Source organism: Brevibacterium sp. FAM 27836 (assembly GCF_051351055.1).
Lineage (GTDB): Bacteria > Actinomycetota > Actinomycetes > Actinomycetales > Brevibacteriaceae > Brevibacterium.
On the sequence record NZ_CP195711.1, the window covers coordinates 966,555 to 1,079,869 of the forward strand.

Consider the following 113,315-nt stretch of genomic DNA (forward strand, 5'->3'; position numbering starts at 1 on the left):
CGTTGACCGAGACCTCAGCGATCGAGCGGTCTGTCGTCGTCGCAGACATCGCACTTTCCTCCTGCGCCTCGTCACTGAGACGCACCGTGCATGGTTGGAGCGGTTGCTATGTTCTTCGAGACTTCTGGTTATCCATGCGAACAGCAGTGAAGAACATCGTCGTGTCGCCAGCGGCAGGTCTCGCCGCCCACGGCGATGTTCGTCATTCTCCGTGGGCGATCTGCCCTTTCGGCCAGGCTGTGATCTGACTCATCGTGCTCATCCTCCCAAGATAGCCGAAATCGGGCCGCGAACGAAGTACAGGACGAATCCGGCTGAGACGACCCACAGCAGCCAGTGGACATCACGACCGCGCTTGCTCATGGCGTGGATGAGCGCCCAGGAGATGAATCCGACGCCGATGCCGTTGGCGATCGAGTACGTCAGCGGCATCGTGACCATGGTGAGGAAGACCGGCAGCGAGGTGCGGAAATCACTCATGTCGATCTCGCGGATCTGGGTGACCATCATGGCTCCGACGACGACGAGCGCTGCGGCTCCGGCCTCCATCGGGATGACGGCGATGAGCGGGGAGAAGAACATCGACAGCAGGAACAGCACTCCGGTGATGCAGGCAGCGAGCCCTGTCCTCGCACCTTCGGCGATGCCGGCAGCGGCGTCGACGAAAACGGTGTTCGACGACGCAGAGGCTCCACCTCCGGCGACGGCGCCGAGGCCCTCGACGACGAAGGCTCCGCGGATGCGGGGGAACATTCCGTCCGAGGTCTGCAGGCCGGCGCTGCGAGCCAGTCCGGTCATGGTGCCCATAGCGTCGAAGAAGTTCGTGAACACGAGGGTGAACACGAGCATCGTGGCGGCGAGGACGCCGACATGCTGGAAGCCGCCGATGAGGTCGAAGGACCCGACGAGACTGAAGTCGGGGGCGGCGACGACCTGCTTGGGGAACTCCGGAGCCGCGAGATTCCAGCCCAGCGGATCCGGGTCCACCGGGTCGCCGACAGTGCCGAGCTTCGCGAACGCCTGGATGACGATCGCGAGGATCGTCGCCACGACGATGCCGATGAGGATACCGCCCGGGACATTGCGCGCCACGAGGATGCCGATGAGGATCAGCGCCACGACGAAGACGAGCGTCGGCAGTGAAGCGATGGACCCGTCCTGCCCCAGCTGGACCGGCGGACCCGACGGGGTGCGGGTGACGAATCCGGAGTTGACGAAGCCGATGAAGGCGATGAAGAGCCCGATGCCGACGGTGATCGCCACCTTGAGGGCATGCGGGACGGCATTGAAGATCGCCGTGCGGATGCCCGTGGCTCCCAGAATGACGATGATGACACCGTTGATGACCACGAGCCCCATCGCATCGGCCCAGGTGACTTCCTGGACCACGGAGACTGCGAGGAAGCTGTTCATGCCCAGGCCCGCAGCGAGTGCGAACGGCAGCCGGGCCACGACGCCGAAGAGGATCGTGATGACACCGGCGACGAGGCCGGTCACCGCGGTCAGCTGAGCGAAGTCGAGGCTGCCGCCGGCCACGTCCTCGGAACCGCCGAGGATGAGCGGGTTGAGCACAACGATGTAGGCCATCGCGACGAAGGCGACGAGACCTCCGCGGATCTCCTGTCTGATCGTCGAGCCGCGAGCTGTGATTTCGAAGAACTTGTCGAGCAGGCCGGGACTTCCGGTGCTCTCGGGGGCAGTTGTCGTATTCCGCCCTTCGTCTTTGTCAGCCATTTTCATGGACCACCTCAGGTTGTTCGATTTGGTCAGTCGCCGACATCATTGTCGCCGACCCTGCGCCTTGAACGTGCGCAATGAAGCAGACTAGCCATCGGTCCGGGACCGAAGCCGGAATTTCCACATCCCGGAAAGCTTTTTCTGTTTCATCGAGTCAGTCTGGCCGCTCGACCATCGTGTGTCAATCATCACATTTCCCGCCGTCTCGGCGCGAGCCCGCCTCGGACCAGGCCGCGAACAGACGAAAACCCCTGACCGGACGGAGCCGGTCAGGGGTTCCACATGGCGGTGGCGGTGGGATTTGAACCCACGGTAGGGGGTTGCCCTACACGACATTTCGAGTGTCGCACCTTCGGCCGCTCGGACACGCCACCGCCGACAACTGTACAGCGGTGCACTTTCCGCGGCCAAATCGAGTCAGCGTGAGGTGGGCCACGTCAGCACGGGCCCCTGGGAGTCAGTCATCGCCGAGCTGAGAAGAACTCCCGCAGCAGGTCCGCGCTCTCCGCCGCCCGCACCCCGGACCTCACCGTCGGATGGTGGAGTGCGGCACGGTCGCGCAGCAGATCCCAGACCGAACCGACGGCGCCGGCCTTGTCGTCGAAGGCACCGAAGACGACCCGGGAGATGCGGGAGCCGACGAGGGCGCCGGCGCACATCGCGCACGGTTCCAAGGTGACGACGAGCGTGGCATCGTCGAGGCGCCAGCGACCGGTGGTCGTCGCGGCCTCGGCGATGGCCATGAGTTCGGCATGGCCGAGCGGATCGGCGTCGACTTCGCGGCGATTGTGACCGCGCCCGATAACAGTGCCGACCCGGTCGAGGACGACGGCCCCGACGGGAACGTCGTCATGAGCGGGCGCCCGCGCCGCCTCGGCGAGGGCGAGTCCCATCCATTCGAACAGCTGCGCCTCGTCCGCATCTGGGGAAGCCGGGTTCAGCGTGCGGCCTCGAGCTGGTCGGCGAAGCCGACGGTCTCACCGACGTGGGCGACGACGCGAGCCGGGTCGGAACGGTACGCCTCGACCTGCTCGATGAGGGTCGCGGCAGACACTCCCCGATCGGCGTAGATGTCGGCGTCCCCTCCCCATTCGGCGTCGGGGTCGAGCTCGAGCATCTCGACCTCGTCTTCCTCGTCCTCATCCTCGGCGGCCTCATCCACGTCGATGCCGAAGTCCTCTTCGGGCTCGGCCTCATAGGCGTCGGGCCGGGAGTCGAGGAAGTCGGCGAAGATCTCTGCGAACGGGCTCGCCTCGACGGCGACGAGATCGGAGAGGAAGACCTTGACCTCGTTGTCCGCGCACAGGCGCACGAGGCCGAACCATTCGTCTTCGTGTTCGATGACGGCCACGGCCTCGCCGTCATCACCTGCTGCTCCGCGCATCGTGTCGACGAGATCGTCGAGGTCGGAGGCATCGCGGACGTCGACATCGAGGGCACGGTAGCCATCGCCGGAATCGGTCAGGATCTCAGTGAAGTACGACATGCCTCCATTGTGAACGCTTCGCCGCGTGTTGACCACTGCCGGGAGCACCGAGTTCTCCCGTACCATTTGGGTATGCATCTTCACGTAGCCGATCACCCGCTCATCGCCCATAAGCTCACTGCCCTGCGCGATCGGAACGCGGACTCCGCCCGCTTCCGCCAGCTCACCGAAGAGCTCGTTATGCTGCTGGCCTACGAGGCGACTCGGTCGGTGGCGGTCGAAGACAAGGAGATCTCGACCCCCGTGTCGACATTCACCGGCACCCGCATCGCCGAGCCCCGACCCATCGTCGTGCCGATCCTGCGCGCCGGCCTGGGCATGCTCGACGGAATGCTGCGCATCCTGCCCACCGCCGAGGTGGGCTTCCTCGGCATGGTCCGCGATGAGACGACGTTCGAGCCCAGCGCCTATGCCGATCGGCTGCCCGACGACCTCACGGGTCGGCAGATCTTCGTCGTCGACCCGATGCTCGCCACCGGCGGCACCCTGGCCATGGCGATCGATTTCCTCCTCGCCCGCGGCGCTCGCGACGTCACCGCCGTGTGCCTCGTCTCCGCCCCCGAGGGGGTGCGCCGCATCGAAGCCGACTACAGCGATGCCGCGGAAGTGAAGATCTACACGGCCGCGCTCGATGAGAAGCTCAACGAGAAGGGCTACATCATCCCCGGCCTCGGCGATGCCGGGGACCGGATGTACGGAATCGTCGACTGACCCCGCACGGAGGCGATGTCGGCTGACACCCCGCGGGCGAAGGAGCCCGCCGATGACGGGTTCGACGGGCCGCCTCGGCGAGCGTTTCGTCATAAACCGTCACAGTCGTCTCATTTTCGGCCGTTGCATTGCAGCGCCAGCGCAATGTGACAAATAATGAAGCCATGACTTCAGTGATCGAACTACAGCGAATGCCTGCGGCAGCCATGTGCATGCCCTGCGTTCGTGGTCGGTGATCGCCCTCCCGCTGTCCGGCCCCGAACGAGTAGACGCAAGCAGCGGACTCATTCAGTCATCTCGATCCGATGATCGGAGCAAAGGACAGTCATGCCGAATCCAGAACCCGCCTACGTCCACCCACGCAGTGCCGTGGCCACTCGACGTGCAGGAGCCAGGTTGAGCGCAGTCGACCCGCAGAACCCCCCGCACACCTATGGGCCGGCCGGGGTCGTTCCCTCCCCGAAGGCCGCTCGCGGAATCATCGTCTACATCGGACTCGACGAGTCCAAGGCCGCCGCCGACGGCACGAACCTCTCGGCCATCGCCGGTGAGCTGCAGGCCTATGCGAAGGAACTGGCCAGCCAGGCCGAGACCCAGGCCGTCATCGCCTTGGCCCCGGAGGGCCGCGGCAGCGACATCGACGCCGTCCGGGCCGTGGCCACCGGTTCCCCGGCCGCCACCGGCGCCCCGGCCGCCACACACGGCCCCGTGCGCTCGCGGATTCCCAACCGCATCCACCCGCCGACGCTGCGGGACGAGACTGCGCCGGCGGCTCCCGCACCGCGCGGTTTCGGAGGCCGTGCCGGAGACGCCTACACGCATGCCGCATCCGAACGTCTGCGCATCGACATCCCCCGCCGGGAGGTCCGCGTCGACGGTGACCTCGTCGATGTCACGACGAAGGAATTCGATCTGCTCGCCACCCTCGTCACGCATGCGGATGAGACCCTGCCGCGCGAAGACCTCATCAGCGCCGTGTGGTCCGGCGGCGAAGTCCCCGACGAACGCACCGTGGACGTCCACATCCGGCGACTGCGGCGCCGCCTCGGCGAATATGCCTCGGTGGTGCGCACCATGCGGGGTTCGGGCTACCGATACGACACCCACCCGGATGTCACGGTGTGGAGCGCCACCGCGCGTCACTGACGCGGTGGCGGCAGCGTCCGCACCGGGCGCGAGCTGACTGTGAGACGCATCGCACCACCCACCCAGCCTGGGGCCAGACTTCCCGGTTAAGATCGTTGATCGATGAACCAGGCATATTCTTCACCGCGCAGACGGCACAGTCCCGCAAAGGGCATCACCGCATTGATCTTCGGGATCCTCTATGCGGCGTTCCTGCTTCTCCACGAACTGCTGCCGACGCGGATGGGCATCGCTCTCATCGTCGAATCGGTGCTGCCGTGGACGGGGATCCTCCTCGCGCTCGTGCTGCTGATGTTCCTCATCCGGTTCTCGTGGCTGTCGGCCATCGGGTTCCTCGTGCCGACGCTGGTGTGGACGGGAATGTTCGGTCCGGCGCTGCTGCCCAATGAGGACTCCGGTGAAGCGGATCTGACCGTGGCCACCCACAATGTGGGCGCCCGGATGCCTCAACCCACGGCGGCGGCACAGAATATCGTCGATCACGACCCGGACATCGTCACGATCCAGGAGCTCGAATCCCTGTCGGGCAAGATCATCCACAAAGAGCTCGACTCCTCATTCGCCCACGCACAGGTCCTCGACACCGTCGGCGTGTGGTCGAAGTGGCCGATGTCCGAGCCCGAAGAGGTCGACCTGGGCCTGCAGTGGCCGCGTGCGTTCGCCACAACGGTCTCGACCGACGACGGCGACATCCGCTTCTATGCTGTGCACATGCCCTCGGTGCGGCCGGGACACGAATCGATGCGCAATGCCGCACTGCGTCGTCTGGCCACGAGCGTCGAGACCGACGACGCCGAGCATGTCATCGTCGCCGGTGACTTCAACACGGCATCGACGGACAACAATCTCAAGAGCCTGGTTCCCCCGCTCGAAGACTCCCGCGTACAGGCCCGTGGCGGATTCGGCTTCACCTGGCCTGCCCGGTTCCCCGTGACCCGGCTCGACCACGTCCTCTACCGCGGCTTCGCTGCCACCTCGGACGAGGTGCTCGAACGCGGGTCGAGCGATCACCGCGCCGTCCTGGCCGGGCTCGACCTCAAGTAATCTGCGGGATCGCGAGCTTCCGTTCGAGTGCGCGCTTGTATGCGGGTCCACAATTCTGTTCGGGCCCACGGGTCATTGCGTGCACACGTTTCAGTTCGTGCACTGTCCGGTCGGCTGCGGGCTGCGGTTGTTCGCTCCGGCCCGCAGTTCGTCGGCGATCTCGGCGCGCGTGAGAGCGTAGCCGGTCTCATCATCGGTGGCGGATCGGGCGAAGACCATGCCGACGACATCGCCCTGATCATCGATGAGCGGGCCGCCCGAATTGCCTTCGCGGACGATTCCACGCAGCGAATACACTTCGCGCACCACCGATTTCGAATCGTAGATGTCGAGACCGCGTGCATTGATCTTCTCTCGCACACGGGTCGGTGAGATCGTGTAGGGACCGTTGGCGGGGAAGCCCACGACCACGGAGTCGTCCCCGGGCCCGAGTCCATCGCCGAAGTCGAGGGCGGGAGCCTGAAGCCCCGGAACACGGAGCACGGCGACGTCGGCTTCGGCCTCGAATCCGACCACCTCGGCGCGGTAGGGCCGGCCCTTTCCTCCCACCTGGACGGCGAGCTCCGAGGACCCGGCCACGACGTGGGCGTTGGTGGCGACGAGTCCGTCCTCATAGACGAATCCCGAGCCTTCGGAACCGGTGGCGCAGGAGGTCGCTGTGGTCGTGATCTTCACGACCGAGTCCTCGACGTCGCGGCCGACGTCGACCACGGCTTCGTCGGGTTCGCCGACGCCGCGGATCTGCTCGGTCTGGCCGGAGAACACCTGCGGGAAGCCCGAGGCGCTCAGTCCTTTGGCGAGACCGCCGAGGGCGCTTTGGGAGGAGTAGGGAATGGTGCGGTCAACGGCTGCGATGACGGCCGAGTCGGCGACCCACCGGTTGGGGTCGACGAGCGGGGTGGTGCGGATGAAGCCGGCAGCGAGCCAGACGACGAGGATGTAGACGATACCGGCGGTGATGGTGCCGCCGATGGCGTCGATGCCCTGTCCGAGCTCGGAATCCATTGAGCGTCTGATCCATGCGCCGATGCCGCTGCCGGCGAAGGCGAAGAGGACGCTGAGGACCAGCGGCATGGACGCCAGCAGCATGAGCACGCCGGGGTTGTCCATGGCGCTCGTGCCTTCGCTGAGCGTTTCGACGAGCGGGGAGAGCAGCCGACCGAGGATCCAGCCGACGACGAAGCCTGCCGCGGTGCCGAGCCCGGTGATGAATCCTTGGCGGAAACCGGCGAAGAGCGCGCCGACGCCGAAGATGATGAGGAGGATGTCGAGGACTGTCACCGGACGAACTTACCGAACCGTCCGCTTGGAGGCGGCGAGCAGTCTGTCTCGGGCGTCGGCGAACTGCTGGAGTTCGGCCCGCTCGATCTTGCGTTCCTGATCGCCGCCGATGCCTGCCAACACTCGCATGCGGGTCGTCGACAGCTTTCCCGAGGTGCGGATCATCGTCTTCATCTCGTCCTTGCCGCCCGGGAAGGATTTCGCCCACTGACGGCCGTTCTTCCGCCCCTTCCAGGTGCCGAGCATGTCGACTTCAGCGTGAGTGAGCCAGCCGGAGTTCGCGTAGTCGCCGAGCATGTTCTGTGTGTGGATGCGTTCGCTGCGGCGCAGGACGAGTCCGAGCGTCACCCAGGCGGCAGAGAGGATGACGCTGATGACGATGAGGCCGATGATCTGGATGAGCGGTCCGATGAGACTGAACAGCGACATCGAGGCGTTCCAGAAACCGTGCAGGACCATGCCGAGGACGAGGCCGGGCAGCCACATGAGGATCAGCGACCACCAGGGCCATTTGCGGGCGGCGAAGCCGATGGACACTCCCGCACAGGTCGAGAACGTCGTATGCAGCAGCGGCGAACCGATGCAGCGCAGGAGGAATGTCCATTTCAGCGCATCGAGCTGACCGTCGTTCCATGACTGGCCGAGATAGAGGATGTTCTCCGTGAAGGCGAAACCTGCGCCGATGAGGGCGCCGTAGACGAGCCCGTCGAGAGGACCCTCGAAGTACCGGCGGGCGGCGAGGACGATGACGAGCAGGAGGACGGTCTTCGTCGATTCCTCGAGGATCGGGGCCTGGATGACCGCACCGATGACGTCGGGAACCCCGTTGATGCCGACCAGGTAGAGCGCGATGTCGCCGACGAGCGAGAAGCCGAGGGTGAGGATGACCGCAGCGACGGCGCCCCAGAGCAGGCAGATGCCGAGGATGAGTTTCGGCTGCGGTTTCCACCGGTCGAGCCAGAGCACATAGGAGATGATGCCGACGAGCGGGATCGCTGAGAGCCCGATGAGGGCGAACAGTCGTGCCCCGAAGCTCAGTCCGCCGAGGAGCGCAAGGCCGCCCAGTCCGACGAGGAGGATGCCGAGGACGAGGACGGCGGCGACGAGCCGGATGATGTTGCCGGTCGAATCGGGTGCGGTCTCCGGCTGTGCTTTCCGCACGGCACCTGTCCACGGGGTCTCGGTGACCACCTGTTGGGGTGCCTGCATCCCGGCCCGGACCCGCATCTCCTGGGTGACTGTCGGGGCGAAGCGCGGCTGCGCGTAGACGCGTGCCTGCACCGGCGGTCGGCCCGGCATCGGCTGCCCGGGCATCATCGGCTGGCCGTGAGCCGGCTGAGACTGGCCATGCATCATGGGCTGAGGCTGTCCCTGGAAGGAGGGACTGGCCTGGCCGGGCATCGGTTGCCCGGGCATCGGCTGGCCCTGTGCTGGCACAGGCTGAGGTGCCTGCACGCCGGGCACCGGTTGCCCCTGTGCAGGCACTGGCTGAGGTGCCTGGGCAGGTACCTGCTGCGGATTCTGCTGGGTGCCTTGAGGCCGAGGTCGGAACCGATCGTTGTTCTGCGGTCGTTGTGACTGCGACTGCGGCGGCACTTGCCCCGGCGGCACCTGGCCCTGCTGCGGCACCTGCGGCCCGGGCGCGGACGGGGCGTTCGGGTTCCGTGGATCCTGCACCTGGGGCGGCTGGGGTCGCTGCACTCCGGGCTGGTTCGGACCCTGCGCTCCGGGACCGTTCTGTGCCGACATAGATCGTCCTTCTTCGATGGGGAATGTACCGCTCCCCACAAGTCTATGGTCGAACGTCGTCGGCCGAGACCCGCGCCATGTATCCGTCCAGCAACACTTCAGCCGACTGCCACCTATTGCGAATGTCGGCCGAGACCCGACTCGAACGTATTCGGCTGTGGACAGCAGCCGGTTTGACGGCGACTGCTTCGGACGCTGATGCGGCCGCTTCGGCGCGAAGTCCGACCGGAGGCGCCAGACCCAGGCCACCCCACTCCCCCACCCGGAGACACCCTGATGATCGTCGACTCGAACGCCGAAACCTGTGGACACAGGAACCCGTTTCCACAGGCGCTCCGAGAGCTCTGGCCCAGGGACGGACGTGCCATGTCGAATCGGTCCATGACTACTCTCAGACTCGCATCGCTGCGCACCGCACTGCTCCTCACCGTCCTCACCGTGGCCTCACTCATCGGGCTGGGCCCGGCGATGGCCGCGGGCCCGCCGGTCAGCCTCGGCGAGGTTCCCGTGCTCACCGCGCCGAACGCCTACGGACCCGGTATCTGGCACCATGCGAAGCAGGGCAAGACCTGGTACGGCTCGTATCGGACCTTCCCGGACACCTCGGCCTATTGCATCGATGCGGGGAAGAAGTCTCCGCTGGCGAAGTACTTCAAGCGTGCCGAAGCCGAACAGGTGACTTCGGCCCGCACCGCGTGGGCTCTGCACGAATACGCCGACTCGAAATCGAAGGACGTGCAGGCGGCGCTGAGCGCCATGGCCCGTCTCGACAAGGAACTCCCCCATGATCACAAGGTGCCTCCGCAGAAACCGGGCGACCTGGGCAAGAAGTTCGACGGTGCCGCGAAACAGCACTCGACGATCCTTGCGAAGGCGAAGAAGTACGCGGGCCCGTACACGCTCGATATCAGCCTCGAACCAGTCCTGCAGATGCCCGTGCTCGAACCCTATGCGGTCGCGGAGTCCTCCTCTTCTCCTGACTCCGAGACACCTGACTCCGAGACGCCTGAACCCGAGCCTGATACCGACAAGGGCAAGATCCTCGGCACCCCCACCGACGAGGCGACGCTGACGATCTCGCTGACCAGCGCCTCCGGAGCACAGGTTCCCGATGTCCCCATCACGCTCCAGGCGGCCGGGGCGAAAGACGTCCCGACGACGCTGACCACCGGGAACGAGGCCGTGACCACGACGCTGCAGGCGAGCGCCCCCGGCACCCTGTCGGTCACCGCCTCCGCGAAGGTCGCCCCGCAGACCGTGCGCGTCTTCGAACCGACTTCGGGCACCCGGGTCCAGCGGGTCATCACCCCTGACAGTCCCGCAGAAGTCGCGGACAAGGCGACCCTCGAACTGAGTTCCCAGCCGAAGGTGACCACCGAGATCTCGGACCAGACTCCGACGCCCGGCGATGCCGTCACCGATGAGTTCACCGTCTCCGGACTCATCGGCGACCACACCGTCACTGTCGAACACACTCTGTGGCAGACAGCTGCACGACCGACACTGGGCACGAAGAACGACGATGCCCGCGCGATCGGGTCCGTGACCTCGAAGAAGGTCGGCAACGGCACGCACACCTCCGATGAGATCAGTGTGCCGGAGGATTTCCGCGGCTGGCTGTACTTCACCGAGACGATCGCCGGGGACACGGCAACGAAGGAATGGAAGGGCATCCACGGTCAGCCCCGCGAGACCGGATTCGTCCCCTGGACTCCGCAGGCCGACACCGAGGCGGTGCTCGAGGGAACATCGACCCACGACGAGGTGGCTGTGACCGGGTTGCACCCCGGATCCGAAGCCGTGCTCACCGTCACCACCTACCACGTGGAGGATGAGCCCGAGCAGTCCGCGAAGCCCGACGGCGAGGAACTGTCCGTGCAGGACTTCACCGTCGTCGCCGACGCTGACGGTCACGCCGAGGTGAGCACCGAAGCCATCGACATGCCGGTCGGGTGGGTCACCTATGTGACAGAGATCGACGGCAGCGATGTCAACGCGGCGTGGACGAGCGACTGGGGCGTCCCGGCCGAGACCGTGCACCGTCCGCCCGAGGAGAAGCCGAGCACCCCGCCGGCACCACCGGAGAAACCCAGCACTCCGCCGGAATCCCCGGCCCCGCCTGAGCAGCCGACGACTCCCCCAGCGCCTCCCGAGCAGCCTGAGCAGCCCGCGGCCCCGAAGAAGCCGCAGACCCCACCGGTCGCACCGGTTGCCGAGACCCCGGCGGCCCCGGGCCCACCGGCCGAACTTCCTCGCACCGGCACCACGGGCAATGGAATGCTCATCGGCATGGGCATCGTCCTCGTCGGCCTCGGCTCCACGGTCCTGCTCCTGACAGGTCGCAGCCGCGACAAGGAATGAGGCCGACGGTAAAGGCACTTCACCCCCGACCGCATGTTCGCGGACGGGGGTGAGGTGTGCTCAGTCCTGGACCCAGGTCTTCGCCCAAGCTCGGGCACCGTTCATCATCAGCCCGACATCGGCGCCGACGAGGACGAACGAGGCCCCGGCATCCAAGTACTTCTGCGCCTGCTCCGGATCGAAGGCATTGACGCCGACGGGTTTGCCCGCCGCCTTCACCGCCTCGAAGGTCCTGGCCACCGCGTCCGTGACATCCGGATGCGTCTGCTGGCCGAGCAGCCCCATCGACGCCGCCAGATCGGAGGGCCCGACGAAGATCTGGTCGATGCCGTCGACGGCGGCGATCTCCGCAGCATTGTCGACCGCGGTCGCCGATTCGATCTGGACGGTCAGAGACACGAACTCCGCGGCCCACGTCAGGTACCCGTCCACAGCGTTCCACCGGGAGACCCTGGCCAAGGCCGAACCGACCCCGCGCACTCCCCTCGGCGGATAGTGCATGGCCGCCACAGCCGCCTCGGCGTCGGCTTTCGTGTCGATCATCGGGACGAGCAGGTTCTGCGCACCGAGGTCGAGGTACTGCTTGATGAGCACCCGATCGTTGACCGGCACCCGGACCACGGCGGTGGCCGGATAGCCGTTCATCGCCTGCAGCAGACTCACCGTGGTCTCGAATCCGATCGGCGAATGCTCGGCGTCGATGAGCACCCACTGCATTCCGGAGGCTGCCGCGATCTCGGCGGCCACGGGCGAACCCGAGCACACCCACATCCCGGCCAGGTGCTGTCCTTCGTCGAGGCCAGCGACCCGGTCGGCGAAGGTCTGCGGAAGTTCTACTCGAAACGACATGTGATGACTCCCAGTTCTCCGTAGTCGGCGTGGACGGTGTCGCCGGGATGGACCCACATGGGGCGGGTGAACGACCCGGCCAGCACCGTCTCCCCGGCCTGCAGCACATGGCCGTGTTCGGCGAGTTTGTTCGCCAGCCACACGATGCCGCGGGCCGGATGATCGAGCACGGCGGCGGCGACCCCGGAGTCCTCGATCGTCTCATTGCGGTAGAGCAGCGCATTGACCCGGCGCAGATCCACGGCATCGACGGCGACCGGCCGCCCGCCGAGGACCATCGCACCCAACGCCGCATTGTCCGAAATGGTGTCGACGATCGTGCGCCCTTCCATCTCGATGCGCGAGGACAGGACCTCGAGCGCCGGGATGACGTATTCGGTGGCGCGGAGGACGTCGAAGAGGCTGACATCGGGTCCGCGCAGCTCGTCCTTCAGCACGAAGGCGAGTTCGACTTCGATGCGCACCCCCGAATACTTCGAGTGATCGATCACGGACCCGGTGTCATAGACCTGGTCGGCGAAGATCGCCCCGTAGTCGGGTTCGCTGATGCCGGTGGCCTGCTGCATCGGCTTCGAGGTCAGTCCGATCTTGTGGCCAAAGAGCCGTCTGCCCTCGGCCTCTCCGCGGCGGCGCCATTCGTTCTGCACCGCGTAGGAGTCCTCAACGGTCATGTCCGGGTACTTCGCGGTGAGCAGACCGATCTTCGACCGGGTCCGCTCGGCTTCCGCGAGATCGTCGGCGATGGCCGCGATCGTCGTCTCATCGAGCATTGTCATCCTCTCTGCGCTGTGGCCGGCAGTCGGTCACAGCTGGTGACCGAGCTTGAACTCGTCCTCGCCGTCATCGGCTCCCGAGCGGGCACCGAACTTCGAGTCCGCGTCCTCACGCCGGGTGTAGGAGAACCCGTCGGCGCCGATGGTCACTTCCATCTCGGAGTCGTCGGTGCGTTCGAGGACCGGCATCGGCGCCCCGTCGAGGTCGAGCACGAGCGAGGCATCGGTGTACCAGGAGGGCACGACCGGGTTGCCCCACCAGTCGCGACGCTGATTGTCGTGGACGTCCCAGGTCACGCGCGGGTTGTCGGGGTCACCGGTGTAGTAGTCCTGGGTGTAGATCTCGATCCGGTGCCCGTCCGGGTCACGCAGGTAGAGGTAGAAGGCGTTCGAGACGCCGTGGCGTCCGGGTCCGCGCTCGATCGAGTCCGACAGTCGCAGCGCACCGAGCTTGTCGCAGATGGCGAGGATGTTGTGCTTCTCATGCGTGGCGAAGGCGACATGGTGCATGCGCGGGCCGTCACCGCCGGTCATCGCGGTGTCGTGGACGGTCGGTTTGCGACGCATCCACGCCGCATAGACGGTGCCCTCGGAGTCCTGGATGTCCTCGGTCACACGGAAGCCGAGCTTCTCCATGTAGTCCACGGCCTTCGGCACGTCCGGGGTGACCTGGTTGAAGTGGTCGAGCCGGACGAGCGCTCCCGGCGAGTACAGGTCGTAGCGCCAGGCCAGGCGCTCGACATGCTCGACCTCATAGAAGAACTCGTAGGGGAAGCCCAACGGGTCCTGCACGCGCACCGAATCGCCGATGCCGCGCACGAAGCCGTCCTTGCTGCGGCGGACTTCGCAGCCGAGCTCGCGGTAGTACGCTTCGGCGCGGTCGACGTCTTCGGGGGTGCGCACGCGGTAGGAGAACGCGGCCGCGGCGGCGACCGGCCCCTGCCGCAGCACGAGGTTGTGGTGGATGAATTCCTCCATCGAGCGCAGGTAGACGGTGTTCTCGTCCTCCTCGGTGACCTGCAGGTCGAGCACGTCGACGTAGAAGTCACGCGACTTCTTCAGGTCGGTGACGACGAGTTCCATATACGCGCAGCGCAGGACATCCGGAGCGGGGACGGACGGGGTTGGGATGGCAGTGGACATGGGTTTTCCTTAAAGGGTCAGTGAGTCGAAGGAATGACGGCGGGCGGGATCACTGCTTGCCGAAGACCGGGTTGTGGACCTCGCCGAGGTTGATGTGCACGGACTGCTGTTCCGTGTAGAAGTCGATCGAACGGTAGCCGCCCTCGTGGCCGAGGCCCGAAGCCTTGACTCCGCCGAAGGGGGTGCGCAGGTCACGGACGTTGTTCGAGTTCAACCACACCATGCCCGACTCGACGGCCTGCGAGAAGTTGTGCGCCCGCTTGAGATCCGAGGTCCAGATGTAGGCGGCCAGACCGTACTTCGTGTTGTTGGCCAGCTCCAGGGCCTCCTCGTCGGAGGAGAAGGGGGTGATGGCGACGACGGGCCCGAAGATCTCCTCCTGGAAGATCCGAGCATCGGGTCCCACATCGGCGAATACGGTGGGTTCGACGAAGTTGCCGGTCTCGAAGCCGTCCGGCCGTCCGCCGCCGGCGACGAGGCGGGCCTCGGTCTTGCCGATCTCGACGTAGGACATGACCTTCTCGTAGTGCTCGGGGTGGACGAGCGCAGCCACCTCGGTGGTTTCATCCGAGGGCAGACCGACCTTCACACGCTTGGCCTGGGCGGCGTAGCGCTCGACGAACTCGTCGTAGATCGAGTCCTCGACGAGGATGCGCGAACCGGCGGTGCAGCGTTCGCCGTTGAGCGAGAAGACGCCGAAGATCGTGGCGTTGACGGCCGCGTCGAGGTCCGCATCGGCGAAGACCACGGCAGGTGACTTCCCGCCGAGCTCCATCGACAGGCCTTTGAGCCAGGGAGCGGCATTGGCGAAGATCGTCTGCCCGGTCGCCGACTCGCCGGTGAAGGAGATGAGCGGGACGTCCGGGTGCTTGACCAGCGAATCGCCGGCGAAGCCCTCTTCGCCATAGCCGTTGACCATGTTGAAGACACCGGTGGGCAGTCCGGCCTCTTCGAAGATGCCGGGCCAGAGTGAGGCCGAGAGCGGGGTGAACTCGGCGGGCTTGAGCACGACGGTGTTGCCGGTCGCGATCGCCGGTCCCAGCTTCCAGGATTCGAGCATGAACGGAGTGTTCCACGGGGTGATGAGTCCGGCCACGCCGATGGGCTTGCGGTTGACGTAGTTCGCCTGTCGCCCGGGGACCTTGAAGGCATCGTCGACCTGGGCGACGATGAGGTCGGCGAAGAAGCGGAAGTTCTCCGCCGCCCGGGCCGCCTGGCCCTTGGCCTGAGTGATGGGCAGACCGGAGTCGAAGGACTCCATCGCGGCGAGCTCGTCCTTGCGGGACTCGACGATGTCGGCGATCCGGCCCAGGATGCGGGCGCGCTCACGCGGCAGCATCGTCGGCCACGGGCCCTCATCGAAGGCCTTCTTCGCCGAGGCGACAGCGGCCTCGATGTCGGCCTTCTTACCCGAGGCGGCCTTGATGTAGGGCTCGTTCGTCACCGGATTGAGGACGTCGAATTCGTCCCCGTCGATCGAGTCGACGAACTCGCCGCCGATGTAGTGGCGGATCTTCTCCGGCATATCGGCCGGCGGGGTGATGGACTGTGTCATGACTTGTCCTTTCGTGGTTCTGTGGTCGAAGCGGTGGTCATCTGCAGGTTCTGGTAGCTGTGCAGTGTGGCCGAACGGTGCTCGCGCACGGCCCGTTCGATCTCCTGAGCCGAGGCGCGGGCCCGGATGAGCGCGACGATGCGGGAGTGCTCCTCGACGGATTCGAGCGCCCGTTCGGGCACGAAGGAGAACGTCGAATCCCGCAGGTGCGAGAGCCGATCCCATTCGAGTCCGACGAGGGTGCACAGCCGTTCGTTGGGGCAGCGCCGGTAGAGCGCTTCGTGGAACTCGTGGTTGAGCCGAGTGAATTCGGACGGCTCGAAGTCCGTCAGCAGCACCCGCATCCGATCGTTGATCTCCTCGGCGGCGTCGAGATCAGCGGCGCCGAGGTGGTCCTTGGCCTGGGCGACCGCCGCCCCTTCGAGGATCGCAACGGTGTCCATCGACTGTGCGTAGGAGCCCTGATCGACCATGGCCACGCGGGCGCCGACATTGCGTTCGAAGGTCACGAGCCCATCGGCTTCGAGCCGGCGGATCGCCTCGCGCACCGGCACCACCGAGGTGTCGAGGGCGAGCGCGATCTGCGCGAGCACGAGCTTATGCCCGGGCTGATACGTCTGGTCGGCGACGCGTTCACGGATCCACCGATACGCCGTCTCGGCCTTGCTCAGCGAGGCCGTGGAGGAGGCGGACGCGGGCGACGGGGCGGACGCGGGTGACGGGGTCTCGGTCGTCACCGGGAGGCCTTCCAATCCTCGAATTTCGCCTTCCACTCGCCCTTGGGCGGGAAGAGCCCTTCGATCGGGTTGCCGGCGGCGACCTGGTCGGCCACCCAGCCGTCTTCGATCTCCTTGGCCAGGGCGGCGTCGACGACTTCCTCGGCGAGGTCGCGCGGGATGACGATGGCTCCGTCGTCGTCGGCGACGATGACATCACCGGGCAGGACGGTGGCGTTGCCGCAGGCCACAGCCACGTCCGACTCCCACGGCACGTGGCGGCGGCCGAGCACGGCGGGGTTCTTCGCGGTGGCGAACACAGGCAGGATGCCGGCCACCTCGGCGGAGTCGCGGACTCCCCCGTCGGTGATGACACCGGTGGCGCCGAGTGACTTCGCGCGCAGGGCGAGGATGTCGCCGAGTGTGCCCGAACCGGATTCGCCGCGGGCCTCGATGACGATGACCTCTCCGGGGCAGATGGAGTCGAAGGCCTGCTTCTGCGCGTTGTAGCCGCCGCCGTGGGACTTGAACAGGTCCTCACGATTGGGCACGAAGCGCAGAGTCTTCGCGGTCCCGACGACCTTCGCTCCCGGCTGCAGCGGGGCCACGCCTTCGATGACGACATTGTTGAGTCCGCGTGCGCGCAGCTGCGCGGACAGCCCGGCGGTCGGGGCCTCGGTGAGCCTGGCGACGAGATCCTCGCCGAGTCCGCCCTCCACGGTCGCCGCGGCGTCCTCGGCAGGCAGCCCCGCGGCTTCGCGGGAGCCCCACGCGTCGACGGTCAGCGTCTCGTTCACGGCAGGCAGGCTGCCGAGGCTTTCGTCGAATCCGCCGGGGCCCTCGACCACGGTGGTGCTCAGACGACCGGAGCTCAGTTCCCCTCCGTTCGCCGAGGCGGCCGTGACCTCGACCTCGACCGTGTCGCCGGGCGCGACGACCGAGGATCCGGCCGGGGTGCCGGTGAGGATGACGTCGCCGGGTTCGAGGGTGAGGTGCTGGCTGAGGTCGGCGATGATGCGCGGCAGGCTGAAGATGAGCTGTTCGGCACTGGTGCCGTCGTCTTGGACGACTTCGCCGTTGACCCAGGTGCGGATGCGCAGGGATTCGGGGGCCGCCTCGGCGGCGGGGATGAGCTCGGGGCCCAGCGGGGTGTAGCCGTCGCGGCTCTTCGAGCGCACGTTCGATCCCTTGTCCGGGGTCTTCATGTCGTAGAGGCCGAAGTCGTTCGACGCGGTCACTCCGGCCACATGGGACCAGGCATCGGTCTCGGTGATGCCGCGGGCGGCGGTGCCGATGACGATGGCGACCTCCCCTTCGAAGGCGAGCAGCGAGGTTCCGGCCGGCCGCTCGATGGTCTCCCCGGTTCCGGCGACTGAGCTCGCGGTCTTGAGGAAGTAGGACGGCTGCGCGGGACGCTTTCCGCGCTGAGCCGCGCGGGACTCATAGGCCACATGAACGGCAATGATCTTGCCGGGACGGACGGGAACACCAGTTGGAGTCGACATCGATCTCACACCTCATTTCGATTGGCTTCACAATGAATCGTATATGATACGGTTCCCAGCGACAAGTAATCCAGACCACAGAGAATGCGGTCGGGATGCACCGCAGACGCACGACAGGACACAGGAGTCATGGCAGCACAGAAGCACACTCAGACCCGAGTGGCGTTCGCGACGATCGTGGGCACGAGCATCGAGTGGTACGACTACTTCCTCTACGCCGCGGCCTCGGGGCTGATCTTCAACGAGCTCTTCTTCGGCCCGCTCGGGTCGACCCTGTCGACCATGGTCGCCTTCGCGACGGTCGGCATCAGCTTCCTCTTCCGCCCCCTGGGCGCCTTCCTCGCCGGACACTTCGGCGACAAGCTCGGCCGTCGCGCCGTCCTCATCATCACACTCATCGCCATGGGCGCGGCCACGGCTCTCATCGGCGCCCTGCCGACCTATGACTCCGTCGGCGTCATCGCCCCGGCCATGCTCATCGTCCTGCGTATCATCCAGGGCATCTCGGCCGGCGGCGAATGGGGCGGAGCCGTCCTCCTCGCCGTCGAGCACGCGGACGAGGAGTCCCGCGGACTGCGCGGTTCCTTCCCGCAGATCGGCGTGTCCATCGGCCTGCTCCTGTCCTCGGGTGTGCTCGCGCTGATGACCTCGATCGCTCCGGGCGACGCCTTCCTCGAGTGGGGGTGGCGAGTGCCGTTCTTCCTGTCCATCGCGCTCGTCCTCATCGGCTACTGGATCCGCCGCGGAGTCGAGGAGTCCCCCGTCTTCCATGAGATCGCCGCACGCAAGGAACAGGTGTCGAACCCGCTGGGCAAGCTCTTCAGGGGCCACTGGCTGCTCGTCATCCTCGCCTCGCTCGTGTTCATGGGCAACAACGCCGCCGGGTACATGACCACCGGCGGATACATCCAGAACTACGCCACGGATCCGGCCGGACCCATCGGCCTCGAGCGCGGTCCCGTGCTGTGGGCGGTGGCCGCCTCGGCGGTGTCCTGGCTGATCTTCACGATCCTCGCCGGCGCGGTGTCGGACAAGATCGGGCGGCGGAACTCCTACCTGCTCGGCTGGGCCTTCCTGCTCGTGGGCATCTTCTCGCTGTTCCCGCTGGTCAACACCGGATCACTGGGCATGCTCCTGCTCGGCCTCGTCATCCTCACCGTCGGCCTCGGCTTCACCTACGGTCAGCAGCCAGCGATGTACGCCGAGCTCTTTCCCTCCAGCGTCCGCTTCTCCGGGGTGTCGGTGTCCTATGCGATCGGGTCGATCCTCGGCGGCGCCTTCGCCCCGACGATCGCGAAAGCTCTCGTGTCCGAGACGGGCACGACCACCTCGGTGGCGGTGTATCTGGGTGTCGTGGCCGCGCTCGCACTGGTCGCGACTCTGCTGCTGCGCGATCGCACCGGCATCCCGCTGGGCCCCGACCACGAGGAGGAGCAGGCCGTGAGTCCGATCATCGGGATCGGCTCGCGGAGGCAGGCGACTTCCGCCACCGAAGCGGCTCTTCGCCAGTGACCTGCGACGACGGTGACGAGTGCCACCCTGAAAACGCTCGATCGTATATGAACTGATAGCATTCGAGTATCACGACGACGTGTCAAGAACCGGAGGTTGACATGCATTTCCATCAGAACGGCTATGTGTCCGCTGACCCGCGGATCGAGGAAGCCGCGGGCTGCGGAATCGATCGCAGCGAGGACCTGCCCGATGAGGTCGACGTCCTCATCGTCGGCAGCGGCCCCGCGGGAATGATCGCGGCCGCTCAGCTCTCGCAGTATCCCGAGGTCAACGCCCGGATGATCGAGAAGCGCGATTCCCGTCTGGTCATCGGTCAGGCCGATGGCATCCAGGCTCGATCGGTCGAGACCTTCCAGGCCTTCGGTTTCGCCGAGGAGATCATGCGCGAGGGTTATCACATCACGGAGATGTCGTTCTGGAATCCGGATCCGGACAACCCCGAGCACATCATCCGCACCGGACGGCCCAAGGATGACGAACACGGGATCAGCGAGTTCCCGCACCTCATCGTCAACCAGGCCCGCGTGCTCGACTACTTCGCCCAGTTCGCCGTCCAGTCCCCCGGTCGGATCACTCCTGACTACGGCATCGAGTTCGTCGACCTCTCCGTCGATTCCGCCGGTGAGGATGCGCCCGTCAACGACCATCCGGTGTCCGTCACCGTCCGCTACACCGCCGGTGACCGTGCCGGTGAGGAACGGACCATCCGTGCCGGTTACGTCGTCGGCTGCGATGGGGCCCGGTCGAAGGTGCGCTCGTCGATCGGGCGGACCATGTCCGGTGACCAGGCCAATCATGCCTGGGGTGTCATGGATGTCCTCGCGAACTCCGACTTCCCCGACATCCGCACCAAGTGCGCGATCTCGTCGAAGCACGGCAACATCCTCCACATCCCCCGCGAGGGCGGTCACCTCTTCCGGATGTACGTCGACCTCGGCGAGGTGCCCGAAGACGATGCTCGCAAGGTCCGGCAGACGAGCATCGACGAGATCATCCGGCGCGCGAATGCGATCATCGCGCCCTACAGCCTCGATGTGAAGAATGTCGCCTGGCATTCGGTCTACGAAGTCGGCCACCGACTCACCGATGCCTTCGACGATACCGATGAGACCGACCCGGGTTCGCCCTGCCCGCGCGTGTTCATCACCGGCGATGCCTGCCACACGCACTCGGCGAAGGCCGGTCAGGGCATGAACGTGTCGATGCAGGACGGCTTCAACATCGCCTGGAAGCTCGGCCAGGTCATCACGGGCCGGTCGTCGACGGAGCTGCTGCGCACCTATTCGGCCGAGCGTCAGGTGACGGCGAAGAACCTCATCGATTTCGACAAGGAGTGGTCGACGCTCATGGCGACTCCGCAGGAGGAACTCCCGGACAAGGCCTACCTCGAGGAGTTCTACGTCAAGACTGCGGAGTTCCCCGCCGGGTTCATGACCGAGTACACGGAGTCGATGATCACGACGTCGACGAAGCATCAGGAGCTGGCCGCCGGGTTCCCGATCGGCAAACGCTTCAAATCCGCTCGTGTCCAGCGCAGCTGCGATGCGAACTTCATCCACCTCGGCCATGAGGCGAAGGCCGATGGCCGTTGGCGCGTGTACGTCTTCGCTGATGCCGCGGCTCCGACCGCAGCGGTCGATGGCACCGCAGAGTCCAAGGTGGCAGGACTGGCGCAGTGGCTCGAATCCGATCCGACCTCTCCCCTGGTCGCCTACCGCCGCGCCGACGAAGACCTCGACGCCCTCATCGAGCTCAGCGTCATCTACCAGCAGGAGCATGCCGAGTTCGCGTTCCCCGATGTGCCGCGGGTCTTCCGCCCGCATGTCGGTGCCTTCGATCTCGAATACGTAGAGAAGATCTACGCTGCCCTGTCCGACGACGACATCTTCGACGTGCGTGAGATCAGCCGTGACGGTGCCGTCGTCGTGGTCCGGCCCGATCAGTACGTGTCGGGTGTCTTCCCGCTCGAGGCGCACTCCGAGATCGGCGACTACTTCGCAGGAGTCTTCGAACCCGTGAAGTGACGCGAATGACTGCAGCGGCTGACTGAGGCAACAGCCCCTTTTCAGAATGCTGAGGCTCAAGTGCCCTCGACCTGTGGTCGGGGGCATTTCGCTTGTGCTGCCAACCCTCGACGCCGGCAGCGATGTGTCCGAAGACCCGGAACCAGCCTCACGCGGCGGGACCATGGCGTTTGGCCATGCAGCGTTTGATTCGTTCACGGCGGTGACGATTCTTTTGGGCCTCGGCGACCAGTCCACAAATTCCCGCGGCGACGAAGAGGATGCTTCCCAGGACCCACAAACCGAAGCCTGCCGCAGGATAGGCGACCTCCATGCCCCCGGTGAGCATCCCGTTCGCGGTCTGTCCGTCCCACATCAGGATCGGCGGATCGGCGACCATCTGCAGCAGGTGCAGCCCCAGGACCGTACCGAGAACGATCGCTGCGATCGACCACCATTTCGAGGCGGACAGCAGCCAGGCAGTGAACGCGCCGGTGAGGATGATGATCCAGAGCGCGAGGTACCCCGGATTGAGGTCATTCATGTCGATCGGGGAGAATCCGAGAGACGTCACACGGATCCGCATCGATCCGTTCCCGCCGCTGTCGAGGACAGGCACGAAGGCCGTGATCACCCAGCAGGCCACCGATCCCAACGGGAGCACACGCGCTGCGAGGTTGAGACTTCGCCCTCGCGCTGTCGTCCATCGTGAACTGCCGTTCCTACCCGCCGTGCCCATACCCACGATTATCTGCAGCATTCGTGTGACAGGTGTTCCCACGATGTTCCAGATCCGACACGCTGCCTCAGCCCAGGTACGCAGCCTCGGCTCAGGTATGCAGCTCCGACTCAGTCCGGTCCGAAGACTGCCTTTACCAGTTCCGTCTCGACCGGGCTGCCTTTGCAGTCCGTCGCTGTCAGCCGCCGGTGCGCATTGCGTCTGCGCCAGTCGGCGATCTTCTCGGCACGGGTGCAATACCGCTGTTGCAACTGCTCGGGCAGTACGAATCTCGGGACGATCGACTGGAACTCGATCGGAAAACCCTCAGCCCTGCGCGGCGACTCGCCCCGCTGTGGTTCGGGGAGGTCCCGCTGTGGTTCGAGGAGGTCCGGCTGTGGTTGGCGGAGGTCTCGCTGTGGCTCTTCTTCCCGCTGCGGTTCGAGGAATCGAGAGAGGGCTTGGCGCCAATCGACCCCTGGCGGCGAACCTCCGGGTTCGGACACCGCTTCGGGGCGCGGAAACCGCATGCGGCGGATCACCGCGGGCGTGGCCACATCGTAGGTGCGCCCGCTCGGTGTGGTGACCCGCAGGCCCTCCGCTGTGGCTTCGTGCTTCCATCCGGGGTGCTCTTTCGCGTAGTTGCAGGATGCGCACAGGCCTGAACCGTTCTCCCAGGTGGTCGCTCCACCCGATGCGACCGGCCGGGCGTGGTCGGCGTGCCGGATCGGGGCATCACACCACGGAGTTCGGCATACATCGTCGCGGAACGTGATCATCTGCCGCAATCGTCCGGTGAACTCCCGGCTCTTCGAGTCCATTCCCACCAGCTGTCCGTCGTCGGGGCGGGTGAAGATCCTGCTGATGAACATCTTCGCCTCGTTCGCGGCAACGAATTCCCTTGCCGTCTTCGCCGGCAACGGCCCGAACCCGGGCAGCCAGGCCGGTACGAGTCCGTCAGAAAGCAGAGATTCGGCCTCGACGAGCAGATGGATCTCCGAGGGCACCGCCGTTGCGCTCGATTGGCCGCTCAGTCGTTCGACAAAGGTGTCGGCGAGCACCTGCTGGCGGTTCCGCCCGCCTGCATCAGCGGCGACAGTGATCGACTCAGCACCGGCCCGGAGGCTCTCATAGGCGGCGACGGCCTGTGGAAGCGGCAGGATCGCGGAGATCCTGGCCATCCCGTCATCGATCACGGTCAGGTTCACACGACGATTGGTCGCTGCTTTCGCTGCCCGCTTCGCAGCCGCTTCGGCGTCCATCTCGGCGCTGAGCGCACGTACTTCGGCGCGCAGGCTGCGCAGCCCTGTCGGCTCCAGACTGCGCTTCATCCGCGTATCGACCTTGCGTCGATCGGCATCGGCGAGGACCGCGGTCTCGTCGACCATGATGCGCGCTTTGTCCTCGGAGATCTCCCCCTTGGCCAGGGCCTTGAAGGTGTTGGGCATCCCGATGACGATCGTGCGGGCAGTGCTGAGAAACTTCCTGCCCGATCCGGGAGAGACCTTCTTCGCCAGCCCGACCTCGTCGCCGGCGCGCTTTCCGCAGTCGATCGCCGGCACCCGGTTGAGTCGGTCCCGTCCGATACGCAGCGCTTCGAAGGCCACGGCCTCTTTGGACTGTGCGGCGACGACAGCGGATCTGAGTTCTTCGAGCGCAGTGATCCGCGCCAGCGTCTCCGCTTCGGTGTCGCCCTGGTCGAGACCGCGCAGGAACTCGCCGAACCGAGTGATCTCGGTCAGCGGATCCGGAGCCATCGCTGGTTCCCGTGCGGAGTCGACGTCCATATGAAGACGCTACCCGTCGGCACTGACACGACATCGGAGACAAACCCGGCAAACGCCGTTCGTCCAGGTCAGACATGTCAGGTCAGACACGTCCAGCTCAGAAACGTCCCAGTCAGGCACTATGCCGGCTCACACAGGATGTGGGGCCGCGACTCAGCCGGCTCCGCCGACACCCCTCTGGATCCGATTGAGGATCATGTCCATGGCCACGATGTTGTGGCCGCCCTCGGGGATGATGAGATCGGCGTTGCGTTTCGAGGGTTCGACATAGAGTTCGTGCATCGGTTTGACCGTGCCGAGGTACTGGTCTTCGACCGACTGCAGGGTCCTCCCCCGGTCGACGACATCGCGTTTGATCCGACGCAGCAGACGCACATCGGCGTCGGTGTCGACGAAGAGTTTGATGTCGAGCAGTCGGCAGATGCGCGGCTCCGCGAAGATGAGGATGCCTTCGACGATGATCACCGGCGACGGTTCGACAAGGGTCGTGGCATCGCTGCGATTGTGGATCGAAAAGTCGTAGACCGGACTCTGCACCGCCTGTGAGGCGCGCAGCGTGGTGAGATGTTCGACGAAGAGATCGTTGTCGAAGGCGTCGAGATCGTCGTAGTTGACCTTCTCACGTTCGGCATAGCTGAGCTCATCGCGTCGCTTGTAGTAGTTGTCGTGGAACAGCACCGAGGGCGGGCCCTCGCATCTGTCCAACAGCGCCTGTGTGAGTGTCGTCTTTCCGCTGCCGGTTCCGCCGGCCACACCCACAACCAAAGTCTCCACGGTTCGATTCTCCTCCTCGGCTTCGCTCCTCCCCAAATCTATACCAGCCGATTGGGAGCGCCCTGCCTCGGATTCTCGATGCCCCACCGGCGTCCGTTAGACTCGGACCGCGCGCCGATGATGCGCGCGCAGAAGTTTCTTCGAGCAGATTCCCGGGAGGTGGTTGTCAATGGATTCCGACAGTCGATTGTGCCCCCTCCCTCACTTCCGCTGACGCCTGCCCCACCGCGCACGCGTCGACCCGACTCTGCTTGGAGTACGTCATGACCTCTGTCCTCGACGCCGCCACTGTCCGGACGCTGACCGACGATCGTGATCTCGCGGCCCTCGGTTCCGCCATCCGCGATCTCGGTCCCAATGCGACCACTGAGCTCATCGCCGAGCTCTCGGCCACCGAAGCCGCGATCGTCTTCCGCCTCCTGCCCAAAGACGAATCCGTCGAGGTCTTCGACGGTCTCGACCGCGGCACGCGCTCGGATATCATCGATGCCCTCCACACGGAGGAGCTGAGCACGATCTTCAGCGACCTCGATCCCGAGGATCAGGGCCGACTCGTCGATGAGCTGCCCGCGAATGTCACGACGAAGCTGCTCAACGCCGTCCCCGCCTCCGACCTCGGCGCGGTGATGGCGATCGCCGGCTATGGCCGGAATTCGATCGCCCGCCGGATGTCGCCGACGGCCGTCATCGCGTGGACGAACGACACCGTCGCCGAGGTGACCGGTCGACTGCGCGACACCGAGGTCGACCTCGAGGACGTCCGCCTCATCCCCGTCCTCACCCCTGATCGTCGGATCGTCGGCACCCTCGACGCGCTCGAACTCCTCCGCTACGCACCCGGTACCGGAGTGGAGGGCCTGGCCGTGCCCGTCGAGGAGATCACGCACACCGATGACGATATGGAGACCGCCGCCAGAACTGCCTTGCGCGAGGACGTCACCGTCCTGCCCATCGGCGACCGTGAGGGTCGCCTCGTCGGAATCCTGCCGATCAAGGATGCCGCACGCATCATCGCCGAGGCCGACGAGGAGGACTACGCGCTGTCCGGCGGCACCCAGCCGCTCTATCGCCGGTACCTTCCCACATCGGTCCTCACCATCGCCCGCACCCGCATCGTGTGGCTGCTCGTTCTCGCGATCTCGGCGGTGCTCACCGTCCACGTGCTCGAGATCTTCGAATCGACGCTGGCCGAGGTGGTTGCGCTCGCGCTGTTCATCCCGCTGCTGACCGGCATCGGCGGCAATACGGGTTCGCAGGCCGCGACGACGGTGACCCGTGCACTGGCGATGGACGAGATCGGACTGCGCGACTTCATCCGAGTCGCCGGCAAGGAACTGACGACGGGTCTGCTGCTCGGTGTGCTCCTGGCCGTACCGGCGTTCGCGATCGCCTCCCCGCTCTACGGCCTCGAGATCGGTGCCGTCATCGCGCTGACGCTCACGGTCAACTGCCCGATCGCGGCCGTGGTCGGAGGCTCGATTCCGATTGCGGCGAAGGCGTGCAGGGTCGATCCCGCGGTCGTGTCGACACCGTTCATCTCGACCTTCTGCGATGCCAGCGGTCTGCTCGTGTACTTCACCATCGCGATCGCGCTGCTCGGCCTCTGAGCCGACCGTCTCCCAGCCCGGCCTCACCCGAGGCTGCGGGTGAGCTGAGTCCACAGCTGCTGGTCGAAGCGACGCCGACCGAGCAGACCGGCCATATGACGGACCGCATTGTCGACCTTGCCGCGCCAGACGTCGATCGCGGTCTTCGCATCCGCTCCGCTCAGCGCGCGGAACATCGCCCGATCGTCGCTGACGATGCGGTCGCTGGCCGGTGAGTAGTCGAGCTGGAGGACGGAGATGAACAGGCGCAGCCGCAGGGTCAGGGATTCGAAGGCCCGCGCCGATTCCCGCAGTCCCGAGGCTCGGGCAAGCTCCTGTTGGAAATGGAGGTCGGCGTCTTCGACGTCGATTCCGCTGCGAGTCGGTGCCGAGGCCTCGACCTGCCGCAGGGCCAACTGCACGGGCACGAGGTAACGCTGCGGGCGCAGGGACAGCGATCTCAGCACAACCTCGCCGATGGCCATGCGGGCGGCATAGAGGTCGAGCACGTCGACGGTGGTGATGAGCGGGATCCGCGCCCCGCCGCGAGAACCGTCGAGCAGCTTGTCATCGACCATCCGGCGCAGGGCGGCGTCAACGGAGGCCCTGGGCACACGCATCCGTCGAGAGAGCAGGCGCGGGTTGATTCGGTCCCCGGGTTCGTAACCGGAGTCGATGATCTCCTCGCGCAGGGCGATCGCCAGGTGTTCGGTGATCGACCGGGTCTCCTTCGGCAGCCATGAAGAGATCTCCATTGAGTCAGAACTCATGGAACTTCTCACGGGCTCGACGGGCACAGACTCCCGCCACAGCACCCCCTCGAGTCCGTGCCGGACCCGTGCGGAGAGCAGATCGAGCAGAGACCCGGGGATGTCCTGGCATCCGGCCAGCATGGCCTTGAGCGCGTCGAGGAATTCCTCGAAGTCAACGCATGCGCTCACCCGTGATTCCGGCCCCGCACCGAGGTCGTCGGGAACTTCTCGCAGCGGGTCGAAGACGAGGAAACGGCCCTCGCCTGACAACAGATCGAGCAGCTGACCGGTGGGCATCTGCCGGTGTTCGCTGTCGAAGCGCTGCCGCCACCGCCCCACGCCGGCCGAGCGCAGCGCCGCCGCGATTCCCGCGATCCGACGCTGGATCCGTCGTGGCGGCACCGACGGGCCTCCGCCCCCGTTCTCACCCTCGTCACCAGCATCGACGCGCCGGACACCGACGATGACGAGAGGGAACCCGCTGGCGGCGAGGATGATCTCGTGGCCGCCTGTCACCGTGGCCACGGGCACGGTGAGAGAGCGGACGGAGCGGGAGACGATGCTCTGACTCAGACCGGTCGCCTCCGCCAGCGCCCGAGTCGAATAGTCTCGTCCGGAGATCCGGGCCCCGGCCGTCGCGACAAGAGCCTCGACGACGCGGTCGGCGGTGTCTTGGATCGGCGGGCGCCCGCTGCGCGGGCGATCGCTCAGGTCGGATCTGCTCGCCCAGCGCCGCAGCGACGTCGGGGACGCGCCCGTGGCCAGCGCCACCTCGGCGAGGGTGGAGGTCTCCAGCGCTGCCACCGCCTGACGACGGAACTCCGGGGAATACATCCCGTCATTCTAATATTTCTGACTCAAAGATGTCAGTGATGGTCTCCGGTCTCTTCACCCCCGGATTCCCGCGGAGCATACTGAGATCGAAGCCACGCGGTCAGCGCCGATGCGCGAAGGCACCATCCACGACAAGCAAGGGAGCGCAGTTGCTGCACACCGATACCGATCTCGAACAGCTCACGGCCCGGTCGATCGACACCGTCCGCAGATGGCTGCGGGTGGCAACTTCGAAGACCGCTGCGAAGAACCCGGCGGCCGAACGCCTCTCCGCGGTCCTCTCCGATGAGAACGGTCTCGACTTCACGGTCGGATTCGTCGATCGTGTGGTCCGCACCGATGATGTGCATGCGGCTGCCGATGCCCTCGCCGAGGTCGGCAAGCTCGCCCCGGAGACGATGTCCGCCCTCGACCGCGCGCAGATCAAGGCCGGCGCCGCGCTGGCGAAGATCGCCCCGCAGGTCGTCGTCCCCGCCGCCCGCACCCGTTTGCGCCAGATGGTCGGGCACATGGTCGTCGACGCCCGCGACAAGCAGTTCGGCAAAACCGTCGCGAAACTCACCGCCGACGGCCACCGGCTCAACATCAACCTCCTCGGCGAGGCCGTGCTCGGCGACGGCGAAGCCGACCACCACCTCGAGGAGACCCACCGCCTCCTCGCCCGCGAGGATGTCGACTACGTCTCGGTCAAGGTCTCCTCGGTGGCTTCGCAGATCTCGATGTGGGCCTTCGACGAGACCGTCGACTATGTCGTCGAGCGTCTCCGCCCCCTCTACCAACAGGCTGCGAAGGCCCCGACGGGCGCGAAATTCGTCAACCTCGATATGGAGGAGTACCAGGATCTCGAACTGACGATCGCTGTGTTCACGCGCCTGCTCTCCGAACCGGAGTTCAAGGACCTCGAGGCCGGAATCGTCATTCAGGCCTACCAGCCCGATGCGCTCGGCGCGGTGCAGCGGCTGAGCGAATTCTCCGCCGAACGTGTGGACAACGGCGGCGTCGGGATCAAGGTCCGCCTCGTCAAGGGCGCGAATCTCGCGTTGGAGACCGTGCACGCCGAGATCGCCGGATGGCCGGTGACGACGTGCGACTCGAAGCAGTCCACCGATGCCAACTACAAGCGCGTCCTGCACTGGCTGTTCACTCCGGAGCGGATGAAGGGCCTGCGCATCGGCGTGGCCGGACACAACCTCTTCGACATCGCCTTCGCCCATCATCTCTCCGTCGACCGTTCGGTCACCGACCGGGTCGAGTTCGAGATGCTCCAGGGCATGGCCAGCGAGCAGGCCGCCGCCGTGACCGAGGACGTCGGCGACCTCCTCCTCTACGTCCCGGCCGTGCACCCGAAGGAGTTCGACGTCGCGATCTCCTACCTGGTGCGCCGCCTCGAGGAGAACTCGGCTTCCGAGAACTTCATGTCCGGCATCTTCGACCTCGCCAACGGCAACGACGTGTTCAAGCGCGAGGCCGATCGGTTCACCGCCGCTGTCGCCGACCTCGAGTCGATCCTCGACTCCGAAGGTGAAGCCGCGCCCCTTCCCAACCGCCACCAGGACCGTTCGGCCGAAGTCCTCGGCGAGACCGTCGTCCCGACCGAGTTCTTCAACGAACCCGACACCGATCCCTCGCTGCCGGCGAACCAGGCGTGGGTCCGGAAGATCATCGCCGAGGCGACCGCTCCCGGGTACCTCGACGATCGTCCGCACGCGCCGACGGTCGAATCGACCGAGCAGCTCGATGAGATGATCGCATCCGGGCGCGCCGCGGCCAAGGGCTGGCGTGAGCTCGGGGCTGCCGGACGAGCCGAGATCCTCCACCGGGCCGCGGACATCTTCGCCGCCCGTCGCGGTGAGTTCATCGCGGTCGAGGCCGCCGAGGTCGGCAAGATGCCCGCGCAGTCGGACCCCGAGGTCTCCGAAGCCATCGACTTCATCCGCTACTACGCCCTGAATTCCCTCGAACTCGACTCGCTCGACGGGGCGAAGTTCACCCCCGATGAGATGGTCGTCATCACCCCGCCGTGGAACTTCCCCGTCGCAATCCCGACCGGCGGCACCGTGGCGGCCCTGGCGGCCGGGTCGGCCGTGATCCACAAGCCTTCGAAGCCGACGCCGCACTGTTCGGCGCTCATCGTCGACTGCCTGTGGCAGGCCGGTGTCCCGAAGGACGTTCTGCAGCTGTGCGCCCCGATCGAACGGGACCTCGGTCAGCACCTCGTGTCCCATCCCGATGTCGACCGGGTCATCCTCACCGGGGCCTCGGAGACCGCGGCCCTGTTCAAGTCCTTCCGCCTCGAACTCCACGTCAACGCCGAGACCTCGGGCAAGAACGCTCTCATCGTCACGCCCGCAGCCGACCGTGATCTGGCCATGGCCGATCTCGTCCATTCGGCCTTCGGCCATGCCGGGCAGAAGTGTTCGGCCGCCTCGTTGGGCATCATGGTCGGGTCGACCTACGACTCCGAGCGCTACCGCAGCCAGCTCATCGATGCCGCGTCCTCGATGGTCGTCGATTGGCCGGCGAACCTCGCGGCCACCATGGGCCCGCTGACCGAGGATCCTTCGGACAAGCTCCGTCGCGCCCTGACCTCGCTCGAGCCCGGAGAGTCCTGGCTGCTCGAGCCCAAGCAGCTCGACGACACCGGACGCCTGTGGAGCCCGGGTATCAAGGACGGGGTCAAACCGGGGTCGTTCTTCCACCTCACCGAGGTCTTCGGTCCGGTCCTCGGGCTCATGCACGCGAAGGATCTCGACGAGGCGATCGAGTTCCAGAACGCCGTGGACTTCGGTCTCACCGGCGGCATCCACTCCCTCGACCCGGAGGAGGTGCGGACCTGGCTCGATCGTGTTCAGGTCGGCAACGCCTACGTCAACCGCGGCATCACCGGAGCGATCGTGCGCCGGCAGTCCTTCGGCGGCTGGAAGCAGTCCTCGGTGGGTCTGGGTTCGAAAGCCGGCGGGCCGAACTACCTCATGCTCTTCGGCCACTACGCCGACGATCCCGCGAGCTTGCCGGGCGCCGTCGGCCCCGAGCAGGACCTCGATCTGGCCAAGGCCGATGACGAACGCTGGCTGGCCCGCGAATTCGGGGCGGCCAAGGACCACACCGGGCTGGCCTCCGAGGCCAACATCTTCCGCTACCGCCCTCGTCCGGTCACTCTGCGAGTGACGTCGACGGCGACGCTGTTCGACCTCGAACGCTCGGTTCACGCGGCCAAGACCGTCGGGGCGACGGTTCAGCTCTCCGTCGCCGAGGATGTACCCGCCGCGGTGAAGATCGCCGTGACGAACGCCGGGGTCGCCGCACGCACCGAGTCCGCCGCGGACTTCGCCGAGATGGTCGCCGCGGGCAGGTACGACGACACGGTCGGGGCCCGCATCCGCGTGCTCGGCGCCCTTGAGGACGAACTGCTGGCCGCGGCCGCTCCTCGCCCCGAAGTTGCGATCATCGATGAGCCGGTGACGTCCTCTGCCCGGGTGGAGCTGCGCTACTACGTGCAGGAGCAGGCGGTGTCGATGACTCTGCACCGCTTCGGCAACCCCAGTCGCGACTTCCACGAACTTGCGGCCGAACTCAAGGGCTGAACGCGAACCTCTCACTGAAGGCGGCCCGCCTCCTCGCAAGGGGAGCCGGGCCGCCTTCGTCTGTGGCTTCACGCAGCCCGCGAGGACCTCAGAACCAGTTCGGCTCGTCGGCGGTCAGCCAGCTGATCGGATTGACATTGCGGCCGTTCGACATCGCCACGGACAGGATGTTGGCCAGATAGCGATCTTCGGAGATCTCCAGCGGCCGGCCCGCGCTGTCACGACTGCGGCGGAGGTGACGCAGCAGCGGTCGCCCGCGGGCGACACCCAGGAGGGCAGCGTCCTGTTGGCCGCAGACGGTGGCTGAGAAGACATGATCGGCACCGGCGAACACGATTCCGTGCTGCTGGGCGAGGCTGCGGCTGACCGATGCCGCATCACCGGGAATCTTCTCGACCATCTCGCCGAGCTGCTCGGGGTAGCTCGTCCTCTCAACCATGACCTTCTCCCCGTCGAGCAGACGCACACGCAGAACCCGCAGCACACGTGCACGGGGGTCGACTTTGAGTGCCGCGGCCGTCTCCTCCCCCGCGATGCGCCAGTTCTGTTCGATGACATGACCGCCGGGAGTCCGTCCGTGTGCACTCGCCCACTGCGCGAAGCTGCGGAACTCCTCGGCCACGGCCGCCGGACGGGGACGTCGCAGCACCGTCTTCCGCGCGCCCCGGCGGCCTCCCAGCGTGCCCTCGCTGACCAGCAGACGCAGGGCTTCGCGCACCGTGCCCGGAGCGACTCGGTACTCGGCGGCCAGAGCCGCTTCGGATTCGAGGCTCTGCCCCACCTGACGTGCCCCGGTGCGAATCGACTCCCGCATCTGCTCCGCGATCTGCTCGTACCTTGCGCCACTCGCCCCGGTTGACTCCCGCTGCGCTTCGGTCACGCCTTCAGTCCTCTCATGATATTCCTCCAGTCCCGCCAGCACGCTCAGCACCGCATACGGTGCTGTGCATCTACGCTACCGCAAGCACCGAGATGTCGATGACAGCGCACTCACCGCATGCTGACCATCCGGATGCGGCAACGTCGACGGGCGTCCAGTGTTCACCCGAGAGGGGCGACAGTGTCACTCTCCATTCACACTTCGCTGGTGAGGTTATTCTTAATTCCACATCCTCACTAGTGAGCTAAATTGCCTATCCTTCATCTGTTCCCTATCGTGGATGGGGATCGAAGCACTTCGAATAAGAACACATGCGCTTACGCGCAAGTCCGAAAGGCGAGTACGACGATGCTCAAACACACACGAAAGCTCACAGCTGTCCTCGCAGTGGGCGCTCTGGCGGCCCTGTCCGGCTGCGGTGGCAGCGGGGAATCTGAGGAATCCGCCAATTGGCGATCGGCGACGTCGGTCGAAGACGGCGGGGGCATGGATGCTCTCGTCGAAGCGGCTCAGGCGGAGGGATCGCTCAACGTCATGGGCCTCTACCCCGATTGGGCCAACTACGGCGGGCTGCTCGACGCGTTCGCGGAGAAGTACGACATCGAGATCGACAACGACACCTCGACCGGCGCGAGCCAGGACCTCATCAACGCGGTGAAGAACAGGCAGGGGCAGGAGACCTCTCTCGACTATCTCGACACCGGCGAATCCTTTGCCGTCGATGCCGCCGAAGAGGGTCTGCTCGCCGAGTACTACCCTGAAACCGCCGATGACATCCCCGAAAACATGAAGTCACCGGACGGCACCTGGTTCAACCACCTCGGCGGGACCATGGCCATCGGCTGCGACGCCGAAGCGGTGAAGAAGTGCCCCACGAGTTTCGAGGAGCTGCTCGACCCGGAGTACAAGGGCAAGGTCGCTATGCGCGGAAACCCGACCACGGGCGAGGCCGGCTTCATGGCCGTCGTCGCCGCGTCCCTGGCCAACGACGGCTCACTCGATGACATCCAGCCGGGCATCGACTACTTCGCGGAGCTCTCGGACAAGGGCAACCTCGTGCCGACCGAGGCCGAGGCCGGAACGTTCGAGACTGGTGAGACGCCGATCGCCGTCAACTGGGACTACCTGCTCCTGCAGTGGGCGGACGACCTCGCTGACGGCGGGGTGGACATGTCGATCTCCATCCCGTCGGACGGCACTGTCGCCTCCTACTACGCAGCATCGATCAACGAGGATGCACCGCACCCGGCAGTTGCTCGCCTGTGGCAGGAATTCGTCTTCAGTGACGAGGGGCAGAACCTGCTGCTCGAGGGGTATGTCATGCCCGGACGACTCGACGCCATGGTCGAGTCCGACACGGTCGACGACGATGCGCTGTCGAAGCTGCTCGATGATGCGGTGGACCAGACAGCACCGCAGCCGACTCAGGAACAGCGGGATTCGCAGCAGAAGGTCCTCGCCGACAACTGGGCGAAAGCGATCGGATGACCTCAGTCCCACAGTCGCTGCCGCACACCGGTGGGCCGGCCGGAGAAGATTCCTCTCCGGCCGGCCCACGGCGCAGGCGCACCCCCTCACCGGCCCTGACGGCTCTGGCACCGATCACGATCATCATCGTGCTGTTCTTCGTGATCCCGATCGGCGGAATGGCGGCGACATCGTTCCTCGTCCCGGGCAGCGAACCGGGGACGAAGACCTTCGGCCTCGACAACTACACCGCGCTGGGTTCGGGTTCGCGCTCGATGGCCCTGGGCAACAGCCTGCTGCTGTCGTTCACCGCCGCCACGGTAGCCGCGGTCTTCGGCGGCATCTGCGCCTGGGCGATCTCGACCGTGAAGTCGAAGATCGTCGACTCCATCACCGCGGTCATCTCCAGCGTGCTGGCCAACGACGGAGGCGTCCCTCTGGCGTTCTCCTTCATCGTTGCGGTCGGCAACACCGGATACTTCACCGCGCTGATCACTGCGGTCGATTCGACGTTCACGCTCTACAGTGTCAAGGGCCTGATCCTCATGTACCAGTACTTCCTCATCCCCACGATGATCCTGCTCACGCTGCCCAGCTTCGTCGCGCTCAGACAGCAGTGGCGTGAGGCCAACACCTCCTTGGGCGGCACCGACCTGACCTTCTGGCGCCGAGTCGGACTGCCGGTCATCACCCCTGCCCTGCTGGGCGCCTGGCTGCTGATGTTCGGCTCCGCCTTCGGCACTCACGCCTCGGCGGCGGTGCTCATCGGCACGGGCGGCTTCCCCCTCATCCCCCTCGAGATCGCCGGCCAGCTCGCAGGCTCTGCTGCCACCGGCGGAGAAGGGGTGGCCATGGCGCTGGGTGTGACGACGGGAGCGATCGCCGTCATCGTCCTGATCGCCTTCAACGCACTGACGAAGAGGAGCGCCAAGTGGCTCAACACCTGAACAGCTCTCCGCGGATGAGGAGATTCTTGGCCTGGCTGCCACTGGCGGCCCTGGCGATCTTCATCCTCACACCGCTGTTGAGCTCGCTGACCTACTCGTTCTTCCGTGCCGACGGCAGCTTCACCACATCCGGGCTCACCGGTCTGGCTGACTCAGGAAAGATCGTGGCCCCGCTCATGCGCAGCCTCATCGTGTCGGTGCTCGCCGCCGTCATCCTCGTCGTCACGCTGGTTCCCGCGGTCGTCGCCGTCCACCTCTGGGCGCCCCGACTGCGATCGGTGCTCAGCATCCTGTGCACCCTTCCGCTGGTCGTCCCGGCGATCGCGATCGTCGCCGGGCTCTCGGCGGTTCTGCGCAGCCTCGCATCCCAGGGACGCGGCAGCTTCGGCATGCAGCTGAACACCATGCTGCAGTCCCAGGACCTGCCGCTCGTGCTCGTCGGCACCTACGTCATCCTGTGTCTTCCCTTCACCTTCCGGTCGATCGATGCCGGACTGTCCACCCTGCCGCTGCGCACCCTCTTCGAGTCCTCGTCGATCCTCGGTGCCGGACTGGGAACCACGCTCCGCCGGGTCGTCATCCCCAACATCCGCGGACCGGTGATGTTCTCCCTCTTCTTCACCTTCGCCCTGTCCATTGCGGAGTACACGGTGGCCGCGACCCTGTCGATCAACACCCTGCCGGTCTTCCTCAACACGCTCTCGAGCACGAACTTCCGCGGTTCGATCACGCTGTCCGTGCTGCTCAACCTCACCACGTGGCTGCTCTTGGCAGCTGCAACCGTGAGCGCATCGCGGTTCGGTCACCGACCGAACGCTGTGAGCGAAGACGATGAGACAGAGGCCGACGACCCGGCCCCCGCTTCGGCCGCCGCCTCAAGAAAGGACGCTGTGACCTCATGACCATCTCTGAACGCACTCGACCATCGCCCGCGGGCCCCGAGCAGTCGAACGAGCCCGAGTCCGTGCGCTTCGAGCACGTGGACAAGTCCTATGGCAGCACCGAGGTGCTCAAGGACTTCAACATCGACATCGAGGCCGGCAGCATGGTCAGCTTCCTCGGCCCTTCGGGCTGCGGCAAGACGACGACTCTGCGCATCCTCGCCGGTTTCGAACCGGTCAACGGAGGAGACGTGCTCGTCGGCGGCGAATCCGTACTGAAACTGCCGCCGAACAGCCGGGACATGGGCATGGTGTTCCAGAGCTACAGCCTGTTCCCCAACCTCAGTGTCAGCGACAACATCGAATACGGTCTGCGGATCCGCAAGGTCGATGTCGGAGCACGGCGCCGACGCACCGAGGAACTCCTCGAGATCTGCGGGCTGACCGGCATGGGCGGCCGCTTCCCGCATCAGCTCTCGGGAGGCCAGCAGCAGCGCGTGGCTCTGGCCCGCGCATTGGCCACCCAGCCGAAGGTCCTTCTGCTCGACGAGCCGCTGTCGGCACTCGACGCCTCGGTCCGTTCCTCACTGCGTGATGAGATCCGTCGGGTGCAGCAGGCGCTGGGCACCACGACGGTCTTCATCACCCACGATCAGGGAGAGGCGCTGGCGATCGCCGACCGTGTGGCCGTGATGAACGGCGGCAGGATCGAGCAGTACTCCGCCCCTCACGAGGTGTACTCCTCCCCCGCCACCGCGTTCGTCGCCCGCTTCGTCGGATCGATCAATGAGTTCGCCGTCGGCCGCGATTGGACGATCCGGGACCGTCTGCCCGTCGAACCCGCACCCGATGACACCATCTTCGTCCGGCCCGAGAATCTCTCGATCACCGCGGCCGCTGATGGCTTCCTCGAGGTCAAGCACAGCACCTACACCGGCGAGCGCACGATGGTCCACCTCGGTCTGCCCGGCGACCACAGCGCACAGTGGTCGGCATCGCTGGCCTCCGCTGACGCCGACGCTATGCGACCGGGACTGCGCATCGATGCCTCAGTCACCGCCGAGCCCGCACTGCGCCTGGGCCGCAACGACGCCGCAGGACTCCGCGCATGAGCGGCTCCATCACCGGCTTCTCCGGTGCCGTCTTCGACTGCGACGGTATCCTCGTCGACTCCGAAGCGCCCTGGATCGAACTCATGGGAGACTACCTGGAGTCGCTGGCCGCAGACGACATCGCAGCCGAGGATCTTCGCGGACTCACAGCAGCCGAAGCCGTGGCGCGACTGCAGCAGGTGCATAAGAGCCTCGGTTCCCCCAGCGATGTCCGACCGCCGACAGCCGAGGAGGTCGACCGCGCTTACAGCGCCGCTCTGGAACACGTCGCAGCACCCGTGCCCGGTGCTCCCGAACTCGTGGCATCACTGTCAGGCAGCATCCCGATCGCCGTGGCCAGCAACGGTCGCGGCGGCGACGTGCGCGGCCTTCTCGAGCGAGCAGGCATGCTCGACCTCTTCGACGCGATCATCACGATCGACGATGTCGATCAGGGCAAGCCCGCTCCGGACCCCTACCTGCTGGCCGCACAGCGACTCGGGTTGGCCGCCTCGGCGGTGGTCGCCTTCGAGGACTCACCGGTGGGGTCACAGGCAGCTCACACGGCCGGATGCACGGTGATCGGAGTCAACAGCGATCCCAGCATCGAACTGGCCGGCGAGGTGCGGCTGCGGCACTTCGCCCAGCTGCGCTTCGACTCCCGAACCCGCACGCTCCTCCTCGACTCCGACTACTGACCACCCACCCGATGCCGATCATTGGAGAAGATCCCATGCCCGCTGAGACCACTTTCACCCTGCAGACATGGAACGTCTGGTACGGCGGTCGAGAAGTCGACTTCGGCCAGGAGAAGCAGTACGCGATCGCAGCGCAGTTCCCGGCAGACGTCCTGGCGCTGCAGGAGTGCTGGGGCAGCGCTGCGGAGAACCTGGCCCCGAAGCTCCTGGCGGATCATGCGCAGCGCGGATGGGATACAGCCGTGCTCAGCACCGGGCAGCTGACGCCGGTGGACACCAGCACGCTGCCCTACGCTCAGGCCGCACTCGTGCGACCGCTGCCGGACTCGCCGCGGATCCTCGTGTGGTCCGTCCACCTCGCGCCGTACCCCTATGCGGTCTACCGAGCCCTGCAGGGTGAGGGCCAAGAGGTCGCCGATGCCGAAGAGGCTCCTCGTCTGCAGCAGATCGAAGAGATCCTCTCCGAGACTGCCCGCATCAGCGCTGAGGTCGACGAGGACGACCTGCCGGTGGTCATCTGCGGTGATTTCAACACCCCGTCCACCGGGGATTGGGCGGCGCGCACCGATCGACCCGATATCGCCTGGCGCTCTCCCGATGCGCTGCTGGCCGCCGGATTCACCGACACCTTCCGCGCGATCCACCCCGACCCCGTCGCCGCGCCGGCCGATACCTGGTCTCCGATCGAACCACTCACCCATGCCGGTCATGAGGAGAAGCCCGAACCGGGTCGCACCGACGGCGCCGAACCTCGTGATCGCATCGATTTCATCTTCTCCCGCGGCCTCGACATCGTCGACAGCGTGATGCGCGGCTGCAGTGCCGAGGGCCTGACCGAAGACGGGTTCGTCGATGTGGGCGGCCGCTGTGAACTCATCCCGCACCAGCGGCAGAACCGCTTCCCGTCCGATCATCAGCTCGTTGAGACGAGGTTCGCCTTCCGCAGCTGATCGTCTTGTCGCGATCGGCGGGGTGTCACGCGGTCGATCGCACTCAGGGACCGGTATTCAGCTGCTGCCCGACCTCCTCGGCGATCCCTTCGTAGACGGGCAGCACCGTCTGTCGTGTGGCGCCGATGAGGTTGAAGCCATGACCGACCTCGGGCAGGTCGACGTGCCCGCGCAGCGACCCGGCCCGTTCGAGACGCTCGGCGTAGCGGATGCCCTCATCACGAAGGATGTCTCTGCCGCAGGTGATGATGAGGGCGGGGGCGATGCCGTCCAGTGGCGCAGTGTCGTGGTCGCCGGCCGGTGACGCCAGACGACTGCGACGGTCGGTCGCATCCGGACAGTAGACGACGTCGAAGATCGGGCCCATGCGCGCCAGGAACGTCTCCTTGCCCTCGCGCAGCTTCTGGGCGGCGGGGATGCTCAGGTCGAGAGGCGGGTACATGAGCATCTGCAGAGCGAGTTCAGGACCGCCGTGTTCGAGCGCGAGCCGCGCCGCGCCCGCGGCCAAGGCGCCGCCGGCGGACTGACCACCGATGGCGCATCGTGTGCCGTCCCAGGGGCGCTTCTTCTCCGCTGCCCACAGCGCCACATCATAGGCCTGTTCGACAGGGCCGGGGAAGCGACACTGCGGCGCAGGAATGTAATCGACGTTGATCACGGTCACCTCCGCTTCAGCTGCGAGGTACCGACACAGCGGGTCGTCCTGTTCGGGGTGGCGCAGGATGAAGCCGCCGCCGTGCAGATTCACATAGACGCCCCTGCCCTCCATCCCCTGCGGAGGGGAGTAGACCGTCGCGGGCAGACTGCCGTGACGCGTGGGAATCCTGATGTCCTCGGTGCTCGCCGGGATCTCCGCGAACGAGACCTCCGACGGTCGGCGGGAACCGCCTGGGCCCTTCTGCGCCAGACGGGCAATGACATCGGCGACGGGACGGGGAACTGCCATGACTGACCTCTTTCGGTTTCGGCCTCGTCTGAGTCTCTGCCACCTCGGCGGCATTCCGAGACGACGGTACTCCACCGTACTGCGATGCCCACACGGCGAGCCCAGATCGCTCGCATAGACGCCACAGCGGCAGAAGTCCGTAGTACAGTCAGTTCACATCGTATTCACATGGTCGACACCGTTGTCGACCTGTCGCCGGATAACGTGCAGGAGATTGCGCTGATTCCGTGCGCGGTGCTCCGTTCCCACGAAAGGCCCCTATGAACGTCTCCAAGACGGCTTCATCCGCTGCTGCTCTCTGCCTCGTCGCAGGCCTCGGACTTGTTTTTCCCGGCGGCCCGGCGCTTGCTGCCGATGCTGTCCACATCAGCGAGATCGGCTACACCCTCGACATCGATTTCATCGAGATCGCCGCGGAACCGGGCACGGACGTTTCGGGGTGGACCATCGGGTCCGTCACTCGCGGCGGCAGCGTCCAGGCCGAGGAGAACACGACGACGCTGCCCGAGGACAGCACCGTCGGTGATTCCGGCGCACTGGCCGTCGAGGTGCCGATCACCAACTCCGTGAACTCCGGTCCCGCCGCCGACGGCAGCTACGGCTCGTCCGCCTACGCCATCGACGACGAGGGCGCACTCGTGTCCTTCGCACAGATCGGCGGCGTCGTCGGCGGCAAGGGCGTGACCGGAGCAAACGGCAAGTACACGCCCGCACCCGTGGTCGGTGAGGAAGCCGAACCCACGGGTGCCACGGCCGCCGGCGGGCAGTCGATCCAGCTCGTCGACGGCACATGGACATCCGCGGCCCCCGCCCCCAACGCCCTGCCCGGTGATGATGGCGGCGAAGATCCGGGCCCTGACCCCGAAGACGTCACTCCGATCGCTGACATCCAGGGCACGGGCAGCGAGAGCCCCCTTCAGGGTGAGACCGTGAAGACCCGCGGCGTCGTCACCGCTTCCTACCCCGACGGCGGTCTCAACGGCTACTACGTGCAGACACCCGGCACCGGCGGGGCCGACGACGAGACTCCGGGTGCCTCCGACGGCATCTTCGTCTACTCCCCCGACACCGTCGGCAGCATCAGCATCGGCGATCACCTCGAACTGACCGGCATCGTATCCGAGCACTACGGTCAGACGCAGATCTCCGTCGGTGCGAACGGATTGACGACTCTGGAAGAACCCGCCGAGGCGGTCAAACCGGTCGAGGATGCGTTCCCCACGGATGAGGCCGAACGCGAGGCCCTCGAAGGTATGCTCCTCCAGCCCAGCGGTGAGCTCACCGTCTCCGACAACTACAACACGAACACCTATGGTGAAGTCGTGTTGGCCACCGGTGAGGAAACCCTCCCTCAGGCCACGGATGTGGCCCGCCCGGGCTCCGAAGAGGCCGAGGCGATCGAGGCGGACAACCTCGAACGCGAGGTCATCCTCGACGACGGAGCGACCGTGAACTTCCTGGAGAACGATAAGGATGTGCCTCTGCCCTATGTCTCGAACGACGCTCCCGTCCGGGTCGGCGCCACGGCAACGATCACCTCGCCGGTGGTGCTCGGATTCGATCACGAGAAGTGGCGCTTCCAGCCCACAACCCGCCTGACCGGGGCCAACGCTGACGCGGTCCAGCCGGCGAGCTTCTCCGACACCCGCACCGAGGTTCCGGAGGCCGTCGGCGGTCAGATCAGTCTCGCCAGCTTCAACGTCCTCAACTACTTCACCACGACCGGTGACCAGCTCTCCGGCTGCACCTACTACGACGACCGCGAGGGCAACCACATCACCGTCCGCGGCGGCTGCGAGGCTCGAGGGGCTGCGAATGCCGAGAGCCTCAAGCGGCAGGAGTCGAAGATCGTCACGGCGATCAACAAGCTCGACGCTTCCGTCGTCTCCCTCATGGAGATCGAGAACTCCGCGAAGTTCGGCGACGACCGCGATGTCGCGCTCGAGACGCTCGTCGAACGCCTCAACGAGGCGGCCGGAACCGAGAAGTGGGACTTCGTGCCCTCACCCGAAGAGGTCCCGGCCGATGAGGACGTCATCCGCACAGCGCTGATCTATCAGCCCGCCGAGGTGGCCCCGCAGAAGGACTCCACGATCCTTGACGATGAGGATGCGTTCTCGAACGCACGCGAACCCCTGTCTCAGGCGTTCGCCCCGAAGGACGACTCCGGTGAGGTCGAGAAGGACAAGACGTTCGTGACAATCTCGAATCACTTCAAGTCCAAAGGCTCGGGCGAAGGTCCGGGCAATGAGGACTCCGGCGACGGCCAGGGTGCCTCGAACGCCGATCGCGTCAAGCAGGCGAAGTCGCTCGTCGACTTCGCCGGAGACCGGCAGAAGGCTGCCGGCAGCGACTATGTCTACCTCCTCGGCGACTTCAATTCGTACACACAGGAGGATCCGATGCAGGTCTTCTACGAGGCCGGCTTCAAGGACGTCGCCTCGGAGAAGACGGATAAGTCGACCTACGTCTACGGTTCGCGCACCGGCAGTCTCGACCACGTGCTCGCCCTCGATTCCGCTGGAGGCGCAGAAAACGCGGCGAACACACAGAACACCAGCACCGAGGCGGCCCTTCCTTCCAGCGGATTCGACGCGATCACCGGGGCCGATATCTGGAACATCAACTCGGTGGAGGCGCTGGCCCTCGAATACAGCCGCTTCAACTACAACGCGGCTGACCTCTTCGCACCGGATCAGTTCCGAGCCTCCGACCACGATCCCGTGATCGTCGGGCTCTTCGACGAGGACTCCGATGACGGGGGCTCGGATGGTGCGAGGTCTGACTCGGACGGTGCAGATGGCGGGTCAGAGGACGCCGACGGTTCGGACTCTGCCGGTTCGGACGGCGCCGGAAGCAGCGCCGACGGCGCTAACGCTGGCTCCGACAGCGCGAGCGGCAGCGACAGCGGGAACAACGGCACCGCGTCAGCCTCGAGCGACGCCAACGCGAGCGACGCCGACTCGGGCAGCGACGCGGGAGGCCATCTGCCCCGGACGGGTACCGACCTGACGGTGATGATGGCGATCGCGGCGGGGCTCATCGCAATCGGCGCGGGCGTCGTCTTCCTCGTTCGTCGGCGCCGCCTGAGCTGAGGCCGGCCACCCCTCAGTCGCTGACGGCGACCTTCCCGACCATGAGCACCCGTGCGGTGCGGAACAGGGAGGTCGCCGTCACCGTCTGCGCGTCGTCGTCCCACACCGCCGAGGCGGTCACTACTCCCGATGGTGTGCCCAGTCGCACCTCTGGGCCGGTCCATTCGGGATTGTTGCGTTCGATGATTCCGCGGACGAACGAATCACGTTCGGGCAGAAGTGCGGCCGCGGCCAGGCACATCGCCGCGGTTCCCGGGACGGCCTTGTGCGCCTGTCCCATCGAGATGACGCGGACCAGGATGTCGACGTCGGCAGCCGCAAGTCCGGTGCCGTCGAGGAGTGTCGTCGCCTGCGGATTGCTGACGATCGCGACCTTCGGCACGACCTCCGGCGCCGTCTCCGGAGTCTCGCACAGCCCCATGCGCACGGCGGCTTTGCGCCGCAGCTCGTCGATGAGGCGCAATGACGGCGCGTTTGCGTCGATAGCTCCGGGTGATTCGGTGCCACGCAGCATCACCAACGAGGACGGCACGACCACGAGCGGCAGGGTCGCATCGACAAGCGTAGCCTCGAACCGACATCCGCCCACCTCGAATTCTTCGCGTGCGACTCCGGTCGGCAACAGTGCACCGGTCCGACTGCCCGCAGGGTCGGGGTAGGTGAGTTCGATCGTCGCGCCCGTGCCGCTGACACCGGGCAGCATCAGATCGCCCTCGACCGCAGCCTGCCCGTCGACGACGTCGAGGCCGACATCGACGAACTTCTCGGTGTTCGTGTTGAATAGGCGAAAGACATGCCACCCGTCGTCGGCAGAGACCAGCCCGGACGACAGGGCGAAGGGCACGACCCCGGAGGAGAGGTTTCCGCAGTTGCCGGAATAGTCGACGACCGCCTCGGTGACTGCGACCTGCCCGAAGATGTAGTCGAGGTCGACCCCGGCACGGGTCGAGGCGGACACGACCATCACCTTCGACAGCGAGGAGAGGCCTCCGCCCATCCCATCGAGCTGCCGGCCGAACGAGTCCGGTGATCCCAAGGCGGCAGTGAAGATCGCGTCCCGCTCCGAGGTGTCACCCCCGGGGCCCAACGGCGGCAGAGCGTCCTCACGGAAGAACAGGCCTTTGCTTGTGCCGCCGCGCACGAAAGCGGCATCGATCCAGCGGGTCATACCCCCAGAGTAGCCAACACCCCGGACATCACTTCACCGACTTCGGCACGATGGCCATGGCCGCGAACCCGAGCACCGCGACGACGGCGAAGAGGTAGAAGCCCCAGGGGTAGGCGATGCCGGCGGTGACGAGGGCACCGGTGATGAACGGTCCGACGATGGCACCGAGGCGGCCGATTCCCGAGGCCATGCCGAGCGCGGTGCCGCGGGCCTGGGCCGGGTAGATCGCTGAGACGAAAGCGTACACGAGGACCTGGGCGGAGAAGACGAAGACGCCGGTGACGAAGACGGCGACGTTGAGCAGAATCTGGCTGGTCATCGGCACGGACAGCGCGGCGAGGAAGATCGCGGCGAGGATGAACCACATGAGGACGATCTTCTTCGTCCCGTGCTTATCGGCCAGCCATCCGGCCAGGACGAGCCCGACGACGGCTCCGATATTCATGACGAAGAGCATGACGAGGGAGTCCGAGACCTCGTAGCCGGCGTCGGCCATGATCTTCGGCAGCCAGGTGTTGAGGCCGTAGACGAGCAGGAGGCCCATGAAGCTCGCCGCCCACACACCGATGGTCACGAGTGCGAGTTTGCCCTCGAAGAGTCCGGCCATGCCCGTCTTCGCCTTCGCATCGACCCCGCCGGCAGGGTCGACGTCCGCTCCCACCGTCGCCGAGGCGGCCGCCGGGTTCCGTTTGAGCTCCTGCGCGATGAGGAATGCTTCGGACTCCGGCAGCTTCCACCACAGAAGCGGAACCATGAGCAGGCCCGCGACACCGCCGGCGATGAAGAGGAGATGCCAGTTGTGGGAGTAGGCGACGGCGAGCAGGGAGATCGCAACGGCGCCGGCATGGTAGCCGGTCATCGTCAGGGTCGTGGCCTTGCCCGTCTTTCCGGACCTGTTGTATTCGCTGATGTAGGCCAGGGCGCTGGGCATCACGGCGCCGAGGAAGAGACCGGCGATGAACCGGAACGTCGTGAACAGGGCGACGTTCGGGGCGAAGGCGACGAAGAGGGTGAAGACACTGAAACCGATGACGCAGGCGATGATCGCCCAGCGTCGGCCGATCCGGTCGACGACGGGACCGACGGAGACGGCACCGAGTCCGACGCCGACGAGGCTGAGCGTAGCCACGACGGTGGCCGCCTCGGGGGTGAAGCCGAGCGCCTGGGTGGCGAGGAGCTCGGGGATGACTGCGCCGAGCACGACGAGGTCGAAGCCTTCGAGGGCGACGGCGAGCCAGCAGAGGACGGCGGGCCACCGACCAGCCGGGGTGACGGCAGGCATGGTTGCGGACGGGGCGGATGAGGACATCGGAGTCTCCGAATCAGGTGGTGTGGCGAATCAGAACGGGTAGGGCGCGATGGTCGAACGCATCGTCACCCATTGGGTTTCGGTGAAGGCCTCGATATTGGCGTCGGCACCGCCGAAGCGCGAACCGTTGCCGGAGTCCTTCATCCCGCCGAAGGGGACGTTGGCCTCATCGGAGACGGTCTGTTCGTTGATGTGGACCTTTCCGGTATCGACGAGGTCGGCCAGCTCCATGGCCGACCCCACATCACCGAGGATGCCCAAGGACAGGCCGTATTCGCTGGCGTTGACCATCTCCGCGGCTTCTTCGAGGGTGGAGAACCGGGCCACGGGGGCTACGGGGCCGAAGATCTCGGTCGTCCACGCCGGGTTCGACGGGCTGAGGTCAGTGAGCACCGTGGGTGGGACGAAGGCGCCCTCGCCGACTCCCCCGGCGACGAGACGGGCACCGTCGGCGGTGGCCTTGTCGATGATGTCGCGGACGTGGGTGCGCTGCTTCTCGTCGATGATCGGTCCGATCGCGACGTCTTCGGTGGCGGGATTGCCGACCGGCAGATTCCGGGCCCGTTCGGCCAGGCCCTCGACGTATTCGTCGAAGATCGATTCGTGGACGAGGTGGCGGCCGGTGGTCATGCAGATCTGGCCCTGGTGCATCCATGATCCGAAGGCCCCCGCCGAGGTGGCCGGACCGACATCGGCGCCGGGCAGGACGACGAGCGCGTTGTTGCCTCCGAGTTCGAGGTGGCAGCGCTTGAGGAGGCGACCGGCGGCTTCGCCGACCTTGCGTCCGGCCCCGGTCGACCCGGTGAAGGAGATGACCGAGACCTCGGGGGCGGCGACGACGGCTTCGCCGGCGTCGAGTCCGCCGGGCAGGACCTGGAGCAGTCCTTCGGGCAGTCCCGCCTCGGCGAAGACCTTCGCGATCGATACGCCTGCGCACACCGCGGTGCGGGGGTCGGGTTTGAGCAGCACCGCGTTGCCGAGGGCCAGTGCCGGCGCGACCGAGCGCATGCCGAGGATGAGCGGGAAGTTGAACGGGGCGATGACGGAGACGACTCCGGCCGGCACCCGGCGGGCAAACGACCAGCGGGGTTCGTTCGAGGTCAGGACCTGGCCCTTGGGGTGGCTGGGCAGGGCCGCGGACTCGAAGCAGATCGCTTCGGCGGAGGCGATTTCGAGGGCGGCCTTGGCCGGGATGGAGCCGGCTTCGCGGACGATCCAGGAAGAGAGTTCGTCTGCGTGTTCGGCCCACAGGGCACCGGCCCGGCGGAGCACGGCCGCGCGGTCGGCCGGTGTTGTGCGCGCCCATTGCCTCTGCGCGGCCGCGGCGCGGGTGGCGGCGGCGTTGACGTCGTCGGCGCTGGCGGCCCCGAGGCGGCCCAGGGTCTCTCCCGTCGCCGGTTCGATGACGTCGTAGGAGTCGCCGGACCCGGCGGTCCAAGTGCCGGTGAAGATCTTCTCGTGCCAGTCGGTTCCCAGGAAATCAGCCATGATGTGTCCTCTACTTCTTCTCGGGGCGGGTCTTTTCGGTGTTCACTTCGATGAGGCTCGCCTGTCCGCGGGCCGCCCGGTCCTGCGCATCGTGGAGCAGGTCAGCGAGTTCGGCGGAGGTTCCGGCGTGGGCGGCGTGCATCTGGTACCCGGTGGCGATGGACACGAAGTCGACGTCGCCGAGGTCGAGACCGGGCGCCTTGTCGACGCCGAGCATGTCGGCGAACCAGTCGAGTGCCCCGTAGGTGCCGTTGCGCAGCAGGACGATGATGACGCCGATGCTCTCGTCGACGGCGGTGCGCAGGGCGGAGATCGAGTAATGGGCGGAGCCGTCGCCGATGATCGCGACGACGGGTCGGTCGGCATCGGCCAGGGTGATGCCCATCGAGGCCGGCAGCCCCCACCCGAGTCCGCCGGAGGCGGGGAAGAAGTAGGATCCGGGGCCCGTGAGGTCCATCTGGGTCCAGAAGGCCGCGTTCGTCGAGGTCGATTCGACGACGTAGCGGGTGTCATCCGGCATCGTTTCGCGCAGGCCCGCGAACACCTCCTCGGGGTGGAGGACCCCATCGGTCGCCGAGGTGGCCGGATCGGGCATGACCCGTTCCGGTGCGGTGCCGGCCGGTCCGGTGCCCGCTGGAGCGATGTCGAGGGTTTTCGCGAGGGCGAGAATGGTGTCGACGGGATCAGCGATGAGGGCATCGCCGAAGGGTGCACGAGCGGCGGCTGCGGTATCCTCGCCGATCTGGATGAGTTCGGTGGTCGCCGGCAGATACTGGCCCGACTGCCACTGGTGGTAGCGGAAGACCGGTGCCCCGATGACCAGTGCCAAGTCGTGCGCGCCGAGGATCTCGCCGATCGGCGCGATTCCGGCGGGCAGGACGCCGCGGAAGTTCGGGTGCTGGTTGGGAAACGGCAGACGCGCAAGTGACGGGGCTGCCCAGACGGGCAGCTCGAGCGTCTCGGCAAGGGCGACCGTCGTGTCCCAGACGGTCTCGTCGTCGACGTCGGGGCCGAGCACGAGGGCCGGTGCCTCGGCTCCGCGCAGCTTGTCCGCGAGTTCGGTGATCGCTGCGGGGGCCACGGTGCGAGCGGAGGTGATGCTGCGGGAGAGTTGGCGGATCCGTTCGGCAGGCACCTCGGCATCCCAGTCGTCGTAGGGCACGGAGAGGTAGACGGGGCCTTCTTCGGCGGCGAAGACGGATTGGGAGAAGGCACGGGGCACGTCCTGCGCACTTAAGGGTTCGAGCGACTGATGGACGAGAGGTTCGGCGAGTTTCGGTGCCTGCACATTGGCGAGCATCACTTCGGGGCCGATCATGTCGCGGACCTGTTGGCCTGCGGTGATGACGAGCTTCGACTTCGAGATCACCGAGTTCGTCAGCGCCCCGAGACCGTTGCCGGAGCCGGAGGCGGCATGGAGGTTGACGAGTGTGGGGCGGTTCGTGATGAGCGAGTGACCGTCGGCCATGGCCACGACGGTGGCTTCGTGGAGGCCGAGGATATAGCGAGCGGGCAGATCCTTGAGGAACGGCAGCTCATTGGAGCCCGGATTGCCGAACATCGTGGTCATCCCATGAAAGGCCATGAGTTCGTGGACTGCCTGGCGAACCGTGACTGTCGTCATCGACGCGATGCTCCTTGAAGTGATGGATCTGGGGCACCCTCGACAGCGGACTGTGGTGCACATCTCGCCACAGTAGTGACCCGAACCACCATCGGCCACAATGTTCCCGTTCATTGAGAATATTGTCTCGTCACCGCTAGGATCGGAATCATGGCGAACTCCCGATCCGGCGACTCGATGATCGATCGCCTCGTCCGCGTGCTCGCCGCCTTCGACCCGGATCACCAGAGTCTGAGCACCGAGGAGATCGCCGCTCGCGCCGAACTGCCGAAGTCCACGGCCTACCGGCTGGTCGGCGACATGATGCGCCATGATCTGCTGCAGCGCGATCCCAGCGGACGGCTCCGGATCGGGGTGGGAATGTGGGAGCTGTCGAACCGAGCCTCGGACGCCGTCGATCTCGCCTCGGTGGCCAGGCCGCACATGATGGCCGTCCATGAATTCGTCGGCGAGAACACCCAGCTGGGGATCCTCCGCGAGCGCGAGGTGCTCATCATCGAGCGGATGTCGGCACCGAACGCGGTCGTCCACCGCTCGAAGACGGCCGGGCGGCTGCCTGCGCATGCGTCATCGTGCGGGCTCGTGCTGCTGGCCTATGCGCCCAAGCATGTGCGCGAGGCCTATCTGCGGGGGCCGCTGGCGGCGATCACGGAGAAGACGACGACGGATCCGGCCGAGCTGAGAAAGATGTTCTCGACGATCCGGTCCCATCATTTCGCCGAGCTGTCAGGCCACATCGACGAAGGCACGACCGGCATCACGGTCCCCGTCTTCGACGGAGGCGGGATGGCGATCGCCGGTCTCGGCGTCGTCATCGACTCCGAGCACAGGAAGGGCGTGCCCGCGATCATGCGGGCCCTGAGGACCGCCTCGGCGAGGATCACCCAGGACCTGGCTGTCGACGGCGGGGCGCTCGGCTGACCTGCCGCGAGCGCGTGGCGCCCGGGCGGCCGATAGACTGCGGAAGGAATCCAGACAGCGGGAGGATCATGAGAACCGGGGAATCGGCGATGACGTCGGAACAGCTCGACAGCCTGCGCACCCTGCGCATGGACTTCTCCCGACTGATCATGCAGCATCGCTTCGTCGTCGATGAGATGCTCACGAAGATCTCGATCCTGCGCGAGGAGTCCGTCCACGCGCACAGCTACAACCCGATCGAGCACATCTCCTCGCGGGTGAAGTCTCCGCGCAGTCTGCTGGCGAAGATCCACCGCCGCGGTCTGCCGCTGGAGATCGATGTCATCGCCAAGGAGATCACGGACATCGCAGGCATCCGCATCACCTGCAGCTTCATCGCCGACACCTATCATGTGCTCGAACTGCTCACCGCGCAGGACGACATCCGGGTCGTCGAGATCAAGGACTACATCGCCCACCCGAAGCCGAACGGCTATCGCAGCCTGCACGCGATCCTCGAGGTGCCCGTGTTCCTCCACGGCGGACCGGTGCCGGTCATCTGCGAAGTCCAGATCCGCACGATCGCCATGGACTTCTGGGCCAGCCTGGAGCACAAGATCCACTACAAGTTCAACGGCGACGTCCCCAACCGGCTGATCGACGAACTCACCGAGGCGGCCGACGCCTCCGACCAGCTCGACCGACGGATGGAGCAGCTGCACTCCGAGGTCCACGACGGGGCCCCGACCGTCGACACCGGCGAGGACTTCGACGACGAAGCGATGCGGATCCTGTGGGACCTCAGCCGGCGGGAGGGCTAGACCTTTTCGGGCGGTAGGTGCGACCGAAGCTGCGCGCGTTCGCCGCATCGATCGTCTCGAGCTCCCAGTCGACCCGGCGCCCGCCGGGCACGTCGAAGATCCGCGTCCCGTCGCCGAGGAAGACCGGAGCCACATAGACCTGGAGTTCGTCGATGAGGTCGACTTCGAGCGCCTGCCGGGCGATATCGGCGCTGATGATCTGGATATCGCGGTCCCCGGCGATCTGCTGTGCCGTCTCGACCGCCTCGGTGATGGTGCAGTTCATCGCGGTCACCGAGGCATCTCCCGCCAGCTCCTCGGGACGATGAGTGAGGACGAATTCCGTCCCCGACCACGCACCGCCGTACGCTTCGGAGGTCATCTCGTCGCGTTCATCGGCCTGCGCCCTGGCCGCGTCGTAGCCGCGGCGGCCGGAGATGATGACGGCGACCTTCGCAGCCATGCCCTCGGTGGTGCCCTCGGCATTCGGCTCGGAGGCCGAAAGCCATGACATGTCATGGCCCGGCCCGGCGATGAACCCGTCGATCGAGGCGGTGAAGCCCCATGCCACTTTTCCCATCACTCCCCCTTGAGCTGCGGCGCCTCTCGCCGGTGATTGCATAATGCAACCAGTTAACCACCGTTGCGACGTCCGATCAATGGTTGGTGTGATCGAGCAGGCCCGCAGACAGAGGAATGTTCTCCGCCATTTCGTCGTTCTGGCTGGACGGGCTCAAGGCCAAGCACCCGCTCGGCCGCCTGGGCACCGCCGACGAAGTCGCGAAGGTCGTGACGTTCCTGCTTTCCGATGACGCCTCGTTCGTCACCGGCGCCTACTACCTCATCGACGGCAGCTACACAGCGGTGTGAGGCACTGAGCCGACTGCCACCAACCCCGTGTTCAACTTTCCGCAGTGTTCAAGTATCCTGAACGTATGTCGATCATTGAACACTGGACTGGTCGCATCCCGGCGTTCATCACCCGCGCCCTCGACGCACTCGCGGGGGTGGGGTTGCGCGCAGACTGGTCGGCCCTGACGAGCGATCTCGGCCGAGCCGCCTCCGGCACGCTGATCGTCGACGACGGCCACAGCACACACGAGTTCCCCGCCATTGCCCACGCTTCGGCGAGCGCAGCCGACATCGCACTGCTCCCCCACGACGAGCAGACGATCCTCATCACCGATCGTGTGTCACAGGTCCGTGCTCAACAGCTCGCGGACCGCGGCTGGGGAGGATACCTGGATTCTGCGGGCAACGCCTCCCTCCGCGGAGAAGGCCTGATTGTCGAGATCGCGGGCCAAAGCAAACCAGGGTCGGCCCCGACCCCCGCGACAACTGCCCCATTCACCCGCGCGGGTCTGCCGGTGACCTTCGCGCTCTTGGCTGCCCATGACCTCCACGGCACCATTCCCACCCAGCGTGCGACCGCGGAGAGTTCGGGGGTCTCGCTCGGCACGGTCAATCGAGTCTTCCGCGCCCTTCGAGAGCGCACTCCGCCATTCCTGGAGGGACGACGCAATGACCTCACTCGACCAGACGTCCTCGAACGTGAATGGATCTCGGCGTATTCGGCACAGCAGCCCGCCGCCTGGCCGGAAGAGCGCTTTACCAGCGACGTCTGGACCATTCCCGAAGGTCTCCTCAATATCCCTCTTCCAGAGGGCGCGCTGTTCAGCTCGGAAGTCGCTGCCGCACGGCTCGGAGCGTCGATCCGGCCGGCTTCAGTGCTCATCCACGTCGACGGAGACGATCGCACACGAAGGGAACTGATTCGACACGGGCGACTCCGCAGAGACGAGAACGGCATGATCCGACTCCGACCGGCGCTGTGGCGGATCCCACCGGTGCCGACAGAGAGTCAGACCGTCCCTCGCCTCCTCATCCGCGCCGATCTGCTGCTCGAAGACGATCCTCGAACCGACGAGATCAGTGCCGAGTTCCATGGAAACGACCGATGATCGACCTCACAGGTCGCATGGATGTTCCGGTGCCTGAAGACGTCCTCCGAGATCTGACGGCGCTCTGCCGGACAGCGGAGGTCGAATTCCTCGTCATCGGCGCGGCCGCACGAGACCTCGTCATCCACTCCCGCCAGCGGAGCGAACCCACCCGCGCCACGAAGGACATCGATATCGCTGTCGCGGTCCGCGGCGACGAGGATTTCCGCGCGCTCACGCAGGTGCTTGACCGCAGAGGCAGAGCACCGCATAAGTTCATCGTGCACGGCGTCGAGGTCGACGTCATTGCCTTCGGAGGCAATGAGGCCGATCGGTCGGTGAACTTCTCCGACGGCAGCGTCTTCGACGCCACGGGAATCTCCGAGGCCCATTCGACGTCGGTGACGGTGCGGTTTCCGCACGGAACCGAGGTGCAGGTCGCGTCGCCGGCAGCGCTGACCGCGCTGAAGATCCTCGCCTGGAGAGAGCGCCACGCCGACAACCCCAAGGACGCGCTGGATCTTGCCACCATCCTCACTGCGATGTCCGAATCCCCCTTCGACGACGCGGTGTGGAACGACGACGAAGCGCTCGAGGCAACAGGTGCCGATATCTTCGCGGCTGCAAGCTACTACTACGCACGGCTCGCCGCCCGACCTTTCACCCGTCATGACGGTCAGAAGGTGCTCGACATCCTCGGCGATCCGATCCAGCGGCCGCTGCTGATCAGACAGATGCGCACGGCGATGGCCGGCGATCTCATCAATGCCTACGTCACAGGATTCGCGGCAGGGCTCGCCTGACTCGGCCTCAGTGCTCGTGCCCGGCCGCCACCCCGACCTCGTCCTCCTGACCGGGGTCGATGACGACGAACTGACCCATCATCCCCTCGTCCTCGTGCAGGAGCATATGGCAGTGGTACATATACGGCAGGTGCGGGTCGGTGTAGTCCTCGAAGCGCATGAGGAGTCGGTAGACGCGGTTCGGCTCGAGGTAGATCGTGTCCTTGCGCCCGCTCATCGGCACCGGCGGGGCCTGACCGTCAACATCAAGCACCTCGAACTGGACATCGTGGACATGGAAGCTGTGGGGAATCGGCTGTGAGCTGCGGACCTCCCACACCTCGGTGTCGCCGACGTGGACGACCTCGTCGATGCGGCTCATGTCCATCCTCTCGCCGTTGATCTCCCGCTCTGAGAGCTCGAACTTCCTGGTCCTGACCGCATCGGCCTCGTCCATCGCATCCTCTTCGGCCTGCCGCGACGGCGACCACGCGGGTTCGGGCGAGGCCGCCAAGTCATCGGCGGCACGGAATTCGAGGACATCGAAGGAATCGGATCCTCCCATCGTCGACGGAACCGCAACCCCGCCGAGGTCGACCTCGGCCGAACGCATCCGCACGGTCTCGCCCGGGGAGAAGTCCACGACCACCTCGGCGCGCTCCCCCGGCGCCAGCCGAAGCCGGTCCACCTGGGCGGGTTCGTCGAGGAGGCCTCCGTCGCCGGCGGTCAGCGTCATCGGCCGGTCGGGGAACTCGAAGGCATAGGTGCGAGCCGTCGACCCGTTGAGCAGGCGCAGGCGGACCTTCTCGGTCGTGACTTTCTGCACTCCTCCGATGGTGCCGTTGACCATGACGGTGTCACCGAGCATCCCGGGTTCGGCCCCGTCGTGGGTGAGCTCGAGCTCACCGTCTCCGTCGAAGGACTTGTCCTGGACGATGAGCGGCAGGTCGTCGACGCCGTACTCATGCGGCAGTTCGGCCTTCCTGCTCGCATCGTCATCGACGATGAACATTCCGGCCAGCCCCCTGTACACATGGTCCTCGGTCTGTCCGTGCGGGTGCGGGTGGTACCACAGCGTCGAGGCGGCCTGATCGATCTGCCAGTGCGGTGTCCACGTCTGCCCGGGGTCGATCATCTGGTGCGGTCCGCCGTCCATGTCCGCCGGCAGATGCATTCCGTGCCAGTGCACGCTCGTGGCCTCCGGCAGCGCGTTCTCGACGTCGACGGCGATCTCCTCACCGCGATCGGCCCGCAGCGTCGGTCCGAGGAAATCGCCGTTGAACCCCCAGGTGCGGGTGGGTCCGTCCTGCCCGGCGAACTCGCTCGTGCCCTCCTGCGCGCTGAGGTCGAAAGTGCGGACTCCGTCCTCAACGTGCGAGTCGGCAAGCGGTGGGATGGCCAGTTCGTTCGTGAACTCAGGTTCCGTCACCGAGGTCGTCGAGATCCCGCATGCAGCCAGACCGGCCGCGACGAACAGCGAGACGGCCGCGACCGCCGCGGGTCTGCGCAGTCTCATCGTTCCTCCCGCCGACCGAGCAGCGCCTGGATGCCAGCGGCGGCCAGACCGGCCAGGGCACCGACTCCCGCACCCATCGCCAGGCTGGGAATGAACGCCATGAGCATGGCCGGACCGGCACCGATCGCTCCGGTGCCCGCAAGCAGGCCGCCGAGGGCGAGAGTGATGAACCCGTGTGCCGCGCCGCAGATGGCCAGGGTGAGCACGGGTCGGCCGACACCGGCGAAGCCGACGGTTCCGATCCACACCGCGCCGGTGATTCCGATGAGGACGAGCGCCCGGGCCGGCCCCTCCCCGAGGACCGGCCACAGCCCGGTCAGCGGCCACAGCAGGACCAGAGAGGACAGACCGACGATGAGCGGCCAGGACAGAGGGTCTCGTGTTCGGGTTTTGTCATTCATACCCTCAACCCTCCTGCTCCCCCGGCTGCGGCACATCGACCCCGAATCGTCAGCTGCCTTCGCCCCGTGACGCGGTCGCAGTCGCCTGCAGGCGACCGCCCGATCGACTCCGAACGACTGCGCCGGTGTTCGAAGCTCCGTATTCTGGACCCATGACCATCGACGATGCAGGAGAGACGGGCGGGGCGGCGCGCACGCGTGAGCAGCTCGACTCCCGACTCGTCGACGTTTCCCTGGCGGTGGCGATGACACTGGTCATCGCCTTGGTCATCGCCGCGGACTCGTCGCAGACCTCACCGTTTCCCGGCCTCGTCTGGGCCGCCGGATTCGGGGCGCTGATGCTTCTGCGCCGGCACCTGCCCATCATCGTGCTCACGGTCACCGTCCTCGGCATCTTCGCCTATTACGCCCTCGACCTGCCGCCGATCGGCATGGTGCTGCCGGCCGTCGGCGCCCTCTACTCGACCGCCGAGCTGCGTCGCACCTCCTGGGCCGTCGTCGGCGCCGCCGTCCTCGTGGCCGTGTCCTCCTTCTTCCGCTTCGACGACCTCGACCCCCGCGCCCACCTCACCGGCTACGGATTCATCACCGAACTGGCCCTGGCCGCCGCGGCGATCGCGCTCGGATCCGTGGTCCGACTGGTCCGGCATACGCGCGCCCAGGCCGCTCACATCGCCGCGCTCACCGCCGCGGAACAGGCCCGAGCCGCGGCCTCACGCATGCAGTCCCAGCGGATGCGGATCGCCCGCGACCTCCACGACACGATCGGTCACACCCTGTCCGTGGCGGCGCTGCACACCTCGGTGGCCGCCGAGGCACGCGACCCGGAGGAGGCGGCGGCCGCCCTCGAACGGGTGCGCACAGCCACCTCGGAGGCGCTGCGTGAGCTGCGGGGCACGGTCAAGGTCCTCCGCGACGAATCGCCGGACACACCGGCTCCCGCTGCGGTGCTGGGTCTGGCCTCGCTCGAACGGGTGACCGAGTCCGCCCGAGCGGCGGGTCTCGAGGTGAGCGCGGAGGTCGACGTCGATGCGGCCCGGCTGCCACGTGATGTCGATGCCGTGGCGTTCCGAATCGTGCAGGAGTCGATGACCAATGTGCTCCGCCACTCGACGGCGAGGCATGTGGCCATCGCCATCGGCCTCGACGAGACCGGGCTCGTCCTCGACATCGCCGATGACGGCACCGGGCTCGCCCACGACCCGGCGGAAGGGGCGGGGATCCGGGGAATGCGCGAGCGCGTGGACTTTCTGGGCGGCGACTTCGCGGCCGGTCCCGGCGAGCGCGGATTCGCCGTCCGCGCCCGGCTGCCCGCGGGTTCGCCCGCTGATGGAGGGGAGAGCACATGAGCCCGAACGCACCGATTCGCATCATCATCGTCGACGACCAGGAACTGGTCCGAGCCGGCCTGCGGCCCTTGGCCGAGCGCGATGAGGACATCACCGTCATCGCCGAGGCCGCCGATGGCCGAGCCGGTCTGTCCCATGTGCGCCAGCTGCGCCCCGATGTCGTGCTCATGGACATCCGCATGCCCGTCATGGACGGCATCGAGGCGACGCGGGCGATCGTGACCGATCCCGCTCTTGACGGGGTGCGAGTCCTCGTGCTCACGACCTTCGACGAGGACGAGAACGTCTATTCGGCGATCCGGGCCGGGGCCGCCGGCTACCTGCTCAAGGACGTCTCCCCCGTCGATCTGCGCACAGCGATCCGCACGGTCGCCGCCGGCGACGCCCTGCTCGCACCGTCGATCACCGCCGCGGTGATGCGCGCCGTGGCCGACGGCCGCACTGCCGACCTCGACGCCGGCGTGCTCGAGGGGCTGAGCGAAAGGGAGGTCGAAGTGCTCAGCTGCATCGGCCGGGGCCTGACCAATGCCGAGATCGCCGCCGAGCTGTTCCTCAGCCCGGCCACGGCACGCACCTATGTCAGCCGACTGCTCACCCGCCTCGACGCTCGCGATCGCTCCGCCCTCGTCGTCCTCGCCTACGAAACCGGTCTGGTGCGTCCGGGCGGTTCGTCCGCTCGCTGACCGGTGCCGTCTCACATCGAACGTCCTTCCAACGCCCAGAGCACACTCTGCCTCGAGGAGTAGCCTCGAAGCAGAGTCCAAACGGCTTGGACCGTTGACGATGCCGAAGGTGATCGACGATGAGCACTACCAGAGTCCCTGACTACCCGAAGAGCCTGCCGGTCCGCCTCGGCAAGAGAGCGGCATTCTTCCTCTTCATCGCAATCCTCGGTTTCCTCTTCGTCAAGGTCGTCGGTCCGCTCCTGCAGACCGGCCCCGAACTCGTCGTCGAGTCGATCGTCTCCGGGGTGCCGCTGCTCATCGCCGCAGGCTGTGCCATCGCGGCCGTGACGGCCAAGCTCTTAAGGAGCATCCGTCGCTCGGCCACCTGAGTCCGTCACTCCGGGTGCGCGACGATGTCGTCGGCAGTGATTCACCGTGTGATCAGAGACCTTGGGACGGTGCTACGGGCCGTCAAGGCGACCTCACTCACCACTGATCGTGGTCGAAGACCTGGCAGAACACGCTGGTCATCTGCTCGCTGAAGAGGACGAACTGGACCTCCGCGATCGATTCCCAGCGTCCGCGCCCGCGTCCTTCGACGATGACGCTGTGGGCCGCCTCGGCGACGTCCCTGGCCGACCAGCCGTAGACTCCCCCACCGATGGCGGGGAACGCGATCGAGGTGGCTCCGACCTCCTCGGCGAGGTTGAGGCTCGATTCGAAGCAGGATTCGAGGAGCTCCGGATCGGCCTCTCCCGCGTGCCGGTTCGGACCGACCGTGTGGATGACCCACGTGGCGTCGAGGTCGCCGGCGGTCGTGGCCAAGGCCTGGCCCGGCGGCAGGCCCCGCACATGAGTCGTCTGCCTGACCTCGCGACAGGCCTCGAGCAGTGCGGGACCGGCCGCGCGGTGGATGGCCCCGTCGACCCCGCCGCCTCCGAGCAGAGACGAATTGGCGGCATTGACGATGGCGTCGACGGAAACCTCGGTGATATCGCCTTCGAGAACCGTGATCTTCATGTCTCGAGTCTAAACAGACTCCGCGGCGTTGCACACCGGGCGTAGCCTGGAGGCAGCGCGAAGGAGGCAGACGGACATGTGCAGACTGCTCGGTTTCATCTCTCCCACCCCGACCACGGCCGCGGATCTCATCGGTGTCGATGACTGCCGTCAGTGGCAGGCGATGGGCAGCGTCCACGATGACGGTTGGGGCACGGCGTGGATCGATCCCGGCGCCGAGGAGGTCACCCGGTTCCGCACGCCCGGCGAGGGTGCCGACGATCCGCGGCTGACCCGGGCACTGGATGCCCAGAGAACAGAAGCGCGGATCTGCCATCTGCGGATGGCCACGACGGGGCTGAATGACCGTGAGGAGAACACGCACCCGTTCCTCGCCGAAGGCATCGCGCTGGCGCACAACGGCTCGGTGCGTCCGGTCCAGCGGCTGCGCGAGTTCGTCAGTGCCGCGGAGGCCGATCAGATCGGCGGCACGACCGATTCGGCGATCGTCTTCGCGCTCGTTCTGCGCCGGGCCCGCCATGGCGAGCCTCTGCTCGACGCGGTCACCGGCACGGTGAGGATGCTGCGGGCGGACTTCGACCACCCGGGCATCAACCTCCTCGTGCTCACTCCCGAGGAGATGATCGTCGTCCACGCCACGGCCGGCACCGAGGTGCCCTATCTGCAGGGCCCGCTGCCGCCGGACCATCATGATCACTACTACCGGATGAGCTGGCAGCGCTTCGCCAACGGTGCCACGATCGTGTCCTCCTCGGGACTCGAGCACAGAGGCTGGAGCCTGATCGAGCAGAACACGATCATGCGGCTGACCGTGGCGAATGGCGCGGAGACGATCGTGCGGCTGTGAGTCAGGCCTTCTGGACCGTGATCGTCCAACTCGCGTCGGTGACCCGATCGAAGTGGGTGACCGGATAGCCGTTCTCGGCGGCCCACTGCGGGATCGCCTCGGTGGCCTGAGTGCAGTCGAAGTTGATGACGAGTTCATCGCCGTCGGTCAGGCCGGTCATGGCCTCCTTGGCCTCGACGAGGGGGAAGGGGCAGACCTGGCCGTCGGTTTCGAGTACCTGTTTCATACTGTCCTGCTTTCTGCCGCGGGCACTGCCGCCTGCGACGTCGTGGGTTTGATGGTGGCCTTGGCGGCGATTCCGGCGCCGGCGATCATGAAGACCATCGAGACCCAGCCCTGGTATTCGAACTGGGCGGTCGAGACCATGGCATTGCCGACGGTGCAACCGCCGGCGATGGCCGCGCCGACGCCCATGCCGATGCCGCCGAAGATCGATTTGATGATCGTGGCCTGATCGGGCACGCGGATCCGGAACTCCCCGGAGGCCTTGGCCGCGATGAACGAGCCGATGAGGATGCCGAGGACGAGCATGACGCCCCAGTCGATGAGCTCGGTGTCGCCGGTGGCCAGGTATCCGGTGAGGTTCGCCGAGGGGGTGGTGATGCCCAGCCCGGAGTTGCGCCCCGTGGCCGCCGACAGGGGCCAGGCGATCGTGGCGATGATGCCGATGACCACGGCCGTGGCGAAGGGATTCCAGCGCTTCTCCGTGAGCAGATGGGCCAGTCCGCGCTTCCGGGGCGGCAGCGCGGCCATCGGGGTCTTGAGCTTGCGCGCGTGGTGGACTGTCAGCCAGACGGCGATGGCCGAGATGAGGACGACGAAGACCCACGGACTCAGCCCCGTGCTCGCCTGCAGACTGCCGTTGTCCAGAGTGATCGAGCGGATGCCCTCGGTGAAGCCGGCGGCCGGGCCCAGCTTCATGAACGCCGAGAAGAGGGCGTAGAAGATCAGCGCGAGCCAGCTGCCCACGAGTCCTTCGCCGGCCCGGTAGTAGGTGCCGGTGGCGCAGCCTCCGGCCAGGACCATCGCGGCGCCGAAGATCAGCCCGCCGACGATCGCGGCCAGCCACGGGAACGGTTCCGCCTCGAGAGTGATGACTCCGGTGTTGTTGAGCAGGAACAGACCGATCGAGTGGACGGCGATGAGGACGATGAGGGCGGAGAACCAGCGCGTGTTCCCCGTCAGCGTGAGGTCGCGGAACGCTCCGGTGACGCAGAATCGACCGCGCTGGAACACGAATCCGAGAACCAATCCGACGACGAGGCCAGTGATGATCATTGAGCTGCTTCCTTTGGATGATGGGAGTGCAAGACGAGCAACAGCAGTCCATTTTGCTCAACAATCAACATCGAGTCAACGCCGGCCCGTCACATCCGGTCATACGCGACAGCGCAGTGGGTCGCCGTGGCGCGATGTGATGCACATCTCCTCAAAAGTATCTTGACGTCAAGATAGTCCGGGGACATAATTTAGGTATACCTTACCTAATGAGGAGGGGTCAGGATGACTAGGAATCCCGCACTGACAGAGGTGCAGTCACTCGCACAGTTCGTCGATCAGGCCTCGCTGGACATGCTCAGCGACACCGCGCTCGAGCAGCTCAAGATCCGCGTCCTCGACACGATCGGCGTCGCCATCGGAGCTCTCGACGCACAGCCGCTCAAGGAGATTCGGGCACTGATCGAGGGCCTCGATGCCGGAGGCGGAGCCACCCTCATCGGCGGCGGCCAGGCCAGCCCCGATCACGCGGCGTTCTTCAACTCGGCCCTGAGCCGGTATCTCGACTTCATGGATGCCTACCTGGCCAAGGGCGAGACGAATCATCCCTCGGACAACATGGGCGCGGTCCTCGCCGCGGCCGAGCGGGCCGATGCCTCGGGGGCCGACTTCCTCACGGCCTTCGCCGTGGCCTACCAGATCCACGCGCGCCTGTCCGATGTCGCTCCCGTCAGGGACCTCGGCTTCGACCACACGACGCAGGGGGCCTTCGCAGCCGGGGCCGCCTCGGCGAAGGCCCTGGGGTTGGGTCCCGAGCAGATCGCGAACGCCGCCGCCATGGCCGGGACCGCGAACGTCGCCCTGCGCGTCACGCGCACCGGTGACCTCAGCCACTGGAAGGGGCTGGCCTATCCGCACGTGTCGAAGGAAGGCGTCTTCGCGGCACTGCTGGCCGCCCACGGCATCACCGGCCCGGCCGAGGTCTTCGAAGGCAACAAGGGCTTCAAGGCTCTGGCCGGGGACTTCGAGCTCGACTGGTCGGCCGAGGACCTCGAGAAAGTCACCGACACGATCATCAAGAAGCACAATGCCGAGATCCACTCCCAGTCCGCCCTCGACGCCGCCCAGGAGATCAGGGGCCAGGACGGCTTCCGCGCCGATGCCATCGCCGGCGTGGAACTGAGAACCTTCGACGTCGCCTATTCGATCATCGGCGGCGGCGAAGAGGGCGATAAGCGCACAATCCGGACCAAGGAGGAGGCCGACCACTCGCTGCCGTGGATGGTTGCCGTCGTCCTCCTCGACGGGCAGCTCAATCCCGAGCAGTACGACCCCGATCGGATCACCGCAGAGGACGTGCAGGACCTCATGCACAAGGTGACGATCACACCGTCGGACGAGTTCAGCGATCGCTTCCCCGACCACATGTGCGCCGATCTCGTCGTCACCCTCGACGACGGCACGCGGTTCCATGCGAGCACCGAAGACTACGAGGGGTTCGTCACCAATCCCCTCGATTGGGCCGGTGCCAGGCGGAAGTTCGACGCGCTGACCTCCCCCTTCGCCGAGGCGGAGCTGCGCGATGAGATCGCCGAGCTCGTCCACGATCTCGAGCACCATCGGGTCCGCGAACTCACCGAGGTCCTCGCCCGCGTCCCCCAGACTCGCAGCTGAGGCTGCGTCACCCAGCCGGAGAAACCCGGCACCCCGCCGGCAGTCAGCCGGCATCGAAGAAAGGAAATACCATGTCGAACGCCATCGATTTCGATGTGTCCATGAACTTCGTTCCCCGTGCCCACCGGCCGGCCAAGCCCCGCACCCTCGGGATGACCGAGATCCGCGCCCCCTACTATTCGACCTTCGGCACCCGGCACCTGCAGGACGTCTTCGACGTCGCCGGGCAGTGGGTCGACGGCATCAAATGGGCGGGTGGCTCGTTCTCGCTCGTCCCGGCCGAACAGGTGAAGGCCTTCAGCGACATCGCCCATGACAACGGCGCGTACGTGTCCTCGGGCGGATGGATCGAAACGGTCCTGCGCTACGGCGATGACGCGGTCGATCAGTACCTCAAGGAGGCCAAAGAGGTCGGGTTCGACGTCATCGAGATCTCGACCGGCTTCATCATGCTGCCGACCTCGGGTCTCGAGCGCCTCGTCGAGAAGGTCGTCAAGGCCGGTCTCAAGGCCAAGCCCGAACTCGGCATCCAGATCGGCTCCGGCGGAGACTCCGGAGAGGCCGAACTGGCGGCCGAGTCCGCGAAGGACATCGGCGACCTCGTCGATCGCGGCCAGCGGGCGCTGAATGCCGGAGCCTCGATCATCATGATCGAGTCCGAGGGCATCACGGAGAACGTCGATGAATGGAACACGGCGGCCGCCGCCTCGATCATCAACGGTCTCGGCCTGGAGAACGTCATGTTCGAAGCCGCCGACGGGCCCGTCTTCGAGTGGTACATCAAGAACTACGGAAACGAATGCAACCTGTTCGTCGACCACTCGCAGATCCTCCAGCTCGAGGGCCTGCGCCAGAACATCTGGGGCAACAAGTCCACCTGGGGACGGGTGATCAACCCGGCTCCGTGAGCTGAGACGGCCGACTGAGTCGGCCGGATCCGGCATATGGAAGGCGCCGACGGATTCCGTCGGCGCCTCTGCCGTGCCCGCCTGCCTCCCATTCATTGAGAACGAGATCGCCTCGCCCGCGTGACTGGGCGCACACTGAGGAGGACTAAACAGGCAAGGAGGCCGGAGTGCCAGAACTTCAGACAGACGTCGCGATCGTCGGTGCGGGCCCCGCGGGACTCATGCTCGCTCACCTGCTGCACAATGCGGGCATCGACTCGGTCGTCATCGACAACCGCAGCCGCGACGACATCGCCCACACCCACCGTGCGGGGATCCTCGAAGCGGGATCGGTGCGCATGCTCGAGGCCGCAGGGGTCGAATCCCGCGTCCACACCGCAGGCCACCGTCATGACGGGATCAACATCCGCGTCGACGGGACCTCCCACCCCTTCGACTTCCCCGAACTCGTCGGCGAATCCGTCTGGCTCTACCCTCAGAACGAGATCTTCGTCGACCTCGCCGCCGCCCGCGAGCGCACCGGGCAGCCGATCCACTACTCGGTGTCCGACACCCGCCTCGGCGATATCGAAAGCGAACGGCCCTGGGTGGCGGCCACCACCGTCGACGGCGAGGAGCTTCGCATCAGCGCCCGGTACGTCGTCGGCTCCGACGGCTCCCGCGGACCCTGCCGGGCGATGATCCCCGAGACCACCCGGCAGCGGTACTTCCACGAGTACCCCTTCGCGTGGTTCGGCATCCTCTGCGAGGCCCCGCCCAGCCACGAGGTGCTCATCTACTCTCGCTCCGAACGCGGATTCGCGCTCATCTCCCAGCGCAGCGACACCGTCCAGCGCATGTACTTCCAGACCTCCCCGGACACCGATGTGACCGACTGGTCCGATGATCGGATCTGGACCGAACTCCAATCCCGGGTCGCCGGCCCCGACGGCTTCGAACTCAGGACCGGGACGATCACCGACAAGACGGTGCTGCCGTTCCGTTCGGCCGTGACCGAGCCGATGCAGCACGGTTCGCTGTTCCTCGCCGGCGACAGCGCCCACACGGTCCCGCCCACCGGGGCCAAGGGCCTCAACCTCGCCTTCGCCGACGTCTCCGTGCTCGCCCCGGCCCTGATCAGCGCGCTCAGGGACTCCGACACCGAGGCTCTGGCCGGGTATTCGCAGACCGCAACCAAACGTGTGTGGAAGGCCCAGAACTTCTCCTACCAGATGACCCGGATGCTCCACGCCGACCCCGGTCAGGATGCGTTCGAGACGAAGCGCAGCCTCGGCGAGCTCCATTCCATCCTCGATTCCGAGCACGGTCGACGCTACCTGGCCGAGTGCTACACCGGATGGCCCAACGGCTGACCCCATTCGCTCCCCACAGTGATTCCAACCGACGAAGAAAGGTTCGACGATGAGTCCACAGCAGACCTCGGACACCGCCAAAGGCCCCGATGACGCCGCTGAGTCCCAGGCGACGCTGTCGAAGGAGATCGCAGACATCGAATCCGCCTACAGAAAGGACGTGGAAGGCGGGAAGAAGCCGGAGACCCAGCCGCGGCTGGACTACCGGCCCTACCGGTCCTCGATCCTGCGGCACCCGACGAAGGACCCTCGCCACGCCGATCCCGAGACCATCGAGCTCTTCTCCCCGGCCTTCGGACACCGTGACATCGGCACCCTCGAATCGGACCTGACCATCCAGGCCGACGGCGAACCCATCGGCGAGCGCATCCGCGTCACCGGGCGGGTCCTCGACGGCCAGGGCCGGCCGGTGCGCAACCAGCTCGTCGAGATCTGGCAGGCGAACTCCGCCGGCCGCTACATCCACAAGCGCGACCAGCACCCGGCCCCGATCGACCCGAATTTCACCGGTGTCGGACGCACCCTGACCGGCGATGACGGCTCGTACTCATTCACCACGATCAAGCCGGGCCCGTACCCGTGGAAGAACCACCACAATGCATGGCGGCCGGCCCATATCCACTTCTCGCTCTTCGGATCCGAGTTCACCCAGCGCATGATCACCCAGATGTACTTCCCGGGTGACCCGCTGTTCGCGCTCGACCCGATCTACCAGTCGATCACCGATCAGAAGACGCGCGACCGCCTCGTCGCGACCTATGACCACAGCATCACCGAGCACGAGTTCCTCATGGGCTACAACTGGGACATCGTGCTCACCGGAGCCAACCGGACCTGGATGGAAGAAGAGGACGATGACTGATCTCACCGCGACCCCGGATCTGACGCCGACGCCCGGACAGACCGTCGGACCGTTCTACGGCTACGCCCTGCCCTATGACCATGACAATGAGCTCGTCCCACCCGGTTCGGCTCGCGCCGTCCAGCTGACCGGAACCGTCTTCGACGGGGCCGGCGATCCGGTCCCCGATGCCATCCTCGAGATCTGGCAGCCGGATGAGAACGGCACCGTGGCCCGGGAAACGGGATCGCTGCGCCGCAACGGCTTCACCTTCACCGGTTTCGGGCGCGCCGCGGTCGACCCCGAGGGCGAGTACAGCTTCTCCACCGTCGACCCCGGCCCCACCGAGGCGGGCAAGGCGGCCTTCATCAGCGTCGTGATCTTCGCCCGGGGCCTGCTCAACCGCCTCTTCACCCGGATCTACCTGCCCGAGGACACGGAGGGCCTGGCCGCCGATCCGCTGCTGTCCTCCCTCTCGCCGTCGGAGAGGAATCGCCTGATCGCGACCCGAGGGGCTGACGGATCGCTGCGTTTCGACATACGGTTGCAGGGTGAGGAGGAAACACCCTTCCTCCGTTTCCCCGGCCACGAGGACTGACACCAATGACCGACACCGCCCACACCCGCCTCCTCTTCGCCCCCGGCGATCTGCGCGGCGCCGAAGCCATCGATGACGACGCGCTCATCACCGCGATCGGCCAGGTCGAGACGGCCTGGATCATCGCCCAGGCACGGGTGGGGCTGGTGTCGTCGGAGGTGCGCACCGAGGTCGCCGCGGCCATCGATGCGACCATCAGGTCGCTGACGGCCGATCACGCCGAACTCCAGGCCCTGGGAGAGAGCGCCGAGGCGGGAGGCAACCCCGTCATCCCGTTCCTCGGCCTCGTCCGCACCCGGCTGAGCCCGGAGGCCTCACGCTGCCTGCACCGGGGGCTGACCAGCCAGGACGTCATCGACACCGCGATCGGACTGCTCGTCTCCCGGGTCGTCCGGCAGATGCAGGCCCGCCTCGAGGTCATCGGCGCCTCTCTCGTCGAGCTGTCCGAAGCCCATGCGCAGACTCTGTGCCTGGCCCGCACGCTGACCCAGCCGGCGCTGCCGACGACCTTCGGGCTCAAGGCCGCGGCCTGGGCCGCCGAGGTCATCGAGGTCCAGACCCTGGCCCCCTTCGTCGACTATGTGCAGGTCGGAGGCGCCGCCGGCACCCGGGCGGCGATCCGCTGGTTCGCCGGGGAGTCGACGGACTCCCTGCTGCGCGAGTTCCACATGCAGATGGTCGGCCCCGATGCGGCGCTGACGCAGATCCCCGTGCCCTGGCACACCGACCGGGTCCGGGTCCTGACCTGGGGGTCCCACCTGGCCCAGTGCGTGACGGTCGGGGCCTCGATCGCCCGCGACGTCCTCGTCGGCGTCCGCCCCGAGGTCGGGGAGCTGTCCCTGGCCTCGACCGGCGGGTCCTCGGCGATGCCGCACAAGTCGAACCCCACCTCGGCGGTGCTGCTCCACCGCAACGGAATGCGGGTTCCCGGGGCACTGTCGACCCTGACCACGGCCGCCGCCGAGGCGGTCGAGGAACGCTCCGACGGGGCCTGGCACGCCGAATGGCCGGCCCTGTCCGAACTGATGACCCTGGCGATCTCGTCGCTGATCATCCTCGATGAGATGATCGCCGGTCTCAAGGTCGATGCCGAGGCCATGCGCGCGAACCTCGACGCCGCCGGTCCCGGACTCTTCAGCGAGAAGCTGGCCATCGTCTACGGCGACCGACTGTCGAAGGACGAACTCGCCGCCATCGTCGCCGACGGCACCGACCCCGTGGCCGCACTGCGGGAGGCTGTCGGCGACGAAGACGGCATCGAGGACTTCTTCACCCCCGAACGCTACCTCGGCGAGGCCGAGGACATCCGCCGGAACATCCTGGCCACCATCGACCAGTCCGGGCCGCAGGAGATCGACCTGCCGCCCTTCGACTGATCCCCACAGAGAAAGTGACATCCATGGAGCTGACCGCATCCGTTCTCGCCGCACCGACGACCCCGACCAGTGAGGCCCGGGTCCTCGTCGTCCTTCCCTCCCTGGGCACCTCGGTCGGTGCCCTGTGGCAGCAGACCGCCACCGAGCTTGCTCAGCTGAGCCCGGAATCGACGGTCATCGGCATCGATCTTCCCGGACACGGCCGGTCGGGTCCCATCGACGTGCCCGCAGGCAGCACGGTCGCGCCGAGGATGACGGTGCGCGAGCTCGCCGAGGCGGTGCTGTCCACCCTCGACAGGGTCCTGCCCGATGCGGCCGCCCCGGGAACTCCCGTCGACCTCGCCGGTGATTCGATCGGTGGGGCGATCGCCCTGCAGCTGGCCCTCGATCACCCCGAGAGCTTCGGTCGGGTCGCCGTCTTCTGCACGGCGGCGAAGATCGGTGAGGCCTCGGCCTGGGAGGAGCGGGCGCAGACCGTGGCGACATCGGGCACGCCCACGCAGATCATCGGCTCGGCCCAGCGGTGGTTCGGTGTGGGCTTCATGGACCGTGAACCCGAGGCTTCGGCGGCACTGCTGCACTCGCTGCAGGACGCCGACCGGTTCTCCTATGCGGCCCTGTGCTACGCGCTGGCCGAGTTCGACGTCCGCCGTCGTCTGCCCGAGATCTCCCTGCCGCTGCTGGCCGTCGCCGGATCCGAGGACCAGCCGACGCCTGCGACGAAGCTCGCCGAGATCGCCGGCGAGGTCCCCGGTGCCCTGCTCGAGGTCATCGAGGGTGCGGCCCACCTCGTTCCGGCCGAGGCCCCGGCCGTGACCGCCGGGCTGCTGGACGACTTCCTCCGTGGGAAGGGACTCGGCGGCGGTGCCGGCGGAAGCGGCGCTGTCAGCGGCGAGTCCGCACCGGCAGTCGCGCTGCCCACGGCCTCGGGCCCGCGTGAGGCCAGTCGGGACGAGGTGCGCGAGGCCGGCATGTCCGTGCGCCGCCAGGTCCTGTCCGATGCCCACGTCGACCGGGCGAATGCGAAGGTCGACGAGTTCACCTCCGACTTCCAGGACCTCATCACCCGCTATGCCTGGGGTGAGATCTGGACCCGTCCGGGCCTCGACCGGCGCATGCGTTCGGCCATCACGCTCACGGCCATGGTCGCCGGCGGCCACGAGGCCGAACTCGCCATGCACGTCAAGGCGGCCCTGCGCAACGGGCTGAGCCGTGACGAGATCAAGGAAGTGCTCCTCCAATCGGCCATCTACTGCTCGGTGCCGAGCGCGAACACCGCGTTCTCCGTGGCCGCTCAGGCCCTGGCGGAGGTGGACGAGGCGGAGGAGTGACCCGCTCCCCCTGAGCCCTACCCGGCACGGGGCCCTGTTCGAATCGTCACATTGGGCCATCTCAACTGTCGACGAGCCGAAATCGGCAATAGGCTGGTGCGGTCGTGTTCCCACCGTCTCCGAAGGAGTCCTATGAGCGAAGCCCCGGTCTCTCGCGGAGTCTACAAATTCGCCGTCTTCGCCCTGGCGATCGGTGCCTTCGGCATCGGGGTGACCGAATTCGCGACCATGGGTCTGCTGCCGATGATCGCCGAGGAGCTCGGCATCACCGTGCCCCAGGCCGGCCACGCGGTGTCCTTCTACGCCATCGGCGTCGTCATCGGCGCGCCCCTGATCACGACGATCGCGGCGCACATGGATCGCAAACTGCTGCTCCTGTGCCTCATGGGCCTGTTCGCCCTGGGCAACCTCGTCTCGATGCTCGCCCCGACTGCGGCCCTGTTCAACATCGCCCGGTTCGCCTCCGGACTGCCCCACGGCGCCTATCTGGGCATCGGTGCCGTGGTCGCCGCCTCGCTCGTGCCGGTGGGCCGACGCGGGCGCGCCATGTCGCGGGTGATGCTGGGTCTGACGATCGCGAACATCTTCGGCGTGCCCTTCGCCGCGGCGCTGGGCAACATGTTCGGCTGGCGCAGCGCCTATGCCCTCGTCGCCGCCCTCGGCGTGCTCACCGTCATCATGGTCGCCGTCGGCGTGCCCCGGGTGAAGCTCGGCGAAGTGCCCTCGGCCCGCGGCGAGATCAAGGCGCTCGGTCGCGCGCAGATCATCCTCACCCTCCTGGCCGGGTCCGTCGGGTTCGGCGGCATGTTCGCCGTCTACACCTACATCACCCCGACCATGACCGAGATCGCCTCGGTCCCGTCCGTCGCCATCCCCTGGGTGCTGGCCGTCTACGGACTGGGCATGACCGCCGGCTCGCTCATCGCCGGTCCCCTGGTCGACAAGTCCATCGAGCGCTCGGCCACCGGCGGCATGATCCTCTCGGCCCTCGTCCTGGCCGCGTTCGGAGCCTTCACCCACATCGCGGCGATCGCGATCATCGCCCTCTTCCTCATCGGCGTCTCGGGTTCGATGATCACCACGGCCCTGCAGATGCGCCTGTTCCGCGAATCCCAGGACGCCCCGAGCCTGTCGGCGGCGATGAACCACGCGGCGTTCAACCTCGCCAATGCCATCGGCGCCTGGCTCGGCGGCATCGTCATCACCGCGGGCCTGGGCTACCGGGCGCCGGCCTGGGTCGGCGTCGGACTGTGCCTGGCCGGGCTCATCGTCATCTCCGTCGCGATCTTCCTGCGCCGAGGCGGCTCCCCCAATCCCAGCAGCCGCTCGGTCGTCGAGAGCTGAGCCCCCAGCTGCGGCGAACAACGGGTCTGCATCAGAGGCCTCTGCCGCGACAACGCCGGAGCGTCGAGGCCACTGTGTGCGCGGTATATTTCAAGCTGTTTGTGACAGCTCGGTGTTTTCTGGGCTATTGATGCCGGCGTGGGTCGGTGGGCCAGCGGCTATGGGGCTGGTGTGGAATCGTTCCGGATGCGCGCAGTGACGGGCGTCCAGAGTGGCTTGGCGACGGGCCCGGACAAGCTCGGTACGTCCGTGATGGACATCGTCGGGAGTGTAATAATTCAGGCCGCTGTGGCGGTGGTTCGCGTTATAGTCAGCAATGAACCCGGCCATGTAGTCACGAGCATGATCGATGGATTCGAACCGGATGGGAAAGTCCAAGTGGTACTTGATGGTCTTGAACGTCGACTCACTAAACGCGTTGTCATTCGACACTCTGGGCCGGGAAAAGGACAGCTTGATCCCCAGCGACTGAGCGAACTGGACAGTCGTTGCCGCGCGCATGGGAGCCCCGTTATCGGCGTGTAGCACGGTCGGGCACTGCTGGTTAGTTGCCACAGCCTGATCGATCATGGTCTGAGCATGGACGGATTTCTCGGAAGTCTCGACCCGGTGGCCAACGATCTTGCGAGAGAAAACGTCCATGATGGCATAGAGACGATAGATGACCTTGCCGGGACCGCGCAGCATCGTGATGTCCCAACTCCACAGTTGGTTCGGTGCGCAGGCAGCGTGGACCGGCTTAGGCCGTTTGGGCTGGTTACCACGGCGCTGGGCGCGACGGTCTCCGTTCTGCCCGTGTGCGGCCACCACTCGGTGAGCCGTCGACGCGGAGAAGGGCACCTGCCCGGCATCGAGCATCCGCCAATACGCCTGGGTGACAGACAGGTTCTCATAGTCTTCAGAGTTCAACAGCGCCATGAACGCATCGGCCTCGGCGGTGGTGATCCGACTCGGGTAGTCGCGTTCTTTCTGCGGCACCTGCACCCCGGCCGGGACCGCCGGATTCTGGTGACGGTACCAACTCGTACGATGCACACCCATCAACTCGCAGGCAGCCGTGATCGACCAGCCGGCCCTGATCAGATCGCCGATGAACCTGAACCCGATTGCCTTTACTGTGGCGGGTTCATCCAGTCCGGCCTGGTCGCCTCGACCTCGGGCAGCGTCGGGTCTGTCGCGGTCGCGCTCTTGGACATCGCTTCCAAGAGCGCGGACGCTTTTCCCAAGATATCGACCGCAGCTTCAGACTTGGCCAGTTTGGCCTTCAACGCTTCGTTCTCGGCCTGGAGCTGTGTGAGTTGCTTCTTCTCAGCGGCTTTGAGCTTGTTGTCACTGGGATTGCCATTCAACCGATCCGATCGCGAGGTCAGGCAACCATTCTCTCTGTCCACGAACCACTGATAAATCGTTCTGGGATTGACCCCGACAGTCCGAGCCAACTGGGCTTTCGAACCCATCTCGATACATTTGTCATATTCGTCCAGGATCTCGAGTTTCTGGGCCGTGGTGAAATGCCCTCGGCTCGAGGAACGGGACGGAACTTCAAAAGACATAACAGACTTCTCTCCCCACCAGTATTGTCAGATAACTGTCACAAGACAGCCTGACACAGAGGGCGCACACAGTGGTCTCGCCGGAAAAGGGTCTGCTCAGTGTTTGGCAGGGATGCGAGAAGCTGGGCGGTCCACAACCAGACCATGCTGTTTGCTTGTGTGAGATGCAGTTTGATGTGCATAATTGTTGTGTGGTGACAGTGTTCAGTGCGAATGAGCTTCACGTTCTCGGGTACTCCGACGGGGACATCGTCGGTGCCTTGGACTGCTGCCTGGAGAAGGTCAAGCGCGGTCAGTTCGTGCTGCGACGTTCCTGCGAGAAAGACACGCACGGTCCGCTTCATGACATCCACCGGGCGGCGAAGACACCCTACCCGTTGAGCTACGGCGACATCCGCGACCGAACCGAGTCGCTCAAGATCCTGATTCGCGCACATGCTAGTGAACTCCCGGAGAAGACGGTCTTCTCGCATGTATCGGCGGCGATCATCCATGGTCTCGACCCGCCGTTTCCTGAGGCGGAGAGCGCCGAGGTGATCAGACGTGGAATCAGCAAGGACAGGCCGACTCTCATCATCCGCGATCGTGAGGTTCCCGATGAAGAGCGAACTGTCGTCGGTGACCTGCCGGTGATGACGATCCGCCGGACTCTGCTTGACATCGCATACGACTACCCGCTGGAGACCTCGGTTCCGATCATCTCGGCGGCACTCCGACGGGGCGATGCCTCGGCGGATGAACTGGCGGCCGAGATCGTCGCCGGTCGGCGAGGCTGCCGGGATGCGCGCCTGGCGTTCGAACTCGCCGATGCCAGGCACGAGTCGGCGGGGGAGTCCTTGTGCGCGGTGAAATTCTATCGCTTCGGCATCACCGGAATGGTCCCTCAGGTCGATACGTGTGACTCCGCTGGCAGGTGGATCGCTCGCAAAGATTTCCGGCATGAGGACCTGGACGTCATCGTCGAATTCCACGGCGTCGGCAAATACTACCTGAGCGCAGATGGTCCGGATCGAGCCAGTGCGGCCAACCACGAGCGGCACATGAGACTGCTCAACGCCGGGTTCCGCGTCTTCAATCTGGTGTGGGCCGACCTGTTCCGCGCTGAACAATTCAAGCAGATCAAAGCGGTTCTGACAGCGCTGGGCGGCTAGCGCATCAGACGGGCAAGGGCACGAGCGGACCCCTTATCGTCGAGACCACCCGCGGCACGGGGTGGTTTCGACGATAACGGGTCGGCTGGGCGAAGGGGCCCTGCCGCTATCCCAGCTGCCCGGGGTGAAGGACTCGGGAGAGGAAATCCCTCGTCCGCTGCTCCCGTGGATCGCCGATGACCTCCTGGGCGGGCCCGGACTCGACGACGACCCCGCCATCCATGAACACCACGCGGTCGGCGACCTGCCGGGCGAACTCCATCTCGTGGGTGACCACGACCATCGTCATCCCCGCCTCGGCGAGGTTGCGCATGACCTGGAGGACATCGCCGACGGTCTCGGGGTCCAGCGCCGAGGTGGGCTCGTCGAAGAGCATGACGTCGGGGTCGATGCTCAGCGCCCGGGCGATCGCCACACGCTGCTGCTGGCCACCGGACAGGGACGAGGGCTTGGCATCGATCTTCTCGGACAGTCCGACCTTCGCGAGATTCTCCTCGGCGATCCTGTCGGCCTCGGCCTTCGACCGGCGCAGGACCTTGGTCTGGGCGACCGTGAGGTTCTCCCGCACGGTGAGGTGGCCGAAGAGATTGAAGGACTGGAAGACCATGCCGATGCGGGTGCGAGCGGCATCGATGTCGAGGTCGAGATCGGTCATGTCCATCCCGTCGACGACGATCGACCCTCCTGTCGGGTCCTCGAGGGTGTTGATGCACCGGAGCATCGTCGACTTCCCCGATCCCGAGGGGCCGATGACGCAGACGACCTCGCCCTTGTCGACGTCGAGGCTGATGTCGGTGAGCACCTGGTTCGAGCCGAAGCTCTTCTGCAGGTTGCGGATCGAGATGAGCGGTGTTCCGGTCGCCCGCGCCGAGGCGGTTGCTGAGGTCGTCATCATTTCACTCCTGAGTCTGCGGAACCGTACTTCTTCTCGAGCACCCGTGACAGGTACGACAGCGGGATCGTGATGATGAGATAGCACAGGGCGATCACGATGAAGGGGGTGAGGTTCGCGGAGTTGACGATCTCGGCGCGCCCCAGTGCCGCGAGCTCACGTCCGTCGACGGAGGAGCCGAGGATATAGGCCAGCGAGGAGTCCTTCGTCAGCAGGATGAGCTCGTTGGTCAGAGGCGGCAGGATGATCCGCATCGCCTGCGGCAGGACGATCGTGAACATCGCGCGTGAGGACGACATGCCCAGCGACCGGGCGGCCTCGACCTGGCCCTTGGGCACGGCCTGGATGCCGGCGCGGATGGTCTCGGCCATATAGGCGGAGGAGACGAGCGCGAGGGCGATCATGATGACCACGAGCTGGGGAAGGATGAAGCCGGGGAACGCCACCGGAAGGCCGAAGCCCATCACGAGGAAGACGACGAGGGCGGGCAGGCCGCGGAAGAACTCGATGTAGACGAAGGCGATCCACCGGTAGACACCGACCGAGGACAGTCGCATGAGCGCGAGCACGATGGCGATGGCCAGCCCCAGGATGAAGCCGAGGCCGGTGAAGACGACGGTGTTCTTCAGTGCCTTGGTGATGACATCGGGAAACATATCGGCTGCGATGTCGACGCGACCGAAGGTGTCGATGAGTGTGGGCCAATCGGCCACGACCGCGATGACGGCGGCGATGACGACGAGGACGCCGTATTGGACCCCGCGCGAGATCTTCGCCTTCTGGCGCTTGCTCATCTTCGCTTTGGGGGTGGCAGAGGCGACGGGAATGCCGGTGCCGGTCCGGCCTCCGTTGCCAGTCGCATGGGGTGATGACATGGGTGGTGTCCTTTTGACGCGGTGGCAGTGGTGACCGCCGAATGCAGTGTGTGTCAGTGAGAATCGTGCTCAGCCGAATGAGCGGCCGCCCGCGGTCTGTGCGCCGCGGCCGGCCGCTCCTTCAGCGGTGATCACTTGGGAGCGTCGCCGAACCACTTCTCGTAGATCTTGTCGTACTCTCCGCTGTCCTTGATCTCCTTGACGGTTTCGTCCACGGCCGTCTTCATCTCGTCGTTGCCCTTCTTCATGCCGATGCCGTAGTGCTCGCCGGTGTCGATGTCGAAGCCGACGGTGAATCCGTCGTTGTTGGCTGCGTAGTCGTAGAGCACACCGTTGTCGTTGATGACCGCATCGGCCTGGCCGTTCTTCAGCGCTTCGAGCGAGAGCGGGAGATCCTCATACGTGACGACCTCGGCGTCCTTGAAGTTCTCGTTCGCATAGTCGAGGCCGGTGGTGCCGGCCTGTGCGGCGACCTTGAAGTCCTTGAGCCCGGCTTCGTCGTCTGCGGTCTTGTCCTCCGTGGTCAGGATGGCCTGGTTGGCTGGGAAGTACGACTCGGAGAAGTCGATGGCTTCCTCGCGCTCGGGGGTGATCGTCATGGCCGCGGCTGCCACATCGCATTGGTTCTGGTTGAACGCTGCGCCGGTGGTGATGGTCTCGAACGGGGTGTTGACGATCTCCTGCTCGACGCCGAGCTTCTCCGCCACGGCATCGACGATGTCGACGTCGAAGCCGACGACCTCGCCGTCCTTCTCGAACTGGAAGGGCTGGTATGACAGGTGGGTGCAGGTGGTCAGCTTGCCCTCCTCGACCAGGGGCACCCCGCCCTCGGCGGTCGCTGCGGGTTCGGAGTCGCCGCCGCCGCTGCAGGCGGACAGGGCGAGCATGGCGCCGACGGCCGCGATGGCCAGACTCGAGCGTCGTTTCATTGTTCCTCCAGTGAGTCGGTGACGGGATCGTCACACAAGCGGCCTGTTCAGAACTCTGAACAGCGTCTGTGAGGAATCAGACCGTGAACTGAATCACATTTCGGGGTCCCTGATCTGCACTGCGGAGGTTGTGACGCAATCGTAGTGTTGACGCGGCGTCCGGCACGAGCGCGCCCGACCCGGGGGAGAGAGCGAGCGACCCCGCTCCCAACCGGTGTCAACGGTTCTCGAGCGGGGTCGATCGGTGTGTGCGGAGGCGGCGGAGGCTCAGCTGAGCTGGTCCTCCATATCGAGGGCCGAGGTGTCCTTGGCCAAGTAGAGGGCGACGAGCGTGAGGACCGCTGCGGCGACGATGTAGAGGCCGCAGTAGAAGATCGTGCCGCCTTCGGCCTGCCACAGCGCGACCATGGCGAAGGGTGCCGGGCCCGCGCCGATGACGCTGGACATGTTGTAGGACACGGCCGAGCCGGTGTAGCGGACATTGGCCGGGAAGAGTTCCGGCAGGTAGGCGGCCATCGGCCCGAAGGTCAGGCCCATGAGGGTGAAGCCGACGATGAGGGCGATGATGACCCCGGCGGTGCCGGCGTTGAACACGGCGTTGACGATCAGGCCATAGGCGGCGATGAGCACGGTCACGCACAGGAGCATCTTCCGCCGCCCCAGCTTCTCGGCCAGCGGACCGGAGACGACGGTGAAGACGCCGAAGAACACCACGCCGATGATGAGGTAGGTGAGGAACTCGCTCTTCGAATAGCCCAGCCCGGCGACGAACCCGGTGGGGTCGAAGGTCTTGCCGGCCGCCTCGGCCGCGGTCTGTGCCTGTTCGGGGCTGGCCGGGGAGGTGCCGTAGGTCAGCGTGAACGCGGTCATGAAGTAGAAGATCACATAGGTCGCGAGCATGATGAAGGTGCCGAGGATCAGCGGCTTCCAGCTGGTGGCGAAGACGCGACCGATGGGAGCCTTCGAGATCTGCTGCTTCTGGGCGACCAGCTGGAAGGCCGGGGTCTCCATCAGGGACAGGCGGACGTAGAGGCCGACGGCCACGAGCAGTGCCGAGAGCAGGAACGGGATGCGCCAGCCCCAGGCGAGGAACGCCTCGGGCGAGGCCCAGGAGTTGAGTCCGACGAAGAGCAGGTTGGCGATGATGAAGCCGACCGGGGCGCCCAGCTGCGGGAACGTCCCCCAGATGGCGCGTTTGCCCTTCGGGGCGTTCTCGGTGGCCAGCAGGGCCGCGCCCGACCATTCGCCGCCGAGGCCGACTCCCTGGCAGAAGCGCAGGAGGACGAGGCACAGGGGAGCCAGAACGACCCAGCCCGGGGTTGATGCGGTCGGCAGCAGGCCGATGAGGAAGGTGCCGATGCCCATGATGAGCAGCGAGGCGATGAGAGTCTTCTTCCGGCCGATCCGGTCGCCGAAGTGGCCGAAGATGATCGAGCCGAGAGGGCGGGCGACGAAGGCGACGCCGAAGATCGCGAACGAGCTGAGCAGCTGCGTCGTCGATGTCTGGTTGGGGAAGAAGAGCGCCGGGAAGACCAGCGACGAGGCGGTCGCGTAGGCGTAGAAGTCGAAGAACTCGATCGTGGTGCCGACCATCGAGGCGGTCAGCACCTTGCCCCGGGTGTTGTTCTTCCTGGTGGCTGCGATGGCATCGGCCGTGGCGGCCGATGAGGGATGGGGACTGCCCGGTTGGGTTTCGGTGGACATGGTGTGCTCCGCTGTTTCGTGAGTGCAGGCACGGGCGGGTGGTGCTCGTGTCAATGGAAAAGGCCGTCGGTGCTGTGCAGGAACAGCGTCGACGGCGACGAATAGACACTACGCCCGTCTCAGGAAATGTGCACTCGGAGTCTCAGACAATGAGATTATTAGGAGGTCCGAGCATTGCGGGTGCCTCGAGCCTCTGCCAGGACTCACATAGAGGCGGAGACGGACTCGATGGTCACCTTCTCCTTCGGCGCACCGTCGCCGGCTCCGGAGTCCGTGCCCTCGGCGGCGATATCGGCGACGGTTTTCGTGCTGGCCTCATCGAGGGCTCCGAACACGGCGTAGTCGGCCGGCAGGGAACTGTCGTCGTAGACGACGAAGAACTGGGAGCCGTTGGTGTCGGGACCGGCGTTGGCCATGGCCAGTGTGCCGGCCGGGTAGGTCTCGGAGCCGTCGAGCTCATCGGCGAACGAGTAGCCGGGTCCGCCGCTGCCGGTCCCGGTCGGATCACCGCACTGAAGGACGAAGATGCCCTCGGTGGTCAGGCGGTGGCAGTCGGTGTCGTCGAAGTACTCCTGCTCGGCCAGGGACAGGAAGCTGTTGACGGTGCAGGGTGCGCCCTCGGCGTCGAGGGTCACGGCCAGATCGCCGGCACTCGTGGCGATGGCGGCCTCGACCTCACCGGTCGCCTGCGGGGTCTGGGGCGGAACCTCGACATCCTTGGCCGCAGGCTGCGAACCGGTGGGGTAGGAGCAGGTGCCCGCGGCGGCCTCGGTCGAGAAATCAGCTGCCGCGGAGTCGCTGCCTGAGTCGCTGCCGGAATCCTGCTCCGGATCGGACGACCCGCATCCGGCCAGCAGCACAAGGGCGAGGACGGCCAGGGCGGCCGGCAGCATGAGGGCAAGCGATTTCGGGCGATGGATCAGGGCATGGGAGCGACTCTGCGCGGGATGGTCCATGCCCTTATCGTATAGTCAGCCGAATACTGGTCGTGTTCGGATACTCTCGCGGCGGCGGTTTCTATCTTCTAGTGCAACACCCGGCCTGACCAGCACGGTCGGGTCGGGACAGCACTTGAGAAGGAGCCCATCATGCGACCAGTCCCTTTCGACCACCTCGACGCGTTCTTCGTCTGCCTCCTCGTCGACCGACTCACTGTGAAGGAGAGTTTGCGACGCGCTGGGATCGGGTATCAAACAGCCAGGCGATGGATGCGTCGCCTCGGAATCACGGTCCAGTTTGGCAAGCTGGGAGGTATGCCTGCCACGATCTGCACGAGACCTCCCGCTCCGACGGGCAATCGTTCCTATCGCCACTTGACGTTCGAGGATCGGATGACGATCCAGGCCGGTGCGCAATCGAGCCCGCCACTGTCGACGCGGGCCATCGCCGCCCAGCTCGGGGTGCACTACTCGACAGTGGCCAGAGAGCTCCAACGTCACCGCTTCGAGGGCTATGCTGGCTCCGGGGCCGGTGCTGCCTATAGCGCCGCGGCCGCCCACACCCGTGCCGCGGCCACCCGAGCCAGCAAGAGACATCGGAGCAAACGCCTTGATGACTCGTGGATTCGTGCCCACGTCATCGATGGGCTCAACGATAAGTGTTCCCCACAGCAAGTCGCCGGTAGGCTCCGCCGTGAGTACCCGGACCGGAAGGACCTGCACGTGTCGCACGAGACGATTTACCAAGCCCTTTACCTGCAGGGAGCCGGAGGTCTTCGGCATGAACTCAAAGTGGTCAAGGCTCTTCGTTCGGGGCGGACGGGGCGTAAACCGCAGTCGAAGCTGCCCCGCCGATCCAGTCGCCCGTGGCTCGAGGGTGTCCGTTTGGTGGACCGGCCCCCGGTGGCTGCCGACCGGGCTGTGCCGGGTCACTGGGAGGGCGACCTCGTCGTTGACAACGACACGGGCGGGTTGGTCACGGTCATCGAGCGGCGGTCCAGGTTCTGCTTGGTGCGCAAGCTCCCGGAATGTCGGGACTCCCAGACCGTGACGGGGTTGGTGACCGAGATGATCCAGTCGTTGCCAGAGGCGTTGTTCGAGACACTGACGTGGGACCAGGGTACGGAGATGGCCGAGCACGCCCGGATCACCATGGCCACGGATTGCGGGGTGTTCTTCTGTGACCCGCATTCGCCGTGGCAGCGGCCGACGAATGAGAACACGAACGGGCTTATCCGTGACTATTTCCCGAAGGGGACGCGATTCGATGAATCGGTCAGCGACGATGACGTCCAGGCGATGCAAGATCAGCTCAACCGGCGGCCCCGTAAGGTTCTGGAGTACGCGACTCCTGCTGAGGTGCTCGCCGGCATCGTGATGGAAAACGTAGGATAAACGCACCACGGTGTTGCACTAGAACCCTGAGCCCGCCGGCCCAAAAGTATCCGAACACGACCACCTCTTGAGCACTGCCTCGTCGAGGCAACGGTGGAGCGCCGAGACCACTGCGCGTGCCCCGGCGGAGCGTCGAGACAACGGTGGAGCGCCGAGGCCACTGCGCGTGCCCTCTGTGTCAGGCTGTCTTGTGACAGTTATCTGACAATACTGGCGGGGAGAGAAGTCTGTTATGTCTTTTGAAGTTCCGTCCCGTTCCTCGAGCCGAGGGCATTTCACCACGGCCCAGAAACTCGAGATCCTGGACGAATATGACAAATGTATCGAGATGGGTTCCAAAGCCCAGTTGGCTCGGACTGTCGGGGTCAATCCCAGAACGATTTATCAGTGGTTCGTGGACAGAGAGAATGGTTGCCTGACCTCGCGATCGGATCGGTTGAATGGCAATCCCAGTGACAACAAGCTCAAAGCCGCTGAGAAGAAGCAACTCACACAGCTCCAGGCCGAGAACGAAGCGTTGAAGGCCAAACTGGCCAAGTCTGAAGCTGCGGTCGATATCTTGGGAAAAGCGTCCGCGCTCTTGGAAGCGATGTCCAAGAGCGCGACCGCGACAGACCCGACGCTGCCCGAGGTCGAGGCGACCAGGCCGGACTGGATGAACCCGCCACAGTAAAGGCAATCGGGTTCAGGTTCATCGGCGATCTGATCAGGGCCGGCTGGTCGATCACGGCTGCCTGCGAGTTGATGGGTGTGCATCGTACGAGTTGGTACCGTCACCAGAATCCGGCGGTCCCGGCCGGGGTGCAGGTGCCGCAGAAAGAACGCGACTACCCGAGTCGGATCACCACCGCCGAGGCCGATGCGTTCATGGCGCTGTTGAACTCTGAAGACTATGAGAACCTGTCTGTCACCCAGGCGTATTGGCGGATGCTCGATGCCGGGCAGGTGCCCTTCTCCGCGTCGACGGCTCACCGAGTGGTGGCCGCACACGGGCAGAACGGAGACCGTCGCGCCCAGCGCCGTGGTAACCAGCCCAAACGGCCTAAGCCGGTCCACGCTGCCTGCGCACCGAACCAACTGTGGAGTTGGGACATCACGATGCTGCGCGGTCCCGGCAAGGTCATCTATCGTCTCTATGCCATCATGGACGTTTTCTCTCGCAAGATCGTTGGCCACCGGGTCGAGACTTCCGAGAAATCCGTCCATGCTCAGACCATGATCGATCAGGCTGTGGCAACTAACCAGCAGTGCCCGACCGTGCTACACGCCGATAACGGGGCTCCCATGCGCGCGGCAACGACTGTCCAGTTCGCTCAGTCGCTGGGGATCAAGCTGTCCTTTTCCCGGCCCAGAGTGTCGAATGACAACGCGTTTAGTGAGTCGACGTTCAAGACCATCAAGTACCACTTGGACTTTCCCATCCGGTTCGAATCCATCGATCATGCTCGTGACTACATGGCCGGGTTCATTGCTGACTATAACGCGAACCACCGCCACAGCGGCCTGAATTATTACACTCCCGACGATGTCCATCACGGACGTACCGAGCTTGTCCGGGCCCGTCGCCAAGCCACTCTGGACGCCCGTCACTGCGCGCATCCGGAACGATTCCACACCAGCCCCATAGCCGCTGGCCCACCGACCCACGCCGGCATCAATAGCCCAGAAAACACCGAGCTGTCACAAACAGCTTGAAATATACCGAGGTCGGGGTGGTCTCGGCGGAAAAGGGTCCGCTCGACGATGGTTCGCATCGCGCACGCCAGCATCCACACCCGCATCATGCAGCAGGTGGGGGCGTCGTTCGGCACTGCGATCGTGGCCGTCGTCCTCCAGTTCATCATGGTCCATTCGGACGCGAGCGGTTCGACCGTCAGCGCCTACCATGCGTCCTTCTGGGCGGCGATCGGCATATCGATCGTCGCTCTGATACCGGCCTGCGCGCTTCCTGGGCGAGATCGGGAGAGGGCCTGAGCAGGGCCGGGGTCAGAGAGTGAAGCCGGCGGGGAAGGGATCGCTCGGGTCGAGCATGAACTGTGAGGTGGCGGTCAGCCAGGCGCGTCCGGTGATCGTCGGCACGACGGCCACGTGTTCGCCGACTTGTGTCTCCTCGACCAGGCGGCCGATGAACGAGGTGCCGATGAAGGACTCGTTGACGAAGTCCGTGTTCAGCCCCAACTGCCCACGGGCGCGGCGGACAGCCATGAGGGCGCTGGTCCCGGTGCCGCCGGGCGAACGATCGAGCCAGCCCGGGTGGTTGATGAGCACATGCCGGGCGTCGGGCCCCCCTTCCGGCTCCGGGGCCAGGAACACCACGTGCTCGCAGCCGCTGTACCCGGAGACGGGATGGACCGGTTCTGCCTGATCGTTGACGGCGGCCATGATGTCGCGGCCGGCGGCGATGAAGTCCTCGGCGCGGTCGCGTTCGAAGCCGATGCCGACGCCTTCGTCAGTGCCGACCTCGTCGGCTCTGACGAAGGCGTAGAAGTTCCCGCCGAAGCCGATGTCACAGGCGATGCCGCCTCGTCCGGGCACATCGATCACCTGGTCGAGGGCGTGGGCGTAGGAGGCGACGTTGACGATCGTGACCGCCTCGGCGCGGCCGTCCCGGACGGCCACCTCGGCGGTGATGAGCCCGATCGGGGTGTCCAGGCGCACGGTCGTGACGGGCTCGACAAGCGCCACCATGCCCGTCTCGACGAGCACCGTGGCCACAGCGATGGTGCCGGCACCGCACATCGGCAGCACTCCGGTGACCTCGATGAAGAGCACACCCCAGTCCGCATCGGGTCGGGTGGGCGGCTGCAGGATGGCTCCGGACAGCCAGCCGTGCCCGCGCGGTTCGCACATGAGGAAGGTGCGCAGATCATCGGAGTGCTCGATGAACCACTCGCGCCGCTCAGCCATGGTCTCACCGGGCAGCGCCGCCACTCCCCCGGTGACCACGCGCACGGGCAGCCCTTCGGTGTGGGCTTCGACGGTCTGGATGAGACGATTCGCGCGCATGGTCTCAGCCCTCCGCGGCGTCCTTCGGCAGCATCACCCGGTAGCCGAGCCTCGACTCGTAGCCGTGGATCTCACGGGTGTCGAGGGCCGACATGAAGTCGAGCACCTCGGCGGTGATGATCTGGCCGGGCACGAGCACCGGGAAGCCGGGCGGATACGGGGTGACGAACCCGGCCGAGACCGGCCGCTGACCGCTCTCGATGCGGCGGCGCAGCTCGTGCGGGAGGACGTGCTCGATGTTCTGCCGCCGCAGGCCCGCATAGTAGGCCGTGCGCAGGTCGCCGTCGGGCAGCTGCTCGGACGGCTCGTCGGCGGGAACCTCGGCGGCGTAGTCCGGGGCGAAGGCGCTGAAGTCGGGCAGCGGCGGCATCACCGCGGCCGGTTCGCTCAGGGCGTCCGGTTCGTGCGCCTCGTGCGGGTCGTTGAACATCCCCGCGAGTTTGACGAGGACCTCGATGAGGTAGGCCACGGCCGACCGCGAGGTGCCGATGTTCGTCATGAACAGCACGGTGTTCCTGCTCGTCTTGTTCACCTGGATGCCGTAGCGGTCCATGAGATGGTCGTGCTTGAACGTGTCCCCGTCGACGCCGGTGCCGGAGATCTCGACGGTGATGCGGCTGGGGTCGACGACGAATTCGTCCGTGACCCATGCGTTCCACATCGTCGACAGCCCGTCGCGCAGCGGCATGGTCCGGTCGGTGATCCGGTATTCCTCGGGGATCAGATCCGCGGCGGTGAGCACCTTGAACGTCTTCTTCAGCAGCGGGTGCCGCGCGATCGCCGAGGACAGGCTCATCGCCAGGTCGAGCTGCTTCTGCACGAGCGCGAAGCCCTCCATCTCGACCTGCCTGCGGCCGAGGTCGAGGGAGGCCAGGATCTGGTAGTTCGGAGACGTCGAGGTGTGCGTCATGTACGCCTCGTGGAAGGCCTCCTCGGCGCCGGAGGCGAACTCCTGGTCGAAGACGTGGATCATCGAGCCCTGCCGCAGCGCCGTCAGCGTCTTGTGCGTCGACTGGGTCGCATACACCCGGATGCTCGCATCCGGCGGCGGCAGCAGCTCCTCGTCCAGCCACACCTCATCGGGTGCCGGGGTCCCGGTCTCGGGATCGTACAGACGCTTCTGCTGCTCCCGGAAGGCCGCGGCGTGGGCGTCGGTGGACAGGGCCTCCTCGAGGCGTTCGGCCGCGTACATGGCCGTGCGCTTGCGGGTGACGGGATGGAAGCGGGCGAAGGCGAACCAGGCTTCGTCCCACAGGAAGACGAGGTCGGGTTTGATCGCCAGGCACTCGGACATGACCTTGTACGGGTCGTAGACGATGCCGTCGAAGGTGCAGTTGGTCAGGGTGATCATCCGCACCTCGTCGAGGCGGCCGGCGGCCCGGTAGTCGAGCAGAAGCTGCTTGATCCTGCCCAGCGGCACCGCCCCGTAGAAGGCGACGTCGTTGAGCGGATAGGCCTCGAGGTAGGCGGTGCGGGCGCCGGTGAGCATGAGCGCATGATGGTGCGACTTGTGGCAGTTGCGGTCGACCATGACCACCTCGTCGGGGGCGACGACGGCCTGGTGGACGATCTTGTTCGCCGTCGAGGTGCCGTTCGTGACGAAGTAGGTGCGTTTGGCGCCGAAGGCCCGGGCGGCCAGCAGCTGCGCCTTCTTCAGCGTGTTCACCGGGGCCAGCAGGGAGTCGAGCTCGCCCGAGGTGGCGCTGGATTCGGCGAGCAGCAGGTTGAGTCCGTAGAAGTCGACGAAGTCGCCGATCCACTTCGACCCGACCACGGAGCCACCGCGGGAGACCGGCAGGGCGTGGAAGACTCCGGCCGGACGGCGGGCGTGTTCGCGGATCGCGTCGAAGAACGGGGTGTCGTAGAGGTGCTGGGCCCGGCGCAGCAGCGACAGGTGCAGTTCGAACTGGTCCTCGCGGCGGAACACGCGCCGGAACCGGTGGGTCAGCGCCCCGGCGAGGCTCTCGATGTGGGCTCCGGCCATGAGGTAGAGGTCGAGTTCCGGGCGCAGATCGGCCAGCGTATCGGCCAAGCGCAGCACCCGACGGACCGAATTGAGCGGACTCATCGGACCCGTCGGCGATTCCTTCGTCGAGCGGTGGGCGAACTCCACGGCGTCGCGCAGATCGCGGCTGAGGATCTCACGGGTCGCATCGGTGAAGCCGGGCCGGATGACGCAGGCGAGCAGGTTCGGGTTCGTCAGCGCCGCGGCCACGGCATCGTCGGCGGTCGGGACGACGACGTAGTCGTAGATGAACTGGTCGGACGAGGTGCGCAGTCGGAGCAGGTCGGAGTGCAGTTCGTCGCGGCCGCCCTCGGTGGTCTCGTCGACGATGAGCACCTCGAAGCGGGGGCGGGTGTCCTGCCGGTCCCTGAGTTCGGCGCGTTCGTCCTCGTTCAGGTCCTCTTCGCCGGTATCGGGCACGGTGGTTCCGCGCAGCCGATTGACCGCACGGGTGATCATGTCATGGGCCCGGTCGAATTCGCCGTTCGAGAGCAGGTCGGTGATCTCCTCGACATAGCGCTGCCCGAACCCGCCCCAGTACAGTTCCATCGTCCTCAGCGAGCGCAGGGACCGCCACACCTCACCGTCCTCGGCGATCATCGAGAAGTCCCCGCCGCTGGCCGAGAGCCGCTTGATCGCGAACTTCAGGTACTCCCAGGCGTCCGAGCGCAGCCGCCAGGTGCTCGCCGGCATGCCCGGGTCCCGTTCGAGTTCGACCGTGCGCGGCGTCGACTGGGGTCCCGGACGACCTCGCCGGCCGATGGCGCCGTCGTCGGCGGTGCCGATCGCCTGCGCCGATGGATGGTCGGAGTCGATGCCGGTCATGCGTGAGCCTCCTGGCTGTCAGTCGTCGGTCGCCACCGAGGTGGCGACAGTTCCCTGCTCGCGGGGTCAGGCGGGGGGACCGCACTGATTCCGTTGTTGCACGATCATACGACCTCCCGCGGTTCGATGGGCTCGATGGAGACCACATGAGACAAAAGAATGGTAAGCATGGTGTATGGACACTTCCGCGTCGCTTTCCGCCGGCCATCTCATCGTCGAGGAGCTCGAAGCCCACGGGGTCCGCCGCACCTATCTGGTGCCCGGCGAGTCCTATCTCGACGTCATCGACGGCCTCCACGATTCGTCCATCACCCCGATCGTCTGCCGCCAGGAGGGCGGGGCCGCCTATATGGCCGTCGCCGAAGGGCGGATGACCGGTGTGCCCGGCATCGCCATGGTCACCCGCGGCCCGGGTGCGGCCAACGTCATGGTCGGCATCCACACCGCCTATCAGGACGCCACCCCGCTCGTCGTCTTCGTCGGGCTCGTGCCCATCGACCATCGCGGCCGGGAGTCGTTCCAGGAGTTCGATCTCGATGGCTGGTTCTCCACGACGACGAAGAAGGTGCTCACCCTCGACGATCCCGACAAGGCCGCCGAGGTGGTCGTCGACGCCATGCACACCGCGGTGGCCGGCCGGCCCGGTCCCGTCGTCATCGGACTGCCCGAGGAGGTGCTGGTCCGACCCAGCGCGGCAACCGTGCTGCCGCCGCGTGTGCTCGGTTCGGCCTCGCCCTATGCCGGCGACCTCACGGAGCTGCGGGCCCGCATCACCGCCGCCGACCGTCCCGTCCTCATCATCGGCGGAGAGGACTGGTCGCCGTCGACATCGAAGCGCATCGCCCAGTGGTCGCGTGATCGCGGCCTCGGTGTGCTCGGGACGTTCCGCGCCTATGACGGCATCGACCACGACAGTCCGAACTTCCTCGGCATCCTCGGCTACGGCGCGGCGCCGGTGGCCAAGCGGGTCCTCGACGAGGCGGATCTGCACATCTTCCTCGGCTGCGTCCGCACCGATGTCGCCACCGCCGGCTTCACGCTCGGCACCGATCAGCGCACCGTCGTCATCGGCCCCGACCCCGATGCCCATGGGCACTTCGGTCGGCTCGACCAGCACATCGTGACGTCGGTGGGCCGCTTCGCCCAGGCTCTGTTCACCGAAGACGGGTCCCGGACCTATTCGGTCTCCTCCGATGGTTCGATCGACGAGCCGCCGCTCGGCGATGCCCTGTCCGAGGCCGCCGGAGAGGCGGTGCCGCTGCCCGACTGGGTGGGCGGGGCCCGGGCCGAACTCGACGACTGGCGCCTTCCGCAGGTCGCCTCGGCCGGATCCGCCTCGGCGGGGTCGGCCGATGGCGTCGTCGATATGGATGAGGCGTTCGTCCATGTCCGGCAGCTGCTGCCCGAGGATGCGATCATCACCTACGGGGCCGGGAACTTCTCCGGCTGGGCGACCCGGTTCCTGCCCGCTCACGGGTTCCCCTCGGCGCTGGGACCGCGAAACGGATCGATGGGCTTCGGTCTGCCGGCCGCGGTCGCCGCCGGACTCGTCCACCCCGAACGGCCCGTGTTCTGCATCACCGGCGACGGTGACTTCCTGATGAACGGTCAGGAGATGGCCACCGCGGCTCAGTACGGTCTCGACATCACCGTCGTGGTCAACGACAACTCGGTCTACGGCACGATCCGCGGCCATCAGGACCGCGAATACCCGGGCCGGGCCACGGCCACGGCGTTGGAGAACCCGGACTTCGCTGCCATGGCTCAGGCCTTCGGCGGCCTCGGGATCCGGGTCGAGAGGACCGAGGACTTCCGGGACGCCTTCGAACGGGCGCTGGGGCACAAGGGCCTGTCCCTCGTCCACTGCCTGACCGATCCGAGCATCCGCGGTGCCCGCCTGCCTCGGGCATGAACGATCCTGACTAAGGTGGCCCCATGAGAATCGACGCGATCTTCACCGACCTCGACGCCCACACCTTCGACTCCGAGCGGCCGAGGGCGAGCAGGATCGGGGTCTTCAACGGCCGGATCATCGGCTTCGACGAGGACCTCGACGGCATCAGCGCCGATCGGGTCGAATCGCTGGGCGGGGCGACGGTGCTGCCGGGCTTCACCGATGCCCACTGCCACACGGCCTGGTTCGGACTCACCCTGGCCTCCGTCGACGTCACCGCGCTGCCGGGCGGCCTGCCCGACGTCTACGCGGCATTGGAGGAGGCAGCGGCGGCGACCCCGGCCGGAGAATGGATCAACGCCACCGGGTATGCCCACCGCGACTACGACGGACAGTACCCGGACCTGACCCGCCTCGACGAGATCACCGGGAACCGCCCGCTGTTCATGCGCCAGACCTCCGGCCACGCCGCGATCGTCAACACCGAGGCGATGCGCCGGGCCGGCATCCTCGAACCCGGCTTCACCGAACCGGTCGGCGGCAAGGTCGTCACCGACCCGGCAGGCCATCCCACCGGGCTGCTCGAGGAGACCGCGCAGTCCCTCGTCCAGGACCTCATCCGGCCCTATTCGCTCGACACCCTCGTCGAGGCGATCGACCTCGCCACCGCCCACTATGCGAAGGAGGGCATCACCTCCTTCGGCGAATGCGGCATCGCCTACGGCTGGATCGGCCACTCCCCCATCGAGATCAGCGCCTATCTGCGCGCCCGGGAGGAGGGCAGGCTGCGGGCCCGGGCCCAGCTGATGCCGCAGGCCGATGGGCTGCACACGATCGCGGCGAACTCGGCCGACGGGTTCGGCATCGGACTGGACGCGGGACTGCGCACCGGCCTCGGCGACGATCTCATCTCGATCGGCCCGGTGAAGTTCTTCATGGACGGGGCCCTGTCCGGTGAGACCGCGGCGCTGCGGGAGAACTACACGGGCAAGGACCATCCCGGTTATCTCCAGGCCGACGCCCAGGAGCTGCGACAGCAGATCCTCGACACCTGCGCCTCCGGCTGGTCGGTGGCCGTGCACGCGATCGGCGACGCCGCCGTCGACGCGGCCGTGGCCAATATCGTCGAAGCTCAGAAGCGGTACGGTCGCCGCCCGGTGCCCAACCGGATCGAACATGCCGGAATGGTCCACGACGAGCACCTGGCCACGCTGGCCGAGGCCGGCATCGTCGTCACCCCGCAGTCGGCCTTCGCCGAGGGCATCGGCGACGGCATGAACGCCTCTCTGGGTCTGCAGCGCCGGCCGCTGCTCTACCGGGCCAAGTCCTTCCTCGACTCCGGTATCCTGCTCGCCGGCAGCTCCGACCGGCCGTGCGCCGACGGCAATGTGCTGCGCGGCATCGAAGCCTTCGTCACCCGCGCCACCCGCGACGGCGATGTCATGGGTTCGGCCGACGAGTGCCTGAGCGCCGATGAGGCTCTGGCCGCCTATACCGTGAATGCGGCGGCCGCGATGGGACAGAGCGCGGACAAGGGCACGCTGAGCCGCGGGAAGCTCGCGGACTTCGTGGGCTTGGATGCCCATCCCGGGCAGGTGGCGGCGACCGAGATCTCGCAGGTCCCCGTCCGCGCCACGGTCCTCGGCGGAGATTTCACCCACGACGCCCGCTGATCCGCCTGGGGTCGGTGCGGCCTCAGCGGGAGAAGTCGAGGTCGGTGAGCACCTTCTCGAAGACGCCGAGGCCGCGTTCGAGGTCGTCCTCGGTGATGTTGATCGGCGGGACCACGTGCAGCCGGTGGTAGTTGTTGAACGGCACCACGCCGTGCTCCTTGAGTGCGGCCACCACCGAGGCGACCTCGGGTGAACCTCCGCCGTAGGGGGCCAGCGGCTCCTTCGTTTCCTTGTCCCAGACGAGTTCGATCGCCCAGAACGCGCCGGTGCCGCGGACCTCGCCGACGTGCTTCGAGTTCTCCGCGATCTGTCGCAGCCTGGGACCGATGATGGTCTCGCCGATGTGGGCGGCATGTTCGATCATGCCTTCATCGGCCATCGCGTTGATGGTGGCGACGGCGGCCGCGCAGGCCAGCGGGTGACCCGAGTAGGTCAGTCCGCCGGGGTAGACGCGTTCAGCGAAGGTCTCGAAGATCGCGTCGTTGATGACCACTCCGCCCAGCGGCACATACCCGGAGTTCACGCCCTTGGCGAAGGTGATGAGGTCCGGGACGATGCCGAAGTGCTCGAAGGCGAACCACTTGCCCGAGCGTCCGAAGCCGGCCATCACCTCATCGGCGATGAGGATGATCCCGTACTCATCAGCCAGTGCCCGCACCCCTTGCATGTACTCGGGGCTGGGGATCATGATGCCGGCGGTGCCGGGGATGGACTCGACGATGATCGCCGCGATCGTCGCCGGCCCCTCCAACTGGATGGTCCGCTCGAGGTGGTGCAGCGCCCGTTCGGTCTCCTCCGCCTCGGTGGTGGCATGGAACTCGGACCGGTAGAGGAAGGGACCGAAGAAGTGGACGACGCCGGCATCGCCGGTCTCGTTCTCCCACCGCCGCGGGTCGCCGGTGACGTTGACGGCCGTCTGCGTGCCGCCGTGATAGGACCGGTAGCGTGAGAGCACCTTGTTCCGGCCCGTGTGCAGCCGAGCCATGCGGATGGCGTGTTCGTTCGCATCGGCTCCCCCGTTGGTGAAGAACACGCGGTCCAGCCCGGCCGGGGTGCGTTCGGTGATCAGTCGGGCGGCCTCGGAGCGGGCGGCGTTGGCCGTGGCCGGGCTGATCGTGCACAGCAGATCGGCCTGATCCTTGATCGCCGCGACCACGGCCGGGTGCTGGTGACCGATGTTCGTGTTCACCAGTTGAGAGGAGAAGTCGAGGAACTGCCGCCCCTCGCCGTCGACGACCGTCGACCCCTGCGCCCTGACCACCGTCGGAGGGTCGATGAGACGCTGGGCCGACCAGGAGTGGAAGACGTGCGCGCGGTCGAGGGCATGGGCCCGGGCGGCTTCGTCCTTGATCGCTGCGAGTTCGACATCGTCTGACTGGTGCACCATTGTCACCCTTTCGCCGAGGAGGGGCCGGCGGCGGAGGAGATCCGCGCCTGTGGCCTCATCGTAGAACAGATTCGACTACAGTGACGAGCATGTCGTACCGGACGATCCCCACCAGCGTCGAGGCCGAGATCGAGATCAAGAAATCCCGCTTCCTCGCACGCCTCTCCCCCGCCTCCGACGAGGCCGAGGCCCGCGAGGTCATCGCCGACTGTCGGGCCGAGCACCCGAAGGCCCGGCACCACTGTTCGGCGTTCGTCCTCGACCCGGATTCGCGCACGCAGCGCTTCAGCGACGACGGGGAACCGGCAGGCACGGCCGGCGCCCCGATCCTCGACGTTGTCACCGGGCACGAACTCACCTATGTCGTCGCGGTCGTGACGAGGTACTTCGGCGGCACCCTGCTGGGCGCGGGAGGGCTCGTGCGCGCCTACGGTCAGGCCACCTCGGCGGCGGTGGATCGGGCGCGGATCATCACTCGCAGCGAACGCGTGCCGGTGCGCGCGTTCGTCGATTACGCTCAGGCCAATGCGCTGGAGCGGGCAGCCGGGAACCGGGGCTGGATCACGCGAGCCGACTACGGCGGCGAGGTGGGACTCGACGTCCTCGTCCCCGTCGCCGAGGTGGACGAGGCCCTGGCGATGTACGCCGACCTCACCGCCGGTCGGGCAGCCCCGGCCGTCGGTGAGGTCGAATGGGTGTGAGCCGCAGGCTCGATCGCTCGGCGAAGCCGCGACTCAGTCGAGTGTGGCGATCTTGGCCACCTGCGCATTGGTGAGCATGACGAGATCCTCCGGACGGATCTCGATCTCGAGGCCGCGGCGGCCGGCGGAGACGAACACGCACGCATGCTCGAGCGCGGTGCGGTCGATGACGACGGGCACGGCGTGGCGCTGCCCGAAGGGGGAGACTCCCCCGACGGGGTAGCCGGTGCGGCGCTCGGTCTCGGCCACGCCGGACAGCTGGGCCTTCTTCGCTCCCCTCGCCGAGGCGAGCCCCTTGAGATCGAGCTGACCGGAGACCGGCACGAGCGCGGTCACGGGTGCGCCGTCGACCTGGATCATCAGGGTCTTGAACACCTGGTCGGAGCTGACGCCGAGCTTGTCGGCGGCCTCCGAGCCGTAGCGGCGGGTGGCCGGATCGTGGTCGAAGCTGCGCAGGCTGTAGTCGATGCCTGCCAGATTGAGCACTCGAACGGCCGGGGTCGCCGCTCCTGTCGGTTTGGATGCAACTGTCATAAGGGGGTAGTGCCTCCTGCCCGCAGGTCCGCGGGAGACCTTGGGCGCTGCCGCCCGGGACCGTCGATGATCCTGTGCTCCCGCGTCGATACGGACGGAATTGTTGTATCGATGCTGATGGATTACCCGCCCAGAATAGGCGACGCGCCGGGGCGAGCGCCAATCACCGCCGCGCAAAATGACTTGCCGGTAGCTTTCTCGCCCGCGTGCGCGCCTGCCCCTCAGCCCCAACCGAGTTCGTGCAGGCGCTCGTCGTCGATGCCGTAGAAGTGGGCGATCTCGTGGACGATGGTGATGACGATCTCCTCGCGCAGGTGGTCGCGGTCCTCGGCGAAGTCGATGAGGTTGTCACGGTAGATGAAGATGTTGTCGGGCATCTCGAGGCCCGAGATGCCCCGTTCGCCCATCGGAGTTCCCTCGTAGAGGCCGAGCAGATGCCGGTCTCCGCTCTCCGGCCGATCCTCGACGAACAGGGCGACATTGTCCAGCTGTTCTGTCACCCCCGCGGGCAGCAGGTCGAGGGCCTCATCGAGGATCGACTCGAACTCGTCATCGCTCAGGGACTCCATGCCCACCACTCTAGTCCGCTCGCAGCTCCGGACTCGGGACGACGACGGGCCGAGAACGGGCCTGTGGGCTTGTGACCGAGGACACTCTGTTTCGTTTTGCATTCGCCGAATCGGGTGGGATAAGCTTAACGTCGTTGCCCACGGGGAATCCGAGGACAAACTAGGCCCCCATCGTCTAGAGGCCTAGGACACCGCCCTTTCACGGCGGCGACACGGGTTCGAATCCCGTTGGGGGTACGGTGTAGGATCGAGAGGTCTGAAACCACAACAGCAAGGCCCTGTGGCGCAGTTGGTTAGCGCGCCGCCCTGTCACGGCGGAGGTCGCGGGTTCGAGTCCCGTCAGGGTCGCGGAGCATAAGGCTCTTCTTCGGAAGAGCCTTTGTTTCTCTCGGCACACATGCAGCGTGTCGGCGACCAGGCTCTGTAGCTCAGTTGGTAGAGCGTTCGACTGAAAATCGAAAGGTCACCGGATCGACGCCGGTCGGAGCCACCACCCGAAAGACCCCCGCCCCGGCGGGGGTCTTCTCATATCCGGAGTGCGCCTCAACCCCAACCTGATCGCAGTCTCCATTCGACAAGGGACCTGGCCTGATACCGTGGCTCGGCATGATCCACGAACAGGCCCGCCGATCTCCGGAGACGCGCACCGATCGGACACAGCCGTCGAACCCGGCAGATCGCATCGTCTCCATCGACGTCATCCGCGGAGTCGCCATTGCAGGCATCCTGCTCATCAACATCCGCTACTTCCTGTCTCAAGCCGGTCAGTCGGCGGATCCCGTCGGCACGGACGCGGTGACCTGGCAGCTCGTCGACGATGTCGCCCTGGGCAAATTCCATTTCGTTTTCGCTTTCCTCTTCGGCACCAGCGTCCACATTTTTCTCACGCGGCTGCGCGCGAAGGGCCGATCGACATGGGTCTACGTCCGCCGGATGGTCATCCTCGTCATCGCAGGACTCATCAACTCGAGCTTAGGCGGCATCGATGTGCTCGCCTCCTACGGTGTCCTCGCTCTCCTGCTTCTGCCGCTGAGCCTGCTGCCCAGGTGGTCATTCGTCACTCTCGGCATCCTGGCCGCGATCGTCCCCGATGTGCTGCAGCTGATCACCGGCGTCGGCGGAGTCGACCTCCAGCTTCCTCCCCTGCTGCTGCCGCTGCTGTCCTTTGCTCGGACCCTCGGTCACATGGTGCTCGGATTCCGGCTGGCCGAACTCGGCCTGTATTCCGCGGCGGCACGCTTCCCCGTCACCGGCATCTTCGCCCTCAGCCTCATCGGCTCCGTCCCGCTCTGGCTCTGGACCAGCGCCGCCGGCATCGGATCGACTGACGCTCACGACATCGCCTTCCGCACCGCAATGGTGCCCGGCTTCATGTACGTGACCGGTCTGATCCTTCTCCTGCGCACCCGCCTCGGCGCGACATGCCTGTCCTTCCTTCGCCTGTACGGCAGGATGGCCTTTTCGAACTATCTGGGTCAGACCGTGATCTGCGTTCTCACTCTGCCGCCGCTGGCCTCGGCCGGTCACATCTCCGCCCTGGGCGGTCTCGGGATCTGGGCAGTCATCATCATCGTCCAATGCGCCCTGTCGACGGTCTGGCTGCACTTCTTCCGCTACGGCCCCCTCGAGTGGCTGTGGCGGTGCGGGACCTACTGGGAACTCACGCCTCTTCGGTCGGTCAACGCTTCCCGGTCATGATCACCCGTCGTATCGCCCCTTGATTTCACCGGCCACTGGAGTAGGTTGAAGGGGAGTTCGATTCCATGCACCACGTCGGTGTGAGGCATGGCGAAAGGAGCACACGATGACGAACAATCCGACGATCGAGGAACTCAGCCACGAAGGCCGGACCTTCCCGCCCCCAGAGGAGTTCGCTGCCAATGCGAACGTCACCGCCGAAGAATACGACAAGGCCGCTGCCGACCGCATCGGATACTGGGAGGAGCAGGCGAAGAGGATCACCTGGGACACCCCGTTCGACACGGTCCTCGACTGGTCGGACAAGCCCTTTGCCAAGTGGTACGTCGGAGGCAGGCTCAACGCCGCCTACAACTGTGTGGACCGACATGTCGAGAACGGTCTCGGCGATCGTGTCGCCTACTACTTCGAAGGCGAGTCCGGAGACACACGCACCATCACCTATTCCGATCTTCTGCGTGAGGTCTCCAAGGCCGCCAATGCGCTGACCGAGCTCGGTGTCAAGACCGGCGACCGGGTCGCGATCTACATGCCGATGATCCCCGAAACCGTCTTCGCCATGCTCGCCTGCGCCCGCCTCGGCGCTCCGCACACCGTGATCTTCGGCGGGTTCTCCGCGAGCGCGATCGCCGACCGCGTCAAGGACTGCGGAGTCGAATTCGTCATCACCGCCGACGGCGGCTACCGCAAGGGCAAGGCCTCGGGTCTGAAGTCCGTCGTCGACGAGGCCATGGTCGACTGCCCCGAGGTGCGCAACGTCCTCGTCGTCCAGCGCACCGGCCAGGACGTCGACTGGCAGGAGGGCCGCGATCTGTGGTGGCACGATGTCGTCGACCGCCAGTCCGAGACCCACACCCCCGAGGCCTTCGACTCCGAGCATCCGCTCTACATCATGTACTCCTCGGGCACGACCGGAAAGCCCAAGGGCATCCTGCACACGACCGGCGGGTACATGGTCGGGACCTCGTTCACCCACTGGGCGGTCTTCGACATCAAGCCCGAGTCCGACGTCTTCTGGACGGCCGCGGACATCGGCTGGGTCACCGGTCACTCCTATATCGTCTACGGTCCGCTGGCCAACGCCACCACCTCGGTGCTCTACGAAGGCACCCCCGACACACCCCATCGCGGGCGCTGGTGGGAGATCGTCGAGAAGTACAAGGTCTCGATCCTCTACTGCGCTCCGACGGCCATCCGCTCGTTCATGAAGTGGGGACGCGACATCCCCGCGAAATTCGATCTCTCCAGCCTGCGCCTGCTCGGCAGTGTGGGCGAACCGATCAACCCCGAAGCCTGGATGTGGTACCGCGAGCAGATCGGCGGCAACCGGTGCCCGGTGGTCGACACCTGGTGGCAGACGGAGAACGGCAGCATCCTCATCAGCCCGCTGCCGGGCGCGACAGCGACCAAACCGGGCTCGGCGATGCGGGCCCTGCCCGGAATCGTCGCCGATGTCTTCGACGACGAGGGCCGATCGGTCGAGCCGGGCAACGGCGGCTACCTTGTCATCAAGGAACCGTGGCCGTCCATGCTGCGCACCCTGTGGGGCGATGAGGAACGGTACAAGAAGACCTACTGGTCGCAGTATCCCGAGGTCTACTTCGCCGGTGACGGCGCGAAGATCGACCGCGACGGCGACTTCTGGGTCCTCGGCCGCGTCGACGATGTTCTCAACGTCTCCGGTCACCGGATGTCGACCGCAGAGATCGAATCCGCTCTGGTCGCGCATCCGAAGGTCGCCGAGGCGGCCGTGGTCGGTGCCCGCGACGAGATGACCGGGCAGGCCATCGAGGCCTTCGTGATCCTCCGCGAAAGCGCCGCCGACGGCGGCAACGACGTCGTGGACGAACTGCGGGGCCATGTGCGCAGCACGATCGGACCGATTGCGACGCCGAGGTCGGTCATGCTCGTTCCCGATCTGCCGAAGACCCGATCGGGCAAGATCATGCGCCGCCTGCTCAAGGACGTCGCCGAGAACCGCGAGGTCGGCGATGTCACGACGCTGGCGGACTCCTCGGTCATGGATCTCATCCAGAAGGGCATCGCCGAGGGCTGATCCGCCCGGTTCGCTTCATTCGCCGCCGCACCCTTGCGGTGACTCACGTCATACTGATGTACTGTTGAGTAACTTTCGGGTGGGTCGTCGCATGGTGCGGCGTCCGCATCCGAGAGTCGCTGGACTGACCTCGACTGCAAGGATGCAACGAATGAAGCGTGGAACGACGATCGACGGCGCCCGGGTGCTCATCACCGGAGCAGGCAGCGGAATCGGCAGGCTCATGGCCCTCGACGCCGCAGCGCGCGGAGCCGCCGAGATCCTCATCTGGGACCTGTCCGCCGACAGCGGAGAGGCCGTGCGCGATGAGATCACGGCCGCCGGCGGGCAGGCTCGGGCGTTCGAGGTCAATGTGGCGGATTCCGCCCAGGTCGAGACCGTGGCCGAGCGAACGGGACCGGTCGACATCCTCATCAACTGCGCCGGCATCGTCACCGGCAAGAAGCTCCTCGATGCCGACGAGGCAGCGATCCGGCGTGTCTTCGACGTCAACACGCTGGCTCTGTACTGGACGACCAGGGTGTTCCTGCCGGGAATGCTCGAACGGGACCGAGGTTCGGTGGTCACGATCGCCAGCGCCGCGGGCCTGACCGGGGTGGCCCGCCAGACTGACTACTCGGCGAGCAAATGGGCGGCCGTGGGATTCACCGAATCGCTGCGCAGCGAACTGCGTGCCGAGGGCAGCCGCGTGGGCACCCTCGCCTTCTGCCCCTTTTACATCAACACCGGCATGTTCGACGGCGTCCGCACGAAGTTCCCCCGCCTGCTGCCGATCCTCGAGGAGACAGATGTGGCCACCCGCGTCCTCGACGCCGTCGAAGCCGGTCGCGAACAGCTGGTCATGCCCTCGCTCGTGAGTCTGGTGCCGGCCCTGCGCTTGCTTCCCACACGGGCCTTCGACAAGGTCATGGACTTCCTCGGAGTCAATCAGACCATGGACCACTTCACCGGCAGGACCGGTCGCAGCCGGCAGCCGACCGCAGGCAGCTGAGCCGGTCGACGCCGAGTCCCGGCCGCCGTCCCGGCTCGGGTCCACAATGGACTCAGGGACGCACGGAAGGAAGCAGTCATGGCCACGACCGATCTGGTCCTCGAAGGAGGCGGGGCGAAGCTGCCCGGACTCATCGGCGCACTGCAGTCCCTGACCGAGGCCGGCTACGACTTCCACCGCATCGCCGGGACCTCGGCCGGGGCGATCGTCGGGGCTCTGAGCGCGGCCGGGCTGCCCGCCGACAGACTCGCGCAGAGGGTGCTCGAGCAGGACTTCTCCGAATTCGAGGACCTCTCCCCCGCCTTCCGGTTCACGCCGTGGCTGGGCAAGGTGCAGGGCCTGCTGTTCCACAAAGGCATGTACCTCGGTGACGCACTCCATGACTTCCTCGCCGAAGCGCTGGACAGACAGGGAGTGCGCACCTGGGGCGACCTCAAGCTGACCGATCCGGGATCGGCGATCCCACCCGAACGCTCCTACCGGCTCGTCGTCATCGTCTCCGACGTCTCCCGGGGCCGAATGCTGCGCCTGCCCTGGGACTATGAGGACTCCCTCGGCGTCGACGCCGACAGCCAATCCGTCGCCGAGGCGGTGTGCGCCTCGGCCGCCAGCCCCTTCTTCTTCCGCCCCCGATCCCTGCCTGCGCGGCCGAAAGCGGCCGGAGGCTCCTCCGTGCTCGGTGCCGACGGCGGTCTGCTCTCGAACTTCCCCGTCGACGTCTTCGACCGCAAGGATGCCAAGCCCGCGCGGTGGCCGACGTTCGGGGTCATGCTCTCGGCCCGGCACACCCCCGCCGCGCAGTGGCGACCCAACACCACGACGTTCCAGTACGCCCGGTCGCTGCTGTCGACGATGATCAACGCCCACGACCGCAGGCACATCGACGATCCTTCGGTGACCGAGCGGACGATCTTCGTCGACACCTCCGGCCACAGCAGCACGGACTTCGGCCTCTCAAGCGACGCCAAACTCGATCTCATCGCCGCGGGCCGCAGCGCTGCTGAGAAGTTCCTGACCCACTGGGACTGGCAGGATTGGAAGGACCGCTTCGATCGGAAGTGACCTAGCCCGCACGCGATCGACGTGCAAGAATGAGGACCCGATCCTGACGACGAGCGAAGGAGAGACCATGAGCGAGTTCGAATCGGACATGACCGACCGGCCGGATGAGGATCCCATTCTCGACGACCCCGAGCTCGACGAACCGACGGCCGCTGAACTCGACGACCCGGAGCTCAACGCCGCCGAGGTCGAAGCCGAACAGGTCGAGACCGACATCGACGATGACGAGCCGGGCGAACCGGACGTCGAGCCCGGGGCCCACGGCCCCGAGGGCACAGGTGTCGAGGGCGCCGACGATGTGCTCCTCGAAGGGGCCGACCGGGATGACGAGAACGATGAGCCCGATCTCTCGGACGAGTTCAACACCGACCAGTCACCGGCCGCGGAACAGGGGAATCGAGTCGGCGACGAGATGGTCTCCGAAGGCGATGACGACTTCGAAGTCTCCGAGCTCGACGGGGACGATCTCAACGTCGATGCCCTGGCCGATGACGGGACCGAAGAGGTCTCGGTCATCGACGGTATGCCGGAGGTCATCGACGACTCCTACGAGGAGGACTGACCACCCAGATCGGCGACCGCCCGGTAGGACAGCACACCCGCCGTCTCTGCCGGGCGGTCGTCGTCGAGGACGGCAAGGGACTGCACCGCCGCCGAGAGCGCCGAACGGTGAAGCAGCGGGCGGGCTTCGACGATCGCAGCGATTCTCGCCTGATCGTGGATTCCGGGAACGAAGATCCCGTCGGCGCCGGCCCGAGCATAGGCGTCGGTGCGTTCGATGACCTCGCCGAGGCGGTCCCGTCCGGGGCGGTGGCCCGGCGACTTCCGCCCATGGCATAAGGTGGTCTGCGGGAGAATCCGTGACGAGGCGAGGGGGAGTTCGTGGCCGACACGACAGAGAGCACCGAGGCGGCCGACCGGCTCGAATCCGCGCTCACCGGCAGAATCGACCCGCACACCCTCGATGAGATCGCCTCCCTGGCCCGGCAGGTGCCGCGGGCCGAGATCGGCCGGCTCGTGCACACCTCGACTCCGCTGCAGTCCGCGATGCTCTTCCGGGTCCTGACGAAGGCCGAGGCCCTCGACGTCTTCGAGGACCTGCCACCGGCCTACCAGGCCGAGCTCATCGGCAACCTCCGCGAACCCGAGGTCGCCGACATCGTCGAGGGACTCGACCCCGATGACCGTGCCGAGCTCTTCGGCGAACTGCCCGCGAGTGTGGCCAGCCGACTGATGAAGGGGCTGACCGCCCAGGAGCGGGCGATGACCTCCGCGGTCCTCGGCTATCCGAAGTCCGCGATCGGCCGGTACATGTCGCCCGAGGTCCTCGCCCTGCACGAGGACTGGACCGCCGCCAGGGCGATGGAGGTCGTGCGCGCTCGCATCGACGGTCCCGAGACCGTCTATCTCCTGCCCGTGGTCGGCCCCGGCCGGGTGCTGCGCGGAGTGGTGTCCCTGCGCAACCTCATCGCCGTCGATGCCGACACCATCGTCGAGGACATGGTCCGCGACTCGATCAGCACCCATGCGCTGACCGACCGTGAGCAGGCGGCACGCGAGTTCCTGTCCCACCGGCTCATCGCGATGCCGGTCACCGACCAGGAGGACCGCCTCGTCGGGATCCTGACCATGGACGATGTCCTCGACATCATGGACGAGGAGGATGCCGAGGACATCGCGCGCGGTTCCGGTACGGAACCGCTGGACCGGTCGTATCTGTCCTCGACGATCCTGCGTCTGGTCCGCAGCCGCATCGTGTGGCTGCTCGTCCTCGCCGTGTCCGCGATCCTGACCGTCCAGGTCCTCGAAGTCTATGAGGACCGCCTCGACCAGGTCGTCGTCCTCGCCCTGTTCATCCCCCTGCTGACCGGCACCGGCGGCAACACCGGCAACCAGGCCGCGACCACGGTGACCCGGGCCCTGGCCGTGGGCGAGGTGCGCATCCGCGATCTCGGCCGGGTGATCTGGCGGGAGCTGCGCGTCGGGGCCGTCCTCGGCTCCGTGCTCGGCAGCCTCGGCTTCGTCATCGCCGGCCTCGTCTACAGTTGGCCGATCGGCCTGGTCATCGGGTTGACTCTGTTGTCGGTGTGCATGATGGCCGCCACGGTGGGCGGGCTGATGCCCATCATCGCGAAGAGGGTCGGCGCGGATCCGGCCGTGTTCTCCAACCCGTTCATCTCCACGTTCTGCGATGCCACGGGCCTCATCATCTACTTCACGATCGCCACCACGGTGCTCGGGCTGCGCTGAGACCCGACGCCGGTCGACGGCGAGGCCGTCGGTTCAGGCCGACCAGGCCTCCCACAGAGCCGCGTACCGGCCTCCGGCGGCGACGAGTTCGTCGTGGGCGCCCTCTTCGATCACCTGCCCGTGCTCCATGACGAGGACCCGGTCGGCCTTCTCGGCCTGGCTGAGCCGGTGGGCGACGATGAGGGCGCCGCGGCCGGCCAAGGCCGCCTCCGCCGAGGTCTCGAGGACATGGGCTCCGGCCGAACCCGCCTCGGCGGTCGCCTCGTCGAGGATCGCGAAGTCCGGGTCGGCGAGGACGAGCCTGGCCAAGGCGATCGTCTGCTCCTGGACGGCCGACATCCGGATCCCGCCCTCCCCGATCTGCGTGTCCAGGCCTTTCGGCAGCGAGTGCGCCCATCCGGCTCCGACCGTGTCCAGTGCGGCGATGACCGCCGCATCGTCGGCGGTCGGTTTCGGCAGGGCCACGTTCTCGCGCAGGGTTCCGGAGAAGGTGTGGACCTCCTGGGCGACCATGGCGATGTGGCCTCGCAGTTCGGATTCGTCCACCGAGGTCAGCTCCACCCTCTTCGCCGAGGCTGCCCCGGTGCCGGCGAGCGCGGCGTGGCCGGATCTCGGTGGGGACAGTCCCGCCGCGATCCGGGCCAGCGTCGTCTTGCCGGCCCCCGTGGTGCCGACGACGGCGATGTGCTCACCGGGGTGGATGCGCAGGTTGACGCCTTTGAGCACATGGTTGTCCGAGTCCGGGTCGGCCTCGTAGCTGAACCACAGGTCCTCGAGCACCAGACACGGGCGGTCCGCGGTCAGGGCGGTCGACCGCTGCGGGGCCGCCTGCGCCTCGTCGATGACTCCGACCATGCGCGTCAGCGATGCGCCGGCCGATTGGATCTGGTCGAAGAGCCCGACGAGGGCGCCGATGGGGTTGAACAGGCGGTGGAAGACCAGGGCCGCGGTGGTCACGGCTCCGGCGGTGGACTCGCCGAACCACACGAGGGCGAAGCCGGCGACCAGCAGCAGGGAGAGCACGACGGCCTCGGCGCGGTTGTTCCGGCCGAAGGCGCGGGTGACGAATCGGAACACGTCGATCGACAGGTCCCGGGCCTGGCCGGAGGCAGCGTCGATGCGGTGCAGCTCCCCGGCCTCCGCGCGGTAGGCGCGCAGCGTCGCGGCCCCGGTCAGACCGCCCAGCAACCGGCCGGCGCGCCTTCCGAATGCCGCGCGTTCTTCCTTGTAGATGGGTTCTGACCTCGGCAGATACCAGCGCAGGGTGAGCCAGTACATCGGCAGGGCGACGAGGCCGACGATGCCCAGCCGCCAATCGATGGCGGCCAGCCCCGCGGCGGAGACGATGACGACGAGAAGTGATTCGACGACGAGGGGAAGCACTTGGGCGGCGGCCTCGCTGATCTTGCGGGAGTCATCGGCGACCCGGGAGACGAGATCTCCGGTGCCGGTGACTTCGATCCGCTGGGACTCCAAGCTCAGCGCGGAGTCGACGACTTCCGTGCGCAGCCCGGCGACGACGGGCATGGCGATATGGGCCAGCGCCCAGCCCCCGATCCACGTGCCCAGGGCCATGATGATGCCGGCGACCGCCACGGCCACAGCACAGAACCAGACCTCTTCGGGTCCGGCGCCTGCCGGCAGCCGGTCGACGAGGCGGCCGATCGCCCACGGTCCGACGAGTCCGGCCCCGGCGTTGGCCAGACCGGCGAGGGTGAGGAGGACGATCCAGCCGATCCGGCGGCGCAGCAGGGGGCCGAGGTGGGCGAAGGACCGGCGGCGTGAGGCGATCGACAGGGTGCTGTGCTTCGGTGCCGTCATCGGGTCACCGCCTGCCGGTAGGACTCGGCGGCGTCGCTGTCGGCGGCCAGCAGCTCGGAGTGAGCCCCGCTGAAGATCGGGCCCGTCGCCGGCGCGTAGATCACGGTGTCGGCGGCGGCGAGGAAGGCCGGGGAGCTGGTGAGGATGATCGTGGCTCTGCACTGCCGGCTGCGACGCAGCTCGGTGAGGCCTTCGGCGATCCGGGCCTCGGTGACGGCGTCGACGGCCGTGGTCGGTTCGGCGAGGACGAGGATCTCGGGGGCGGCGTTCAGCGCCCGGGCCAGGGCGACGCGCTGACGTTGGCCGCCGGAGAGGTTTCCGCCGAGTTCCTGGATCCGATGGTCGAGTCCGCCTTCGACGAGGCCGAGGAGTTCGTCGGCGCCCGCGGCCGCGAGGACCTCGTCGGTGACCGCGTGGACGGTGCGTGACTGTCCGTCGGGTTCGGACTGCTCGTCGGTGCCGACGACCATGGTGATGTTCGAGCCGATGGTGCCTTCGAACAGGTCGACGTCATGCGGTGCGACGAGCATCGTCGCCGGTCCGAGCCCGCGGGCGCGGGCGGACAGCGCCGAGTGCAGCCGGGCGCTGTGCTCGGCGGTCTCGGTGACGATGCAGGTCAGTTGCCCGCCGGCCGTGGTGAACTCCTCGTCGCCGCCGGGCCAGCCGGTGATGGTCACGCCGGAGTCCGAGACGGTGACCTCCGGGGCCTGGGCGGTCGAGTCCTTCTCGGCCTCGGCGTCGATATCGCCCAGCAGTCTCGAGATCCGTTCGGCGGCGCCGTGGGATTGGGCGAAGAGGCCGACGATCTCGGCCAGGGCCCGCATCGGTTCGGTCAGAAATGCGGTCATGCCGAGGATGCCGATCAGGGCTCCGACGCTCATCTGCCCGTCGATGAGGCGCAGGCCCGCAACGATGAGGACGATCGCGAGGACCGCGGACATCACCAGGGCGCCGAGGCCGGCCAGTCGCCCGGTGCGTTCACCGGTGGCGATGCCGGCCACGGCCGCGGCATCCGAGGTCTGCCGGTAGCGGTCGACCGCCCAGGTCTCGCCGCCCATCGCCTTGATCACCCGCAGCCCGTGCATGAGGTCGGAGGCCGAGCGTCCCGCGGCGGCGACGGCCTCGAGCTGGGCGGTGGCCTTCGCGGACACCGACCGGCCCGGCAGCGCGACGATGATCAGGCCGATGGGCACGGCGATGAGGACGACGAGACCGGTCACGGGGTCGGCGACGAGCAGGAAGACCGCGGCGGTGATCATGCCCAGCACCGAAGCGATGCCGCGTCCGGCCTGCTGGAAGGACATGGAGGCGGTGTCGGCGTCGGCGGAGGCGATCGAGAGCACCTCGCCCGAAGCCCGGTCAGCGGGCAGGTTCGCCGAGGTCAGCGCCGCATGGGTGATTTCGACGCGCAGCGCATGCGCTTCGCGTTCACGAGCGGCATTGCACGAGCGGGCCCCGAAGCGATATCCGAGGCTGAGCACGGTGAACAGCGCCCCGACGCCGATGATCGAGACGATGAGCATCGGCCACGACAGCGGAATGATCGCGCGATCGACGACGATTCCGATCGCCACGGGAACGAGCGCTTCGCAGACCTGCCACAGCGAGAGCATGAAGGCTCCGGGCAGCAGCAGTGACAGGCGCCGACGGGCGGCTCTGATCAGGAGGGACGAACCGGAGGAGGGAAAACTCGGCACAAAGGCTACCCTAACACCACTGCCGCAGACACGGTTCTCAGGCGTGCTGGGACAGGCTCTGTGCGGTGATCGGCCGTACAGTGTCCCCATGACGATTCTTCGCAATGTCCGCCTCGTCGGAGACGGTGGCCCGGCTCAACCCGTCGACGTCGAATTCGATGCGGCGATCACGTCGATCCGCCCGGCCGCAGAACCCGCGCCGCAGGCGGCGAAGACACTGCTCCCCGGTCTCATCGACACCCATGTCCACCTCGGCGAGCGCTCCCGGCTGGTCGACGCGCTGCGGTCGGGCCTGACATCGGTCGTCGACCTCGGCACGCACCCCGACTCACTCATCGATCAGCTGCGCGCCGACGACGAGCTGCCGGCGATCGTCAGTGCCGGATCGGCCGCCTCGGCGCCGGGAAGCACGCAGATCGAGATGATGGGGTCCCCCGCCGAGTCCAGGGGTCGACGTGCTCACCCACATCCCGTTCGACCGCCCGCTTCCGGAGGCCACACTGAACCGGCTGCGGGAGTCCGGCACCGTCGTGTCCCCCACGCTCGTGATGATGCGGGCGATCATCGACGGCCGCCTCGGCGACCGTGCCGATGCCGCCTTCGGCCTCGCCCTCGACAATGTCCGCGCGATGGATGAAGCGGGCGTCACCGTCATCGCCGGAACGGATGCCAACGAAACGGCGTTCGCCCCGGTCCATCACGGTCCCTCTCTGCACACCGAGCTCGCCTATCTGGTCCAGGCGGGGATGAACCGCACCGAGGCGATTCGGGCTGCGACCTCAGCGGCGGCGGATGCTCTCGGGCTTCGCGATCGCGGTCGTGTGATTGAGGGTGCCCGTGCGGATCTGCTCCTCGTCGACGGTGATCCGCTCACCGATCTCGATGCACTCCGCTCCCCCGCCGAGGTGTGGGTGGCGGGCGATCGACTCGTGCCCTGACATCGATCAGCGGAACGCCTGCTGACCGGTGATGTGACGGCCGAGGATGAGGGTATGGACCTCATCGGTGCCTTCGTAGGTGCGAACGGATTCGAGGTTGTTCGCATGCCGCAGCGGTGAGTAGTCGAGCGTGATGCCGTTGCCGCCGAGCATGGCCCGGGCATCGCGGCAGATCGCAATGGCCTCGCGGCAGTTGTTGAGCTTGCCCACCGAGATCTGCACCGGGTCGAGGCGACCGGCGTCCTTGAGCCGCCCGGTCTGCAGGGCCAGCAGGGTGCCCTTCTGGATTTCGAGGGCCATGTTCACCAGCTTCTCCTGGGTGATCTGGTACGCCGTCAGCGGTTTGTCGAACTGCAGACGGTTCTGCGCATAGTCCAGGGCGACGTCGAAGGAGTCCCGGGCCGCCCCCATGGCGCCCCACATGATTCCGTAGCGGGCTTCGTTGAGGCAGGAGAACGGGCCCTTGAGTCCCGTGACCTCGGGCAGGACCGCCTCGGCGGGCAGAGCCACTTCGTCCAGGGCGATATCGCACTGGATGGACGCGCGCATCGACAGCTTCGCCTCGATGGGAGTCGGCGTGAAACCAGGGGTGTCGGTGGGGACGAGGAAGCCGCGGATGCCGTCGTCGGTGGCGGCCCAGATGACGGCGACGTCGGCGATCGAGGCCAGGCCGATCCAGCGCTTGGCGCCGTTGAGGACCCAGCCGCCGTCGGCTCGGCGGGTGGCAGTGGTGGCCATGGATCCGGGATCGGACCCGGCGGTCGGCTCGGTCAGCCCGAAGCAGCCGATGAGCTCGCCTGCCGCCATGCCGGGCAGGTACCGGTTCTTCTGCTCCTCGGACCCGAATTTGTGGATCGCCGACATCGCCAGCGATCCCTGCACGGACACGAAGGTGCGCAGCCCCGAGTCGCCGGCTTCGAGTTCGAGGGCGGCGAGACCGTATTCGACGGCCGTGCGTCCGGGGCAGCCGTAGCCGTGCAGGTGCATGCCGAGCAGGCCGAGGTCGCCCATGTCCTTGACGATCTCGGTCGGGAACACCGCGTTCTCATACCAGTCGGCGATGTTCGGGCGGATCCGGTCGTCGACGAAGGTCCTGACCCGGTCTCGGATCTCGAGTTCGGTCTCCGAGAGGAGTCCGGCGAGGTCCAGCAGATCTGAAGGGTCGGAGGTGGCAGTGGTGGTCTCGGTGGTGGCAGCGGTCGTGTCGGTCATATCGGCTCCTCATGGCGGTCGGGGTCGTCTTCAACCCTGCCACCGGAATTCAGCGGAGTCCAAGAGGTAATATCGCATTGATTGATTGTATTTTCTTATCAATCAGCAGCACTGAGGAGAAGCTATGGAGTTCAGACAGGTCACCGCCTTCCTCGCCGTCGCCGAGGAGCTGCATTTCGGCCGGGCGGCGGAGAGACTCCGCATCGCCCAGCCCGCCCTCAGTCAGATCATCCGCGCCCTCGAGGCCGACCTCGACGTCGAGCTGTTCGAGCGCACGACCAGGCGGGTGAGGCTGACACCGGCCGGCGAAGCTTTGGTCGAGCCCGCAGCGGCGATCGGCACTCAGGTCGATGGCGCCCGGCGCATCGCCCGCGCCGCCCAGCAGGGATTGGCCGGCCGGGTGCGCATCGGCTTCGGCGGCACGAGCGGCTATTCGATCCTCTCCCGCCTGGCCCGGGAGGTGGGCGAGCGGCACCCGGGGATCAGACTCGACCTGCGCCCGCAGATGTACTGCGGACAGGCGGCCATCGCTGTGCGTGACGGACAGATCGATCTCGCCATCATCAGTCCCCCGGCGCCCGCCGGTGTCGAGGTCCACGTCATCCGTCAGGAGAGCGTGATGATCGCCATGCCCGCTGGACACGAGCTCGCCGATCGTGGGTCGGTCAGTATGGCCGGGCTGGCCGGCCAGCCGTTCATCTCCTATGCCCCGTCCCATGGTTCGCAGGTGCGAGAGGTGATGATGCGCCTGGCCGACGAGGCCGGTTTCCTCCCCCACGTCGTCCAGGAGGCACCGGACCCCTACAGTCTCCTCGCCCTGGTGGGAGCGCAGGTCGGCCTGGCCGTCGTCGTCGCGTCCTCGGATCACATCCGCATCGACGGAGTGCGCTATGTTCCTCTCGCCGAGGGTGGGGATGCCTTCACACTCGCGCTCGGCTGGCGGCGGAACAACCCGTCGGAGGCCTTGGCCCGGGTGGTCGACATCGTCGGCGAGGTCCTTCCGCGGGCGCAGTGAGCCTGAGTCAGTCGCGGTGACCGATTCAGGTGCCGCTCACCAGCTGATCACATGGGGGACGCTGACCTGTTTCAGGCCTTCGAGACCGAATTCGAGACCGAAGCCGGACTTCTTCACGCCGCCGAAGGGAATCCGCGGATCCACGGCACCGTGTTTGTTGATCCACGTGGTTCCGGCCTCGAGACGGGCAGCGACCTGTCGGCAGGCGTCGAGATCCGTGCCCCACACCGAGGAGCCGAGCCCGACCTCGAGGCCGTTGGCCCATTCGATGGCCTGGTCGAGGTCCGTGTACTTGATGATCGGCAGCACGGGCCCGAACTGCTCCTCGGCGACGAGCGGATTGTCATTGTCGATGTCGGCGACGAGCGTCGTGGGGTAGAAGTACCCGGGCCGCTCGGCGACCGGATCGCCGCCGACGAGCACGCGCGCTCCCCCGTCCTTCGCGGCTTGGACGAGGCGGGCGACGATATCGTACTGCTGTTTGTTCTGCAGCGGACCGAGCACGTTGTCCTCGTCGAGGCCCACACCCATCGGGGACGCTCCGGCCACCTCGACGAGGGCCTGGCAGACCTCGTCATAGAGCGATTCGGGCACATAAAGGCGCTTCATCGCCGCGCAGGTCTGGCCGGTGTTGATGAATGCACCCCAGAACAGATCGGCAGCGATGGCGGCGGGGTCGGCATCGGCGAGCACGATTCCGGCATCGTTGCCGCCGAGTTCGAGGGTGATCCTGGCCAGACTGTCCGCGGCGGTGCGCATGATCGCCTGCCCGGTCTTCGTCGACCCGGTGAACATGATCTTGTCGATGTCGGCATGGCCGGTCAGTGCGGCGCCGACGGCCCCGTCTCCGGGAACGACGGCGAGCACATCGGCCGGCAGCGCCTGGTTGACCACGGCCACGAGTGCCTGCACGGACAGCGGTGTGTACTCCGAGGGTTTGAGGACGACGGTGTTGCCCATCTTCAGGGCCGGAGCGAACTGCCACACGGAGATCATCATCGGCCAGTTCCAGGGTCCGACCGCGCCGACGACGCCGACCGGCCGGTAGTGGAGTTCGGCGTGGGTCTCACCGTCCTCGACGACGACCTCGGGGTCGAGCTCGAAGGCCGCGTTCGCGCGCAGCCACGCGGCGCAGGCCCCGACTTCGAAACGCGCATTGGGCCCGTTGAGCGGTTTGCCCTGTTCGCGGGAGAGCAGCTCGGCCAGCGCCTCGGCGGAGGCTTCGATCGCATCGGCGGCGGCATTGAGGCGGTCGCTGCGCTCCTGCGCGGTCTGCCCGGCCCATTCCGGTTGGGCCCTCCGGGCGGCGGCGACTGCCGAATCGATCTCTGCCGGGCTGCCCTGACGGGTGCGTCCGACGATCTCGCCTGTAGCCGGATCGCGGATCTCGCGCCCGTTGGGGTCCTCGATCGCAGACAGGATGGCGGCAGTGGTTGTGAAGTCGGTGGTCATGATGCTCCTTGCGTCGGGACGGTGCCGGCCGGGACTGCGCCGGTCTGTTCTGTGATCCGTTCAACAGTCAATGCGTTCACTGCCAGTGTGGACAGGTCTCGCGGTCCGCGTCTTGGCTCTGCAGGCGGAGTTCTTGACGATTCGCGCATCGACGCCGACCGCGGCCTACACCGTTCGGGTGGCCAGAACGCTGCGGCGGAATTCGGCGGGCGGCTGACCGACGACGTTGCGGAAGAGGCGGGAGAAATGAGCCGGATCGCTCAGCCCCCAGCGTGCGCCGATGGCTGCCACCGGGGTCTGTCTCTGCCGGGGGTCGGCAAGATCGGCCCGACACCGGTCGATGCGGCGACGCCGGATCTCTCCGGCCACGGTCTCACCGCTGCCTTCGAAGACCTGGTGCAGGGTCCGCACCGATATGAAGTGAGCGGCGGCGATGGTCGAGGGAGACAGCTGCGGGTCGGACAGATGCGCGTCGATGAAGTCTGTGATGTCGTCCCGCATCCGCTGCCGCTCATCGGCTTCGCCGCCGGCGGCCGTGAGCTCGTCGACCATCACCGTGGTCAGCAGGTCGACGACGTTGCCGGCCAACCGGACTCCGGTCGCCCGGTTCAGAGCCGGCAGCATGACTCCGGCCTGAGAGATGACCTGGGCGACGACCGCACCGAGCTGGTGGTCGGCACCGATCGGTGTGGCAGTGAGCTGGCCGACGGCGGCGACGGGCAGGTTCACCCGCGACTGCGGGAACATCATGACGTAGGACGAGAAGTCCGAATCGAAGCTGAGCGTGTAGGGCCGCGAGGTGTCGTAGATGGCCAGCGTCCCTGGGGCCAGAGCCATCTCACGGCCGTCCTGGATGAGCAGACCGTGTCCGTCGAGCTGAAGCGAGACCTTGAAGTAGTTCGCCGTGGCGCCGTGTTCGTCCGACCGGGTCCGGGAGATCAGCCCGGGGGTGCGCAGAACCGCGTGCGGATCGGCGTTGATCTGTGACATCACGACCGAGTCGTAGTCGCGTGCACTGATGCGCCCGGTGAATCCGCCTCGGCGCTGGGGTTCGGTGTCGAGCGGAACGAATGAGTCCGATACCAGGCTCTGCCATCCGTCGAAATCGTTCGCGGTGTCTTCAAGCAACATCGTCATCCTCAGGAGCTCTCTCGGCTTCGACCGCCTCGTCGATGCCCGTTGTCCGGTCACTCTATCCCCTGGCGGCGGGGCAGTCACGGTCGGGGACAGAATCACCGACCGATCGGTCGCTGCTGTGCTCCCAGCTTCAAGCCACACCTGCCCCCGGGGTCGAGGATCGCGTCAGCCGGTGCCGCGCATTGACGATCCGTGCGCGGGCGGCGGGCTCGGCTTGGCAACGCGTGCGGACTTGCCGCAGGTCTCTTCCACCGCGATGCCTGCCTCTCTAGCCTGACGCCATGACCACCAATGACGCCGGCATCGTCGCCGCAAGCATCAGCGCCCATCCGGAGAACTTCCCGACCGAGATCCCGGACGAACGATTCGACCACATCGTCATCGGGGCGGGCTCCGCCGGGTGCGTGCTCACCCGCCGCCTGCTCGATGCGGGCAAGAAGGTCTGCCTCGTCGAAGCCGGCGAGGACGAGACGAATCCGAACATCGATCATCTGAACAACCTCGGACTCATCTGGCATTCGGCTCAGGACTGGAACTACTACACCATTCCGCAGCCCGGCGCCATGGACCGCAGGCTCCACCTGCCCCGCGGGAAGGTGCTCGGCGGTTCGAATGCGCTCAACGCCGTCATCTGGGTCCGCGGCGACGCCTGGGACTACGAGCAGTGGGTCGAATCCGGCTGCCCCGGCTGGTCCTGGGACGACGTCTGGCCGGTGTTCCAGGCGATCGAGAACTATGACGGGGAGATCACCGACACCCGCGGCACGACCGGTCCGATGGATGTGCGCCTCGACTACGAACGCAACCGGCTGCAGGAAGACATGCTCACCGCGTCCGTAGAGGCCGGGGTCCCCTTCAACCCCGACTACAATTCGGGCAGCGTCGAGGGAGTCGGCCGGATCCAACTCAATGTCCGCGACGGGAAACGGCTGAACACGTGGCGGGCCTACCTCAAGCCCCGCCTCGGCGACGAGAACCTCACGATCCTCACCTCCACCCATGCCCGGCGGCTCCTCGTCGAGGGCACGACGGTCACCGGGCTCGAGGTCGACTTCCGCGGTCGTGTCGGCACACTGTCCGCCGATGAGGTCATCCTCGCCGCCGGTGCGCTGGCGTCGCCGGAGCTGCTGCTGCGTTCGGGTATCGGTCCGGCCGGAGAGCTCGCCGAGGTCGGTGTCGAGTCCATCCACGACCTGCCGGGAGTGGGCAAGAACCTCCAGGACCATTGGCTCTCACCCGTGGTCTTCTCCACCGGTAACCATCAGGTGCCGATGGGTGAGGTGGCCCCGGCCGAGGTGCACCTGTTCGCGAAGTCGCGTCCCGAACTGCCGGCGCCCGACACCCAGCCCCTGTTCTTCTCCGTGCCGATGTACGCTCAGGACGCCGCCCCCGCGGCGCAGGACGGGCCCGGTCCCGGAGGCGCCTTCACTCTGCAGGGCGGACTGGTCCGTCCCGCAAGTCGGGGCGAGGTCAGACTCAGCGGTCCGAATCCGCAGGATCCGCTCATCGTCGACCCGCAGGTGCTCACCGCACAGACCGATGTCGACGCCCTCGTCGCCTCCGTGCGGCAGTGTCGTGAGATCGGTCGGGCGGACGCACTGGCGGCCTGGCAGCCCACGGAGATCCATCCCGGCCCCGAGGTGTCCGATGACGATCTCGAGGACTACGTCCGCGGCTCAGTCGTGACCTATCACCACCAGGTCGGAACCTGCCGGATGGGCACCGATGGGGACGCGGTCATCGACCCGAGCACATTCGCCGTCCATGGTCTGTCCGGGCTGCGCCTGGCCGATGCTTCGATCATGCCGCAGGTGACGACCGGGAATACGAATGCGCCGACGATCATGATCGCCGAACGGGCCGCGGCCGCACTCGTCGGGTCCCCGGTCGAGGGCATCACCGCTCCCGGCCGCTGACCGAGAAACCGGTCGTCAGGAGGGTTCTTCCTCGGCGAACGGGGCCGAGGCCAGGTCGAGGCGTTCGACCTCATCGGCGCTGAGCTCGAGACCGGGTGCGGCCATGATGGCCTCGAGCTGATCAGGCGTGCGCGCCGAGGCGATCGGCGCTGTCACACCCTTGGCCAGCAGCCAGGACAGTGCCACGGTCGATGGTGCCACGTCGTGGGATTCGGCGATCGCCACAAGGTCATCGACAGCCTTGAGTCCCTCGGCGTTGAAGTATCCCTGCACCATTGCCCCGCGATCGGCCCCCTCCAGGTCGGCCTCGGTGCGGTACTTGCCGGTGAGGAAACCGGCGGCGAGGCTGAAGTAGGAGAACACGGCCAGATCATGCTTCTCGGCCACTGGGCGCAGGTCCGTTTCGAACTCTCGCCGGTACACCAGGCTGTACTGCGGCTGGACGGCCACCGGCTTGACCAGCCCTTCGTCCTCGCATGCGGCGAACCAGTCGGCCAGACGCGCCGGCGAGTAGTTCGACACGGCGATGTGCCTGGCCTTTCCGGAACGCACGATCTCATCGAAGACCCGGGCCACCTCGGCGATGGGGGTCACCTCATCGTCACGGTGGGCATAGTAGAGGTCGACATGATCGGTCTGCAGGCGTTCCAGGGAGGCGTCGATGGCGGTGCGGATGTAGGCGGGATCCTGAGTCTGGTGATCGGGATGATCGCCGACCTTCGTGGCGATGACGATGTTGTCGCGGTTGCCTCGGGCGGCCAGCCAGGTGCCGATGATGGTCTCGGATTCGCGGCCGGTCTTCCCCGGCACCCACGCCGGGTAGGATTCGGCGGTGTCGAGGAAGTTGCCGCCGGCGGCGACGAAGGCGTCGAGGACGGCGTGCGAACCGGCCTCATCGGCGGTCCACCCGAAGGTGTTGGTGCCGAGGTTGATCGGAAAGATGGACAGTTCGGTGCCGGGGATCTCAACCTGCGTCATCGTTCTCCTCTTGACGGTCGATGTCGATGGACTCGGCCCGTACAGGGCCACGATCAGGGATAACGCCACCTCGGGGGCGATTATTCCGTCACCGATCCTCTCCGTCACCGGTCCTCATTTGAGGAGTCGGTCCATGCGCCGATCGGACAGTTTCCTCCCGCCCGTCTGGCAGTGCGGGCAGTACTGGAGCGATCGGTCGGCGAAGGACACCTCGGCGATCGTGGTCCCGCACACCGGGCATGTCCTGCCCGTACGGCCGTGGACCGAGAACCCGCGCTTCTTCGCGGCTTTGACCTTCCCCGGCGGCAGGCCGCTGAGCGCCTGACGGGCGGCGGTGAGGACTGCCCTGATGGCATCGACCAGAGTGTCCGCGTCGACGGTCTTCGCCGTGGCGAACGGCGAGAGCTTCGCGGTATGGAGGATCTCGTCGGAGTAGGCGTTGCCGATGCCTGCGATGATTCGCTGATCCTCGATGACGGTCTTGATCCTCGCTGCCGACCCCGCCAGACCGGCAGCGAGCTCCTCGGCCGTGATGGACAGCGCGTCGGGGCCGAGTGCCGCCACTGCTGCGACCTCTGAGCGGTCGCGGACCAGCGACACTGCGGCGTTCTTCTTCGATCCCTGCTCGACAAGGTCGACAGCGGCTCCTGAGGCCAGACTCACCCGCATGCCCAAGGGCCCTCTGCCCATCCTGATCGGACCGCTCGGGGCTGCATCGTGCCAGTTCAGCCAGCCCATGCGTGCGAACCGGCAGACGAGTTCGAGGCCGTCGAATCCGATGATGAGCATCCGCCCGGCGCGGTCGACTTCTGTGATCTCCAGGCCGGCGAGCGCCTCGAGGTCCGGCTCGACGGTCTTGAGCAGACTGAGTTCGGCGATATCGGCACCGGTGACGAAGTCGCCTATCAGTCGCGGACGCAGGAACTCCACCAGGGCGTCGACCTCGGGCAGTTCCGGCATGAGTCCATTATGCCCTCCGGTTGCATGGCGCACCAGGGACGACGGGTCTTGAGAACCCCGCGGTCCGGGTCTAGCGTGGACGGACACGGTCGATCCGCCGCGATCGTCGACGGATCGTCCAGAACCCTGCCGAAGGAGGCTGACGATGCCCGAGAATGTTGCCCAGAAACTCATCAGATCGCATCTCGAGTCCGGGGAGTTCGCACCCGGCAACGAGCTCGGGCTCCGCATCGACCAGACCCTGACCCAGGATGCGACGGGAACCCTGGTCATGCTCGAGCTCGAGGCCCTGGGTCTCGACCGGATCCGCACCGACCTGTCTGTGCAGTACGTCGATCACAACCTTCTGCAGACCGATGAGAAGAACCCCGAGGACCACGAGTTCCTCCAATCGGCCGCCCAGCGATTCGGGCTGTGGTTCTCAGCCGCCGGCAACGGCGTCTCCCACCCGGTCCACCAGTCGCGGTTCGGCAAACCCGGCGCGACACTCATCGGCTCCGATTCGCACACCTGCGCGGCCGGCGCCCTGGGGATGCTGGCCATCGGCGTCGGTGGCCTCGAGATCGCCATGGCCATGGCAGGTGAACCCCTCTACATCGCCGCCCCGCAGGTGATGGGCGTCGAACTCACCGGCGAGATGCCGGACTGGGTCTCGGCCAAGGACGTCATCCTCGAGATGCTGCGCCGGCACGGAGTCAAGGGCGGGGTCGGCAAGATCATCGAATACCACGGGGAGGGCCTCAAGCACCTCACGGCCATGGATCGACACGTCATCGCGAATATGGGTGCCGAACTCGGTGCCACCGCCACGGTCTTCCCTGCCGACGATGCCGTCCGCGACTATCTCGAGGCAAGTGATCGCGGTGAGGACTTCACCCGAATCGTCGCCGATGCCGGGGCCGAATACGATCTCACGGACTCCATCGACCTCTCGCAGCTCGAACCGCTCATCGCCGCCCCATCGTCTCCGGGCAATGTCACCCCCGTGCGCGAGGTCGCCGGCGAGGAGGTGTTCCAGGTCGTCGTCGGCTCCTCGGCCAATCCCGGGCTGCGCGACTTCGCCGTGGTGGCCGAGACTCTGAGCGA

The 113,315-nt window shown here is 66.5% G+C and carries 100 protein-coding genes and 4 tRNA genes (2 of these 104 cut by a window edge); 53 read left to right on the top strand and 51 right to left on the bottom strand.

Annotated features, from left to right (window positions below; genetic code table 11):
• From ACSE4D_RS04550 to ACSE4D_RS04570, 5 genes are all read right to left on the bottom strand, one after another.
• A protein-coding gene (locus tag ACSE4D_RS04550) for a xanthine dehydrogenase small subunit (RefSeq protein ID WP_426936593.1) crosses the window boundary here: on the bottom strand, positions 1–49 show its beginning. The gene continues 1,457 nt to the left of window position 1, outside the view; 49 of the gene's 1,506 nt are visible here — the first part of the coding sequence; it begins with the start codon at positions 47–49; its stop codon lies beyond the left edge, outside the window.
• Positions 50–258: 209 nt separating this feature from the next.
• Entirely contained in the window at positions 259–1,734 is a 1,476-nt protein-coding gene (locus tag ACSE4D_RS04555) for an NCS2 family permease (RefSeq protein ID WP_135537509.1), read from the bottom strand.
• A gap of 286 nt (positions 1,735–2,020) precedes the next feature.
• A tRNA-Ser gene (locus ACSE4D_RS04560) sits at positions 2,021–2,111 on the bottom strand.
• Positions 2,112–2,198: 87 nt separating this feature from the next.
• Positions 2,199–2,630, bottom strand: coding sequence for a nucleoside deaminase (locus tag ACSE4D_RS04565; protein ID WP_135537361.1), 432 nt, complete (start codon positions 2,628–2,630; stop codon positions 2,199–2,201).
• A gap of 44 nt (positions 2,631–2,674) precedes the next feature.
• The gene (locus tag ACSE4D_RS04570; RefSeq protein WP_135537362.1) at positions 2,675–3,223 is read right to left on the bottom strand and encodes a tRNA adenosine deaminase-associated protein; all 549 of its coding nucleotides are present in this window, start codon (positions 3,221–3,223) and stop codon (positions 2,675–2,677) included.
• A 72-nt stretch (positions 3,224–3,295) separates the two neighbouring features.
• On the opposite strand from ACSE4D_RS04570, the gene upp reads away from it, so the two are divergent.
• From upp to ACSE4D_RS04585, 3 genes are all read left to right on the top strand, one after another.
• Complete coding sequence (gene upp, locus ACSE4D_RS04575; RefSeq protein ID WP_135537363.1) at positions 3,296–3,934, top strand: uracil phosphoribosyltransferase; 639 nt, start codon at positions 3,296–3,298, stop codon at positions 3,932–3,934.
• A 327-nt stretch (positions 3,935–4,261) separates the two neighbouring features.
• The gene (locus ACSE4D_RS04580; protein WP_135537364.1) at positions 4,262–5,080 is read left to right on the top strand and encodes a winged helix-turn-helix domain-containing protein; all 819 of its coding nucleotides are present in this window, start codon (positions 4,262–4,264) and stop codon (positions 5,078–5,080) included.
• A gap of 102 nt (positions 5,081–5,182) precedes the next feature.
• Positions 5,183–6,124 (top strand): endonuclease/exonuclease/phosphatase family protein, encoded by a 942-nt coding sequence (locus ACSE4D_RS04585; RefSeq protein WP_135537365.1) that lies wholly within the window; start codon positions 5,183–5,185, stop codon positions 6,122–6,124.
• A 90-nt stretch (positions 6,125–6,214) separates the two neighbouring features.
• Here the strand turns inward: ACSE4D_RS04585 and ACSE4D_RS04590 are convergent, their stop codons facing one another.
• Positions 6,215–7,405, bottom strand: a complete 1,191-nt coding sequence (locus ACSE4D_RS04590) for a MarP family serine protease (protein WP_135537366.1) — start codon at positions 7,403–7,405, stop codon at positions 6,215–6,217.
• A 9-nt stretch (positions 7,406–7,414) separates the two neighbouring features.
• Positions 7,415–8,761, bottom strand: coding sequence for a PrsW family intramembrane metalloprotease (locus ACSE4D_RS04595; RefSeq protein WP_436326700.1), 1,347 nt, complete (start codon positions 8,759–8,761; stop codon positions 7,415–7,417).
• Positions 8,762–9,535: 774 nt separating this feature from the next.
• On the opposite strand from ACSE4D_RS04595, the gene ACSE4D_RS04600 reads away from it, so the two are divergent.
• Positions 9,536–11,515, top strand: coding sequence for an LPXTG cell wall anchor domain-containing protein (locus tag ACSE4D_RS04600; RefSeq protein WP_436326701.1), 1,980 nt, complete (start codon positions 9,536–9,538; stop codon positions 11,513–11,515).
• A 60-nt stretch (positions 11,516–11,575) separates the two neighbouring features.
• On the opposite strand, the gene ACSE4D_RS04605 is transcribed toward ACSE4D_RS04600, so the two are convergent.
• The 6 genes from ACSE4D_RS04605 to ACSE4D_RS04630 are packed head-to-tail and all read right to left on the bottom strand — an operon-like array spanning position 11,576 to position 18,056.
• The gene (locus ACSE4D_RS04605; protein ID WP_436326702.1) at positions 11,576–12,364 is read right to left on the bottom strand and encodes an HpcH/HpaI aldolase family protein; all 789 of its coding nucleotides are present in this window, start codon (positions 12,362–12,364) and stop codon (positions 11,576–11,578) included.
• On the bottom strand, positions 12,349–13,134 hold the full coding sequence (locus ACSE4D_RS04610) for a fumarylacetoacetate hydrolase family protein (protein WP_436326703.1): 786 nt from the start codon (positions 13,132–13,134) through the stop codon (positions 12,349–12,351). The genes ACSE4D_RS04605 and ACSE4D_RS04610 overlap by 16 nt, the downstream gene beginning before the upstream one ends.
• A gap of 33 nt (positions 13,135–13,167) precedes the next feature.
• On the bottom strand, positions 13,168–14,280 hold the full coding sequence (gene hpaD / locus ACSE4D_RS04615; RefSeq protein WP_135537370.1) for a 3,4-dihydroxyphenylacetate 2,3-dioxygenase: 1,113 nt from the start codon (positions 14,278–14,280) through the stop codon (positions 13,168–13,170).
• Positions 14,281–14,329: 49 nt separating this feature from the next.
• Entirely contained in the window at positions 14,330–15,835 is a 1,506-nt protein-coding gene (locus ACSE4D_RS04620; protein ID WP_135537371.1) for an aldehyde dehydrogenase, read from the bottom strand.
• Positions 15,832–16,572, bottom strand: a complete 741-nt coding sequence (locus ACSE4D_RS04625) for a GntR family transcriptional regulator (RefSeq protein WP_135537372.1) — start codon at positions 16,570–16,572, stop codon at positions 15,832–15,834. The genes ACSE4D_RS04620 and ACSE4D_RS04625 overlap by 4 nt, the downstream gene beginning before the upstream one ends.
• Positions 16,569–18,056, bottom strand: a complete 1,488-nt coding sequence (locus tag ACSE4D_RS04630; protein WP_436326704.1) for a fumarylacetoacetate hydrolase family protein — start codon at positions 18,054–18,056, stop codon at positions 16,569–16,571. The genes ACSE4D_RS04625 and ACSE4D_RS04630 overlap by 4 nt, the downstream gene beginning before the upstream one ends.
• Before the next feature lie 129 nt (positions 18,057–18,185).
• On the opposite strand from ACSE4D_RS04630, the gene ACSE4D_RS04635 reads away from it, so the two are divergent.
• Both ACSE4D_RS04635 and ACSE4D_RS04640 read left to right on the top strand, forming a co-directional pair.
• Positions 18,186–19,568 carry an MFS transporter gene (locus ACSE4D_RS04635; protein ID WP_135537374.1) on the top strand — a complete coding sequence of 461 codons (1,383 nt, stop codon included), beginning with the start codon at positions 18,186–18,188 and terminating at the stop codon, positions 19,566–19,568.
• A gap of 101 nt (positions 19,569–19,669) precedes the next feature.
• Complete coding sequence (locus ACSE4D_RS04640; RefSeq protein WP_436326705.1) at positions 19,670–21,595, top strand: FAD-binding monooxygenase; 1,926 nt, start codon at positions 19,670–19,672, stop codon at positions 21,593–21,595.
• Between the two features lie 148 nt (positions 21,596–21,743).
• Here ACSE4D_RS04640 and ACSE4D_RS04645 read toward each other — a convergent pair whose 3' ends face one another.
• The 3 genes from ACSE4D_RS04645 to udk all read right to left on the bottom strand — a co-directional run bounded on the left by ACSE4D_RS04645 (position 21,744) and on the right by udk (position 24,853).
• Positions 21,744–22,238: a hypothetical protein gene (locus tag ACSE4D_RS04645; protein ID WP_135537376.1), complete on the bottom strand. Its 495-nt coding sequence runs from the start codon at positions 22,236–22,238 to the stop codon at positions 21,744–21,746.
• Positions 22,239–22,423: 185 nt separating this feature from the next.
• Positions 22,424–24,079, bottom strand: a complete 1,656-nt coding sequence (locus ACSE4D_RS04650) for an HNH endonuclease (RefSeq protein WP_135537377.1) — start codon at positions 24,077–24,079, stop codon at positions 22,424–22,426.
• 153 nt (positions 24,080–24,232) lie between these two features.
• Positions 24,233–24,853 (bottom strand): uridine kinase, encoded by a 621-nt coding sequence (gene udk, locus ACSE4D_RS04655; protein ID WP_135537378.1) that lies wholly within the window; start codon positions 24,851–24,853, stop codon positions 24,233–24,235.
• Between the two features lie 263 nt (positions 24,854–25,116).
• Between udk and mgtE (ACSE4D_RS04660) the strand changes: the two genes are divergently transcribed.
• Positions 25,117–26,460 (top strand): magnesium transporter, encoded by a 1,344-nt coding sequence (gene mgtE, locus ACSE4D_RS04660; protein WP_135537379.1) that lies wholly within the window; start codon positions 25,117–25,119, stop codon positions 26,458–26,460.
• 23 nt (positions 26,461–26,483) lie between these two features.
• On the opposite strand, the gene ACSE4D_RS04665 is transcribed toward mgtE (ACSE4D_RS04660), so the two are convergent.
• A complete protein-coding gene (locus tag ACSE4D_RS04665) occupies positions 26,484–28,025 on the bottom strand; it encodes an FCD domain-containing protein (protein WP_135537380.1) in 1,542 nt (513 codons plus the stop codon).
• Positions 28,026–28,174: 149 nt separating this feature from the next.
• Here ACSE4D_RS04665 and ACSE4D_RS04670 point away from each other — a divergent pair, with 149 nt between their 5' ends.
• Entirely contained in the window at positions 28,175–31,609 is a 3,435-nt protein-coding gene (locus ACSE4D_RS04670; protein ID WP_240689539.1) for a bifunctional proline dehydrogenase/L-glutamate gamma-semialdehyde dehydrogenase, read from the top strand.
• Between the two features lie 88 nt (positions 31,610–31,697).
• Here the strand turns inward: ACSE4D_RS04670 and ACSE4D_RS04675 are convergent, their stop codons facing one another.
• Positions 31,698–32,540 (bottom strand): GntR family transcriptional regulator, encoded by an 843-nt coding sequence (locus ACSE4D_RS04675; protein WP_436326706.1) that lies wholly within the window; start codon positions 32,538–32,540, stop codon positions 31,698–31,700.
• Positions 32,541–32,837: 297 nt separating this feature from the next.
• Between ACSE4D_RS04675 and ACSE4D_RS04680 the strand changes: the two genes are divergently transcribed.
• From ACSE4D_RS04680 to ACSE4D_RS04705, 6 genes are read left to right on the top strand one after another with little or no spacing between them, the layout of a single operon-like run.
• The gene (locus ACSE4D_RS04680) at positions 32,838–33,977 is read left to right on the top strand and encodes an ABC transporter substrate-binding protein (protein ID WP_135537381.1); all 1,140 of its coding nucleotides are present in this window, start codon (positions 32,838–32,840) and stop codon (positions 33,975–33,977) included.
• Positions 33,974–34,903: an ABC transporter permease gene (locus ACSE4D_RS04685; protein WP_135537382.1), complete on the top strand. Its 930-nt coding sequence runs from the start codon at positions 33,974–33,976 to the stop codon at positions 34,901–34,903. The genes ACSE4D_RS04680 and ACSE4D_RS04685 overlap by 4 nt, the downstream gene beginning before the upstream one ends.
• A 26-nt stretch (positions 34,904–34,929) precedes the next feature.
• Positions 34,930–35,805 carry an ABC transporter permease gene (locus ACSE4D_RS04690; RefSeq protein WP_205683269.1) on the top strand — a complete coding sequence of 292 codons (876 nt, stop codon included), beginning with the start codon at positions 34,930–34,932 and terminating at the stop codon, positions 35,803–35,805.
• Positions 35,802–36,896, top strand: a complete 1,095-nt coding sequence (locus tag ACSE4D_RS04695) for an ABC transporter ATP-binding protein (RefSeq protein ID WP_135537383.1) — start codon at positions 35,802–35,804, stop codon at positions 36,894–36,896. The genes ACSE4D_RS04690 and ACSE4D_RS04695 overlap by 4 nt, the downstream gene beginning before the upstream one ends.
• Positions 36,893–37,573 carry an HAD family hydrolase gene (locus ACSE4D_RS04700; RefSeq protein WP_135537384.1) on the top strand — a complete coding sequence of 227 codons (681 nt, stop codon included), beginning with the start codon at positions 36,893–36,895 and terminating at the stop codon, positions 37,571–37,573. Before ACSE4D_RS04695 ends, ACSE4D_RS04700 begins: the two co-directional genes overlap by 4 nt.
• A 35-nt stretch (positions 37,574–37,608) precedes the next feature.
• Positions 37,609–38,523, top strand: coding sequence for an endonuclease/exonuclease/phosphatase family protein (locus ACSE4D_RS04705; RefSeq protein ID WP_167854315.1), 915 nt, complete (start codon positions 37,609–37,611; stop codon positions 38,521–38,523).
• Between the two features lie 43 nt (positions 38,524–38,566).
• Here the strand turns inward: ACSE4D_RS04705 and ACSE4D_RS04710 are convergent, their stop codons facing one another.
• A complete protein-coding gene (locus ACSE4D_RS04710) occupies positions 38,567–39,469 on the bottom strand; it encodes an alpha/beta hydrolase (RefSeq protein ID WP_167854316.1) in 903 nt (300 codons plus the stop codon).
• A gap of 260 nt (positions 39,470–39,729) precedes the next feature.
• Between ACSE4D_RS04710 and ACSE4D_RS04715 the strand changes: the two genes are divergently transcribed.
• Positions 39,730–42,564, top strand: a complete 2,835-nt coding sequence (locus ACSE4D_RS04715; RefSeq protein ID WP_135537387.1) for an ExeM/NucH family extracellular endonuclease — start codon at positions 39,730–39,732, stop codon at positions 42,562–42,564.
• A 13-nt stretch (positions 42,565–42,577) separates the two neighbouring features.
• Here the strand turns inward: ACSE4D_RS04715 and ACSE4D_RS04720 are convergent, their stop codons facing one another.
• Genes ACSE4D_RS04720 through mdlC form a run of 4 tightly spaced genes read right to left on the bottom strand, consistent with a single transcriptional unit; the run spans position 42,578 to position 48,153 of the window.
• Positions 42,578–43,732 carry a PrpF domain-containing protein gene (locus ACSE4D_RS04720; protein WP_135537388.1) on the bottom strand — a complete coding sequence of 385 codons (1,155 nt, stop codon included), beginning with the start codon at positions 43,730–43,732 and terminating at the stop codon, positions 42,578–42,580.
• Between the two features lie 28 nt (positions 43,733–43,760).
• Positions 43,761–45,041, bottom strand: a complete 1,281-nt coding sequence (locus ACSE4D_RS04725; protein WP_135537389.1) for an MFS transporter — start codon at positions 45,039–45,041, stop codon at positions 43,761–43,763.
• Between the two features lie 30 nt (positions 45,042–45,071).
• On the bottom strand, positions 45,072–46,529 hold the full coding sequence (locus tag ACSE4D_RS04730; protein WP_436326707.1) for a benzaldehyde dehydrogenase: 1,458 nt from the start codon (positions 46,527–46,529) through the stop codon (positions 45,072–45,074).
• Between the two features lie 10 nt (positions 46,530–46,539).
• A complete protein-coding gene (mdlC, locus tag ACSE4D_RS04735) occupies positions 46,540–48,153 on the bottom strand; it encodes a benzoylformate decarboxylase (RefSeq protein WP_436326708.1) in 1,614 nt (537 codons plus the stop codon).
• 150 nt (positions 48,154–48,303) lie between these two features.
• Here mdlC and ACSE4D_RS04740 point away from each other — a divergent pair, with 150 nt between their 5' ends.
• Both ACSE4D_RS04740 and ACSE4D_RS04745 read left to right on the top strand, forming a co-directional pair.
• Positions 48,304–49,074, top strand: a complete 771-nt coding sequence (locus tag ACSE4D_RS04740; protein ID WP_426936620.1) for an IclR family transcriptional regulator — start codon at positions 48,304–48,306, stop codon at positions 49,072–49,074.
• Positions 49,075–49,142: 68 nt separating this feature from the next.
• Positions 49,143–49,874, top strand: a complete 732-nt coding sequence (locus ACSE4D_RS04745) for a GTP pyrophosphokinase (RefSeq protein ID WP_426936621.1) — start codon at positions 49,143–49,145, stop codon at positions 49,872–49,874.
• Here ACSE4D_RS04745 and ACSE4D_RS04750 read toward each other — a convergent pair.
• On the bottom strand, positions 49,855–50,433 hold the full coding sequence (locus ACSE4D_RS04750; RefSeq protein WP_426936622.1) for a dihydrofolate reductase family protein: 579 nt from the start codon (positions 50,431–50,433) through the stop codon (positions 49,855–49,857). The genes ACSE4D_RS04745 and ACSE4D_RS04750 overlap by 20 nt on opposite strands.
• Positions 50,434–50,549: 116 nt before the next feature.
• On the opposite strand from ACSE4D_RS04750, the gene ACSE4D_RS04755 reads away from it, so the two are divergent.
• The 3 genes from ACSE4D_RS04755 (at position 50,550) to ACSE4D_RS04765 (ending at position 52,596) form a co-directional block, all read left to right on the top strand.
• Entirely contained in the window at positions 50,550–50,723 is a 174-nt protein-coding gene (locus tag ACSE4D_RS04755; RefSeq protein ID WP_426936623.1) for an SDR family oxidoreductase, read from the top strand.
• A 65-nt stretch (positions 50,724–50,788) separates the two neighbouring features.
• On the top strand, positions 50,789–51,814 hold the full coding sequence (locus tag ACSE4D_RS04760; protein ID WP_426936624.1) for a type IV toxin-antitoxin system AbiEi family antitoxin: 1,026 nt from the start codon (positions 50,789–50,791) through the stop codon (positions 51,812–51,814).
• Positions 51,811–52,596 carry a nucleotidyl transferase AbiEii/AbiGii toxin family protein gene (locus ACSE4D_RS04765; RefSeq protein WP_426936625.1) on the top strand — a complete coding sequence of 262 codons (786 nt, stop codon included), beginning with the start codon at positions 51,811–51,813 and terminating at the stop codon, positions 52,594–52,596. The genes ACSE4D_RS04760 and ACSE4D_RS04765 overlap by 4 nt, the downstream gene beginning before the upstream one ends.
• A gap of 7 nt (positions 52,597–52,603) precedes the next feature.
• Here the strand turns inward: ACSE4D_RS04765 and ACSE4D_RS04770 are convergent, their stop codons facing one another.
• Together ACSE4D_RS04770 and ACSE4D_RS04775 are read right to left on the bottom strand one after the other, a co-directional pair.
• Complete coding sequence (locus ACSE4D_RS04770; protein WP_426936626.1) at positions 52,604–54,091, bottom strand: multicopper oxidase family protein; 1,488 nt, start codon at positions 54,089–54,091, stop codon at positions 52,604–52,606.
• The gene (locus tag ACSE4D_RS04775) at positions 54,088–54,492 is read right to left on the bottom strand and encodes a hypothetical protein (protein WP_426936627.1); all 405 of its coding nucleotides are present in this window, start codon (positions 54,490–54,492) and stop codon (positions 54,088–54,090) included. The genes ACSE4D_RS04770 and ACSE4D_RS04775 overlap by 4 nt, the downstream gene beginning before the upstream one ends.
• A 152-nt stretch (positions 54,493–54,644) precedes the next feature.
• On the opposite strand from ACSE4D_RS04775, the gene ACSE4D_RS04780 reads away from it, so the two are divergent.
• The 3 genes from ACSE4D_RS04780 to ACSE4D_RS04790 all read left to right on the top strand — a co-directional run bounded on the left by ACSE4D_RS04780 (position 54,645) and on the right by ACSE4D_RS04790 (position 56,895).
• Positions 54,645–55,841 carry a sensor histidine kinase gene (locus ACSE4D_RS04780; RefSeq protein WP_426936628.1) on the top strand — a complete coding sequence of 399 codons (1,197 nt, stop codon included), beginning with the start codon at positions 54,645–54,647 and terminating at the stop codon, positions 55,839–55,841.
• The gene (locus ACSE4D_RS04785) at positions 55,838–56,524 is read left to right on the top strand and encodes a response regulator (RefSeq protein WP_426936629.1); all 687 of its coding nucleotides are present in this window, start codon (positions 55,838–55,840) and stop codon (positions 56,522–56,524) included. The genes ACSE4D_RS04780 and ACSE4D_RS04785 overlap by 4 nt, the downstream gene beginning before the upstream one ends.
• Before the next feature lie 119 nt (positions 56,525–56,643).
• Positions 56,644–56,895: a hypothetical protein gene (locus ACSE4D_RS04790; protein WP_426936630.1), complete on the top strand. Its 252-nt coding sequence runs from the start codon at positions 56,644–56,646 to the stop codon at positions 56,893–56,895.
• A gap of 97 nt (positions 56,896–56,992) precedes the next feature.
• On the opposite strand, the gene ACSE4D_RS04795 is transcribed toward ACSE4D_RS04790, so the two are convergent.
• Entirely contained in the window at positions 56,993–57,526 is a 534-nt protein-coding gene (locus tag ACSE4D_RS04795) for an O-acetyl-ADP-ribose deacetylase (RefSeq protein ID WP_426936631.1), read from the bottom strand.
• Positions 57,527–57,602: 76 nt separating this feature from the next.
• On the opposite strand from ACSE4D_RS04795, the gene ACSE4D_RS04800 reads away from it, so the two are divergent.
• Entirely contained in the window at positions 57,603–58,373 is a 771-nt protein-coding gene (locus tag ACSE4D_RS04800; protein WP_426936632.1) for a class II glutamine amidotransferase, read from the top strand.
• 1 nt (position 58,374) lies between these two features.
• On the opposite strand, the gene ACSE4D_RS04805 is transcribed toward ACSE4D_RS04800, so the two are convergent.
• Complete coding sequence (locus ACSE4D_RS04805) at positions 58,375–58,599, bottom strand: sulfurtransferase TusA family protein (protein WP_426936633.1); 225 nt, start codon at positions 58,597–58,599, stop codon at positions 58,375–58,377.
• Positions 58,596–59,651, bottom strand: a complete 1,056-nt coding sequence (locus ACSE4D_RS04810; RefSeq protein WP_426936634.1) for a YeeE/YedE family protein — start codon at positions 59,649–59,651, stop codon at positions 58,596–58,598. Before ACSE4D_RS04810 ends, ACSE4D_RS04805 begins: the two co-directional genes overlap by 4 nt.
• Before the next feature lie 225 nt (positions 59,652–59,876).
• On the opposite strand from ACSE4D_RS04810, the gene ACSE4D_RS04815 reads away from it, so the two are divergent.
• The 8 genes from ACSE4D_RS04815 to ACSE4D_RS04850 all read left to right on the top strand — a co-directional run bounded on the left by ACSE4D_RS04815 (position 59,877) and on the right by ACSE4D_RS04850 (position 69,015).
• A complete protein-coding gene (locus ACSE4D_RS04815; RefSeq protein WP_426936635.1) occupies positions 59,877–61,265 on the top strand; it encodes an MmgE/PrpD family protein in 1,389 nt (462 codons plus the stop codon).
• Between the two features lie 71 nt (positions 61,266–61,336).
• Positions 61,337–62,173, top strand: coding sequence for a phosphosulfolactate synthase (locus ACSE4D_RS04820; RefSeq protein ID WP_426936636.1), 837 nt, complete (start codon positions 61,337–61,339; stop codon positions 62,171–62,173).
• 167 nt (positions 62,174–62,340) lie between these two features.
• Complete coding sequence (locus tag ACSE4D_RS04825) at positions 62,341–63,525, top strand: 4-hydroxybenzoate 3-monooxygenase (protein ID WP_426936637.1); 1,185 nt, start codon at positions 62,341–62,343, stop codon at positions 63,523–63,525.
• Positions 63,526–63,574: 49 nt separating this feature from the next.
• On the top strand, positions 63,575–64,387 hold the full coding sequence (gene pcaH / locus ACSE4D_RS04830; RefSeq protein WP_426936638.1) for a protocatechuate 3,4-dioxygenase subunit beta: 813 nt from the start codon (positions 63,575–63,577) through the stop codon (positions 64,385–64,387).
• Positions 64,380–64,964: a protocatechuate 3,4-dioxygenase subunit alpha gene (gene pcaG, locus ACSE4D_RS04835; RefSeq protein WP_426936639.1), complete on the top strand. Its 585-nt coding sequence runs from the start codon at positions 64,380–64,382 to the stop codon at positions 64,962–64,964. Before pcaH ends, pcaG begins: the two co-directional genes overlap by 8 nt.
• A gap of 5 nt (positions 64,965–64,969) precedes the next feature.
• Positions 64,970–66,340 (top strand): lyase family protein, encoded by a 1,371-nt coding sequence (locus tag ACSE4D_RS04840; protein ID WP_426936640.1) that lies wholly within the window; start codon positions 64,970–64,972, stop codon positions 66,338–66,340.
• A 23-nt stretch (positions 66,341–66,363) separates the two neighbouring features.
• A complete protein-coding gene (gene pcaDC / locus ACSE4D_RS04845) occupies positions 66,364–67,671 on the top strand; it encodes a bifunctional 3-oxoadipate enol-lactonase/4-carboxymuconolactone decarboxylase PcaDC (protein WP_436326709.1) in 1,308 nt (435 codons plus the stop codon).
• Between the two features lie 132 nt (positions 67,672–67,803).
• Positions 67,804–69,015, top strand: a complete 1,212-nt coding sequence (locus ACSE4D_RS04850; protein ID WP_426936641.1) for an MFS transporter — start codon at positions 67,804–67,806, stop codon at positions 69,013–69,015.
• A gap of 90 nt (positions 69,016–69,105) precedes the next feature.
• Here the strand turns inward: ACSE4D_RS04850 and ACSE4D_RS04855 are convergent, their stop codons facing one another.
• Together ACSE4D_RS04855 and ACSE4D_RS04860 are read right to left on the bottom strand one after the other, a co-directional pair.
• Positions 69,106–70,149 carry an IS3 family transposase gene (locus ACSE4D_RS04855; protein WP_426937525.1) on the bottom strand — a complete coding sequence of 348 codons (1,044 nt, stop codon included), beginning with the start codon at positions 70,147–70,149 and terminating at the stop codon, positions 69,106–69,108.
• Positions 70,128–70,568, bottom strand: a complete 441-nt coding sequence (locus ACSE4D_RS04860; protein WP_426936642.1) for a transposase — start codon at positions 70,566–70,568, stop codon at positions 70,128–70,130. Before ACSE4D_RS04860 ends, ACSE4D_RS04855 begins: the two co-directional genes overlap by 22 nt.
• A gap of 164 nt (positions 70,569–70,732) precedes the next feature.
• On the opposite strand from ACSE4D_RS04860, the gene ACSE4D_RS04865 reads away from it, so the two are divergent.
• A complete protein-coding gene (locus ACSE4D_RS04865; RefSeq protein WP_426937526.1) occupies positions 70,733–71,719 on the top strand; it encodes a hypothetical protein in 987 nt (328 codons plus the stop codon).
• A 106-nt stretch (positions 71,720–71,825) separates the two neighbouring features.
• Here the strand turns inward: ACSE4D_RS04865 and ACSE4D_RS04870 are convergent, their stop codons facing one another.
• The 5 genes from ACSE4D_RS04870 to ACSE4D_RS04890 all read right to left on the bottom strand — a co-directional run bounded on the left by ACSE4D_RS04870 (position 71,826) and on the right by ACSE4D_RS04890 (position 77,075).
• Entirely contained in the window at positions 71,826–72,611 is a 786-nt protein-coding gene (locus tag ACSE4D_RS04870) for an amino acid ABC transporter ATP-binding protein (protein ID WP_436327118.1), read from the bottom strand.
• On the bottom strand, positions 72,611–73,405 hold the full coding sequence (locus tag ACSE4D_RS04875; protein ID WP_426937528.1) for an amino acid ABC transporter permease: 795 nt from the start codon (positions 73,403–73,405) through the stop codon (positions 72,611–72,613). The genes ACSE4D_RS04870 and ACSE4D_RS04875 overlap by 1 nt, the downstream gene beginning before the upstream one ends.
• Before the next feature lie 212 nt (positions 73,406–73,617).
• Complete coding sequence (locus ACSE4D_RS04880) at positions 73,618–74,415, bottom strand: transporter substrate-binding domain-containing protein (RefSeq protein ID WP_426936643.1); 798 nt, start codon at positions 74,413–74,415, stop codon at positions 73,618–73,620.
• Between the two features lie 267 nt (positions 74,416–74,682).
• The gene (locus ACSE4D_RS04885) at positions 74,683–76,119 is read right to left on the bottom strand and encodes an MFS transporter (RefSeq protein WP_426936644.1); all 1,437 of its coding nucleotides are present in this window, start codon (positions 76,117–76,119) and stop codon (positions 74,683–74,685) included.
• Between the two features lie 203 nt (positions 76,120–76,322).
• Positions 76,323–77,075 carry a peptidylprolyl isomerase gene (locus ACSE4D_RS04890; protein WP_426936645.1) on the bottom strand — a complete coding sequence of 251 codons (753 nt, stop codon included), beginning with the start codon at positions 77,073–77,075 and terminating at the stop codon, positions 76,323–76,325.
• Between the two features lie 132 nt (positions 77,076–77,207).
• Here ACSE4D_RS04890 and ACSE4D_RS04895 point away from each other — a divergent pair, with 132 nt between their 5' ends.
• The 4 genes from ACSE4D_RS04895 to ACSE4D_RS04910 all read left to right on the top strand — a co-directional run bounded on the left by ACSE4D_RS04895 (position 77,208) and on the right by ACSE4D_RS04910 (position 80,426).
• Positions 77,208–78,452 (top strand): IS30 family transposase, encoded by a 1,245-nt coding sequence (locus ACSE4D_RS04895; protein ID WP_425120637.1) that lies wholly within the window; start codon positions 77,208–77,210, stop codon positions 78,450–78,452.
• Between the two features lie 232 nt (positions 78,453–78,684).
• A complete protein-coding gene (locus ACSE4D_RS04900; RefSeq protein WP_426936642.1) occupies positions 78,685–79,125 on the top strand; it encodes a transposase in 441 nt (146 codons plus the stop codon).
• A 20-nt stretch (positions 79,126–79,145) separates the two neighbouring features.
• Entirely contained in the window at positions 79,146–80,147 is a 1,002-nt protein-coding gene (locus ACSE4D_RS04905) for an IS3 family transposase (protein ID WP_426937529.1), read from the top strand.
• A 48-nt stretch (positions 80,148–80,195) separates the two neighbouring features.
• The gene (locus tag ACSE4D_RS04910) at positions 80,196–80,426 is read left to right on the top strand and encodes a hypothetical protein (protein ID WP_426936646.1); all 231 of its coding nucleotides are present in this window, start codon (positions 80,196–80,198) and stop codon (positions 80,424–80,426) included.
• A 12-nt stretch (positions 80,427–80,438) separates the two neighbouring features.
• On the opposite strand, the gene ACSE4D_RS04915 is transcribed toward ACSE4D_RS04910, so the two are convergent.
• Positions 80,439–81,458: a proline racemase family protein gene (locus ACSE4D_RS04915; RefSeq protein WP_426936647.1), complete on the bottom strand. Its 1,020-nt coding sequence runs from the start codon at positions 81,456–81,458 to the stop codon at positions 80,439–80,441.
• Between the two features lie 4 nt (positions 81,459–81,462).
• Positions 81,463–84,288, bottom strand: a complete 2,826-nt coding sequence (locus ACSE4D_RS04920; protein WP_426936648.1) for an aminotransferase class I/II-fold pyridoxal phosphate-dependent enzyme — start codon at positions 84,286–84,288, stop codon at positions 81,463–81,465.
• 175 nt (positions 84,289–84,463) lie between these two features.
• Here ACSE4D_RS04920 and ACSE4D_RS04925 point away from each other — a divergent pair, with 175 nt between their 5' ends.
• A complete protein-coding gene (locus ACSE4D_RS04925) occupies positions 84,464–86,200 on the top strand; it encodes a thiamine pyrophosphate-dependent enzyme (RefSeq protein ID WP_426936649.1) in 1,737 nt (578 codons plus the stop codon).
• 23 nt (positions 86,201–86,223) lie between these two features.
• Positions 86,224–87,855: an amidohydrolase gene (locus ACSE4D_RS04930; protein WP_426936650.1), complete on the top strand. Its 1,632-nt coding sequence runs from the start codon at positions 86,224–86,226 to the stop codon at positions 87,853–87,855.
• A 22-nt stretch (positions 87,856–87,877) separates the two neighbouring features.
• Here the strand turns inward: ACSE4D_RS04930 and ACSE4D_RS04935 are convergent, their stop codons facing one another.
• Positions 87,878–89,242 (bottom strand): aspartate aminotransferase family protein, encoded by a 1,365-nt coding sequence (locus ACSE4D_RS04935; RefSeq protein WP_426936651.1) that lies wholly within the window; start codon positions 89,240–89,242, stop codon positions 87,878–87,880.
• A gap of 89 nt (positions 89,243–89,331) precedes the next feature.
• On the opposite strand from ACSE4D_RS04935, the gene ACSE4D_RS04940 reads away from it, so the two are divergent.
• Complete coding sequence (locus ACSE4D_RS04940) at positions 89,332–89,943, top strand: YigZ family protein (protein WP_426936652.1); 612 nt, start codon at positions 89,332–89,334, stop codon at positions 89,941–89,943.
• Positions 89,944–89,976: 33 nt separating this feature from the next.
• On the opposite strand, the gene ybaK is transcribed toward ACSE4D_RS04940, so the two are convergent.
• Both ybaK and ACSE4D_RS04950 read right to left on the bottom strand, forming a co-directional pair.
• Complete coding sequence (gene ybaK, locus ACSE4D_RS04945; RefSeq protein ID WP_426936653.1) at positions 89,977–90,477, bottom strand: Cys-tRNA(Pro) deacylase; 501 nt, start codon at positions 90,475–90,477, stop codon at positions 89,977–89,979.
• Between the two features lie 221 nt (positions 90,478–90,698).
• Positions 90,699–91,046 carry a metallopeptidase family protein gene (locus tag ACSE4D_RS04950; protein ID WP_426936654.1) on the bottom strand — a complete coding sequence of 116 codons (348 nt, stop codon included), beginning with the start codon at positions 91,044–91,046 and terminating at the stop codon, positions 90,699–90,701.
• A 164-nt stretch (positions 91,047–91,210) separates the two neighbouring features.
• On the opposite strand from ACSE4D_RS04950, the gene ACSE4D_RS04955 reads away from it, so the two are divergent.
• The 8 genes from ACSE4D_RS04955 (at position 91,211) to ACSE4D_RS04990 (ending at position 97,415) form a co-directional block, all read left to right on the top strand.
• Positions 91,211–91,283 (top strand) — tRNA-Glu (locus ACSE4D_RS04955).
• Between the two features lie 37 nt (positions 91,284–91,320).
• Positions 91,321–91,394 (top strand) — tRNA-Asp (locus ACSE4D_RS04960).
• Between the two features lie 69 nt (positions 91,395–91,463).
• Positions 91,464–91,539: transfer RNA gene (locus ACSE4D_RS04965), tRNA-Phe, on the top strand.
• Positions 91,540–91,652: 113 nt separating this feature from the next.
• Complete coding sequence (locus tag ACSE4D_RS04970) at positions 91,653–92,744, top strand: DUF418 domain-containing protein (protein WP_426936655.1); 1,092 nt, start codon at positions 91,653–91,655, stop codon at positions 92,742–92,744.
• A gap of 106 nt (positions 92,745–92,850) precedes the next feature.
• Positions 92,851–94,800 carry an acetate--CoA ligase gene (gene acs, locus ACSE4D_RS04975; RefSeq protein ID WP_426936656.1) on the top strand — a complete coding sequence of 650 codons (1,950 nt, stop codon included), beginning with the start codon at positions 92,851–92,853 and terminating at the stop codon, positions 94,798–94,800.
• Positions 94,801–94,951: 151 nt separating this feature from the next.
• Positions 94,952–95,791 carry an SDR family oxidoreductase gene (locus ACSE4D_RS04980; protein WP_426936657.1) on the top strand — a complete coding sequence of 280 codons (840 nt, stop codon included), beginning with the start codon at positions 94,952–94,954 and terminating at the stop codon, positions 95,789–95,791.
• 78 nt (positions 95,792–95,869) lie between these two features.
• Positions 95,870–96,853, top strand: coding sequence for a patatin-like phospholipase family protein (locus ACSE4D_RS04985; RefSeq protein WP_426936658.1), 984 nt, complete (start codon positions 95,870–95,872; stop codon positions 96,851–96,853).
• 67 nt (positions 96,854–96,920) lie between these two features.
• On the top strand, positions 96,921–97,415 hold the full coding sequence (locus tag ACSE4D_RS04990) for a hypothetical protein (protein WP_426936659.1): 495 nt from the start codon (positions 96,921–96,923) through the stop codon (positions 97,413–97,415).
• Here ACSE4D_RS04990 and ACSE4D_RS04995 read toward each other — a convergent pair.
• Positions 97,400–97,810: an isocitrate lyase/phosphoenolpyruvate mutase family protein gene (locus ACSE4D_RS04995; protein WP_426936660.1), complete on the bottom strand. Its 411-nt coding sequence runs from the start codon at positions 97,808–97,810 to the stop codon at positions 97,400–97,402. The genes ACSE4D_RS04990 and ACSE4D_RS04995 overlap by 16 nt on opposite strands.
• On the opposite strand from ACSE4D_RS04995, the gene mgtE (ACSE4D_RS05000) reads away from it, so the two are divergent.
• The gene (gene mgtE, locus ACSE4D_RS05000) at positions 97,736–99,103 is read left to right on the top strand and encodes a magnesium transporter (RefSeq protein ID WP_426936661.1); all 1,368 of its coding nucleotides are present in this window, start codon (positions 97,736–97,738) and stop codon (positions 99,101–99,103) included. The two genes, ACSE4D_RS04995 and mgtE (ACSE4D_RS05000), sit on opposite strands and share 75 nt — an antisense overlap.
• A 33-nt stretch (positions 99,104–99,136) precedes the next feature.
• Here mgtE (ACSE4D_RS05000) and ACSE4D_RS05005 read toward each other — a convergent pair whose 3' ends face one another.
• From ACSE4D_RS05005 to ACSE4D_RS05020, 4 genes are read right to left on the bottom strand one after another with little or no spacing between them, the layout of a single operon-like run.
• Positions 99,137–100,924 (bottom strand): ABC transporter ATP-binding protein, encoded by a 1,788-nt coding sequence (locus tag ACSE4D_RS05005; protein ID WP_426936662.1) that lies wholly within the window; start codon positions 100,922–100,924, stop codon positions 99,137–99,139.
• Positions 100,921–102,621 carry an ABC transporter transmembrane domain-containing protein gene (locus ACSE4D_RS05010; RefSeq protein ID WP_426936663.1) on the bottom strand — a complete coding sequence of 567 codons (1,701 nt, stop codon included), beginning with the start codon at positions 102,619–102,621 and terminating at the stop codon, positions 100,921–100,923. Before ACSE4D_RS05010 ends, ACSE4D_RS05005 begins: the two co-directional genes overlap by 4 nt.
• A 37-nt stretch (positions 102,622–102,658) precedes the next feature.
• Entirely contained in the window at positions 102,659–102,943 is a 285-nt protein-coding gene (locus ACSE4D_RS05015) for a hypothetical protein (protein WP_426936664.1), read from the bottom strand.
• Positions 102,944–102,949: 6 nt separating this feature from the next.
• Complete coding sequence (locus ACSE4D_RS05020) at positions 102,950–103,084, bottom strand: hypothetical protein (RefSeq protein WP_426936665.1); 135 nt, start codon at positions 103,082–103,084, stop codon at positions 102,950–102,952.
• On the opposite strand from ACSE4D_RS05020, the gene ACSE4D_RS05025 reads away from it, so the two are divergent.
• Complete coding sequence (locus ACSE4D_RS05025) at positions 103,077–103,559, top strand: amidohydrolase family protein (protein WP_426936666.1); 483 nt, start codon at positions 103,077–103,079, stop codon at positions 103,557–103,559. The two genes, ACSE4D_RS05020 and ACSE4D_RS05025, sit on opposite strands and share 8 nt — an antisense overlap.
• Positions 103,560–103,565: 6 nt before the next feature.
• Here the strand turns inward: ACSE4D_RS05025 and ACSE4D_RS05030 are convergent, their stop codons facing one another.
• A complete protein-coding gene (locus ACSE4D_RS05030) occupies positions 103,566–104,771 on the bottom strand; it encodes an acyl-CoA dehydrogenase family protein (RefSeq protein ID WP_426936667.1) in 1,206 nt (401 codons plus the stop codon).
• Positions 104,772–104,895: 124 nt separating this feature from the next.
• Between ACSE4D_RS05030 and ACSE4D_RS05035 the strand changes: the two genes are divergently transcribed.
• Complete coding sequence (locus ACSE4D_RS05035) at positions 104,896–105,786, top strand: LysR family transcriptional regulator (protein ID WP_426936668.1); 891 nt, start codon at positions 104,896–104,898, stop codon at positions 105,784–105,786.
• Between the two features lie 36 nt (positions 105,787–105,822).
• Here the strand turns inward: ACSE4D_RS05035 and ACSE4D_RS05040 are convergent, their stop codons facing one another.
• Both ACSE4D_RS05040 and ACSE4D_RS05045 read right to left on the bottom strand, forming a co-directional pair.
• Complete coding sequence (locus tag ACSE4D_RS05040) at positions 105,823–107,238, bottom strand: aldehyde dehydrogenase family protein (protein ID WP_426936669.1); 1,416 nt, start codon at positions 107,236–107,238, stop codon at positions 105,823–105,825.
• Between the two features lie 165 nt (positions 107,239–107,403).
• Complete coding sequence (locus tag ACSE4D_RS05045; RefSeq protein ID WP_426936670.1) at positions 107,404–108,369, bottom strand: helix-turn-helix domain-containing protein; 966 nt, start codon at positions 108,367–108,369, stop codon at positions 107,404–107,406.
• Between the two features lie 287 nt (positions 108,370–108,656).
• Between ACSE4D_RS05045 and ACSE4D_RS05050 the strand changes: the two genes are divergently transcribed.
• Positions 108,657–110,291 carry a GMC family oxidoreductase gene (locus tag ACSE4D_RS05050; protein ID WP_426936671.1) on the top strand — a complete coding sequence of 545 codons (1,635 nt, stop codon included), beginning with the start codon at positions 108,657–108,659 and terminating at the stop codon, positions 110,289–110,291.
• Between the two features lie 15 nt (positions 110,292–110,306).
• Here the strand turns inward: ACSE4D_RS05050 and ACSE4D_RS05055 are convergent, their stop codons facing one another.
• Both ACSE4D_RS05055 and ACSE4D_RS05060 read right to left on the bottom strand, forming a co-directional pair.
• On the bottom strand, positions 110,307–111,269 hold the full coding sequence (locus ACSE4D_RS05055) for an aldo/keto reductase (RefSeq protein ID WP_426936672.1): 963 nt from the start codon (positions 111,267–111,269) through the stop codon (positions 110,307–110,309).
• A 114-nt stretch (positions 111,270–111,383) separates the two neighbouring features.
• Complete coding sequence (locus ACSE4D_RS05060) at positions 111,384–112,229, bottom strand: DNA-formamidopyrimidine glycosylase family protein (RefSeq protein WP_426936673.1); 846 nt, start codon at positions 112,227–112,229, stop codon at positions 111,384–111,386.
• A gap of 145 nt (positions 112,230–112,374) precedes the next feature.
• Between ACSE4D_RS05060 and ACSE4D_RS05065 the strand changes: the two genes are divergently transcribed.
• Positions 112,375–113,315 carry the start of an aconitate hydratase gene (locus ACSE4D_RS05065; protein WP_426936674.1) on the top strand. Its footprint extends 1,003 nt past the window's final position, so 941 of the gene's 1,944 nt are visible here — the first part of the coding sequence; the start codon lies at positions 112,375–112,377; its stop codon lies beyond the right edge, outside the window.

What these genes read in the sequence shown, in the direction of transcription:
- ACSE4D_RS04555 (WP_135537509.1), bottom strand. Translation starts at nt 1,734, where the DNA reads ATGGCTGACAAAGACGAAGGGCGGAATACGACAACTGCCCCCGAGAGC.
- ACSE4D_RS04565 (WP_135537361.1), bottom strand. Translation starts at nt 2,630, where the DNA reads ATGGGACTCGCCCTCGCCGAGGCGGCGCGGGCGCCCGCTCATGACGAC.
- ACSE4D_RS04570 (WP_135537362.1), bottom strand. Translation starts at nt 3,223, where the DNA reads ATGTCGTACTTCACTGAGATCCTGACCGATTCCGGCGATGGCTACCGT.
- upp (WP_135537363.1), top strand. Translation starts at nt 3,296, where the DNA reads ATGCATCTTCACGTAGCCGATCACCCGCTCATCGCCCATAAGCTCACT.
- ACSE4D_RS04580 (WP_135537364.1), top strand. Translation starts at nt 4,262, where the DNA reads ATGCCGAATCCAGAACCCGCCTACGTCCACCCACGCAGTGCCGTGGCC.
- ACSE4D_RS04585 (WP_135537365.1), top strand. Translation starts at nt 5,183, where the DNA reads ATGAACCAGGCATATTCTTCACCGCGCAGACGGCACAGTCCCGCAAAG.
- ACSE4D_RS04595 (WP_436326700.1), bottom strand. Translation starts at nt 8,761, where the DNA reads ATGATGCATGGCCAGTCTCAGCCGGCTCACGGCCAGCCGATGATGCCC.
- ACSE4D_RS04600 (WP_436326701.1), top strand. Translation starts at nt 9,536, where the DNA reads ATGACTACTCTCAGACTCGCATCGCTGCGCACCGCACTGCTCCTCACC.
- ACSE4D_RS04605 (WP_436326702.1), bottom strand. Translation starts at nt 12,364, where the DNA reads ATGTCGTTTCGAGTAGAACTTCCGCAGACCTTCGCCGACCGGGTCGCT.
- ACSE4D_RS04610 (WP_436326703.1), bottom strand. Translation starts at nt 13,134, where the DNA reads ATGCTCGATGAGACGACGATCGCGGCCATCGCCGACGATCTCGCGGAA.
- hpaD (WP_135537370.1), bottom strand. Translation starts at nt 14,280, where the DNA reads ATGTCCACTGCCATCCCAACCCCGTCCGTCCCCGCTCCGGATGTCCTG.
- ACSE4D_RS04620 (WP_135537371.1), bottom strand. Translation starts at nt 15,835, where the DNA reads ATGACACAGTCCATCACCCCGCCGGCCGATATGCCGGAGAAGATCCGC.
- ACSE4D_RS04630 (WP_436326704.1), bottom strand. Translation starts at nt 18,056, where the DNA reads ATGTCGACTCCAACTGGTGTTCCCGTCCGTCCCGGCAAGATCATTGCC.
- ACSE4D_RS04635 (WP_135537374.1), top strand. Translation starts at nt 18,186, where the DNA reads ATGGCAGCACAGAAGCACACTCAGACCCGAGTGGCGTTCGCGACGATC.
- ACSE4D_RS04640 (WP_436326705.1), top strand. Translation starts at nt 19,670, where the DNA reads ATGCATTTCCATCAGAACGGCTATGTGTCCGCTGACCCGCGGATCGAG.
- ACSE4D_RS04650 (WP_135537377.1), bottom strand. Translation starts at nt 24,079, where the DNA reads ATGGACGTCGACTCCGCACGGGAACCAGCGATGGCTCCGGATCCGCTG.
- mgtE (WP_135537379.1), top strand. Translation starts at nt 25,117, where the DNA reads ATGACCTCTGTCCTCGACGCCGCCACTGTCCGGACGCTGACCGACGAT.
- ACSE4D_RS04665 (WP_135537380.1), bottom strand. Translation starts at nt 28,025, where the DNA reads ATGTATTCCCCGGAGTTCCGTCGTCAGGCGGTGGCAGCGCTGGAGACC.
- ACSE4D_RS04680 (WP_135537381.1), top strand. Translation starts at nt 32,838, where the DNA reads ATGCTCAAACACACACGAAAGCTCACAGCTGTCCTCGCAGTGGGCGCT.
- ACSE4D_RS04685 (WP_135537382.1), top strand. Translation starts at nt 33,974, where the DNA reads ATGACCTCAGTCCCACAGTCGCTGCCGCACACCGGTGGGCCGGCCGGA.
- ACSE4D_RS04695 (WP_135537383.1), top strand. Translation starts at nt 35,802, where the DNA reads ATGACCATCTCTGAACGCACTCGACCATCGCCCGCGGGCCCCGAGCAG.
- ACSE4D_RS04700 (WP_135537384.1), top strand. Translation starts at nt 36,893, where the DNA reads ATGAGCGGCTCCATCACCGGCTTCTCCGGTGCCGTCTTCGACTGCGAC.
- ACSE4D_RS04705 (WP_167854315.1), top strand. Translation starts at nt 37,609, where the DNA reads ATGCCCGCTGAGACCACTTTCACCCTGCAGACATGGAACGTCTGGTAC.
- ACSE4D_RS04710 (WP_167854316.1), bottom strand. Translation starts at nt 39,469, where the DNA reads ATGGCAGTTCCCCGTCCCGTCGCCGATGTCATTGCCCGTCTGGCGCAG.
- ACSE4D_RS04715 (WP_135537387.1), top strand. Translation starts at nt 39,730, where the DNA reads ATGAACGTCTCCAAGACGGCTTCATCCGCTGCTGCTCTCTGCCTCGTC.
- ACSE4D_RS04720 (WP_135537388.1), bottom strand. Translation starts at nt 43,732, where the DNA reads ATGACCCGCTGGATCGATGCCGCTTTCGTGCGCGGCGGCACAAGCAAA.
- ACSE4D_RS04725 (WP_135537389.1), bottom strand. Translation starts at nt 45,041, where the DNA reads ATGTCCTCATCCGCCCCGTCCGCAACCATGCCTGCCGTCACCCCGGCT.
- ACSE4D_RS04730 (WP_436326707.1), bottom strand. Translation starts at nt 46,529, where the DNA reads ATGGCTGATTTCCTGGGAACCGACTGGCACGAGAAGATCTTCACCGGC.
- mdlC (WP_436326708.1), bottom strand. Translation starts at nt 48,153, where the DNA reads ATGACGACAGTCACGGTTCGCCAGGCAGTCCACGAACTCATGGCCTTT.
- ACSE4D_RS04740 (WP_426936620.1), top strand. Translation starts at nt 48,304, where the DNA reads ATGGCGAACTCCCGATCCGGCGACTCGATGATCGATCGCCTCGTCCGC.
- ACSE4D_RS04745 (WP_426936621.1), top strand. Translation starts at nt 49,143, where the DNA reads ATGAGAACCGGGGAATCGGCGATGACGTCGGAACAGCTCGACAGCCTG.
- ACSE4D_RS04750 (WP_426936622.1), bottom strand. Translation starts at nt 50,433, where the DNA reads ATGGGAAAAGTGGCATGGGGCTTCACCGCCTCGATCGACGGGTTCATC.
- ACSE4D_RS04755 (WP_426936623.1), top strand. Translation starts at nt 50,550, where the DNA reads ATGTTCTCCGCCATTTCGTCGTTCTGGCTGGACGGGCTCAAGGCCAAG.
- ACSE4D_RS04760 (WP_426936624.1), top strand. Translation starts at nt 50,789, where the DNA reads ATGTCGATCATTGAACACTGGACTGGTCGCATCCCGGCGTTCATCACC.
- ACSE4D_RS04765 (WP_426936625.1), top strand. Translation starts at nt 51,811, where the DNA reads ATGATCGACCTCACAGGTCGCATGGATGTTCCGGTGCCTGAAGACGTC.
- ACSE4D_RS04770 (WP_426936626.1), bottom strand. Translation starts at nt 54,091, where the DNA reads ATGAGACTGCGCAGACCCGCGGCGGTCGCGGCCGTCTCGCTGTTCGTC.
- ACSE4D_RS04775 (WP_426936627.1), bottom strand. Translation starts at nt 54,492, where the DNA reads ATGAATGACAAAACCCGAACACGAGACCCTCTGTCCTGGCCGCTCATC.
- ACSE4D_RS04780 (WP_426936628.1), top strand. Translation starts at nt 54,645, where the DNA reads ATGACCATCGACGATGCAGGAGAGACGGGCGGGGCGGCGCGCACGCGT.
- ACSE4D_RS04785 (WP_426936629.1), top strand. Translation starts at nt 55,838, where the DNA reads ATGAGCCCGAACGCACCGATTCGCATCATCATCGTCGACGACCAGGAA.
- ACSE4D_RS04790 (WP_426936630.1), top strand. Translation starts at nt 56,644, where the DNA reads ATGAGCACTACCAGAGTCCCTGACTACCCGAAGAGCCTGCCGGTCCGC.
- ACSE4D_RS04795 (WP_426936631.1), bottom strand. Translation starts at nt 57,526, where the DNA reads ATGAAGATCACGGTTCTCGAAGGCGATATCACCGAGGTTTCCGTCGAC.
- ACSE4D_RS04800 (WP_426936632.1), top strand. Translation starts at nt 57,603, where the DNA reads ATGTGCAGACTGCTCGGTTTCATCTCTCCCACCCCGACCACGGCCGCG.
- ACSE4D_RS04805 (WP_426936633.1), bottom strand. Translation starts at nt 58,599, where the DNA reads ATGAAACAGGTACTCGAAACCGACGGCCAGGTCTGCCCCTTCCCCCTC.
- ACSE4D_RS04810 (WP_426936634.1), bottom strand. Translation starts at nt 59,651, where the DNA reads ATGATCATCACTGGCCTCGTCGTCGGATTGGTTCTCGGATTCGTGTTC.
- ACSE4D_RS04815 (WP_426936635.1), top strand. Translation starts at nt 59,877, where the DNA reads ATGACTAGGAATCCCGCACTGACAGAGGTGCAGTCACTCGCACAGTTC.
- ACSE4D_RS04820 (WP_426936636.1), top strand. Translation starts at nt 61,337, where the DNA reads ATGTCGAACGCCATCGATTTCGATGTGTCCATGAACTTCGTTCCCCGT.
- pcaH (WP_426936638.1), top strand. Translation starts at nt 63,575, where the DNA reads ATGAGTCCACAGCAGACCTCGGACACCGCCAAAGGCCCCGATGACGCC.
- pcaG (WP_426936639.1), top strand. Translation starts at nt 64,380, where the DNA reads ATGACTGATCTCACCGCGACCCCGGATCTGACGCCGACGCCCGGACAG.
- ACSE4D_RS04840 (WP_426936640.1), top strand. Translation starts at nt 64,970, where the DNA reads ATGACCGACACCGCCCACACCCGCCTCCTCTTCGCCCCCGGCGATCTG.
- pcaDC (WP_436326709.1), top strand. Translation starts at nt 66,364, where the DNA reads ATGGAGCTGACCGCATCCGTTCTCGCCGCACCGACGACCCCGACCAGT.
- ACSE4D_RS04850 (WP_426936641.1), top strand. Translation starts at nt 67,804, where the DNA reads ATGAGCGAAGCCCCGGTCTCTCGCGGAGTCTACAAATTCGCCGTCTTC.
- ACSE4D_RS04860 (WP_426936642.1), bottom strand. Translation starts at nt 70,568, where the DNA reads ATGTCTTTTGAAGTTCCGTCCCGTTCCTCGAGCCGAGGGCATTTCACC.
- ACSE4D_RS04865 (WP_426937526.1), top strand. Translation starts at nt 70,733, where the DNA reads ATGCAGTTTGATGTGCATAATTGTTGTGTGGTGACAGTGTTCAGTGCG.
- ACSE4D_RS04870 (WP_436327118.1), bottom strand. Translation starts at nt 72,611, where the DNA reads ATGACGACCTCAGCAACCGCCTCGGCGCGGGCGACCGGAACACCGCTC.
- ACSE4D_RS04875 (WP_426937528.1), bottom strand. Translation starts at nt 73,405, where the DNA reads ATGAGCAAGCGCCAGAAGGCGAAGATCTCGCGCGGGGTCCAATACGGC.
- ACSE4D_RS04880 (WP_426936643.1), bottom strand. Translation starts at nt 74,415, where the DNA reads ATGAAACGACGCTCGAGTCTGGCCATCGCGGCCGTCGGCGCCATGCTC.
- ACSE4D_RS04885 (WP_426936644.1), bottom strand. Translation starts at nt 76,119, where the DNA reads ATGTCCACCGAAACCCAACCGGGCAGTCCCCATCCCTCATCGGCCGCC.
- ACSE4D_RS04890 (WP_426936645.1), bottom strand. Translation starts at nt 77,075, where the DNA reads ATGGACCATCCCGCGCAGAGTCGCTCCCATGCCCTGATCCATCGCCCG.
- ACSE4D_RS04895 (WP_425120637.1), top strand. Translation starts at nt 77,208, where the DNA reads ATGCGACCAGTCCCTTTCGACCACCTCGACGCGTTCTTCGTCTGCCTC.
- ACSE4D_RS04900 (WP_426936642.1), top strand. Translation starts at nt 78,685, where the DNA reads ATGTCTTTTGAAGTTCCGTCCCGTTCCTCGAGCCGAGGGCATTTCACC.
- ACSE4D_RS04910 (WP_426936646.1), top strand. Translation starts at nt 80,196, where the DNA reads ATGGTTCGCATCGCGCACGCCAGCATCCACACCCGCATCATGCAGCAG.
- ACSE4D_RS04915 (WP_426936647.1), bottom strand. Translation starts at nt 81,458, where the DNA reads ATGCGCGCGAATCGTCTCATCCAGACCGTCGAAGCCCACACCGAAGGG.
- ACSE4D_RS04920 (WP_426936648.1), bottom strand. Translation starts at nt 84,288, where the DNA reads ATGACCGGCATCGACTCCGACCATCCATCGGCGCAGGCGATCGGCACC.
- ACSE4D_RS04925 (WP_426936649.1), top strand. Translation starts at nt 84,464, where the DNA reads ATGGACACTTCCGCGTCGCTTTCCGCCGGCCATCTCATCGTCGAGGAG.
- ACSE4D_RS04930 (WP_426936650.1), top strand. Translation starts at nt 86,224, where the DNA reads ATGAGAATCGACGCGATCTTCACCGACCTCGACGCCCACACCTTCGAC.
- ACSE4D_RS04935 (WP_426936651.1), bottom strand. Translation starts at nt 89,242, where the DNA reads ATGGTGCACCAGTCAGACGATGTCGAACTCGCAGCGATCAAGGACGAA.
- ACSE4D_RS04940 (WP_426936652.1), top strand. Translation starts at nt 89,332, where the DNA reads ATGTCGTACCGGACGATCCCCACCAGCGTCGAGGCCGAGATCGAGATC.
- ybaK (WP_426936653.1), bottom strand. Translation starts at nt 90,477, where the DNA reads ATGACAGTTGCATCCAAACCGACAGGAGCGGCGACCCCGGCCGTTCGA.
- ACSE4D_RS04950 (WP_426936654.1), bottom strand. Translation starts at nt 91,046, where the DNA reads ATGGAGTCCCTGAGCGATGACGAGTTCGAGTCGATCCTCGATGAGGCC.
- ACSE4D_RS04970 (WP_426936655.1), top strand. Translation starts at nt 91,653, where the DNA reads ATGATCCACGAACAGGCCCGCCGATCTCCGGAGACGCGCACCGATCGG.
- acs (WP_426936656.1), top strand. Translation starts at nt 92,851, where the DNA reads ATGACGAACAATCCGACGATCGAGGAACTCAGCCACGAAGGCCGGACC.
- ACSE4D_RS04980 (WP_426936657.1), top strand. Translation starts at nt 94,952, where the DNA reads ATGAAGCGTGGAACGACGATCGACGGCGCCCGGGTGCTCATCACCGGA.
- ACSE4D_RS04985 (WP_426936658.1), top strand. Translation starts at nt 95,870, where the DNA reads ATGGCCACGACCGATCTGGTCCTCGAAGGAGGCGGGGCGAAGCTGCCC.
- ACSE4D_RS04990 (WP_426936659.1), top strand. Translation starts at nt 96,921, where the DNA reads ATGAGCGAGTTCGAATCGGACATGACCGACCGGCCGGATGAGGATCCC.
- ACSE4D_RS05005 (WP_426936662.1), bottom strand. Translation starts at nt 100,924, where the DNA reads ATGACGGCACCGAAGCACAGCACCCTGTCGATCGCCTCACGCCGCCGG.
- ACSE4D_RS05030 (WP_426936667.1), bottom strand. Translation starts at nt 104,771, where the DNA reads ATGACCGACACGACCGCTGCCACCACCGAGACCACCACTGCCACCTCC.
- ACSE4D_RS05035 (WP_426936668.1), top strand. Translation starts at nt 104,896, where the DNA reads ATGGAGTTCAGACAGGTCACCGCCTTCCTCGCCGTCGCCGAGGAGCTG.
- ACSE4D_RS05040 (WP_426936669.1), bottom strand. Translation starts at nt 107,238, where the DNA reads ATGACCACCGACTTCACAACCACTGCCGCCATCCTGTCTGCGATCGAG.
- ACSE4D_RS05045 (WP_426936670.1), bottom strand. Translation starts at nt 108,369, where the DNA reads ATGTTGCTTGAAGACACCGCGAACGATTTCGACGGATGGCAGAGCCTG.
- ACSE4D_RS05050 (WP_426936671.1), top strand. Translation starts at nt 108,657, where the DNA reads ATGACCACCAATGACGCCGGCATCGTCGCCGCAAGCATCAGCGCCCAT.
- ACSE4D_RS05055 (WP_426936672.1), bottom strand. Translation starts at nt 111,269, where the DNA reads ATGACGCAGGTTGAGATCCCCGGCACCGAACTGTCCATCTTTCCGATC.
- ACSE4D_RS05060 (WP_426936673.1), bottom strand. Translation starts at nt 112,229, where the DNA reads ATGCCGGAACTGCCCGAGGTCGACGCCCTGGTGGAGTTCCTGCGTCCG.